Here is a 115,343-nt window from a genome sequence, read left to right as displayed (position 1 = left end):
TCGATCAGGTAGGGTTCCACCTGGTGGCCGCCATTGGCGAACAGGGCGTAGGCGCCCGCCATCTGCACGGGCGTGACGGAACCCGTACCCAGCGCCATGGTCAGGTTGCTGGGCTGGCGCGCCGGGTCGAAGCCGAATTTTTCCAGGAAGTCGTGCGTGTACGCTATGCCCAGCGCGCGCAGGATGCGCACCGAGGCCACGTTCTTCGACTGCGCCAGCGCGTAGCGCATGGTGATGGGGCCGTCGAACTTGAAATCGTCATTCTGCGGCGCCCACACCTTGCCACCCGCCTGCATTTCCAGGGGTACGTCGTTGATCAGGGTGGCCGGCGAAAAGCCTTTTTCCAGCGCCGCCGAGTACACGAAGGGCTTCATGGCCGAACCGGGCTGGCGCCAGGCCTGCGTGACGTGGTTGAACTTTTGCAGGTTGTAGTCGAAGCCGCCCACCATGGCGTGGTAGGCGCCCGTGTCCGCGTCCAGCGAGACGAAGGCGGCGGCCACCAGCGGCACTTGCGTGATGCCCCAGTTGCCCTTGGCATCCTGGCTGATGCGGATGACGGCGCCCGGGCGCAGCTTGATGCCGGCGCCTGCCTTGGCGGACAGCGCGGGGGCGGCGAAGCGCAGGCCGTCGCCCGTGATGGCCTTGGCGTCGCCGTCGCCCGTGTCGGCCAGCACCTTGCCGCTGGACACTTCCGTGACGACGGCGGCGATCAGGCCGTCGCTGTCCGGGCGTTTTTGCAGTGCAGCATCGATGGCGTCGTCGCGCTGCTCGGGGTCCGCCGGCAGGTCGATGAAGGTTTCCGGGCCGCGGTAGCCGTGGCGCTGGTCGTAGGCGATGACGTTGCGCCGCGTCGAGGCGTAGGCTGCATCCTGGTCGGCCTTCAGGATCGTCGTGTAGACGCTGATGCCCTTGGTGTAGCTGTCTTCCTTGTACTGGGCGTAGACGGCCTGGCGCGCCAGTTCGGCCACGTATTCGGCGTGCGTGTCGAAACCCTGCTTGCCGCGGCTGTTGATATGCAGCGGCTGCGCCAGCGCCTGCCGGTACTGGCCTTCGCTGATGTAATCGAGTTCGCGCATGCGCTTCAGGACCAGCTGCTGGCGCGCGTGCGCCTTTTTCGGATTGCTGATCGGATTGTGGCGCGACGGGTTTTGCGGCAGGCCGGCCAGCATGGCCATTTCCGCGATCGACAGTTCGGACAGGGGCTTGCCGAAATACGTCTGCGCCGCGCTGCCGAAGCCGAACGAGCGCTGGCCCAGGTACATCTGGTTCATGTACAGCTCGAGGATCTGCTCTTTCGACAGGGCCGCCTCGATCTTCAGGGCCAGCATGATTTCATTGAGCTTGCGCGAAGCGACTTTTTCGCGCGTCAGGAAGAAGTTGCGCGCCACCTGCATGGTGATGGTGGAGCCGCCGCCGTGGCCGAAGCCGTGCCGCAGGTTCGACAGCACGGCGCCGCCGGCGCGCACGAAGTCGATGCCGTGGTGTTCGTAGAAGCGGCTGTCCTCGATGGCCAGCAGGGCCTTCTTCATCATCTCCGGCACCTGGGCGATGGGCACGAAGTCGCGGTGCTCCTCGCCGAATTCGCCGATCAGCACATTGTCGGCCGTGTACACGCGCAGGGGAATCTTCGGCTGGTAATCCGTGATGACGTCCAGTTCGGGCAGGCGCGGACGCACGTACAGGAACAGGTAGGCGGCCAGCAGCAGGGCGGCGGCCAGCGCGGCGCAGCCGGCGATGATGAAGCCGCGCACGGTGGCGCGGCGGGAAGGCCAGGGAAATCCGGTTCGTTTGGCAGTCAAGGCAGTCTCACATGAGCGTGCAGGGCACGGTGGCAGCGATTATAGACCAATGCGGCGAGCGCTCCGGCGTTGGCGCAGCGCAGGGGCCGGTGCCGGAAGGGGGAGCAAAAAACCTTTTCATCGAAACGCGGCTGTGCGATAGTCTCGGCTTCAAGAAAATAGCCCGGGCGTCAATCCGGGCTGTTTATTTTACAAGACTAAGGAACTTTGTATGGCAAAAGATGCAACACCGAGCGCCATGAAGCCGTATATCCCGGCCGACGCGAAATTGCCCGAAATGACCTTCCGCGCCCTGTTCATGGGCGTCATCCTGGGGATGGTCTTCGGCGCCTCCTCGCTCTACCTGGTGCTGAAGGTGGGCCTGACCGTCAGCGCCTCGATTCCCGTCGCCGTGATCGCCATCACCCTGTTCGGCCTGGCCAAGAAAGTGGGCGGCAAGGATTCCTCGATCCTGGAAAACAGCATCACGCAAACGGCCGGTTCGGCCGGCGAATCGCTGGCCTTCGGCCTGGGCGTGACCATGCCCGCCATCCTGATCCTCGGCTTCGACCTGGAAATCTCCAGAGTCATGCTGGTCGGTATCCTCGGCGGCCTGCTGGGCATCCTGATGATGATCCCCATGCGCCGCACCATGATCGTCGACCAGCACAAGGAACTCAAATTCCCCGAAGGCACGGCGTGCGCCGAAGTGCTGAAGGCGGCCGCCACGGAAGAATCGCGCATCGCCGCCGGCGAAAGCATCGAGAAGGATTCGGCCGCCGCGCTGGACGCCAAGCGCCGCGCGAAGATCATCTTCGGCGGCTTTGCCGTCGGCCTGCTGTACAAGGTGTTCAACATCTCGTTCAAGGGCTGGAAGGACACGCCGGGCGTGGAATTCGCCGCGCCGCTCAAGGGCGGCTCCATCGGCGCCGAGATTTCGCCGGAACTGCTGGGCGTGGGCTACATCATCGGCCCGCGCATCGCCGCCACCATGGCGGCCGGCGGCGTGCTGTCCTATCTGGTGCTGATCCCGATGATCAAGTTCTTCGGCGACAGCCTGACCACCGTGCTCTCGCCGGGCACCAAGTTGATCAGCGAAATGGGCGCCGACGACGTGCGCAGCGCCTATGTGCTGTACATCGGCGCGGGCGCCGTGGCCGCCGGCGGCCTCATTTCGCTGGTGCGCGCCATGCCCATGATCTGGCGCAGCCTGTCGGCCGGCCTGAAGGGCCTGGGCAAGGGCGTCAAGACGGCGTCCACCCTGCGCACGGACCAGGACATCCCCCTGAAATGGGTGGTCATCGGCTGCCTGTCCATCATCGCCGTGATCACCTTCGCCACGCCGCTGCACATGAATTTCCTCGGCGCGCTGCTGATCCTCGTCTTCGGCTTCCTGTTCGCCACCGTGTCGTCGCGCCTGACGGGCGAAATCGGCTCCTCGTCGAACCCGATCTCCGGCATGGCCGTGGCCACCTTGCTGTTCACTTGCCTGATCTTCCTCATCATGGGCTGGACGGGCGGGCGTTACTATGTGACGGCCCTGTCGGTGGGCGCCATCGTGTGCATCGCCGCCAGCAATGCGGGCACCACCTCGCAAGACTTGAAAACCGGCTACCTGGTGGGCGCCACGCCGCGCCTGCAGCAGTACGCGATCCTGGCGGGCGCCCTGTCGTCGGCCCTGATCCTCGGCCCCATCCTGCTCAAGCTCAATGAGGCGAGCACCGTCTACGTGCCGGCAGCGCAAGTGGCACCCGGCCTGACGGTCGATGCGTCCAAGCTGACGGTGACGGGCGAGCTGCATGGCCCGCAAGCCGATACGGACCACAACACGTATAAAGTCTGGCAAAAGACGGACACCGTGGGCGGCCCGGCCGGCAAGTATTTTGTCAAGGATGATGGCCAGCTGGCCTACCTGGTCGATCCGGGCATCAACGGCCATTACAACAAGCGTCCCGATGGCACGGAAGTGAAGAAATACGATGCGCCCAAGGCGGTGCTGATGTCCTACATCATCAAGGGCATCCTCGACCAGCAGCTGCCGTGGACCCTGGTGCTGTTTGGCGTGATGATCGCCGTGGTGCTGGAAATGGCCGGCATCCCCTCGCTGGCGTTTTCCGTCGGCGTGTACCTGCCACTGTCGTCCACCTTGCCGATCTTCGTCGGCGGCCTGGTGCGCTGGCTGGCGGACCGCCGCAACAACAAGCTGGAACACAACGCGAAACTGAACGAGGAAGAGCGCCAGCTGGCGGGCGACCGCAGCTCGGGCGTGCTGCTGGCGTCCGGCTACATCGCCGGCGGCGCGCTGGCCGGCATCATCATCGCCATCACGGCCGGCGTGCTGACGCACTTCGACCAGATGATGGCCGACTGGGCCGAGCACGGCAACCCGCTGTACGCGGGCCTGCACTCGGACGCGCTGTCGCTGCTGCCGTACGCGGCCATCATCGTGCTGCTGTATTTCGTCGCGCGAGAGAAGAAGGCGGACGGCCCGCAGGCTTGACGTCCGGCCCGCCCCGATGACAACCGCCCGGCTCGCACCGGGCGGTTTTTTTTTGACCCGGCGCCATGGCGCAGGACGAATTTGTTATAAAAATGCAATCAAATCGGCCCGGATGGTGTATTGTTCCTGCTATTTAAAATACAACAATCTGGAGGTCCCAGTATGTCCAAGCTGCGCAGCCGTAACAAATTGCACGGTTTTATCCATGCCGCCCTGCTGGCGGCCAGTCCCGTCCTGCATGCGGCGCCTTTTCCCGTCGAAGCCATGTTCGAGGCGGAAGCGGCGGCGCCGGGAGCGCCATGGGCGCTGGACAGCGCGGGCCGCAACGCGGTATCGGGCGGCCTGTACCTGGCCACGCCGGCGGACCTGGCGCGCGCCGATACGCCAGGCGCGGCAGCGGAATTGGCGTATGCCGTGGCCGTGCCCCGCGACGGCAGCTACACGGTCTGGCTGCGCGTGCTGGCACCGGCGGCAAACGCCGCCTCGCTGTACCTGGCGCTCGACGATGGCGCCTATGCCAGTATCGCCGTGCCGAACGTGTCCGGCCAGGCAGGGCAGTGGACGTGGGTGCCCGTCACCCGCTGGCTGGCCGCCGGCGAACGCCAGCTCAAGCTCAAGTACCGCGACGGTGGCGTGGGCATCGACTGCCTGCTGGTGACGGCGCTCGCCGATTTTGTCCCGCAAGGCCACGGCGCGTATCCGCTGCCCACAGTGCTGCCGCCCGCCGGCGAGCATCCCCGCGTGTTTGCCCGGGTGGGGGACCTGGGTGCCATGCGCAGCCGTTTCGAGTCGACTGCGGCAGAAATGGCGTCGCACCGCGCCGTCCTGAATGGCTTTATCGCCGCGTCGGCCGTGGTGGCCCTGCCGGCGCTGCCCCCGTTCGTGCCCGGCGGCCCGGCCATGACGAATCACCAGGCCGATGTGGTGAACGCGATCAAGGCGAAGGCGCTGTCCTCGCTGCTGTACGAGCAGGGCCTCGTGCCGGCGCAGGCGCAGCGGGGCAGGGAAGCCGTGCAGATGCTGCTCGACTACCTGGCCGCCGTGCGCTTTTCGCCCGGCTACGGCTATTCGAACGAAAAAGGCGAGATCGTCCTGGCCAGCGCCATGGTGTACGACTGGTGCTTCACGCTGATGACGGCGCAGCAGCGCGCCTACGTCGTCACGCGCTTTACGCAGATCGCGGCGACGATGGAAATCGGCTTTCCGCCATCGCGCCAGGGCGCCGTCGTGGGCCACGGCAGCGACAACCAGCTGCTGCGCGACCAGCTGTCCGCCGCCATCGCCTTCTATGACGAGGCGCCGCTGGTCTACAACATCGTCGCGGGGCGCTTCTTTGCCGACTACATCGCGCCGCGCAACTACGCCTATGCGGCGCAGGCGTATCACCAGGGGGCATCCTACGGCACCGTGCGTTTCCTGTCGGATATGTATGCCGCCTGGCTGTTCCGGCGCATGGGCGCCGCCCCCGTGTTCGATCCCGTGCAGCAGATGACGCCCTATCACTGGCTGTACGGGCGCCGTCCCGACGGGCAGTGGATGCGCGACGGCGACGTCTACCATTCGTCCTACACCAACAGCACGCAGACCTGGAGCGAACCGCTGGCCTTCCTGCTGCCCGCGAGCTACTACAACAATCCCACCTTGAAGCACGAGTACCTGAAGCAGTCGTCGCAGCCGTCGACCAGCTTCATCCATCCCAAGGATAGCCTGTGGCCTGTGTTGCTGGGCAATACGGTCATGGGCAGCACGCCCGGCCCGGCGACCTTGCCAATGACCAAGTATTTCCCGGACCCCGCCGGCCTGATGATCGCCCGCACGGGCTGGACGGATACCATGCAGGCGGATGCGGGCGATGTGGTGGCCACGATGAAGCTGGGCGGCGACTGGTTCGGCAACCACGAGCATTACGATGCCGGGCATTTCCAGATCTATTACAAGGGCGGCCTGGCCATCGATTCGGGCATCTACAGCGGCCGCGACGTGCTCGACCCTTCCATCACGCTGGAATACGGCAGCGCGCATGACATGAACTACCACAAGCGCACGATCGCGCACAACACGGTGCTGGTGCACGATCCCGCCGAGAATTTCGACGGCTTTGCCAATGACGGCGGCCAGCGCTTCCCGGGCGACGAGCCGGAAACCCTGGCGGACCTGGCCAACGGCTACAAGGTGGCCACCGTCCTCAAGCACCAGGTCGGTCCCCAGGCGCAGGCGCCGGACTTCAGCTACCTCAAGGGCGACCTGACGGCCGCGTACAGCAGCAAGGTGCGCCAGTTCCAGCGCTCGTTCGTCTTCCTCAATCTCAAGGATGCGAACCATCCGGCCGCGCTGGTCGTGTTTGACAGGGTCAGCGCCAGCGACGCGGGCTTCAGGAAGACGTGGCTGCTGCACAGCCAGTCCGAACCCGACATCAGCGGCGACACGGCCGTTATCCGGCGCACGGAATGGGACTACAACCACACCTACCAGTACAACGGCAAGCTGATCAACCGGACCTTGCTGCCGGCGAATGCCACCCTGGCCAAGGTGGGTGGCAGCGGCAATGAATTCAGCGTCAACGGGACGAATTATCCTATCCAGCCCGAGGCCGACTACTCGACGGAGGAAGCGGGCGCCTGGCGGCTGGAGGTGTCGCCGTCCGCCGCCAGCGAAACGGATCTGTTCCTGAACGTCATGCAGGTGATGGATGCCGGCAGCGCGCTGCCTGCGCTGCCCACGACGGCCATCGAGTCGCCCTTGCTGGCCGGCGTGCAGATCCGGAACCGCGTGGTGCTGTTTTCCAGGAGCGGCCAGCCGCTGGGCGGGCTCGTCACGGTCGAGCTGCCGGCCTACGGCGCATCCATGCAGGTGCTGGTGACGGATTTGCAGGAAGGTAACTGGACGGTGCGCAAGCGTGGCGCGGGCGGCCCCATCGAGGATGCGGTGAATGCCGAGGCCGGCACCTTGTATTTTGTCGCCAGCGGAGGCGGTCTGTACGATTTGCAGCGCACCGCGCCCGCTGCCGCGCGCGCGACGGCTCCGTCGGCAGGCTCACCGGCCGTGCCGTAGGACGCCGTACAGGACGGGGCGCGCCGCCAGTTCCGCCGCCGTGGCGTAGATCGTCACGTGTTCGGACGCCAGCTGGCGCAGGTGGTCGAAGAACGCCTGCGCCGGGATGCACCACGACGCCGCATCGCCGACCTGGCCGTTGACGCGCAGGCCGGCGGCGTCGAATTCGCGCTCGAAATAATCGCGCAAGTCGCCCCGGCCCGGCTGGTCGATGCGGCGCTGCGCGATGGCGGGGGCGTAGGGCCGCACGGGCACGTCCCAGCGCCGGCCGTCGTGGTCCAGACAGGCCAGCAGCGCCGTCGGCCCTTCCCACACGGGCACGGGAAAGGCGTCGCCCATGGCGTCTTCCAGCGCGTGATAGAAGGTCACCGGCCCCATGGAAATGCCCAGGCCCAGCACCTTCGCATTCTGGCAGCCGAGGAAGCGCTGCCAGGGCGAGCCTGCGCCAAAGATCGACGGCGCGCGGTGATGGCCTTCCGTCAGCCAGGCGGCATGGCGGCCCCACGCGGACACGGAGTGGGTCGGGTGGATGCTGCGGTGGATATCGCCGCAGGCCAGGAAGGTCTCGGGCAGGCGCCCCATGTGCGTGCCGTGGCGGCGCGCATCGAACATATAGCCTGGCGTGGCGCAAGCGGCGCGCAGCGTGCCGCCGGGCAGGTAGTAGGTGGGCAGCAGCAAGGTGCCCTGCGGGCCGACGGCATCCTGCAGGGCGCCAATCACGGCCGCCGCGCCGCCTTCCACGTAGCCCAGGCTTTTCAGCGAGGAATGGATGAACAGCGCGTCGCCCGGCATCACGCCGAGCCGCGCCAGGCCGGCCGCCAGGGCGGCGCGCGTCACGTGGCGCCCCTGCCGGCGCTGGCGGCGGGCGCTGGCGGCGCGGCGCCACGCTTCCAGCGCCGCGTGGACGGTGCGTCTGGTCCCCTCAAGCATCGCGCAACTCCAGTTCCAGCAGGTTGGCATCGATGCAGAACTTGGCGGCCCAGTTCAGGTAAGCCCAGCCCCCGTAATCGCCATCGACGGGAAACGAACCCTTGACGCCGCCGCGCACGTGCGCCGGGCCGCTGGTGGCGACGGTGCGCCGCACGTAGCCGTTCAGGCGGCGCGCCGCGTCCAGGTAGCGGCGCTCGCCCGTGCGTTGGTACAGGAGGAACAGGCAGTGGGCATTTTGCGCGGAACCGGTGAGGCAGGCATAGCCGGCACCGGGCTGGAAGTCCGGCCCCAGGCGCCCGGGCAGGTAGCCATCGGCCGCCACGGCGCCGGCGACGCCCGCTCCCGTGCGCGCGGCGGCGTCCAGCAGGTCCGCGCGCGCCGCAAAACGGTGCGCTTCGAGCAGGCCGCGCAAGACGTAGCCGATGGTGTGGCTCAGGGGCAGGAGCGGGTTGTCCAGGCAATTCGACGCGAACCAGCCGTTGGCCCACTGCTTGCCCAGCGCCCAGTCGACCTGGCGCAGGCCGGCCGCGCCGTAGCCGAGGCCCGGCGCCACGCGGTCAGCCTCGAACAGGCCCCACGCCACGTGCGTCTCGTAGGCCTTGTCGCCGGCGCTGGCGAACGGCGTCGGATGCCGGCGCCAGCAGCCGTCGGCATCCTGGCTGTCGCGCAGCCAGCGCGCCGCGCGGTGCATGGCATCCGCATAGGCCGCGCCGTAGGCCTGCACGCCGGCGGCCAGGCCCAGCAGGATCTGGCCCGTATTGAAGGTGACGGGCACGCGCGGCGTGGAATCGATCTTGCCGCCCTGGAAGCCGCCTTCCGCGAACTGGATGGCCACGCACCAGTCGAGCATGCGGCGCGCCCGCCCGTGCAGCTCTTCGTCGTCCGTGCGCCGCGCCAGGGCGATCATGGTGGGGATGATGTAGCCGGTGGTTTCGGGGTAGGAGCTCGACCAGCCCGTCAGCAGGCTGTAGTCGCGGGCGACGCCGCCGTCGTTTGAGCTGGAATGGTCCTGCGCCGCGCCCAGCCAGGCCGCGCAGGCATGAATGACGGCGTCCGGGCCCGGATCGACAGCGGGCAGGCCGCGCCGGTCCGCGCGGCGCTCGCTGCGCGCCGCCGCCGGGAGCCGGGCTGGCAGCGCCAGGGTGTGCCTGATCTTGCCGAGGAGTGTGCGCATGGTGGGATGGCGTGGTGGCTGGGTCTGCCTACTGTAGCGCCGGCAGCCCGCTTGCCGGTTGACTTGCCGCAAGAATCCGTCGTGGCGTCGCGCCGGCCGGAATTGACGCATAATGGATGCCTCACCACCGTTGACGGGGTCCGCCATGAATAGCGTCACGCTCGAGTATGCAGTCGTCACCAATCCCGATTCCTTCGTCGGCTTCAAGTATTACGTCAAGGCGGGGCAAGCCTTCGATGCGGACGATTTTGCCTATTCCTACAAGCTGAACCGGTCCGAACTGGACCCCGACAGCGTGCTGGCCACGCGCGAGGCGGCGGCGAACCTGCAGCCGGGCGAGTGGCTGACGGTGTCGCATTCGATTGCCGCGTAGCGGTCAGACTGCATGTCTCTTCCTTAACCTTTCGGGTCCGTCAGGAATTTTTGCGCGTGAATCTTTCAAGTTTTCCTGATATTTCCATTGTTCCAACCTTGCCTGAACACGCCGCAGCGCTCGCCACCCTGGTGGCGCAGAACCGCGAACACCTGCAAGCCTACCTGCCTGCCGTGCTGCCGCTGGCGTGCCCGGACGGCGCGCGGGCGTACCTGGCGCACGCCTGCGAACGGGCAGCACTTGGCGAGGTACTGGAATGGCATGTTTTCTCCGGCACGGCCTTATGCGGCAGCATCCGCCTGAAAGACATCGACGCGGCGGACCGCAAGGCGAAAATCGGCTATTACCTCGGACGCCCGTTCCAGGGCCGCGGCATCGCCAGCGCGGCGGTACGCGCCGTCCTGGCGCATGCGTTTGGCCCACTGCGGCTGCACCGCATCGAGCTGCAGTGCGCCGCCGGCAACCTGGCCAGCATGGCGCTGGCCAGGCGGCTGGGATGCACGCACGAAGGCGTGCTGCGGCAGGCGGAATGGCTGCATGGCGCGTTTGTCGACCTGCATGTCTATGCTGTGCTGCAGGCCGACTTCAGGCCGGATTGAGGCGCTGGCCGGGGCCGTCGCATGCAGCGATCTTGCCGCAATGTTCACTTCTGCCTATAATTGAGAATAATTCTCATTAAGTTTGTGCTGCCCGCCAGACCCGCCGCTCCATGTCCGCCGACCACCTTACCCTGCATGATTTCGATGACATCGCCATCCTGTATCGCCAGCACCACGGCTGGCTGCAGGGCTGGCTGCAGCGCAAGGTGGGCAACGCCTTCGACGCGGCCGACCTGGCGCAGGCCACCTTCCTGCGCGTGCTCGCGCCGCGGGGAATGCAGGGCGTGCAGGAGCCGCGCGCCTACCTGACGACGATCGCCCGCAACCTGCTGATCAACCACGTGCGCCGGCGCGCCATCGAGCAAGCCTACCTCGATGCCCTCGCCCTGATGCCGGAACCGGTGGCGCCGCCGCCCGAAGTGCGCCTGATGTTCCTCGAACGCCTGGTGGAGCTGGACCGGCGTCTGGCCGCGCTGCCGGCGCAGGCGCGGCAAGCCTTTTTGCTGGTGCAGCTCGACGGCATGGGGCAGCAGGAGGTCGCGGCCGAGCTGGGCATTTCCCTGTCCACCGTCAAGCGCCACCTGGCCAGGGCGGCCCTGCGCTGCTTTTTCCCGGAGCAGCACGATGGATGAAGCGATGCCGGCCGTCCTGGGCGGCACCGATACCGCCGTGCGCGTGGCGCCCGCCGTGGCGCGGCAGGCCGTGCAGTGGTGGCTGGCGCTGCAGGGCGGCGACGCCACTGCCGCACAGCGCACCGCGTGGCAGCGCTGGCGCGCCGCGGACGCGGAACATGAGCGGGCCTGGCAGCGCATCGAGGCGGTCAGCGGCCAGCTGGCCGGCATTCCGCCGCCGCTGGCCGGCGCCGCCTTGGCCGCGCCGGCAGGCGCGCAGCGGCGCCGCACCGTGCGCGTGCTGACGGCGCTGGTGGTCGCCGGCGGCAGCGCCGCCCTGCTGCGCCAGACACCCATCTGGCAAGCGTGGGACGCCGACGCCAGCACGGCCACGGGCGAGCGGCGCACGGTGCGCCTGCCGGACGGCGGCACGCTGGTGCTCAATACCGACAGCGCCATCGCGCTGCGCTACGACGCCAGCGTGCGCGCGGTGCGGCTGCTGCGCGGCGAGGTGCTGCTGCAGACGGCGCCCGATGCGCGGCAGCGGCCCTTCCTCGTGCACACGGCCGACGGCACGGCGCGGGCGCTGGGCACGCGTTTCATCGTGCGCCAGCACGCGGGCTACGTGCAGGTGGGCGTGCTGGAAGGGGCCGTCGAGCTGCGGCCAGCGGCGGCGCAGGGCCGGCCGCGCGTGCTGCAGGCGGGCGAAGAGGGCAGTTTTACCCGCGACGGCGCGGGCGCGGCGCATGCGCTCGATGCGGGCGCGGGCGCATGGGCCGACGGCATGCTGGTCGCCGCGCACATGCGCCTCGATGCCTTCCTGCGGGAGCTGTCGCGCCACCGGCGCGGCCACCTGGGATGCGATTCGGCGCTGGCGCACCTGCTGGTGTCGGGCGCCTATCCGCTGGCCGACACCGACAGGGTGCTGCTGGCGCTGGTGGAAGCCTTGCCCGTCGAACTGCATTACCTGACGCGCTACTGGGTCACCGTGCGGCCGCGCGCCGCGAAAAAATAAATCGAAAATACATGGACTGTTTTGGCGTGCTGCCTTGTTAAGGGAAGTGAGGACGCGGGTTACGGCCCGTCCCACCCATTCCATGATACGAGGGCATACCATGAACGACCGCAGCACACTCCATCCTTCCACGCGCAGCCGGGTACCGGGCCTGTCGACTATGAAACCGCTGGCCCTGCTGGTGCACGGCCTGTGCCTGGGTGCCCTGGCCAGCGTGGCCGGCGCGCCGGCGCAGGCGCAAACGGCCGGGCAGGCCGGACAGCCCGAGTCCCTGCGCCATTACGCCATCCCGGCCGGGCCGCTGGAAGCGACATTGAACCGGCTGGGGCGCGAAGCGGGCTTGCTGATCGCCTTCGGCTCGGCCGCGACGGAAGGACTGCGCAGCGGCGGCGTCAGCGGCAGCTACACGGTGGACGACGCGCTGGCGCGGGCGCTGGCCGGCACCGGGCTGGCCGCCGTGCGCACGGCCGGCGGCGGCTATGCGCTGCGCGCCGCCAGCACACCCGGCGCCGGCGCGGCGGGCGATGGCGTGCAGACGATGGCGCCCGTCACCGTCAGCGCGCAGGGGGAAGAGGAAAACCCGTGGGGCAAGGTCAGCGGCTATGTGGCGCGGCGGGCCAGCACGGCCACCAAGACCGACGCTTCCCTGCTGGAAGTGCCGCAATCGGTGTCCGTCATCACGCGCGACCGCATGGATGACCAGGGCGTGCGCACCCTGAACGACGCCATCCAGTACACGGCCGGCTTGCGCAGCAACACGGCAGGCGCCAACCCCGCCGACGACAGCCTGGCCGTGCGCGGTTTCAGCCAGTTCTCGGGCGCGTTCTACCTGGACGGCATGCGCCTGATGCCGATGGGGACGCTGGGCTTCTTTGGCGTGGAGCCGTATGGCGCCGAGCGCGTCGAAGTGCTCAAGGGTCCCTCGTCCGTGCTGTATGGCCAGACAGCGCCGGGCGGCATCGTCAATTTCGTCGCCAAGCGCCCCGCGCCGGAGCAGGTGGACCAGGTCGAACTGTCGCTGGGCAGCTACGCGCGCAAGCAGCTGGCCCTCGACGTGGGCGGCACACTGGCGGACGATGGCAGCCTGCGCTACCGCCTGGTGGGGCTGGTGCGCAAGGCGGACCAGCAGATCGACTACATGCACGACGACCGCTATTATCTGGCGCCCAGCCTGACGTGGGCGCTGAGCGCCCGCACCAGCATCACCGTGCTGGGCTTTTTCCAGAAGAACCGCGCCATGCAATCGTCGAACGTGCAGTGGGAAGCCCTGAACGGCAGCAATCCCAACGGCCGATTGCCGCTGACGCGCTTCTTGGGCGAGCCGGGCTTCGACCACGAGGAAACGCGCGTCGCCTCGGCGGGCTACGCGGCGCGCCACACCTTCGACAGCGGATGGACGGTGCGGCAGAATTTCCGCTACCTGCACGCGGATAACCATGAACAGTATATGTTTCGATATGGCAACTTAATCGACCATGCGGTGACCAACCGCGAGATCGATACGCGCGACGGCAAGGGCAGCGTGTACTCGCTCGATACCAATGTGACGGGCCAGGTGGCGACGGGCGCGTTGCGCCATGAGATCGTTGCCGGCATCGATTACAGCCGCAGCAATACCTCGTTCAGCTCGTATATCGCCGACGGCCCGCAGATCGATATCTATCGCCCCGTCTACGGCAGCGCGCTGGACCTGGCGGCGCTGGCGCCGGACGCCCTGCGCCGCGAGCATCACCGGCAGCTGGGCGCCTACCTGCAGGACCGCGCGCAATACGGCAACTGGGTCGTCACCGTGGGCGGGCGCCAGGACTGGACGCGTCAGGAGCAGCGCAATCTGCTGGCATCGCCCCCGGCCACGACCGTGCGCAAGCCCCGGGCGTTCACGGGCCGCGCCGGCGTCACCTACCTGGCGGCGAACGGCCTGGCGCCCTACGCCAGCTACAGCGAGTCGTTCTCGCCCGTCTCCGGCGCGGACCGCCACGAGCGTCCGTTCGAGCCGGAAACGGCCCGGCAAGTGGAGGTCGGCGTGAAATACGCGCCGGGCGCGCAACTGTCCGTGACGGCCGCCGCCTTCGAACTGCGGCGCCAGAACGTGCTGACGACGGACCCGGACGAGCCGAATTTCTCCATTCAGCAGGGGGAGGTGCGCTCGCGCGGCATCGAGCTGGAAGTGGCGGCGCAGCCGAGCAGCCAGCTGAAACTGCTGGCGTCCCTCACCTACAATCCCCTGAAGGTGACGAAGGCGAATCCGGACATGTGGGGCACGAACGTGCAGGGCAAGTCGCCGTACGAAGTGCCCAGGCAGATGGCTTCCGCGTGGGCCGACTATGCGTTTGCCGGCCGCTGGCGCGGCCTGTCGGCGGGCGCCGGCGTGCGCCACGTGGGCGCCAGCTGGGGCGACGCGGAGAACACCTTCCAGGTGCCGGCCGTCACCCTGGCGGACCTGTCGCTGCGCTATGACCTGGGCCAGGCCCGCAGCGCCTGGCGCGGCCTGAGCGTGGGCATGACGGTGAAGAACCTGTTCGACAAATACCATGTCGCCTCGTGTTTCTCGGCGCGGGCCTGCAATTACGGCGAGCAGCGCAATGTCGGCGTGCGCGTCGCTTACCTCTGGTAGCGCGCGGCCTTACGCCGGCGCAAACCAGGCCCGCAGTTCCGCCTCGGCCTTCTGCGCCGCCGCCTGCGTCAAGGTCAGGACGATGATCTTTTCCCGCGCCGGGCGGGGATGTCCGCCGCCGTCGGCCAGCTCGATGGCCTGTTCGAAGCTCGTGTAGCCGGGGCCGTATTCACGCGGGCATTGCTGCACGATGCGCGCCGCCTTGCCGGCGCTCCGGTCGGCCAGGTTGACGATGGGATTGCCGTCGGCAAATGGCTGGCCATTGGCGAAGGCGGTGCGCAGGTAGGGCGCGCATTGGCCGCTGAGGAAGGCCAGGCGCGCCTGCCAGTACGCTTGCGCTGCCGCATATGCGGCGGGGCCGTCGAGAAAATCGGCAAACAGGAAGTCGTCCATGGTTGATACTCCGGCTAGATGCCGAACACTTTCAGGATGGCGTCCGTCATCCCCTCGAACCAGCTGCCCGCCTTGCCCGGCTGCTTGCCGTGGCGCGGGGTTTCCTCGTACAGGTAGACGCCGTTGTCGCCGTCGAAGCGGTCGTTGAGCAAGGCTTGCTGGCCGCGCAAATACGGGATGAAGGTTTCGCTGCGCATGGTGGAATACAGCACGTCGGTGGTAAAGCCCAGGGTGGCGGACTGGCTGATGGAGCGGCCCTGGCCGGCGCGCTCCAGGCGCACGCCGCGGCAGCCGCGCACGATCAGGGTGACGGGGCCGCGAAAGACGATGAAGCGCAGCTGCAGGGTGAGCCAGGCGTGCAGGCTGCCCAGGCGCCAGTGGCTGGACATCGCCAGCGGCTGGCCCGCCTCCGTGATCAGTCCCACGAGTCCCCGCGGCTGGAACACGAGCGCGCTGCCGGCCGGCAGGCGCACGACGGCGACTTCCAGCAGCGGGTCGTCGCTGGCCGATATCGTCACGGATGCCGGCACGTCGCTGTGCAGGCGGGTCAGCGCCACCATGCCGGCGGCCAGGCTGGTGAACGGGAAGCGCCAGTCCAGCAGCCATTGCGTGCGCTTGCGCGTGCTGACGGGCGACGATTGCAGGTATTCGGGATGGATCAGCATCTGCTGGCCGGCTTGTAGCTGCAGCGCCTGCGAAACGGCGGAAATGCGCGATTCGCCCGGCGGCGGCAGGGGCAGGGCGGCGCCTTCGAGCTGCAGTTCGCGCGCGATCGACAGCGGCGGCAAGCGGGACGCGACGGGCGCCAGCACGAAATAAAAGAAGGCCTTGATGGCGGCGGGCAGCAGGATGGCCGACAGTACCAGCAGGGCGGCCGTGGGCGCCACGTCCATGACGGGGCCGCGCCAGCGGCCGATCCAGTTGCGCGCCAGCTGCGCCTCGCCCGCCGCGATGGCCGCGTGCATGGGCGCCAGCGCGGCGGCCAGGGCTTGCCCGTCGATGGCAAATGGGGCGGGAAGGGCGGCATGCGCGGCGTCGCCGGTGCGCGCGCGCTGCGCCAGCCAGGCCTTGTAGGCTTGCAGGTTGATTTCGCGCAGGCGCTGTCCTTCCATCTCCAGGCGCGCCAGCTGCGCGTAGGCGTCGCTGCCGGGCAGGTGGGCGGCCAGCGGGTGCCGCGCTTCCAGTTCGCGGCGCTGGCGCGCATTTTCTTTCAGCGCAGCATAGGCCTGGACGTGCTGCGCATGCAGGCGCGCCAGCGTCTGCCGCGCATCTTCGCCGCTGAGCGCCGCCTGCAGGGCGCCCAGGTGGCGGGCTTCCTGCGCCAGCACTTCGATTTCCACGCGGCGCATGGCCTCGTCCTGCGCATGGCGGGCCAGCGTCGCGGCGTCGGGCAGGGGCAGGGAAAACAGCGCTGGCTGCTGCTGCGCGCGCAGCTGGCGCAATTGGGCCTGCACTTGCTCCAGGCGGCCCGCGATGGTGCTCTGCGAGGCGTGCTGCAAGGCGTAGACCCGCGCCGTGGCCGCAGCGGCCAGGCTGGCGCCGTGGCTGTCGGCGCTGCCGGAAGCCTGGCGCAGCGCGGCCACGGCCCCGCTGCTGGCGCTGTAGGCGTGCCATTCGGCCAGCAGCAGCCGTCCGGCCAGCAGGATGGCGATGAACAGCGCGAACTGCAGCGCGTGGCGCAGCAGAAAGCGCAGCAGGGCCGTCAGCAGCTGGCGCAAGCTGGTGCTGCCTTAGTTCGCCGCGCTATCGGCGTCGGCGCAGCATTTCTTGTATTTCTTGCCGCTGCCGCAGTGGCACGGGTCGTTGCGGCCCGTCTTCGGCAGCTCGCGCAGCACGGTGGCGCCGGGCTGGCTTTGTTTCAGGTGGCGCTGGCGCGCCCAGGCGGCATTGATGGCGATCACGGCGGGAGTGACGCCATCCATGGCCGTTTCCGCCGCCTCGTCATCGAGTTCCGTGGCCGTGGCCAGGTGCTGGAACGGCGCCAGGTATTCGGGGTGGCTGACGGCCAGGGCTGCCCACTGGGGCTTGTCCAGGGTCGTGCCGAGGATGAGGCCGGCGCACCAGGCGGGCACGCTCCATTCGGGGCCGCACTCGTAGATGGGCTCGAAGCTGTCCGGGTCCTTCGCCAGCCATTCGACCATATAGGCGTGGTGGCGCTGCGCCAGGCTGGCGGCCCGTTCGCTGTCCGCGCCAGGCGCGGGCGCCGTAGCGCCGGCCGCCTTGTCCCACATCCACGGCAACCATTGCTCAGGGGTAATTTGTTTCGGGTTCAGGGCGACGGCCGTGAGCAAGCCTTCCAGCATCGACACGTCCATGGCGCGGGCTTGCAGGGCGGGCGCGGCCAGCAGGGTGTCGAGTTCGGCGTATTCGTCGTCGGAGAGGGGCGAGGTGGTGGAGATGCTGGACATGGGATTCTTTGCATAGGTTGGTGGGGTGGCCGCTGGCCCTGGCCGTATTGTACCGTCCGGCAAGGGGGAAGCGGCTGCCGGAATGAAAAACGGCGGCCCGCAGGCCGCCGTTCCGATTCACGACAAGGCGATTACTTCACGCCGTGCATCAGTTTGTTGATCAGCGGTGCGATCAGGAACAGCACGACGCCGGCGCCCAGCAGGGACCAGAAGCCGAAGGTGTAGCCGGACAGGGCCGATTGCACCGACATGCCGCTTTCGCCGCTGACGTAGCTGGCGAAGATACCCGACAGGTTGTTGCCGATACCGGTCGACAGGAACCAGCCGCCCATGCCCATGCCGACCAGGCGTACCGGAGCCAGCTTGGTGACCATCGACAGGCCGATGGGCGACAGGCACAGCTCGCCGATCGATTGCAGCACGTAGACGGTGGTCAGGGTCCAGAACGGGATCTTGTTGTCGGCGCCAACCAGGCTCGACAGAGCGAAGATCAGCAAGCCGAAAGCCAGGGCATTGCCCAGCAAGCCCAGGCCGAATTTGCGCGGGATCGACGGATTGACGTTGTGGCGTGCCAGGAAGACCCAGATGGCGGCGATGATAGGCGCGAAGATGATGATCGCGACCGAGTTGACGGTCTGGAAGTAGGCGGTCGGGAAGATCCAGAAGCCCAGGTCGCGGTTGACGATCTTGTCAGCCAGGAAAGTAAACGAGCTGCCAGCCTGTTCGAAGAACATCCAGAACAGGATGTTGAAGACGAAGATCAGCAGCATGGCGATGACGCGGTCGCGCGCCACCTTGCCATTGCGGATGCCTTCGACCATCAGCATCACGGCCAGGCCGATGAACAGCACGGTCAGGACGATTTGCAGCTTTTCCGCGCCGACCGTCAGCAGGAAGTACATCAGCGGGATCACGCACAGGCAGCCCAGGGCGACCCAGACGACGCGCATCGGGCTGCCGGAACCGGCTTCCGGCGCGCCGATGCCCTTCAGGGCGCGGCGGCCGATGGCGAACCATACCAGGCTGATCAGCATGCCGAAACCGGATGCCATGAAGACCATCTTGTACGACGGCATGGCGCTGGTGCCGAAGATCGACTCGGCCAGCCACTGGGTGAAGACAGGGGCAACCATGGCGCCCATGTTGATGCCCATGTAGAAGATCGTGAAGCCGCTGTCGCGGCGTGGATCGGCGGTCGTGTACAGCTTGCCGACCATGGTCGAGATGTTCGGCTTGAACATGCCGTTACCGACGATCATGGTGGCCAGGCCCAGGTTGAAGATGTCCTGGTTCGGCACCGAGATGCAGAACAGGCCGGCCGCCATGAAGACGGCCCCCAGCAGGATGGAACGCTGGTAGCCGATGATGCGGTCGGCGAGGTAGCCGCCGAACAGGGCGCCGGCGTACACCAGCGCGAGGAAGGAACCGTAGGTCAGGTTGGCCGCTGCCTGTCCCGAACCGTCGCCAGCGTGGAACTGGGCCACGATGTACAGTACCAGCGCCCAGCGAACTCCGTAGAACGCGAAGCGTTCCCAGAATTCAGTCATGAACAACATCCACAATGGGCTTGGATGGCCCATAATCTGCTTGAACTCGGGAATAACGGCTTCCTTGTTGGGCGTAGTCGCACCGCTCATGCGGTTCCTCCTGAAAAATTATTATAGTCAATCGATAAAACAAACTTATGGAAGCCTGCCGCGCCGCGGGCACTCTCATGAAGAACCGACCACACGGGAATTCCAATAGGCAGGCATTCTAATCTACAAATTGCGCTGAGCGAAGGTTTCCATTCGCATTAGCAAGAATGACTGTTTCATATTGGTCAAACCGGTTTGCAGGCTGGCGCGGCCCACGGGGTTTTTGCGGCGCTACAGCACAACTGGCCTGACTTGTCGTATATTGAGGCTGCAACACATTCGAGGATCGATTTTTTAAGGGATTTTTCGCATTATGGAACACGACGTTATCGATACTCTGGTTTCACCGGAAGGCCGCCTGGACGTGCTCTCCAAGACTGAAGTCAACAAACTGCTCGATACCAGCCAGGGCGGCCTGTACAACACCTTCCGCCGCTGCGCGCTGGCGGTCCTCAACTGCGGCAGCACCATCGACGATGGGCGCGCCCTGCTTGAGCGATATCAATCGTTTGAAATCTCCATCATCCAGCGCGAGCGCGGCATCAAGCTCGACATCAAGGGCGCGCCCGCCATCGCCTTCGTCGACGGCAAGATGATCAAGGGCATCCACGAGCATCTGTTCGCCGTCTTGCGCGACATCATCTTCGTCAGCGACGAAGTGACGGGCAACCCGAAATTCGACCTGCACAGCACGGAAGGCATCACGGACGCCGTCTTCCACATCCTGCGCAACGCCAACGTGCTGCAAACCCAGCTCAACCCGAACCTGGTGGTGTGCTGGGGCGGCCACTCGATCAACCGCGCCGAATACAATTATTCGAAGGAAGTGGGCTACCAGCTGGGCTTGCGCGGCCTCGACATCTGCACGGGCTGCGGCCCGGGCGCCATGAAGGGTCCCATGAAGGGCGCCACCATCGGCCATGCCAAGCAGCGCCTGCACAATGGCCGCTACCTGGGCATCACGGAGCCGGGCATCATCGCGGCCGAATCGCCGAATCCCATCGTCAATGACCTCGTCATCATGCCGGACATCGAAAAGCGCCTGGAAGCGTTCGTGCGCGCCGGCCACGGCATCGTCGTGTTCCCGGGCGGCGCGGGCACGGCCGAAGAGATACTGTACATTCTCGGCATTTTGTTGCACCCGGACAATGCCGAAATTCCGTTCCCCCTGATCTTCACGGGGCCGGAAACTTCGCGCGAGTATTTCGTGCAGATCAACCAGTTCATCAGCGATACGCTGGGCCCGGAAGCGCAGCAGCGCTATAAGATCATCATCGACGATCCGGAACTGGTGGCGCGCGAGATGCTCGAAGGCATACGCCAGGTGCGCGAATTCCGCAAGGCGCACAGCGACGCGTATTACTTCAACTGGCTGCTGAAGATCGACCACGAGTTCCAGAAGCCGTTCCAGCCCACGCATGAAAACATGCGCAACCTGAGCCTGCACAAGAACCAGCCCACGCACCTGCTGGCGGCCCAGCTGCGCCGCGCGTTTTCCGGCGTGGTGGCCGGCAACGTCAAGGACGACGGCATCCGCTCCATCGAAGAGCACGGCAACTTCGAGATCCACGGCGACAAATCCATCGCCGGCCCCATGGACGCGCTGCTGGCCTCGTTCGTGGCGCAGCACCGCATGAAGCTGGCGGGCACGGCGTATGTGCCGTGCTATACGGTAGTGCAATAAGGTGACTGCCGGGGTCAGACCCGCCGGGGGGTATCAGTTCCAATGGAACTGATACCGATCTCGAAGAGACTGACCCCAGCATTTGTCTTTGGGGCATGAAAAAAGCCGCCTGATCTTGCGATCAGGCGGCTTTTTATTGGCCAGCGTCCGCGATTATTCTTCGCGGCGCAGGTGAGGGAACAGCAGCACGTCGCGGATGTTCGGCGAATCCGTGATGATCATCATCAAACGGTCGATGCCGATGCCGCAGCCGCCGGCGGGCGGCATGCCGTATTCCAGCGCGCGGATGTAGTCGGCGTCGTAGAACATCGCCTCTTCATCGCCGGCGTCCTTGGCGGCTACCTGGGCCAGGAAGCGGGCCGACTGGTCTTCCGCGTCGTTCAGCTCGGAGAAGCCGTTGGCGATTTCGCGGCCCACCATGAACAGCTCGAAGCGTTCCGTGATGCCGGCCACCGTGTCGGAAGCGCGCGCCAGCGGCGACACTTCGACGGGGTAGTCGATGATGTAGGTCGGTTCCCACAGCTGCGCTTCGGCCGTTTCCTCGAACAGCGCCAGTTGCAGCGCGCCCAGGCCGGCCGTGGCGAAAGGCTTGACGCCGAATTTTTTCAGCTCTTCCTTGATGAAGTCGGCATCGTTCAGCTGTTCGGCGGTGTAGCCTGGAGCATACTTGTTGATCGCTTCGACGATGGTCAGGCGGTGGAAGGGCTTGGCCAGGTCCAGTTCGCGGCCGCCGTAGGTCAGGGTGGCGGTGCCGTGCGCGTCGATGGCGGCCTGGCGGATGACGGCTTCCGTGAAGTCCATCAGCCATTTGTAGTCGGTGTAGGCCGCGTAGAATTCCATCATCGTGAATTCAGGATTGTGACGGATCGACACGCCTTCGTTGCGGAAGTTGCGGTTGATCTCGAACACGCGGTCGAAGCCGCCCACGACCAGGCGCTTCAGGTACAGCTCGGGCGCGATGCGCAGGAACATCTGCATGTCGAGCGCATTGTGGTGCGTGATGAAGGGCTTGGCCGCCGCGCCGCCGGGGATGGTGTGCAGCATCGGCGTTTCCACTTCCATGAACTCGTTCTTTTCCATGAAGCGGCGGATCGACGAGATGGCGGCGGTACGGGCCTTGAAGGTGCGGCGCGTCTCTTCGTTCATGATCAGGTCGACGTAGCGCTGGCGGTACTTGGTTTCCTGGTCGGCCAGGCCGTGGAACTTGTCCGGCAGCGGACGCAGCGACTTGGTGATCAGGCGCAGTTCCGACACCTTGATGGTCAGTTCGTCCGTCTTGGTCTTGAACAGGGTGCCGGCAACGCCCAGGATGTCGCCCAGGTCATAGTGGTGCAGGGCGGCCATGGCCGCTTCGCCCGTCAGGTCAAGGGTGGCGTAGATCTGGATGCGGCCGTCGGCCTTCGGGCCGGACGCGTCCTGCAGGGTGGCGAAAGCGGCTTTCTTGCCCGCTTCGCGCTTGAGCATCATGCGGCCGGCCAGCACCACGTGTACGGGGTTCTCTTCCAGCTCTTCGCGCGTCTTGCCGTCGTATTGCGCGTGCAGATCGGCCGCCTTGTGCTCGGGGCGGAAATCGTTCGGGAAGGCGATGCCTTGTTCGCGCAGTGCGGCCAGCTTGGCGCGGCGCTCGGCGATGATCTTGTTTTCATCGGGGGCGGCGGCTTGTTCTTGGATATCCGTAGTCATGGTGTTCTTCGTTGTAGATTATTGATGATGTGGTGCCAGCGCTGGCGCCACGCTGGCAAACAGTGCGTCGACGTCGAGCGCGGAGAAATCCGGCACGATTGCAATCACGTTGTCGAAGGCGGCAAACGCCGCCGCCGGCAGGGTGGTGGTCAGCACCACGGCCCGCATGCCGGCGCGCCGCGCCGCTTCCACGCCCAGGGGCGCGTCTTCGAAGACGATGCAGTTTTCCGGCAGGGCGCCGGCCAGCCGCGCGCCTTTCAGGAACACGTCCGGGTGCGGCTTGCCCCGCTCCACGTCGGCGGCGCCGACGATGGCGTCGAAGCGCTGGCGCAGGTCCAGGCCGTCGAGCGTGAAGTCGATGTTTTCCGTCGGCGCGGCCGAGCCGACCACCAGGCCCACGCCATGCCGGCGCGCGCTGGCCGTCAGGGCGTCGAAACCGGCGACGGTGGCCAGGTGCGGGCCATACATGTCGCGGTAGACGACTTCCTTTTCGGCCAGCAGGGTGGCGTGGTCGGCATCCTCGCCCAGGTACTTGGCGATGATTTCGCGGCCGTGGCGTCCCGCCGTGTCGCGGAAAAAGGCGTCCGCATCCAGCACATGGCCCTGGCGTTCAAAGAACGCCAGCCACGAGCGCGTGTGGAAGGCCATGTTGTCGACGATCGTGCCATCCATGTCGAACAGGAAGGCACGCTTCGCCAGGGCCGGAGCGGATGCATTCATCCTTATACGCCCTGTTTCAGCGAGGCGGAGATGAAGTCGTCGATGTCGCCATCGAGCACGCCCTTGGTATTGCCCGTCTCGAAGCCGGTGCGTAAGTCCTTGATGCGGGACTGGTCCAGCACGTAGGAGCGGATCTGGTGGCCCCAGCCCACGTCCGTCTTCGAGTCTTCCAGCTTCTGCTGCTCGCTCATGCGCTTGCGCAGCTCATGCTCGTACAGCTTGGCTTTCAGCATTTCCATCGCTTCGGCGCGGTTGCGGTGCTGCGAACGGTCGTTCTGGCACTGCACCACGATGCCCGTCGGCGCGTGGGTCATGCGGACGGCGGAGTCGGTCTTGTTGATGTGCTGACCGCCGGCGCCCGACGCGCGGTAGGTATCGACGCGGATGTCGGCCGGATTGACGTCGATCTCGATCGAATCGTCGACTTCCGGGTACACGAACAGCGACGTAAACGAGGTGTGGCGGCCGTTGGCCGAGTCGAACGGCGACTTGCGCACCAGGCGGTGCACGCCCGTTTCCGTGCGCAGGAAGCCGTAGGCGTGATCGCCCTCGACCTTCAGGGTGGCCGTCTTGATGCCGGCTACCTCGCCGTCGGACTGCTCGAGGATCTCGACCTTGAAGCCCTTGCGTTCGCAATAGCGCAGGTACTGGCGCAGCAGCATCGAGGCCCAGTCCTGGGCTTCCGTGCCGCCGGCGCCGGCCTGGATATCGATGAAGCAGTTGTTCGGGTCCATCGGATTGTTGAACATCCGGCGGAATTCCATGCTTTCGATGACCTTACGGATTTCCTGCACGTCCTGCTCGATCGCTTCCAGCGTCTCTTCGTCGCCTTCCTCGCGGGCCATGTCGAACAGGTCGCGGGTGTCGCGCAGGTCGGCATCGGCCTTGGTCAGCGTGAAGACGATGGCTTCCAGCGCCTTCTTCTCCTTGCCCAGGTCCTGGGCGCGCTTGGGATCATTCCAGACGGTAGGATCTTCCAGTTCTTCGTTGACTTGCTCTAGTTTCTCCGACTTGACAGTGAAGTCAAAGATACCTCCGAAGTTCGGCTTCGCGGACGGTCAGGTCGTTGAGCAGGGCGGAGATGGCGTTGATGCGTTCGGCTTCCATAATGTTCTGGTCTTCTATGGTGAAATCAAACCCTGAATTATACGCGAGCGCGGGCCGTTTCCCATGCCGGCAGCGCCGAATCGGTGGCGCGCACAGCAATAAAAGCACGCATTTGCTGTATTTACGACAATGTTCTACTGGTCGCCACGCCTGTTTTATGCCTTGATAGGGGCTGCCGTGCTGCGTATGATGCTGGCGATATTGTCTTTCCACAGGAATTCTCATGTGCCACCCCCTGCGCCAACTTCCCCGTCTCGCCCTGATACCGCTGCTGCTGGCCGGCTGCGGCGCCTTGCCGCCCGCCGCCACCGGACCCGTGCACCCGCTGGCCGCGGCACCGGCCGGCAGCAGCGCCACCCTGGCCCTGCTGGAGACGACGGATTTGCATGCCAACGTGCTCAGTTATGATTACTACAAGCTGCAGGCGGAGCCGTCGATCGGCCTGGAACGCACGGCCACGCTGATCGCCCAGGCGCGCGCGCAATTCCCGAACAATCTGTTGCTCGACAACGGCGACACCATCCAGGGCACGGCACTGGCCGACTACCAGGCGTTGGTGAAGCCGCTGGCCTGCGACCAGACCCTGGCCATCTACAAGGCCATGAATCTGCTGAAGGTGGACGGCGGCGGCATCGGCAACCACGAATTCAACTACGGCCTGGCCTTTTTGAGCCAGGTGACGGGCAACCGCTTCGACGTCGACAGCGTGGACGCGGCCAAGCCCCGCTGTGCCGGCCCCGCGTTCCCGCAGGTGCTGGCCAACGTCTACAGCGTCAAGACGGGCAAGCCCCTGTTTGCGCCATATCACATCCTCGACAAGCAGATCACGGCCACCGGCCCGGATGGCCAGCCCGTGACCGCCACCGTGAAGGTGGGCATCATCAGCTTTGCGCCGCCCACCATCATGGCGTGGGACAAGCGCTGGCTGGAAGGGCGGGTCTACACGCAGGGCGTGCGCGAGACGGCGGAAAAGTACATTCCCGAGATGCGCGCCAAGGGCGCCGAACTGGTGGTGGCCATTTCGCACGGCGGCCTCGATGACAGCCCGTACTCGCCGACCATGGAAAACGGCAATTACTACCTGTCGCAGGTGCCGGGCGTGGACGCCATGCTGATCGGCCATTCGCACCAGCTGTTCCCGAACGCGACGAGCACGGTGCCGCAGTTTAACCTGCCCGGCGTCGACAAGGTCAAAGGGCTGGTGAACGGCGTGCCCACCGTGATGGCCAATTTGTGGGGCAAGCACCTGGGCGTGATCGGCCTGCACCTGCGCCACGACGGCAAGCAGTGGGTGGTCGACAAGAGCGCCACCACGGTGGAAGCGCGCGGCATCCAGAACGGGGACAAGAGTTACGTTCAGCCCGATGCGGCCATCGCCCAGCTGGTGGCGGAAGAACACGCGGCGACGATTGCCTACGTGCAGACGCCCGTCGGCGCGACGGACTTCCGCATGTCGACGTATTTCGCCGACGCGGGCGACGTCAGTGCCATCGAAGTGGTGAACCAGGCGCAGGCTGCCTACCTGGCCGCCTACGTGAAGGCGAATTTGCCGCAGTACGCGCACCTGCCCGTGCTGTCGATGTCCTCGCCGTTCAAGAGCGGCTCGGCCGGCGTGTCCGACTACACGGACGTCAAGGCGGGCAATGTGGCGCTGAACAACGCGGCCGACCTGTATCTGTATCCGAATGCGCTGTACGGCGTGAAGATGAATGGCGCGGAACTGAAGGCGTGGCTGGAGCAGTCGGCGCGGCGCTTCAATACCATCGATGTCAGCAAGACGGAGCCGCAGGAACTGGTCAACACGGCCCATCCCAGCTACAACTTCGACGCCATCACCAGCGCCGACGTGCGCTACCAGATCGACATCACGCAAGCACCCGGCCAGCGCATCAAGGCGCTCACCTACCAGGGCAAGCCGGTGGACGCCAGCCAGGAATTCCTCATCGCGACGAATAACTACCGCGCCAGCGGCGGCGGCAATTTCCCCGGCCTCGATGGCAGCAAGACGGTGGTGGCCTCGCCCGACAACAACCGCGAACTGCTGATCGCCTACGTCACGCAGGAAAAAAACCTGACGCGCGCGAAAAACGGTTCGGCGCGCAGCTGGACCTTTGCCAGGGCCGTGACGAAAGGCCCCGTGGTATTTCATTCCGCGCCGAATGTGATCGAACTGGCCAGCGCGGCCGGCATCGACAACGTGCGCCAGCTGAAGGCGGACGATGGCGCCGGCAAGGGCTTTGCGCTGTACCAGCTCGACCTGTCGAAATGAAGCTGGCGGCCTGGCTGCTGGCGGCCGCGCTGGCAGCCCCCGTGGCAGCGTCGGCGCCCGACGTCACGGCCCGGGCCAAGGTCCTGATGCGCGCGGGAGATGCGACCCAGCCGCAGGCGCGCGCGCTGTTCGCGCAGGCGGCGGGGCAGGGCAGCGGTCCCGCCGCGTACTACCTGGGCCTGATGCTGAAGAACGGCATGGGCGGAGAGCGGGATGACGCGGCCGCCCTGCGCTCGCTGGAACAGGCCGCGCGGCGCGGCGTGGCGCCGGCCATGTTCATCCTGGCGAACATGCTGCTGGAGACTGACGAGGAACAGGCGCGCTTCTGGCTCGACGCCGCCTGCGACGCGGAGTATCCGGAAGCGCTGCAGCAGAAATCCGTGGCCCTGGCGGAGGGGCGCATGGGCTATGCGCACAGCGAGGAGCAGGCGAACCTGTACCTGAAGATGGCCACGCACGCGATGGGACACCGCGCCGCCGAACCCTGAGGCGGCCGTCTACGCCGCTTCGGCCTTCTTTGGCCTGGCCCGCAGGCTGGCCGCCGCCTCGCCGATGGCGAAGGGGTCGCGTGACAGGATGGCCGCGCCCAGGTCGACCAGCCTGGCCGCCGCGGCGATGGCCGCCTTGACGTCGGCGATGCGCCTGAGCTGCAGCTTGCCCTTGGCGATGGCGCCCTCGATGTCGCCGCGCGCCTGCTCGGCGCCTTCGGCGATCAGGCTGATGCCGTAGGCACGGAACAGGGCCACCATCTGGTCCAGGTGATTTTCATACTGCTCCAGCAGCATGCGCTCTTCCGGCGCCAGCGCGTCCCGTTCGCGGATGCGCAATTCCAGCACGAGGCTCGATGCCTGCGCCAGGCTGTCGGCGATGGCGTAGGCCTGGTCCTTCGTCAGTTCGGTCAATGGGGGCATGGGATACTCCTGTATGCGCGGGGCTTACCAGCGGGCGGGGCCATAGAAGGCCGCCTGTTTTTGCAGCGCAGCCACGTGGCCGGAAAACTGTGCCAGCTGCTGCTCCAGTTCCGGCGCCTGCAGCCGGTCGAGATTGGCCCGCAGCGCGGCCACGCTGGCTTGCAGGGCATCGACGGCGGCCACGTACGCGGCGACGATCCTTTCCCGTTCCTGCAGTTGCCGGCTTTCCAGGTGCAGGCGCGCGCGGATGTAGTTGGCCGCCAGCGGTTCGCGCGGCGCGGCGCTGTCGACGGCGCCGCGCAGCAGGGCCAGGTCGCGCAGTTCGTCCTGCAAACCGGCGCGGTAGTTACGCTGCGCATATTCCTTCAATGCATTGCTGAGTATCGTCACGGCTTCCTGCTCGTCGAGCAATTCGCGCAGGGCCGATTTCTGCAGCCGCTGCGTGGCCAGCCGGCTCAGGTGTTCGCTCAGTTTCACCACCTTCGACAGCTTGTCCGCATCGAGCAGGGGCGCGCCGCCGCCCGGCTGCGCCAGGCCGCCCAGCGCATCGCCGAGCGCCGTGAATTCTTCCTTGTGCACGGGCAATTTTTCGTCCGCCACGGCCGCCAGGGTCTGTGCGTAGCGCGCCAGTACATCGTTGAGCTTGCCGATCGCCACGCTGGCCTGGGCGACGGGCGCGCAATCGGCGCGCGCCGCCTGTTCGCTGGCCTGGGCGTCGAAGCGCTCGGCGAGGATCAGGCGCTTGCGCAAGGCCTTGTCGGTGCAGCTGTTGAACGTTCCGGCCAGCATGGGGTCGAAACTGCCGGACAGCTTGTGGGTCTGCTCGGCAAACGTGCGCACGGGCGCCAGGTTGGCGGTGCAGCCGGCCAGCAGCAGGGCGGCGAGCGTTGCCGGGAGCAGGGCGGGGAGCGGGATAGTCGACGGGCGCTGCATATCGCCTCCAAGGGTGGGATGCTGGATGGGCCTGCGCACGGGCGCCGGTATGGCCGAACTTAGCATGCCCGTCAGGGGCAGCCTTGCGCCAGATCAGCAGCCCGCTTGATTGTCCAGTTTGCTTGCATCCGGCTGTGGCGCTTTGCCACAGCACTGTTGCAGGCTGGCGCAGGGTGTGCCAATTTGCGCCATATTTTCCTTACAAAAGACTGACATCGGACGGGTAAACCGGCCTTTTTTGCATGCTGCGACGCGTCATATGTTGTTGTTGCTGGGGCATGTTTACTAACCTACAATGATTTATCGATGGGGCGGTTATCCAGCGTACGACTATAAAAATAAGTGGCATTAAAAACGTTGTATTACAGGAGATGACAATGAATTTGAAACAGAAATTGCTCGTGGCAAGTTTGGTTTTGGGTTTCTCGCAAGCGGCAGTCGCAGCCGACCCCATCAAGATCGGCGTGTCCGGCCCGTTCACGGGCGGTTCCGCGCCGATGGGCGTGTCGATGCGCGACGGCGTCAAGCTGGCCGTGGCCGAAATCAATGCCAAGGGCGGCGTCATGGGCCGTTCGCTGTTGCTGATCGAGCGCGACGACGAAGCCAAGAATGAACGGGGCGTGCAGATCGCCCAGGAGCTCATCAACAAGGAAAAGGTCGCCGCCACCGTCGGCTACATCAACACGGGCGTGGCCCTCGCGTCGCAGCGCTTTTATCAGGAAGCCAAGATTCCCGTCATGAACAACGTGGCGACGGGGTCCATCGTCACCAAGCAGTTCGCCGACCAGCCTGAAAACTACATCTTCCGCAACGCCGCCAACGACCAGATCCAGTCGCACATGATCGTCGAGGAAGCCGTCGAGCGCCGCAAGTTCAAGAAAGTGGCGATCCTGGCCGATTCCACCAACTACGGCCAGCTGGGTCGCGAAGACCTGGAAAAAGCGCTGGACAAGAAAGGCATCAAGCCTGTTGCCGTCGAGAAATACAACATCAAGGACGTCGACATGACGGCCCAGCTGCTGAAAGCCAAGCAGGCCGGCGCGGAAGTGGTGCTGACCTACGGCATCGGCCCGGAACTGGCGCAGATCGCCAACGGCATGGAAAAACTGGGCTGGAAAGTACCGCTGATCGGCAGCTGGACCCTGGCCATGGGTAACTTCATCGATAACGCGGGCAAGAACGGCGACGGCACGCGCATGCCGCAAACCTTCATCCAGGATGCCAGCACGCCGAAGCGCAAGGCCTTCATCGATGCCTACATCGCCGCCTACAAGCCGTCGGGCGGGCGCATGCCGTCGGCCGTGTCGGCCGCGCAGGGCTACGATTCCATCTACCTGCTGGCCGCCGCCTTCAAGCAGGCGGGCGGCACGGACGGCCCGAAAGTGCGCGCCGCGCTGGAAAACCTGAACGAGAAGGTGGAAGGCGCCGTCACCACCTACAACAAGCCGTTCAGCAAGACCAACCATGAGGCGATCACGGCCGACCTGACGGTCTTCGGCGAAGTCAGGGACGGCAAGGTCGTCCTCGCGAAATAAGCCTGGCGGACGCTCGCCGCGCAATGGCCAGCCTTGAGGAATCAGGACTGGCCATTTTTTTATCTTCCGTCCTTCGGGGAATACCATGGAAATCTTCCTGCAGCTCGTCTTCAGCGGCATCGCGCTGGGCATGATCTATGCCGTCATCGCCTTCGGCTACCAGCTGACCTTTGCCACTTCCGGCACCCTCAACTTCGGCCAGGGCGAGTCCCTGATGCTGGGCGCGCTGGTGGGCCTGTCGCTGGTGGGCACCATCCACGGCGGCCCCTACATGAGCTATCTCCTGATGATCCCCATCGTCATCGCCTTCGGCGCCCTGCAGGGCGTGTTCGTCGAGTGGATCGGCGTGCGGCCCGCCATCAAGATCAAGTCCGAATTCGGCTGGATCATGTCGACCATTGCGCTGGCCATCATTTTCAAGAACGTGGCGGAAAACATCTGGGGCAAGGATGACCTGATGTTCCCGTCGCCCCTGTCGGCCGCGCCGTTCCAGGTATTCGGCGCCAACGTGCAGCAGATGCAGGTGGCCGTCATCGTCGGCGCGCTGGCCATCATGCTGGCCGTGGAAGTGTTCAACCGCAAGTCCATCTACGGCAAGGCCGTGGTGGCGACGGCGAATGACCGCGATGCGGCCGGCTTGATGGGCATCAACACGGGCATGGTCATCACGTTTTCCTACGCCCTGTCGTCGGCCACGGCCGCGTTTGCGGGCGTGCTGGTGGCGCCGCTGACCCTGACGGGCGCCACCATGGGCGCCTCGCTGGGCCTGAAAGCGTTCGCCGTGGCCATCATCGGCGGGCTGACGTCGGGCGTGGGCGCCATCGTCGGCGGCCTGATCCTGGGCATCGCGGAGACCACCACGGGCTACTACATCTCCACGGGCTACAAGGAAGTGCCGGGCCTGCTGCTCCTGCTGCTGGTGCTGGCCATCAAGCCGTCCGGCCTGTTCGGCAAAGCCGCGATCAAGAAAGTCTGAGGACGCCATGAACAAGAAAATCACCATGCTCGCATTGAGCGCGGCGGGACTGGCCGTGCTCGCGCTGTTCCCCGTCGTCATCCCGAATCCGTATTACATCCACCTGGCCGAGACCATCCTGATCTACGCCATCCTGCTGTTCGGCCTCGACATCGTCGTCGGCTACACGGGGCAAGTGTCGCTGGGCCATGCGGGCCTGTTCGGCATCGGCTCGTACGCCACGGGCGTGCTGGTGTTCAAGCTGGGCGCGCCGTTCTGGCTGGCCATCCCCGCCAGCATCCTGGGCGCGGCCCTGTTCGGCGCCATCCTCGCCTTGCCGGCCCTGCGCGTGACGGGGCCCTACCTGGCCATGGTGACCCTGGCCTTCGGCACCATCGTGCAAATCCTGATCAATGAAATGAGCTTCCTGACGGAAGGGCCGATGGGCATCAAGATCCACAAGCCCGTCGTCATCGGCCACAAATTGAGCGAAGTGGAGTACTACTACATGGTGGCCGCGCTGATGGTCATTTCGCTCGTCGTCGTGCACCGCATCCTGAAATCGAACCTGGGGCGGGCCTTCGAGGCGCTGCGCGACAGCCCCATCGCGTCCGACTGCATGGGCGTGTCCGTGTACCGCTACAAGGTGTATGCCTTCGTCATCAGCGCCGGTTTCGCGGGCCTGGCCGGCAGCCTGTATGCGTATTCGGAAGAGTACATTTCGCCCAATACCTACAACTTCGAGCTGACGATCCTGTTCCTGCTGGCCGTCATCATGGGCGGGCGCAAGACGCGTTCCGGTGCGCTGATCGGCGCCCTCATCGTCGTCATGCTGCCCAGTTTGCTGGCCGATATCGAGCTGTTCCGCAAGATCGCCGTCGGCGCCGCCGTGCTGGGCGTGATCGGCTCCGCGCTCATGCTGGCGAAAGGGCGTTCCACCGTGCGCGGCGTGATCGTGCCCCTGGTGGCCACCATCGGCCTGGCCGCGTTTTCCTACCGGCTGGAGAACATGGTCGACTGGCGCCTGACCATCTTCGGCCTGATGACCCTGTTCGTCGTGTACTACCTGCAGGACGGCATCGTCGGTTTCCTGATGAGCTTTGTCGGCAAGGGCCGGCGCCACGTGCAATCCGTGGCCGCCAGCGGCGTCGCGCCCTTTGCCCAGCTTGATCCGGCGCAAGGCGGCCCGCGCGGCGCGCCCCTGCTGCGCGTGGAGCAGGCGCTGATGCAGTTCGGCGGCCTGAAGGCGCTGAACCAGGTGGACTTGAACGTCACGCAAGGCTCCGTGCACGGCTTGATCGGGCCGAACGGCTCGGGCAAGAGCACCATGATGAACGTGCTCACGGGAATCTACAAGCCGACGGCGGGCAAGGTGGAATTTGCCGGCGCCGTCATCTCCGGGCGCACGCCGTCCGAGATCGCCCTGGGCGGCGTGGCGCGCACCTTCCAGAACGTGCAGCTGTTTGGCGAGATGACGGCCACGGAAAACGTGCTGGTGGGCCTGCACAACACCTTCAAATCGAACGTGCTGGACGTGATGCTGCACACGCCCCGTTACAAGCGCGAGGAAAAGGTGGCGCGCGAGCGGGCGGCCAGCATCCTGGAATTCGTCGGCCTGGCCGACCTGGCGGACGAGGAGGCGCGCAACCTGCCGTATGGCAAGCAGCGCTTGCTGGAAATCGGCCGCGCGCTGGGCCTGAACCCGCGTTTGCTGCTGCTCGACGAGCCGGCGGCGGGCCTGACGGCGCCCGACATCAAGGAGCTGATGGCCATCATCCGCAAGATCCGCGAGCACGGCATCACCATCATCCTCATCGAGCACCACATGGACGTGGTGATGGCCCTGTCGGACGTGGTGACGGTACTCGACTTCGGCCAGAAGATCGCCGAAGGCGCGCCCGCCGCCGTGCAGGGCGATCCGAAGGTGATCGAGGCTTACCTGGGCGGCAGCAGCGACGCCGCAGCCACCACCGTACCAGCACACTGACGGGGACATCATGTTATCGATCAATAATCTGCACGCCGCCTACGGCAAAGTCGAAGTCCTGCACGGCATTTCGCTCGACGTGCCGAAAGGCAAGCTGGTGACCCTGATCGGCTCGAACGGCGCCGGCAAGACCACCACCATGCGCGCCATTTCCGGCATGCTCAAACCCAGATCCGGTTCCGTCACCCTGGGCGGCAAGGACGTCACGGGCCTCGATTCCCACCGCATCGCGCGCGCCGGCCTGGCCCATTCGCCGGAAGGGCGGCGCGTGTTCGCCTCGATGTCGGTGACGGACAACCTGTTGCTGGGCGCCTTTCCCCGCTTCACGCGGGCGCGCCCGAAAGGCGACATCAAGGCCGACCTGGACAAGGCCATGGAGCTGTTCCCCCGTCTGAAGGAGCGGCGCGACCAGCTGGCCGGCACCTTGTCGGGCGGCGAGCAGCAGATGCTGGCCATGGCCCGCGCCGTGATGCTGAACCCGGAAGTGATCCTGCTGGACGAGCCGTCGATGGGCCTGGCGCCCATTCTGGTGGAAGAAGTCTTCCGCATCATCACGCGCTTGAAAGCGGAAGGCGTGACCATGCTGCTGGTGGAGCAGTTCGCCGCCGCCGCCCTGAACGTGGCCGATTACGGCTACGTGCTGGAAAACGGCAGCATTTCCGTGCACGGGCCGGCGGAAAGCCTGAAAAATGATCCGAAGGTGATCGCGGCCTATCTGGGCGGCGGGCATTGAGCATGGCTGGACAATGCGCTTGCTGCGCATTGTCAAATCCTCTACACTGCGCTTCCCAACCCGCAGTGTAGAAAAAGGCATCATGCGCAGCGCCAGCCCGTTTTCCCCGCTTTTCCCTTCGCTTTTATCCCCGCTTTTTTTCCTGCTCTTGCCCGCCGCGGCCTGCGCCGACGATGCGCCGCTGCAAAAGGTTGAAATTACCGCCGCCAGCGGCGTGCAGCAGCGGCGCGACGACACGGCCGCGAAGATCATCGTCAGCCGCGACGACCTGGCTCAATATGGGGACAGCAGCCTGGCCGCGACGTTGAAACGCCAGCCCGGCGTCTCCATCGTCGGCGGCGAGGTGCGCATGCGGGGGCTGGGGGCCGGCTACACGCAGATGCTGATCAACGGCGACCCCGCGCCACCGGGTTTTTCCATCGAATCGATCGCACCCGAGATGATCGAGCGCATCGAGATTTTGCGCAGCGCGACGGCCGAATACAGCATGCAAGCCGTCGCCGGCAGCATCAACGTGGTCTTGCGCAAGGGCGCCAGCGGCGCCGAGCGCGAAGGGAAGCTGGGCGCGGGCCGGCAGGAGGGCCGCTGGCAACCTGCCGCGTCGCTGCGCGTGGCGGACAAGCTGCCCGGTTTCGCCTATGCGCTGACGGGCGCGCTCGAGCGCACTGCCGACGATGTGGCGGGAAGGATGACTGAAACAAGCGCCGATGCCACCGGCACGCTGCTGGCGCTGCGCGACACGCGCACGCGCAATGCTTCGTCCGTCAACAAGGCCAGCCTGACGCCGCGCCTGCACTGGACCCTGGACAAGGGCGACACCATCACCTGGCAAAGCCTGCTGGACTGGTACCGCACAGGGTTTGACGGCGTGGCGCGCGAAACGACCTTGCTGGGAGCGGCCTCCAGCTATCCGCGCAATGGCGCCACCTCGCAAGCCAGCGTGTTTTCAGCGCGCAGCGATGTGAGCTGGGCGCACGCGCTGGGGGCGGCGGGCAAGCTGACGGCCAGGCTGGGTGTCAACCACAACCGGCGCGACACGGATTACCTTTTCCATGGCGAGGTGGCCGCTGGCGCGCCCCTGCTGCTGCGCGGCGTGGTTTCCGACGCCGTCGACGACAGCGTCAACAGCAGCGGCAAATACCTGGGCCGGCTCGGTGACGGCCACGCCCTGAGCCTGGGCTGGGATGGCAGCCTGATACGCCGCAGCGAGTCGCGCCGCCAGCGCGACACGTATCTTGCCGGCGGCGCGCCGTATGCGCTCGATGAAGACTACACGGCCGACGTGCGGCGCCTGGCCCTGTATGCGCAGGATGAATGGGACGTGACGCCGCGGCTGCAAATGTATGCGGGCGTGCGCTGGGAAGGCTTGCAGACGGCGACCGAGGGCCGCACCTTGAGCGAAGTGCGCACGCGGGCCAGCGTCTGGAGTCCCGTGGCGCAGCTGCTGTGGAAGTTGCCGCAGCAGGAGCGCGACCAGCTGCGGCTGGCGCTGGCGCGCACCTACAAGGCGCCCACCACGCGCAACCTGGTGCCGCGCCGCTATACCGTCAACAATGGCAACAGCGCCAACAATCCTGATTTCCAGGGCAATCCCGACCTGCGCCCGGAATTGGCGTGGGGGCTGGACGCGGCGTATGAAAGCTATTTTGGCAAGAGCGGCGTGGCCAGCCTGTCGGCATTCGCGCGGCGCATCAGCGACGTCACCGTGCAGCGCCTGTTCCTGCACGATGGCGTCTGGACGGCCAGCCCGTTCAACAATGGCGCGGCCACGGTGCGCGGCATCGAGCTGGATGTGAAATTTCCCGTGCGGACCTGGTGGGTGCAGGCGCCCGACGTCGACGTGCGCGCCAATGCGGGGCGCAACTGGTCCAGGGTCGCCGCCGTGCCGGGTCCCGGCAACCGCCTGGCCAGCCAGGTGCCGGCCACGCTCAACCTGGGACTCGATTACCGGCGCTCGCCGGGGATGAGCATGGGCGGCAATCTGAACGTGCAGACGGGCGGCCTGGCGCGGCTCGATGCGCACGCCGGCAGCCATGCGGGCGTGCGGCGCACCCTCGACGCGTATGCGCTGTGGCAGCCGGACGCGAAAACGCGCGTGCGCCTGTCGGCCTCCAACCTGCTGCACCAGCAACGGGTGCAAGGGCAATCCTGGGTGGATGGCGAAGGCCGCAGCGACAGCGTGACGACCCTCGATGGCAGCGTTGCGCTGCGCCTGATGCTCGAGCGCAGCCTGTAGGCATCAGTGTTTGGTGGGCTTTTCCTGCTGCACCAGAATGAACGGGCTGACGACGACGGCCCACAGGGATGCGTCGGCGGCCTGCCAGTCCAGCGCCTGCTGGTCGGAGACCTTGGCGATTTTGCCGTCGGCCATCCATTGCGCGATACTGGCCTTGTCGTCGTGCGAGATGCGCACGGCCACTTCGACCAGGTCCAGCTCATTGGCGACCCAGACGACGTTGCCCTGGGCGAAATGCTTTTCCAGCTCGCTCCAGGCCAGGCGGGCCGTTTCGCTGTTGACTTTGAGGCGCAGTTCGGTGTCTTTTTCGGGATTGGTTTGCATGCGAAATATCAATGTTCGGTGAGTCGGCTGCTGTTGCGCGCGGCGGGTTTGCCTTACAGGGCTTCCACGCGCGGCGTCGGCGTACCCCGCCATGTTAACCGATAGGCGGCGCCTTTGCGAACATTGCCCACCAGGGCAGGGCGGAAGCAGGCCAGGTTGGTGCCGCTGGCGTGCCGCACGCTGGGGAAGATGACGCCCATGGAGCCGGCTTCGAGCAGCACGGCGGCCAGGTCTTGCGAGGCGATATAGCTGGCCGGGTCCAGGCAGGCGGCATAGCGCTGCTGGCCGCGCAGGTCGTGGAAACTGGCGGAAAAATCGGCCAGCAGCGACTGGTAGCTGACGCTGTCGTCGAAATAGTCGATTTCCTGGTATTCCACGGTCTTGTGGAAAATGATCTCGGCCAGCGCCGTTTGCATGTCGAAGGCGCAGTACCAGGCGCCCCGTTCGCCATCGTTGAAGCGCGCCCCTTCCGGGCGGGCATAGGTGTAGGCCGCATTGATGATGCGGAAGTGGGGCACGCCAAACACCAGCTCGTCCACGCCGATGCCTGGCGCGCCGCCATATTCCGCCACCAGGCGCGCATTCGTCGCGTTATCGAGCTCGAACAGCTCGCGCAGGTGATCGTCGTCTTCGGCCAGGGGCGCCAGCACGGAGTCTTCCATGTCGGCGAAGCGCGAGGGGATCAGCCGGCACGTGTCGATCTGGCGCAGCGCGGCCAGCGGCGGCAGGTGTTCAGTGGCAGCGGCGGCCAAGATTACAGCCCTCCGCGCCGCGCGTCGAGCAGCTTGCGCACCGTCTGCATGGCCAGCAGGCCGCCGGCCAGCATCTGCGACAGGGGCGTGCGCCCGCCAAACACGGGATTCTTGTTGGGCAGGCTCACCCATTCGTCGGCCAGCTTGTCGCCGTACAGGATGTGCAAGGCCTTGTAGATGCCCAGCAAATAGGAAATGCGCGTGATGCGGTCCACTTCCAGCACGCGGTCCGGCTGCTTCTTCCACTCGTAGTAGGCGCTGCTGGACAGGCCGCCCAGCAATTCGCGCGCATCGTCGTCGCGCAGCTTCCACGCGGCGGCCAGCTTGAAGAATCCTTTCAGTGCCGCCTGCGACAATCGCTCGCGCTCGGCTTTGGCATTCAGGTCGACGAGCACGGCCGGCTCGAAGCGGCTTTTCGGGTAGGCGTAGGCGAGATTCATGGCATGTCCTTCAATGGAACTCTGTTTGAGGACTACATATACTCCTTTTCTGGATTCATTGCAAGGACCGCGCGCAGGCAAAACGGGCGCGCCAGGACGGGTGTCCCGGGGCGCCCCGCTGGCGGGACGTCTGCGCCGGTCTATCTTGCCGTGACGGTCACGGGCACAGTCAGCTGCGCCGTCAAGCCGTTACTGTCCAGCGCCACCACCTTCAGCGCATAGCTGCCGGCCACGGGCTGCGGCCAGCTGGCCGTGATGGTCATGCCGCTCATGGAAAACTGCATGCCCAGCGGCGCGCCCGTGATCGAGATCCACAGCGACGTGGCGCCCGGCGCCGCCAGCGCGATGCTGCCGCTCATGGCCTTGCCCGCCACGCCCGTCATGGCGGCGGCGCTGATCGTGGGACCGGCGGCGGCGATCTTCACCGCCGCCACGGCCTGGCCCGTCAAGCCCGTCTTGCTGTCCCTGGCGATGACGGTCACGCTGTAGCTGCCCAGCACGGGGCTGGCCCAGCTGACGACGCCGGCCGCATTGATGCTCATGCCGGACGGCGCGCCCGCCAGGCTGTAGGTGACGGGGTTGGGCGCCACCGTCGTGGCCGTGAACGACAGGGCCACGCCCGGCTTGCCGCTGACGCCGGCGACCGTCACGACGGGCGCGAGCGGGGCGGCGATGGCCACCGTGTAGATGCCCTTGCCGCTCAGGCCAGTCTTGCTGTCCGTGGCCGTCACGGTGACGGCATAGGTGCCGGCCACGGGCGCGGCCCAGCTGACCAGCCCGGCGCTGCTGATGGCCATGCCGGCCGGCGCGCCGGCGAGCGCATAGCTGACGGGATTGGCGGCCGTGACGCTGACATTGAACGCCAGCGCCGTGCCAACCTTGCCCGTGATGGCGCCGGCGGCGACGACGGGCGGCGCGACGGGCGCAATGACGATGGCGTACACGCCCTGGCCGCTCATGCCGCTGACGATATCCCTGGCCACCATGGTCACGGCATAGGTGCCCGCCACGGGGGCGGGCCAGCTGACCACGCCGGTGGCGGCGATGCTCATGCCGGACGGCGCCCCCAGCATGGTGTAGCCGAGGGGATTGGAAGCGGTGGCCGCGACGGTGAACGACAGGGGCTTGCCGGCCGCGCCGCTGATGCTGGCCGGCGCCACCACGGGGGCGGCGGGGGCGAGCTGCGTGCCCGACAGGCTGGCCAGCAGGCTTTTGGCGTTCGGCGTGCCCAGGCCACCCAGCGGGTCATAGCCGACCCGGGCCGTGCACACGCTGCAGCTGCCGTTGCTGCCCTGCGTGATGTCGGCAAAGCTGCTGGCATAGGTGCCGGGCACGGCGGCGATTTGGCCGTACAGCATGGCGTGCGGCGCGCCCAGCGCCGCCTTGGCTTGCAGCGCGCGGCTGGCGTTGGCGATGGCGACCAGGCCGGCCCATTGCGGCGTGGACAGGCTGGTGCCGCCGATGCTGAGCCAGCTGGCGGTGCTGCTGCCTTGCGCCATGACGGCCGTGTACTGGCCCGTGGCGGGGTCGGCATTGAAGGCCACGTCGGCCACGTTGCGCCGCAACAGGTTGCCCAGGCCGGGCAGGCTGCCCGTCTGGTAGGCCGGCAGGGCCGTGTAGGCGCTGATGCCGCCGCCCGTACCGGACCAGGCCGTCTCGCTGCGGGCGCCGCTGCCGCTGTAGCTGAGCGTGGTGCCGCCCACGGCCAGCACGTTGGGCGACACGGACGGCCACGACACGCCGCTGCCCGAGTCGCCCGTGGCGGCCAGGTAGGTCATGTTCTTGCCCGTGAAGGCGCTGTCGACGGACGCCGTCCAGCTGCCTTCGGCGGCGCCAAAGCTCATCGACACGATGCCCGGCCCCATCAGGTTGGCCAGGCGCACGGCGCCCAGCAGGCTGTTGATGGAAGCGTCGGGCGCCTCGATCAGCACGATGCGGGCCAGCGGCGCCGTCGCATGGGCCCATTGCACGTCGAGCGCGATTTCCATGGCCCAGCCCGAGTTATAGGCGGGCGCCGTGGCCGTCATGGTGTTCGACGGCGTGCTGTACACAACGGACAGCTCGCAGCCGCCGGCGGGCGCGGCCGGCAGGGGCAGAGCGGCGCTGGTGGCGATGGCTTTGCTGGTGCAGGCGGGCAAGCCGAATTTCTGGTTGAAGGTGGCCAGCTCGGCGGCCACGTTCGGGTCATGCATGGCATCGATGATGTAGATGGTCTGTCCCGCGCCCAGTTGGGCCGCCTGGAGCGGCGTCAGCGCCGTGCCCGCCGCCGGCAGCGCGGGCAGGTCGTAGGCGGCGCGGATTTGCGCGGGCGAGTACGTGGCCACCACGCCGGCGCCGGCCATGGGCGCGACGGTGTCCGCCGCGCCGCCGGCCAGCAGGGGCGCGCTATTCAGCGCGGCCTGCTCCGCGGCGGCGATCCTTTGCGCCGTCAGGCGCCGCGTGTTCATTTCCGCCATGGCGCGGGGCACGCGCTGCAGGTGCGGACGCCAGTGGGCCGAGCCGCTGCTGTTGGCGTTGTCGCGCCCGTCAGGCGCATCGAGCAGGGCGGGCGCCGTGTGGAACATCGGCTGCGCCACCAGCGCGCCGACGGCGGCGGGGAGGACGGGTACCTCGACACTGAACTGTGTCGCCGCCGTGGCGAGGGCGGCGGGCGGTGCCGACGTGTCCTGGCCGGGACCGCAGGCGCCCAACAGGACGGCGGCAGTGGCGCCCAGCAGCAAGCGCCCGTGGCGGGAAGGCAGGGGAAGAATACTTTTCATGGCGAGACTCTCCGAGTTGGGCGAGGGCCACATCTCGACAATGCTCCCGGGCCTGGCGCCGCGCGCTGGCGGTGCTGGCCCTGCATTGGCAACCCCGCTGCCGTGGCGCTTGCGCGCGGTAGGCCGGTGGCTTTGCGTCCCCGCCTTTCGACGGGTTTGCCCTCAGAACTGATCATGCATCATTAGGAATTTCCAGATGCCTTGCCAATTCTAGTGAATCTGCCAAATAAAGTGTTTACTATTTCCAATCAACATTTCTTTTAATGCATCAAAATGTCGCATATTTCCCCATTTCGTGCGGCAATCTTGTCTGCTTGATTAAGTCTTAAAAGCAAGATTATCCGGGGGTTATCGAAGCATAACGGCGTTATCTCATTGCAACAATGCAATGCGTTTTCAGTCGCTTAATGAATTTCACGAATTTCACGAATTGATGGGCGTTGGCCGCCGTCAATCCGTGAAGATCATGCCCGGATACGGCGCCGCGCGGCACGCCGCCAGGCGCTGCGCCAGGCTGCCCGCATGGGCTTCCAGCCGGTGGCCGTCCGGGTCGAGGAAATACAGGGAATCGCCGGCGCTGCGGTTTTGCTGCCATTCGGACACGCCGGCGGCGCGCAGGCGCGCGGCAAAGGCGGGGAAGTCTTGCTGCGAGATGGCAAACGCATAGTGCGTGTAGGCGGGGCTGGCCAGCGCGGCGGTGTCCTGTCCTTCCAGCGACAGGCACAGCCACAACTCCCCGGCCGACAGATACGCACCCCTGTCCCAGCGCGCATGCAGGCGCAGGCCCAGCATGTCGCGGTAAAAGGCGACGCTGCGCGCCAGCTCGCGCACGGAGAGGGTGAGGTGGTTCAGGCCTGTCAACATGGTGCTGCTTTCGGCTGGAGTGGGGGCTGCTTACAGAGCTTCCGCAGTGCTTTGATGCGACATTGCTCCAGGCACAGTAATAAGGCCAGCAACGTCGCAACACCTGACGCAACCGTCGCGAGCGGAAGGAAGAGGTGGCCGAGAAGCGCAACCGTACTTCCAGTACGGTGAGCATCGCAGGCAACCTATGCCGACGCGCAGCAGGTTGTGTCAGGTGTTACTACACAGGTTCGGCGTGCTCTACCATGAGCTGCACCTTGGTCGTGCCATTGTATTCATTCGCATCGAGCCGGAAGGCGACCCGCGTGCGCTCGCCCAGGGCGTCCGTGTGGCCGAACCAGATGGCATCGAAGCGCACGCCGTTCTTTTCCAGCAGCAGTTTCAAATGCCGTTCCTTGAGGATGCGCTGGCTGACGACGCGGAATTCATCGCAGAAGACGGGCGGGGCGAAGCCCTGGCCCCACACTTGCTCATCCATCAGTTCGATGAAGGCCGTCGTGTAGTAGGCGTCTTCCAGCGGGCCGTCCGTTTCCACCACCCGTTCCAGCTGCTGGGCGCTGAGCCAGGCCTGGCCCACGGCTTCGAAGGCCTGGGAAAAGGCGTCGAAGGCGTCGGCGCGGATGGTGAGTCCCGCCGCCATGGCGTGGCCGCCGAACTTGTCGATCAGGCTCGGTGCCCGTTTCGACACGAGGTCGAGCGCGTCGCGCAGGTGGAAGCCGGGGATCGAGCGGCCGGAACCCTTGATCCAGCCGTCCGCGCCGGGCGCGAAGGTGATGGTCGGGCGGTAGAATTTTTCCTTCAGGCGCGAGGCGACGATGCCGATCACGCCCTGGTGCCAGGACTCGTCGAAGACGCTGATGGTGCTGCTGTTGGCCGGCTCGAAATCATCGAGGTGCAGCAGGGCCGTATCCTGCATTTCCGCCTCGATTTCGCGGCGTTTCAGGTTGATGTCGTTGAGTTGCTGGGCCAGGGCCCAGGCGCGGCCTTCGTCGTCCGTGACCAGGCATTCGATGCCCAGCGACATGTCCTGCAGGCGCCCGGCCGCGTTCAGGCGCGGGCCCAGCGCGAAGCCCAGGTCGAACGGCGTGGCGCTGCGCGCTTCGCGGCCCGCCACGCGGAACAGGGCGGCCACGCCCGCATGCATATTGCCCTTGCGCATGCGTTTCAAGCCTTGCGCGACGAGGATGCGGTTGTTCGTATCGAGGCGCACGACGTCGGCCACCGTGCCCAGGGCCACCAGGTCGAGCAGGTTGTCCAGCTTGGGCTGCGTCTGCGCATCGAACACGCCGCGCCGGCGCAGCTCGGCGCGCAGGGCCAGCAGCACGTAGAACACGACGCCCACGCCCGCCAGGTGCTTCGACGGGAAGCCGCAGGCGGGCTGGTTCGGGTTGACGATGACGGCCGCGTCGGGCAGGGTGTCGGCCGGCAGATGGTGGTCCGTGACGACCACCTGGATGCCGCGCCGGTTGGCTTCGGCCACGCCGTCGATGCTGGCGATGCCGTTGTCGACGGTGATGATGATGTCGGGCGACTTTTCACGGGCCGTCAGTGCGACGATTTCCGGCGTCAGGCCGTAGCCGTACTCGAAGCGGTTGGGCACGATGAAATCCACGTCGGCGCCCATGGCGCGCAAGCCGCGGATGGCGACGGCGCAGGCCGTGGCGCCGTCGCAGTCGTAGTCGGCCACGATGACCATGCGTTTCTTGGCGGCAATGGCATCGGCCAGGAAGGCGCCGGCCGCGCCGATGTGCAGCAGGCCGGACGGCGGTATCAGGTCTTTCGCCTCGATCGACAGTTCTTTCGCGTCGGACAGGCCGCGCGCGGCGTACAGGCGGGCCAGCACGGGGTGGATGCCGCCCTGGCGCAGCAGTTCGGATTCGCGGTAAGGGCAGGGACGGGTGGCGATGCGGGTACGGGTCATGATGCTTTCAACTTGTTCAGGGTAATCGCGCGCCAGAATTTGCGCTGCGCGTTCTTGCTGGTGGTGCAGGCCAGCCAGGCGTCGCGGTGGCTCAGCACCAGGCGCAGCTGCCCCAGGCGGCCATCCTTGAGGGCCGCCAGCAGGGGCGCGAACCAGTCTGTTTCCAGCGCCTGCAGCCGCTGCAGCCACATGCCCCATTCCTGGGCCTGCGCCGCTTCCGTCAGGCCGCCCAGCACGACGATGGCGTCCTGCGGGCTGGCCAGCACACTGCTTGGACTGGCTTCGCGCTGCGCCGGTTCCGCCAGCGCGGCCAGCCAACCGGGCACGTCCCGGGTATGCAGGCGGGCGGCGCAGACGGGCGCTTGCGCCGTGGCCAGGCTGCCGCCCCAGATCCAGAAGGAATTGATGGGTTTCAAGCCCCGTTCCTCGCGCGCCCCGTTGACGGGATGTTCATGCCACAGCATCTGCACTTCGTTCTGCAGGCGGCGCGCGGCGCGCGCATGCTCGCCTTCCGGCATCCAGACGGACAGGTCCTGCGTGGTGGCCGCGTCCGGCGTGGCGCACTGCAGGTCGCTCCAGGCGTCGGCGCGCATGAACCAGGTGCCCGCGTCGCCATACGCCAGCGGCTGGCCGATCTCCGCGAAATACGGGGCCGCAATGTCAAACAGGGCACGTCCGTCCGCTACGCTCAGATTGAGCTGGCGCAAGTCTTCCAGGCTGATATGGCTGCGGGCAATGGCCAGGTGGGCCGGATGCAGCAGGAAGTAGCGGGCACCCGGCTCGGGCGCCAGGCCGTAGCCGCGCATGGCCTGGGCGGCAAAGGCCGCCTGCGCCGCCGCGCCGCCGGACGCGGGCGCCAGGCCCAGCGCGTGCGCCAGCCACGCTTCGTGCGGCAGCAGGCGGTTGATGTTGTCAAAAGTTTCTAAATTGCAAGTGGAGGTGCGCGACAGCAGCGCCGCCAGCGCGGGCGCCTGCAAGACCTTGAGCAGGTCGGCAGCCAGTTCGGCGTTGGGCAGGGCGAAGGGCAGGACGAGGGTAAGTTGATTCATCCCGAGATTGTAGGCGATTGTGGCAGCGGCAGAGAAGGCGCCATGCATTTTCAGGGGAGCGGCGGCCACAGGGGAGGTGTCGGTAATGCGCAAATATTATAAAAATTTTATTGTTATTAATGGAAATCAATTTGCTTTTGCAAATATCGACGATATAATTGCGCTAACTTAAATGTCAGAAAGACAATCACCCCCCGCTGTGTGGTTGCGTCGCTTGGCTCCTGTGTCCCCAGAAACTGCATACAAGGTGCTGCCGGCTTCATTTTTTAAACAAGTCTCTTCTTGGAAGCCCACCCATGTATACATTCGCCGCTTTGCACGGCCAGGCTGACTGCGCCCTGGCCCCATCCGTCTCCTTCCAGGAGGCCGCATGACCACCTACAATCTGTCGACCACCGTCCACGTCTGCGAAGACACGAGCAAGAATTTCGACATCCGCGACCTGCTGATCCAGGCCGGCTACACGGCCCAGGGCGACCTGAACATCAAGGCCTTCAACGTTATCTTGCCTGATGACACGGAATCGAGCACGAATACGCCGCTGTTCGGCTTGCTCGACGCGGATACCGTCTACGTGCGCCCCGGCGACTGGGCCGCCAACTACAACGGCAGCTTTTCCACCATCGAGGTGACGATCGACAAGGGCAATGGCGACATCGTCCAGCTGGTCCTGCAAGTGGTCATCGACCCCGTCAACGACGCGCCCGATGCGGCCGACAAGACGTTTACTTTGCTCAACGGCAATAGTGTCGTGCTGAGCGAAGGCGATTTCGGCTTCCACGACGACGTCGAGCATGACGGCTTCAAGTCCATCGTCATCACCAATACGACGACGGCGGGGCAGGTGCTGCTCAACGGCGTGGCCGTGGCGGTGGGCACGGAAGTCTCCATCGACGACATCCGCGCGGGCCACCTAGTCTTCGTGCCCAGCCAGACGGTCGCGGGCGACTTCGACCTCGGTTTCAAGGTGCGCGACGACGGCGGCACGGCCGGCTGCAATGCGCAGGACCTGAGCCTGGTCCCCCATTACCTGACCTTCAAGGTGCCGATGGCCCACCTGGGCGACTTCGTCTGGGAAGACAGGAACGCCAACGGCGTGCAGGATGCGGGCGAGGCGGGCATCGCCAACGTGGTGGTGCAGCTGAAGGATACGGCCGGCAACGTGGTGGCCACCACCACGACGGACGCCAGCGGCGGCTACCACTTTGACGTCAACCCGGGCACGTATTCCGTGACCGTGGTGGCGCCGGCCGGCTACGTGCCGACGGCCGCCAACCAGGGCGGCGACACGGCCAGGGACAGCAATATCGACGCCAGCGGCACGATGGCGCCCGTCACCCTGGCGCCGGGCGAGACCAATCTGACCCTGGACGCGGGCCTGTACCGCACGGCCGAGCTGGGCGACCGCGTCTGGTTCGATACCAACAAGAATGGCGTGCAGGATGCGGGCGAAAAAGGCGCCGCCGGCGTGAAAGTGACCCTGCTCGATGCGTCGGGCAACTCCGTCGGCAGTCCGCTGGTGACGGACGCCAACGGCAACTACCTGTTCACGAATTTGAAGCCGGGCGCCTACAGCGTGCAGTTCGATAAAACCACCTTGCCGGCCGGCTATGTCTTCACGGGCCAGGACCAGGGCGGCGACGACCAGCGCGACTCGGACGCGAATGTGGATGGCCGCACGGCGCAGGTGCTGCTGGCCTCGGGCGACAGCAACCACAGCGTGGACGCGGGCATCGTGGCCCTGCCGGCCACCCTGGGCGACCGGGTCTGGCATGACACGAACGCCAACGGCATCCAGGATGCGGGCGAGTCCGGCATCGGCGGCGTCACCGTGCAGCTGAAGAATGCGGCCGGCAGCGTGATCGGCTCGACCGTGACGGATGCCACCGGCTATTACAACTTCAGCGTCGATCCCGGCACGTATTCCATCGCCGTCGTCGCGCCCGCCGGTTACTTGACCACCGTCAAGGATGCGGGCAGCAATGACGCGCTCGACAGCGACATCAATGCGCTGGGCAACAGCGGCCAGGTGACGGTCGTTGCCGGCCAGAACTACAAGGATCTCGACGCGGGCCTGTACAAGACGGCGTCCATCGGCGACCGCGTGTGGTTCGATGCGAATGGCAACGGCACCCAGGATGCGGGCGAAACGGGCGTGGGCGGCGTGAAAGTCAACCTGTACAACGGCAACGGCGCCGTCGTCGCCAGCGCCACGACGGATGCGAACGGTAACTATCTGTTCAGCAACCTGGTGCCAGGCAACTATTACCTGGGCTTCGTGCCGCCGGCCGGCTACGGCTTCACCAAGGCGGACATTGGCGGCTATGCCACGGATTCCGACGTCAATCCGGCCACGGGCTACACCACCACCATGGCCGTGCTGAAATCGGGCGACGTGCAGCTGGACTGGGACGCGGGCCTGGTCAAGCTCAACACGGCGTCCATCGGCGACCGCGTCTGGGAAGACAACAACTACAACGGCGTGCAGGATGCGGGCGAACTGGGCGTGGCGGGCGTGAAGGTCAACCTGCTCAATGCCGGCAACCAGGTCATCGCCACGACGACGACGAATGCCAGCGGCAACTACCTGTTCAGCGAACTGGCGGCCGGCAGCTACAAGGTCGAAGTCATCCGTCCATCGGGCTTCTATTACACCAAGGCGAATGTCGGCAATGACGCCACGGATTCCGACGTCGATGTCAGCACGGGGCGCTCGGCCCTGATCAACCTGGCCGCCGGCCAGAACGACATGAGCTGGGATGCGGGCATCTACCGCAAGGCCAGCCTGGGCGACAAGGTGTGGCGCGACGCCGACCACGACGGCGTGCAGGATGCGAACGAAGCGGGCATCGCCAACATCAAGGTGCAGCTGTACTCGGGCAGCGGCGTGCTGCTGGCCACCACCTACACGAATGCCAATGGCAATTACCTGTTCAGCAACCTCGATCCGGGCAGCTATTCGCTCAAATTCGACAAGTCGGGCGTGTATCACGCGGGCTACGCCATGGATACGTGGCGCTGGGGCGCGAAGAACGTGGGCACGAACGACAACATCGATTCGGACGTCAACAGCAATGGCACGACGGCCAACGTGGTCTACACGGACATCTTGAAACTGGCATCGGGCCAGAACGACATGAGCTGGGATGCGGCCATCACGCCCATCGTCATCGACCTGAACGGTGACGGCGTGCACACGATCGCCCGCGCCGACTTCCACGGCAGCTTCGACCTGCTGGGCACGGGCAGCGCCATCCAGACGGGCTGGGTCTCGGCCCAGGACGGCTTGCTGGCCATCGACAGCAATGGCAATGGCAAGATCGACAATATTTCCGAGTTGTTCGGCGGCAATGAGAAGGGCACGGGCTTTGCCAAGCTGTCCAGCTATGACTCGAACGGCGACGGCGTGGTCGATGCGAAGGACGAGCATTTCGCGGAACTGCGCATCTGGCGCGACGCCAACAGCAATGGCGTAACGGACGAGGGCGAGCTGATGTCCCTGCACGACGCGGGCGTGGCCAGCCTGACGGTGGGCTACACGGCACTGCCTTTCCTCGACGCCAACAGCAATCTGCACCTGGAGCGCAGCAGTGCCACCCTGGCCGACGGCAAGACGGTCGACATGACGGACGTGTATTTCAACGTCGACGCCAAGGATGCGGCCGCCGCCGGCGTGCACCTGCCCAGCATGGCCGACCTGCTGCGCGACGACAGCACGCTCGACGTGGTGCTGGGCCAGGATGGCACGGTGACGACGGTTGCCGCCGCGCCAGCCGCCGCCCCGGCCGCGGAAGTCCAGGCCCAGTGCGACATGGCCGACGTCCTGCGCCGCGCCATGGCCCACGCAACGACCCAGCCCCAGGAAATGGCTGCCTGATGTCCCGTACCAGGCCGTAACCGCGCCTGGCACCGCTGCCGGCCCCTGCCTCAGGGGGCCGGCGCCTTTCGATACTGACTATAAATATTTAGGGAAACATAATGAAAAAATCCATGCACCTGATCGTCCGCGGCACCCTGGCGGCCGCCGCCTTTGCCCTGGCCAGCAGCAGCGCCCTGGCGGCCGGTTCCAAACTGACCGTCGACGATTTCTATGGCGTGCCCCTGTTCACGGCCACCGGCGGCGCCTTTGGCAGCGGCAATGCCATCACGCCTTCCGTCTGGCAAGTCAGCTACGACAGCAACAGCTTCCTGGCGTTTTGCCTGGACCCGCACGTCGCCTTGAACAGCGCGTCGAACAGCTACAGCAGCGGCGCCTTTGCCGCCAGCGACGCCGTCAAGCGCCTGTATGAAGGCTTTTATACCTCGTCGGTAGCGAATGCGGCCAGCAACGCGAATGGCGCGGCCGCCTTCCAGCTGGCCCTGTGGGAATTGAATAATGACAACACCAACCTGCTGACGGGCGACCTGCGCTTCAAGAACCTGAGCAATGCCGTCGTCAGCCAGGCCAACACCATGCTGGGCGTGGCCACGGGCCATGGCGCCATCCAGAACCTGTACAGCTACACGAGCTTGACCAGCGTCAATCCTGCCTCGCAAACCCTGCTTACCGTGTCGCCCGTGCCGGAAGCGCAGACCTGGGCCATGCTGGTGGCGGGGCTGGGCTTGCTGGGCTGCATGGCGCGCCGCCGCAAGGGCGCCGCCGCGCCCGTTTAAGGCGCATTTCATTTTCGTTCATCGCTCATCGCGCAAGCGATAGCGTGCCCGCTGCGGCGCGCCCGACCGGCGCGCCGCAGCGTTTTATTGTGAATCCATCATGACCCCACCTTCCGACACTTCCCGCGCCGCTGCCGGCATGCCTCCCCATGCCATCGCCGAGGCCATCGTCTTCCTGGCGCGCCTGTTCGGCGTGGCCGTGCAGGCCGAGCGCCTGCGCGCCAGCGTGGCCGCCCAGGTCCGCCCGGCCGCCGCCGATGCCCTCGGCCAGGCGCTGGCGCAGGCCACCCTGGCCGGCACCGCGTTGCCGGCAGACAAGCCGCGCCGCCCCACGGAAATGCCGGCCCTGCTGCTCAACGGGGAAGGGCAGGTGCTGGTGGTGCTGGCCATGGCCGATGGCCGGTATGAGTGCCACGTGCCCGGCATCGAAGGCAGTTCCTGGCTCGACGGGGCTGCGCTGGCGCAGGAAGTGCCCGAGGGGCGCTGGGTGGCCGTGCGTCCCGTGATGTTCTACGACCAGCGCAGCCTCCTTTACAGCATGCCGGTGGCGGGGCGCTGGTTCTGGGACGTCTTCAACCGCAACCGCTGGATCTTCCGCTGGGCCCTGCTGGGCACCCTGGTGCTCAACGTCATCGGCGCGCTGGTGCCGTTCTACGCCATGGCCGTGTACGACCGCGTGATCCCGAACAATGCCACGGCCAGCCTGTGGGTGCTGACCATCGCCGTGGTGGCGCTGACGGGCTTCGAGCTGGCCATGCGCCTGCTGCGCGGCGAACTGGTGGAAACGGCGTCGCGCCGCATGGACGTGGCGCTGTCGTCGAACATCTTTGCCCAGTGCCTGCGCCTGCGCGCGGCCAGCCGGCCTGCTTCAGGGGGGACGTTGGCCAATACCGTGCGCGATTTCGAATCCGTGCGCGAATTCTTTGCTTCCACCACCCTGACGACCCTGGGCGACTTGCCCTTCTTGCTGCTGTTCCTGCTCGTCATCGCGCTGGTGGGGGGCTGGCTCGTGCTCGTGCCCCTGGTGGCCATCCCCATCCTGCTGCTGGTCGCCTTCGCCTCGCGCGCGGCCCTGGCGCGCCACGTGGCCGCCTCGATGCAGGAAAGCGCGCAGCGCACGGCGCACCTGTTCGAAACCATGAATGGCCTCGACACCATCAAGGTGCTGGGCGCCGAGGCGTGGAGCCGGCGCAAATGGGAAAGCCTGACGGTGGCCATCGCCGCCAACAGCGTCGAGACGCGCGAAATCGTCAGTCGCGTCAATTACATCAACACGGCCGTGCTGGCGCTGTCCGGCGTGGCCGTGGTGGCCACGGGGGCCTTGCTGATGGGCGAACACTTGCTGACCCTGGGCCAGATCATCGCCGTGAGCATGCTCACGGGCCGCGCCCTGGCGCCCGTGAGCCAGATCGCGGGCCTGATCATGCGCTGGGAGCAGACCAAGCTGTCCTACCACGCACTGAACAAGATCATGGAAGCGCCCACGGACGACGATGCGGCCAGCCTGCAGGCGCCGCCCCTGTCCGGGCGCATCGAGTTCCGCGACGTGGGCTTTGCCTACCCGAACTCGCCGCCGCTGCTGGACAAGCTCAATTTGCAGATCCGTCCCGGTGAACGGGTGGGCGTGATCGGCAAGCTCGGTTCCGGCAAGAGCACCTTGCTGCGGCTGCTGCTCAACCAATATGGCCCGCAAAGCGGCAGCGTGCTGTTCGACGACCTGGCCAGCACCCAGCTCGAACCCTTGAGCCTGCGCCGCCAGATCGGCTACGTGCCGCAGGACGTGACCCTGTTCCACGGCACCCTGCGCGACAACATCGAACTGGGACGCAGCCAGCCCGACGATGAGCACCTGCTCGACGCCATCCGCCTGGCCTGCCTGGACGACATCATCACCCAGCTGCCCCAGGGCGTGGCGACGGAGGTGGGCGAGCGGGGCGAGCGCCTGTCCGGCGGCCAGCGGCAGGCCGTGGCCATGGCCCGCGCCCTGCTGGCAAAGCCGCCCATGCTGCTGCTCGATGAACCGAGCAGCATGTTCGACCCGGCCACGGAGCAGCGCCTGATCGCCCGCCTGCGGACATTGCAGGATACGACCGTCGTGCTCGTCACCCACCGCATGGCCATGCTGGCGCTGGTGGACCGGCTGATCGTCTTCGACAAGGGGCGCATCGTCGCCGACGGCCCCCGCGACGAGGTCATGCGCGTGCTGAACAGCCAGGCCGCCAGGCCTGCCGCCGCCAGCGCCGTGGTGGAACAGGGAGCGGCGGCATGAGCGCCCTGAACGCCCGTCCGCTGCCGGCGGCCCACCCGGACCCGGAGAGGGAGCCGCAGCGCATCGTCACGCGCATGCTGGCCCTGATCGCAGTGCTGCTGGTGCTGGTGCTGGCCTGGGCCGCCTTCGCCCAGCTCGACGTGTCCGTGCATGGCCGCGGCGCCATCACGCCGCCGTCGCACCTGCAGGAAGTGCAAAGCCTGGAAGGGGGCATCGTGCGCGAAATGCTCGTGAAGCCGGGCCAGCGCGTGCGCCGCGGCGACCTGCTGCTGCGCCTGGACACGGCCCAGTATGACGCCAACCTGGGCGCCAGCGTGCAGAACCGCCTGGCCGCGCTGGCGGGCAGGGCGCGCCTCGATGCGCTGCTGTCCGGCGGTACTCCCCGCTTCGCGCCCGAGTGGCAGCAAGAGGCGCCCGAGCTGATCGCCAAGGAAACGCAGCTGTGGCGCGACGGCCAGCGCGAATTCGCCTCCGCCACGGCGGCCGCGCGCGAAGGCGTGACGCGCCGGCGCGGCGAGCTGGCCGAGGCCCACAGCCGCATCGCGCAACTCGATACGGGCTTGAAGATCGCCCTGGAAAGCCTGTCGATCGAAGAGCGCCTGTTTAAAGAAGGCGCCGGGTCGCGCGGCGACTACCTGAATGCGCAGCAGCGCGTGCAGCAGCAGCGCACGGAACTCGACAGCCTGCGCGCTTCCGTGCCGCGCCTGGCGGCCACCCTGGCCGAGGCGCAGGCCCAGGCGGGCGAAGTGGAAGCGCGCATGCGCGGCCAGTGGGGCGCCCAGCGCAGCGAATACGAGACCAAGGCGGGCGCCCTGGCCAGCACGGTGAAGGGCCAGCAGGACCAGGTCAGCCGGCGCGACGTGACGGCGCCCGTCGACGGCGTCGTCAACCGCGTGCTCGTGGCCACCGTGGGCGGCGTGGCGCAGCCGGGCAAGCCGATCCTGGAAATCGTGCCCGCCGACTCGGAAATGCTCGTTTCCGTGCGCGTCAAGCCGTCGGACATCGGTTTTATCCACGTGGGACAGCGCGCCTCGGCCAACGTGCTGGCGTACGACGCCACCACGTATGGCCGCATGCAGGCGCAGGTGGTGCGCGTGGGCGCCGACGCCATTCCCGACGAACGCAACGAGCCGTATTTCGAGGTGCAGCTGAGTACCGACCGCAGCCAGCTGACGGCGCATGGCAAGGTGCTGCCCATCACGCCAGGCATGCCCGTCGACGTCGGCATCCTGACGGGGCGCCGCTCGGTGCTGCAATATGTGTTCAAGCCCGTGCTGCGCGGCTTGCAGTCTTCCCTGCAGGAGCGGTGATGCGTGCTTATTTGATCTGTATCATGTTCGCCTGCGCGAACGCGGTGGCGCAGTCCGCGCCGCCGGCCACCTTCCAGGCCCAGTCCATGCGCGGCTTGCCCGCGCTGCTGGCGCGCGCCGTGCCGCGCGACCCGCAGGTGGTGGCCGCGCAGGCGGCGCTGGCCACCACCGAAGCGCGCTACAGGCAGGCCCGCTCGCGCCTGTTCCCGAATGCGGCCCTGCAGGCGACGCGGGGGCGCAGCAAGGACCTCGATGGCACGCTGGACGTGGAACGCCGCACGCACCAGGTGGAGGCGAGCGTGCGCTGGAACGTGTACAACGGCGGCGCCGACCGCGCAGAACTCGATGCGGCCGAACGCGAGATGGCCGGCGCCGCCTTCGACGTGGAGCGGGCCAGGGCGGAAAGCGCGGAAAAGCTGGCCGAAGCGTATTTCGACATGCAGCGCCTGGAACGCAGCCTGCTGCAGTCGCAGGAGCGCTTGCGCGACGTGACGCAGCTGGTGCGCCAGGTGACGCGCCAGGCGGAGCTGGGCAAATCGTCGGAAGTGGACCGCGAACTGGCGCAAAGTTCGCAGCTGGACGCGGAACTGGTGCACGATGGCTTGCTGACGGACCAGCAGGCGGCGCGCATCAAGCTCGAGGCGCTGGCTTTCGAGCCGGTGGCGCAGTTTGCCGACTTCGCCTTTGCGCCCCTGCCGGCGCAGGCCCTGGAAAACGCCGACACGCAGCAGGCGCAGTTGCGCGCCGCGCGCGAGCGGGCGGCGGCGGCCCAGCTGCGCGTGCGAGGCGTGGCGGCCACCCTGGCGCCCAAGGTGGACCTGAATGTCAGCCATCTGCTCAATAACAAGACGACGCCGCCGCCGTCGACGATACAGCAGCGGGGCTGGTCGGTGGGCGTGAGCTGGGAAATCCCGCTGGGCGGGGGCAGCCTGGCGCAGCGCGACGAGAGCATCAGCCGCGCCCAGGCGGCCGAGGCGGACGTGGCGCGCGCCGAGCAGGGCACGCGTGCGGACCTGGCCAGCATGCTGCCGCGCATCGCCAACGCGCAGCGCACCCTGGCCCTGCTCGACGAGCAGGAAAGGAAGATGGCCTTCGTGGTGCGCGGCGGGACCATCCAGTACGAGGCGGGGCGGCGCAACCTGCAGCAGATCATCCAGACGCGCGACACGTATTTCACGATACAGCAGCGGCGCATCGACCAGCTGCACCGGCTGACCCTGGCGCAGATGCGGCAATATGCGCTGGCGGGCCAGCTGTTGCGGGTTTTCGGCCTGGCGCAGGAGGCAAAATAGGGCAGGGGTGCGCTGTTTCACGCAGAGTTGATGCATGAAACACCCATTGTGTGGCACACTGCGCGCTCGCATATCATCGTTGTCGCGGGAGCGCATGAGCATCATCAAACAATTTCCCTTCGAGTGGCAGGTCGGCGTGCGCTATACGCGCGCCGGGAAACGCAGCGGGCGCAATAGCTTCATTTCCTTCATCTCCCTCATTTCCGTGGCCGGCATCGGCCTGGGCGTGGCCGCCCTGATCGTCGTCCTCTCCGTCATGAACGGCTTCCAGAAGGAAGTCACGGACCGCCTGATGTCGGTGCTGGCCCACGTCGAGGTGTTCGACACCAGCGGCTCCATGCCGAACTGGCAGGAGCAGGAGCGCGCCGCCTACGCCAATCCGCAGGTGAAAGCCGTGTCGCCCTTCGTGGAAACCCAGGGCATGTTGCTCAACGACGAAACCATGCGCCCGTCCATCGTGCGCGGCGTGCTGCCGCAGCAGGAAGCCACCGTCTCCAGCGTGGCCTCCCAGATGAAGCAGGGCAGTTTCAATGCGCTGACGCCCGGCTCCTATAACATCGTGCTGGGCATCGACCTGGCCAAGGCGCTGGGCGTGCAGGTGGGCCAGAACGTGACCCTGATGCTGGAACGCGAGCCGAAGGCGGGCGACCCGGCCAACGGCATCGTCATGCCGCGCATGCGCGCGCTCAAGGTGGCCGGCATCTTTGAGGCAGGTCATAATGAACTCGACGGCAGCCTGGCCTTCGTCAATATGCAGGACGCGGAGCAGCTGCTGCAGCTCGACGGCCCGTCCGGCCTGCGTTTGCGCCTGCACGACATGAACCAGGCGCCGCGGGTGGCGCGCGAGCTGAAGGCGTCGATGCCGGGCCAGCTGTGGATGCGCGACTGGTCGCGCGCCAGTGCCAGCTGGTATGCGCTGGTGCAAAGCCAGAAGAACATGATGTTCATCATCCTCAGCATGATCATCGCCGTGGCCGCGTTCAACCTCGTCTCGACCCTGGTCATGTCCGTCACCGACAAGCAGGCCGACATTGCGATCCTGCGCACCCTGGGCGCCTCGCCGTTTTCCATCATGAAGATCTTCATGATCCAGGGCGCGCTGGTGGGCTTGCTGGGGAGCGCGCTGGGCGTGGCCGGCGGCGTGCTGCTGGCGCTGAACGTGGGCGTCATCGTGCCCTTCATCGAAGGCATCTTCGGCCTGCACTTCATTTCCAAGGAAATCTACCAGATCAGCGCCGTGCCGTCGGACGTGCACTGGCTGGACGTGGCGCAGATCGGCCTGATCGCCTTTGGCCTGGCGCTGGTGGCGACCATCTACCCGAGCTGGCGCGCCGCGCGCGTCAAGCCGGCCGAGGCGCTGCGGTATGAATAAGAAAGTTAGCCCTGGATCAGAACCTGGGGTCGGACCCTCAGGGTCCGACCCCGGCACTTCGCCGTTGGGTTGGCACAGTGGCATGTCGCTTACACAAGAATCAATCACTTCTCTAGCATGTTAAAAAATATTCCCTTCGAATGGCTGGTCGGCCTGCGCTACACGCGGGCCGGCAAGCGCAGTGGCCGCAACAGTTTTATCTCCTTCATCTCGCTCATTTCCATGGCCGGCATCGGCCTGGGCGTGGCGGCGCTGATCGTCGTGCTGTCCGTGATGAACGGCTTCCAGAAGGAAGTGACGGACCGCATGCTGTCCGTGCTGGCCCACGTGGAAGTGTTCGACAACAGCGGCAGCATGCCGGACTGGCGCGCCGAGGCGGCGCAGGCGTTCAAGAATCCGGCCGTGAAGGGCGCCGCGCCGTTCGTCGAAACGCAGGGCATGCTGCTGCGCGACGACGCGCTGCGTCCGGCCATCGTGCGCGGCGTGCTGCCCGAGGAAGAGCCGAATGTGTCCGACATCGCGGGCCAGACGCGCATGGGCAGCTTCAAGGCCCTGCAGCCGGGCACCTTCAACATCGTCCTGGGCATCGAGCTGGCGCGCGCCCTGCGCGTCAACCTGGGTGAAAAAGTCACGCTGATGCTGGCCCAGGGCCAGGTCACGCCGGCCGGCGTGCTGCCGCGCATGCGCAGCTTCACCGTCAGCGGCATCTTCCAGGCGGGGCACAATGAATTCGACGCCGGTTTGGCCTTCATCAATATCGAAGACGGCCAGCGCCTGCTGCGCATCGACGGCCCGTCCGGCCTGCGCCTGCGCCTGGCCGACATGAACCAGGCGCCGCAAGTGGCGGCGGAGCTGAAAAAGAGCATGCCGGGCGACCTGTGGCTGCGCGACTGGTCCAAGCTGAACGCCAACTGGTTCGCCGCCGTGCAGACGGAAAAGCGCATGATGTTCATCATCCTGACCCTGATCATCGCCGTGGCCGCCTTCAACCTCGTCTCGACCCTGGTGATGACGGTGACGGACAAGCAGGCCGATATCGCCATCCTGCGCACCCTGGGCGCCTCGCCCGGCTCCATCATGAAGATCTTCATGATCCAGGGCGCCCTCGTGGGCATCCTGGGCACCATTTTGGGCGTGGGCGGCGGCGTGCTGGTGGCCATGAACATCGACGTCATCGTGCCCTTCATCGAACACCTGCTGGGCGTGCAGTTCCTCTCCAAGGACATCTATTTCATCAGCACCGTGCCGTCCGACCTGCGCTGGCCCGACGTCACCAAGATCGGCGTGCTGGCCGTGATCCTCGCCTTTTTGGCGACCCTGTACCCAAGCTGGTGGGCCGCCCGCGTGAAGCCTGCGGAAGCCCTGCGCTATGAATAATCCACTGACGACTACCATGACCGATCTGAACAAACCTGCTTCCAACGGCGCTTCCGCCGATTCCGCCGTGCTTTCCTGCCGCGGCCTGGGCAAGACCTTCACGCAGGGCAGCTACAAGGTGCAGGTGCTGGCCGGCATCGACATCGACATCCACCGCGGCGAGCGCGTCGCCATCGTCGGCGCCTCCGGCTCCGGCAAGTCGACCCTGCTGCACCTGCTGGGCGGCCTCGATACGCCCACCAGCGGCAAGGTGGCCCTGCTGGGCAAGGATTTCGCCACCCTCAGCGAAAAGGCGCGCGGCGACCTGCGCAACGCCTCGCTGGGCTTCGTCTACCAGTTCCACCACCTGCTGCCCGAGTTTTCCGCGCTGGACAACGTCGCCATGCCGCTGATGATACGCCGCATGAAGCGCGCGCCGGCCACCGAGCTGGCGCAGCAGATCCTCGCACGCGTGAACCTGGCCAAGCGCGTCACCCACACGCCGGGCGAACTGTCCGGCGGCGAACGCCAGCGCGTGGCCCTGGCCCGCGCCCTCGTCACGCAGCCGGCCTGCGTGCTGGCCGATGAACCGACGGGCAACCTCGATCACGCCACGGCCGAACAGATTTTCGACCTGATGCTGGAATTGTCGCGCACCCTGGGCACGGCCTTCGTCATCGTCACGCACGATATCGAGCTGGCCAAGCGCTGCGACCGCGTGCTGCGCCTGACGGACGAAGGATTGCAGCCCTACCAATACTAGGAGTCCGCCATGTGGATCGACACGCACTGCCACCTCGACGCGCACGAATTCGGCAGCGAATCGCTGCAGGTGGCGGCGCGCTCCAGCGCTCAGGGCGTGGCGATGATCGTCATCCCCGCCGTGGAACGGGCCAATTTCGCCATTGTGCGCGATCTGGCGGCAGCGGCGCCCAACGCCTGCTACGCGCTGGGCATCCACCCGATCTACGTACCGCAGGCCACCGAGGACGATTTGATCGCCCTGCGCGCCGACGTGGAAGCGGCCATGGCCGACCCGCGCTTTGTCGCCATCGGCGAGATCGGCCTCGATTTCTTCATTCCCATGCTGTGCGAGCCGGCCATGCGCGCCAGGCAGGAGCACTTCCTGCGCGAGCAGCTGAAAATCGCCCGCGATTTCGACCTGCCCGTGCTCACCCACGTGCGCCGCTCGCAGGACATCGTCCTCAAGCACGCGCGCCAGATCCGCCCGAACGGCGGCATCGCGCATGCCTTCAACGGCAGCTTCCAGCAGGCGCAGGGCTATATCGACCTCGGTTTCAAGCTGGGCTTCGGCGGCGCCATGACCTTTACGCGCGCCTTGCAGATACGCCGCATGGCCACGGACCTGCCTTTGGACGCCATCGTGCTGGAGACGGACGCGCCCGACATTTCGCCCAGCTGGATCCACCCCGGCCGCAACAGCCCCGAAGAATTGCCGCGCATCGGCGCCGTGCTGGCCGAACTGCGCGGCCTCGACATCGCGCAGGTGGCCGCTGTTACCAGCGCCAATGCCCGCGCCGTGCTGCCCCGACTACCCCTGATGGAATGACACGATGAACAAGAAGATGATCACGGGCGCCCTGGCCGCCTGCCTGTCCGGCGCAGTCCTTCCCGCCCTGGCGGCGCCCGCCGCCCTGTGCGACGGCATGCCCCGCCTCGACGTCACCACGCCGGCCGGCTTTTGCGTGGCCGTGCTGGCCGACGGGCTGAAATTCCCCCGCGGCGTGCTGCCGCTGACGAATGGCGACATCCTCGTCACGGACATGGCCGGATGGACGCCGAAGCAGGGCAAGCTATGGCTGTTGCAGCGCAAGGCCACGGGCGCCGGCTATGAGCGCAAGCTGCTGCTCGACAAGCTGGACCGCCCGAATGGCATCGTGCAGGGCCCGGACGGCATGGTCTATGTGGGCGTGGTGGGACGCATCTTCCGCTTCGACCTGCGCGACCCCGCCCGCGCCACCACCGACATCATCGGCGGCACGGCCACGACGCCGGCCTTGCCGGGACTGGGCCTGCACCTGCTGACGAACATGCGCTTTGGCCCCAAGGGCGACCTGTACGTCAACGTGGGTTCCAGCACCGACCACTGCGAAAACGACGGCAAGGCGCCTGACCCATCCAAGCCGTGCGCCTCGGCCGAAGGCCCGGAAGCGCTGGGCGCCATCCGCGAGTACAAGATGGCCTGGCCGGCCGGCACGGTGACGGGCTGGCGCACGCATGCGCGCGGCTTGCGCAATTCGATGGCGCTGGCCTTCCACCCGTCGACGGGCGAGCTGTGGCAGGCGGAAAATGCGCGCGACGCCATCCAGGCGGCCATGCCGCAGCTGAAAAGCGATGAAAACCTGCCGCACGAAGAACTCAACCTGATCAAGGCCGACCAGCACTACGGCTGGCCGTACTGCTACGACGACAATGTCGCCAGCCCCGAATACCCGAAGACGGCCTGCGCCGCCAGCTATGTGGCGCCGCAGCGCCTGCTGCCCGGCCACGCCGCGCCCCTGGGCATGACGTTTTATACGGCCGGCCGCTTTCCCGCGCTGTATAAAAACAGCCTGATCATCGGCTACCACGGCTACCGTGCCAACGGCCACCGCCTGGTGGCGCTGCTGCCCGACCAGGCGGGCGCCCCGCTGGGGAAGTCCGTCGAGCTGATCGGCAACTGGGAGCGCAAGGGCAAGCAGGGCAGGGGCGCGCCCGTGGACGTCAAGCAGGGCCAGGATGGCGATATCTACCTGGCCGACGACCACAATGGCCTGGTGCTCAAGCTGCACTACGCGGCGCCGGCCAAGCCGTAACGTTCACCGGCCTCGCACGTGCAGGCCGGGTCAGGCCCAGGGCCGCAAGCCGACGACCGCCGTAGCGCCAGCAATGCCGCCGGATGACGCGCGCCTTCGGACGCGCCAATCCGACCTGCCCAACCTACCAGACCTATGCTTGACCTCGCTCAGTGCGGGTCTGGCGCATCCTCCTACAATCGGCCAGACGTTCCCCATTCACGAGGGCTGGCCATGCATGTCCCCTTGCTGCTCATCGCGCTGTGCCTGTGCCTGCCAAACGCGCGCGGGCAGGGCGCCGCCTATCCGCCGGCGCCGCGCCTGAGCGCCGAGCAGCTGATCGCCGATTACCGGGAGGCGCCGCCGGCGGGGCAGGCGGCCGATCCCGCCATGCTGCCCAGGCAGCGCTATGCCAGGGGCTACCTGGCCGGCGTGGCCGATGCGGCGCAGGGCAGGCAATGGTGCGACACGGGCCGCATCAAAACCGTGGAAATCGACGCGCAGGTCGTCGCCGAACTGAAACGGCTGCCCGCCCGCGCGCGCCAGGGCGATGCCGCCGCCCTCGTCGTCGCCATCCTGGCGCGGCATTTTCCCTGTTCCGCTTCACCACCGAAGGGAGGTTGACGTGAAACCTGCATTCATCAAGCTGCGCGAAAATTACTCGAGCGTGGCCGCCGTCGACCAGGCCGCCCTATTCGGCGAAATCGGCTGGGAAGATCTGGTCGGCAAGGACAGCTTCGCCAACACCTGCGCCATCCGCGTCAGCCTGGCCCTGATCAAGGCCGGCATCAGGCTGAAGGGGCGCATGGCCATCCGCAAGGGGCCGTTCAAGGGCGCGCTGATCGAGCCGGGGCAGGCCAGGCTGGCGCACATGCTGGCCAGCCCCGCGATGTTCGGCGCGCCCGAAAAATTCTCCCGCGATGCGGCCGTCGCCGGCATCGGCCAGCGCAAGGGCCTCGTGGCCTTTTTCCGCATTCCCGGCTACCTGGGCGGCGCGGGCGGGCATATCGATATCCTGCTGCCGGCGGCGGGCGTGCAGGTGTGCGGTTCCGAATGCTACTGGACGTGTGCCGAGGTGTGGTTCTGGGAACTGCGCTAAGGCCTATTTGAACTTCTTCGAACGTCCGCGCGAGGCCGCATTGTGCGCGCGCAAAATCGAGTCGACGCGCTCGGACGCATCGCGCGACAGGTTTTGCGCCACGGCGATATCGGGGAAGAACTCCGGCAGGCGGTAGCTGAGCCACGCATACGCGGAGTAGTAGCGGCAAGTGTCTTCCACCTGCTGCAGGTTTTGCGTGCCGCCGCCATACGCGTGCTGGCGCAGGGTGGACGCCTTGCCCTGCGACAGATTCTTCGCCCAGTGCTCCCATGCCGTCTGCAGGGACGGCACCTTGCTGGAGATCGGCACCAGCGACAGGGTGAATTTGTCGGCCACGGACAGGGGCAGGGTGTCGAGCCACAGGGCGCGCTCCTTCTGGTCTTCCGTGATGCGGGGGAAGAAGAAGCCGTCCGGCACGTCGATGTTGTGGATGAAGCGGCGCAGCAGCTTGGACAGCGACAGCTCGCCCGTGACGGACGAAATGCGGTGCAGATGCTCGAGCGAGGGCGCCACGGCGAAGCCGCTGGTGTTCAGCGGATGCAGCTTTTCCTTCAACAGGGCGCGCATGACTTCATGCGTCTCGTTGTCGTAGCCGGCCACCAGGCCCTCTTCGTGCACGCCGTAGCGGCCCGCGCGCCCGGCGATCTGGCGCGCCAGCGCGGCGGAAATCTCTTCCTCCTCGCGGCCGTTGTATTTGACGCTGGTGGTCATGACGATGCGCGCGATCGGCATGTTCAGGCCCATCGCCAGCGCATCCGTGCCGACGACGATATCGGCCGTGCCGTCGCGGAAGCGCTGCGCCTGCGCGCGCCGCACTTCGGGCGACAGGTTGCCGTAGACGGTGGCCACGGACAGCCCCGTTTCCGTGATCATGTCGCGCCACATCAGCACCTCGCGGCGCGAAAAGGCGATGACGGCGTCGCCGCGGCGCAGGTTGCGCACCTTGCGCACGGCCGTCGCTTCCATCGACAGGGGCGCCATGCGCTTCAATACATGCACTTCCAGCGCGCAGTCCAGGCGCTCGGCCAGCGCCTCGATGGCGCGCCGCGCTTCCGGCGCGCCCACCAGATACACGGTGTGGGCCGGCGCGCCGCACACGGCCGCCGTCCACGCGGCGCCCCGGTCCGGGTCGGCCAGCATCTGGATTTCATCGATGACGGCCACCTCGACGACGGTCTTCGTGTCCAGCATTTCCACCGTGCTGGCGATGTGCGTGGCGCCGTCGACCACGCGGCGCTCCTCGCCCGTGATCAGGCTCACGGCCAGCGGCTTGCCGTGCGGCGCGGCTTCCTGCAGGCGCTCGTAGTTTTCCAGGGCCAGCAGGCGCAATGGCGCCAGGTAGATGCCGCTTTTCGCCTTCACCAGCGCTTCCATGGCGCGGTGCGTCTTGCCGGAATTGGTGGGGCCCAGCAGGGCGATGAAGCGGCGCGGCAGGCGGCGCGCCATTTCGAACGAGGCGGGATATTCGGCCAGGTTGATGCTCTGGCGCGTGCGCGCCGCGTGCTGCTCTTCCTGCTGGCGCTCGATGGCGTGGTTGAAGCGCTGGCGGATGCGGTCGAACACCATGCCGGCCGGCTCCGACGTCTGCATGTCGGCCAGCGTGTGCAGGAACAGCATCGGGTCGGCCTCGACGTCCTCGCACTGGCCCGCGATATCGGCGACGAAGTCCATCACGTGCTGGCGCAGCTCGTCGAAGACGGCCGCGCTGGCACGTTCGCGCACAAGGGCCAGCCTGGTCTCGCGGTCCATCTTGCGCCACTTCGCCGGCCGCGCCAGCACGCCCTGGCTTGGTACCAGCGCATACGGCACCCGCAGGCCGCCCGCCTTGACCACGCCGGAAAAGCGCACGAAGACGCGGCCTTCCATTTTCACCAGGCGGACATGCTCGGCCAGTTCCCCCAGTTCCGTGACCAGGGTGGCGTCGTTATTGTCTTCGGTGCTGTCGGAAAGGTCGGTGGAAGTGTCGGGAGGAAGTGCGGAGGAAGTCATGTCGTGCCTGGGTGTTGAAGTAAGCGAGGCCGATTATACCGTCGATGGCGGCGGACGGTGGCGGCCGGCTCAGGCTGCCGGTTGTGCACGCGGCGCGGGCGCGTGCCGCGCGCAGGCCAGGTCGAGCATGCGCAATGGCGTGTCCAAGGCCGGTATCAGGCTGCTTGCCTTGGATGAAAGTTCGGCAAACAGGTGTCGGCCGCAGTCAGTGGTGGTAAACAAGGTTCGCACAGTCATGACGCCTCGGCGCCGGATGGCCCTCTCCGCATGCGAAAAGTGGCGCCCACTGCCGTGGAACACTGCATGCACGAACGGTTTTATCCACGCCAGCATTGCGCCAGATCAGACGGCAAAGAGTGGAACGCGCTCATAGTAGCTGAGTCCTTTCGCCGCGCGCGACCATTCGGCCTTGATCCTGCTTTCCCATGCGCATCCTGATACTCGGCTTTGTCGCCGGCGCCGCCTGCCTGCAGACGCAGGCAAGCTTGCCGCCGCATGCGGGATGGATGTTGCTGGCGAGCGCAGGGGCGGGCATGCTGGCCGCCGTGCTGCTGCGGCCTCGCGCGCGCTGGCGCTCCGTAGTCGCGCTCATTGCCGGTGCCGGGCTGGGCTTTTACTGGGCCGCCTGGCTGGCCCAGGCCGCCCTGGCGCCGCAGCTGGCGCTGGCCGACGAGGGGCGGGACATTACCGTCACGGGCACGGTGGCCAGCCTGCCGTACCGCTTCGAGCAGGGTGTGCGCTTCAATTTTGCCGTGGAGCAGGCCGTTGGCGCGAGCGTGCCGCCCCTGATCGCCCTGTCCTGGTACGCGGGCTTTCGCGATACCGTGACGAATGCCGTGGGCGACGTGCAGCCGGGCGAGCGCTGGCGCCTGACGGTGCGCCTGCAGCGTCCGCACGGCAATGCGAACCCGCATGGCTTCGACTACGAGGCGTGGCTGCTGGAGCAGGGCGTGCGCGCCACGGGCTACGTGCGCCCGCCGCCGCGCGCCGATGCGCCGAACGTGCGCCTGGCCGCCTTCGTGCCCGCTTTCGGCAACGTGGTGGAAGCGAGCCGCGCGGCGCTGCGGGCGCGCATCCTGCGCAGCCTGGAGGGAAAACCGTATGCGGGCGTGATCGTGGCGCTGGTGGTGGGCGACCAGCGCGCCATTGCCCAGTCGGACTGGCAAGTGTTCAACCGCACGGGCGTGAGCCATTTGATTTCCATCTCGGGCTTGCACATCACCATGATCGCGGGCCTGTTCGCGCTGGGGGCGGGCGCGCTGTGGCGGCGCTCCTTCTTCACGGAGCGCCAGCTGCCCCTGCTGCTGCCGGCGCAAAAGGTGGCGGCCCTGGCCGGCGCCCTGGCGGCGTTCCTGTACGTGCTGCTGGCCGGCTTCGGCGTGCCCGCCCAGCGTACCCTGTACATGCTGCTGGTGGTGGCGCTGGCCCTGTGGCTGGGACGCGCCAGCAGCGTGGCCCACGTGCTGTGCCTGGCGCTGGGCGTCGTCGTGCTGCTCGACCCCTGGGCCGTCCTGTGGCCCGGCTTCTGGCTGTCCTTCGGCGCCGTCGCCACCATCCTGTACGCGACGGCGGGCCGCACCACGGCGCCCTTGCCGCCGCAGGCGGGACGCTGGCGCCGCCTGCGCGCCGCCGTGGCGCTGGGGGCGCACACACAGTACGTGGTGACGGTGGGGCTGGTGCCCTTGACGATGCTGCTGTTCTCGCAAGTGTCGCTGGTGTCGCCGGTCGCCAACGCCCTGGCCATTCCCGTCATCAGCCTGGTCGTCACGCCCCTGTCCCTGGCGGGCAGCCTGCTGCCCGCGCCCCTGTCCGACTGGCTGTTGCTGCTGGCGCACGCCATCGTGCAGATGCTGGCGCAGGTGCTGGACTGGCTGGGGGCGCGCCGCTTTGCCGTGTGGACGGCGCCCGCGCCGCCCATGTGGAGTTTTTGCTGGGCACTGTTCGGCACGGCATGGCTGCTGGCGCCGCAAGGGTGGCCGCAGCGCTGGGCCGGCATGCTGGGCTGGCTGCCCCTGCTGACGGCCTTGCCGTCCAGTCCGCCGCCGGGCCAGATGTGGATCACGGCCTTTGACGTGGGACAAGGTATGGCCGTACTGGTGGAAACCCACGGCCACCGCCTGCTGTACGATACGGGACCGGCCTACAGCCTCGACGCCGATGGCGCCAGCAGGGTCATCGTGCCGTATCTGCGCGCGCGCGGCATCGCCAGGCTCGATGGCGTCATCATTTCCCACAGCGACACGGACCACGCGGGCGGCGCCGTCTCCCTGCTGCAAAACGTGGACGTGGGCTGGCTGGCCTCGTCGCTGTTCGATAGCCACCCGGCCGTCGAGGCCCGGCGGCAAGCCCGGCGCCCGCATCTGCACTGCATGGCGGGCCAGCGCTGGACCTGGGAAGGCGTGCACTTCGCCATGCTGCACCCGCTGCCCGCCAGCCACATGGACATCAGCCTGACACCGAACGCCCGCAGCTGCACCGTGAAAATCACGGCCGGCAAGCATGCCATCCTGCTGGCCGGCGACATCGAGGCGGCGCAGGAAGCGCAGCTGCTGGCCCGCTCGGCGGAAGGCGAACTGGCGGCCGACGTGCTGCTGGCGCCGCATCACGGCAGCGGCACCTCGTCGACGCCGGCGTTCCTGGCCGCCGTGCATCCGGCCCTGGCCATCTTCCAGGTGGGGCACCGCAACCGCTACAAGCATCCGAAGGCGCAGGTGTATGCGCGCTATGGCGAGATGGGGATTACGCGATTGCGCACGGATGTGGCAGGGGCGGTGGTGCTGGCGTTTGGCGACGATATCGATGTGACGCTGTACCGGGCCAGCCGGCCGCGCTACTGGCACGAGCGCTAGCGGACGCCGCTGCATTGATGGTATATATCGGTCATGGGTTGGCAGCCCCGGCGCTGCCTGGATTGTTCTGAAAGGGTGAAGATGGGCTTGTTTGGCTGGAAGAAAAAGACGGACGTGCCGGAGATCGGTTTCGAGGAGCGGATCCGCTCCCAAGGCAAGCCGTCGAAGACGCTGTCATATGACTTGCAGGGGCGGCAAGCTGATGCCGTTCGCCGGCAGCACCCCTATCTGTTTCACGTGACGGACCTGCCCAGCGCCGAGGCCATCGTCACGCAGCACCTGCTGTATGGCGCTTTTGCCCATGTGACCCTGTCGCAGGGGCTGCAGGGCGCGCTGTCGCAGGCGGAAAGGACGGGATGCGTATTGGTTTTCCGCTTCCAGGGACAAGCCGTCGTCGGGATGACGCCGGCCAGCAAGGCGCCGGGGGTGGCGTACCATCATGTCGGTTCCGAAGGCTATGTGGAGACTTTTATTGCACATGGCACGGTCACGCCGCTGGAACTCATCGCGATATCGTTTCGTGGCGAGGCGCCGATCTATGACGTGGCGTGGGTCCTGGACACGCCTGTTTCTGTCAAGATCAGGGCATAGCGGCCCGTCATCGCGGCGCAGGCGTCAGCCGTGCCGCTCGTCCGGTATCTCCAGCCCCCGCTGCCGCACATACTCCAGAAACAGCCGCGCCCCCTTGGCCATCCTCGAGGTGCCGTAGACGGCATGGATGCTGGGGTCCAGCTCCTTCGACGACGTCAACCGGTACGCCGTGCAGACCCTGCGTAAATTGCCGGCGGCGACGGCCGGTTCGGCCAGCCAGCTGGCCAGGCGCACGATGCCGGCGCCTTCCAGGGCCGCTTGAAACGTGGCGATGCCGGAGGTGAAGCGGAAGCGGGGCTGCACCTGGTAGCGCACGTTGCGTTCGCCGGAGACGAAGTGCCAGTCGCGCAGGATGCGGGGGGCCGAGTGCATGATGATGTCGTGGCCGGCCAGCTCTTCCGGTTCTTCGGGCGCGCCCATGCGCTCGATGTAGTCGGGCGAGGCGTACATATAGCGGCGGTAATTCCACAGGGGATAGCCGATCAGCTCGCTGGACTGGGGGAAGGCGCCGCGGATGGCGAAATCGAGCTTTTCCTGGATGGGGTCGATGGATTTGTCCGAGAAATGGATGTCCACCGACACGTTCGGGTAGTCGCGCGAAAATTGCGCCACCACTTTGGGCAGAAAGCCCAGGGACAGGATTTCCGGCGCCGAAAGGCGCACCCAGCCTTGCGGAGAATTGCTCAGTTCCGCCAGCTGGTCTTCCGCCTCGGCCTGCGTTTCCAGCAAGTGCTTGGCCGACGCGTAATACGTTTCGCCCGCCGTCGTCAGGGTGAACTGCTTTTGCGTGCGCAGGATCAGTTCGGCGCCGATGGCCTCTTCGAGGAACTGGATGGCGCGCGTGACGGCCGACGGTGAGCGCCCCAGCATGCGCGCCGCATGGATGAAGCTGCGCTTTTCCACGACGGTGCAGAAGGCGCGGATCTCCCACATCAGTTTCATCGACATCGCGTGACTCCCGGCAAAAGAGGCCAGTAGACCGCACGGGGCGCATTCCGTCAAGCGTTACGACTGATTGCGTTTTCCGCAATTTGAAGTTGCATCCGGAAAAATCCACGGCGCCTATACTGCCGCTGTCGCCCATTTTCCGCTGCTTATCATGCTGACCATCTCGCTGCTGTGTTTATTTGCCTTCTTTGCCGGCCTCATCGATGCTGCCGTGGGCGGGGGCGGGCTGATACAGCTGCCGGCCCTGTTCAACCTGATGCCGAACATGGCGTCGACGTCCTTGCTGGGGACCAATAAATTCGCTTCCGCCTGCGGCACCACGTTTGCCGCCCGTTCCTTCGTGGGCAAGGTGCACATCCCGTGGCTGCTGGTGCTGCCGGCCGTGGCCAGCGCCTTCGTCATGTCCTTCATCGGCGCGGCCGCCGTGTCCTACGTGCCGCAGCAGGTGGTGCGGCCCATGGTGCTGGTCTTGATCATCATCATGGCCATCTACACCTTCATCAAGAAGGATTTCGGCAGCATGCGCGAAGCGCGCCCCATCGGCCCCCGCGAGCGCATCCTCGCCATCGTCATCGGCGGCGCCATCGGCTTCTATGACGGCCTGTTCGGGCCGGGCACGGGCAGCTTTTTGATCTTCCTCTTCATCCGCGTCTTCGGCTTCGATTTCATCCTCGCTTCGGCCTGCTCGAAGCTGGTGAATATCGCCACCAACGTGGCCGCGCTGGCCTTCTTCATTCCCGCCGGCCACGTGGTCTACGCCGTGGCCGCACCCATGGCCGTGTGCAACATCCTCGGCGCCCTGACCGGCACCTGGATCGCCGTGCGCCGTGGCGCCGCCTTCGTGCGCATTTTGTTCCTCGTGCTGCTGGTGCTGCTGATCGTCAAGTTGTCCTACGACATTTTCTTCAAGTAAGTTTCTGAACGACAACAAGCCATGAAAACCATCCAGGGCGTGCTGTGGGACAACGATGGCGTGCTGGTCGATACCGAGCAGCTGTTTTATGAATGCAACCGCGACTTGCTCCTGCCCTATGGCATAGACCTGACGCCCAAGCAATTCTTTGACTGGTTCCTGGACAATAACTACGGCGCCTGGCATGTGCTGCTGGGGCAGGGACATGGCATCAAACTGGTGGACCGCCTGCGGGCCGAACGCAAGCAGCTGTTCGGCGCACGCCTGCGCCAGGCGCGCCGGCTGGCCATGCCCGGCATCGCGCCGGTGCTGGCGGCGCTGCGCCCGCACGTGGCCATGGGCGTCGTCACCAGTGCATATGCGCAGCACTTTGACATCAGCCATGCGGCCACGGGCTTGCTGCCGCACTTCGATTTCGTGCTGACGCGGGAAATGTACGGGGACAGCAAGCCGGCGCCCGACGGCTACCGGCTGGGCTTGCAGCGCCTGGGCCTGGACGCGGCCCACTGCGTGGCCGTGGAAGATTCGCCGCGCGGCTTGCGCGCCGCCAATGCGGCGGGGCTGGAATGCATCGTCCTGCGCAACCACATGAACCGCGGCTACGCCTTCGACGGCGCCTTTTGCGTGGTCGAATCCGTGGCGGAGCTGGGCGCCGTGCTGGCATCCTTCGTGCCCGGCATGGCGCCCGTGCGCGGGCAATTAGAGGCCTTCCTCTGATCCGTCTTGCCGGCCTGCCATTACAATTGCCTATCGCATTTACCGGCACGGCTCCACGATGACACTTCCGCAGCTGCACTTTGCCCACGCCAACAGTTATCCTGCCGGCACCTACCGCAAGCTGTTCGGCCTGCTGGGCCGGCACTACGCCGTGCAGGCGCTCGACATGCATGCGCACGACCCCGCCTATCCCGTCAGCACGGGCTGGCCCGAGCTGGTGCGCGAGTATATCGACGACCTGGAGCGCCGCTACAGCGCGCCCGTGATCCTCGTCGGCCATTCGCTGGGCGGCATGCTCAGCGTGATGGTGGCCAAGCAGCGGCCCGACCTGGTGCGCTGCGTGGTCCTGCTCGATTCGCCCGTGGTGGCGGGCTGGCGCGCCCTGCTGGTGCGCCTGGCGCGCAACACGGCGCTGGGCGAGCGCTACTCGCCCGCCCGCTTTTCCGCCCGGCGGCGCAAGCTGTGGCCCGACGCGCAGGCGGCGTATGAGCACTTTGCCGCCAAGGACATGTTCGCCATCTGGGCGCCGCAAGTCTTGCGCGACTACATCGCCAGCGGCCTGGCCCCTCATCCGGACGGGGTGCAGCTGCGCTTTACGCGCGAGGTGGAGACGGATGTCTACCGCAGCCTGCCGCACCACATCGGCGGCCTCGTCAAGGATGGCTTCCCCGTGCCTATCGGCTTCATCGGCGGCACGGCATCCGTGGAATGCCGCCAGGCGGGCCTGGCGGCCACGCGCAAGCTGGTCGGTCCGTTTTTCCGCCAGGTGCCCGGCGGTCATCTGTTTCCCATGGAAAACCCGGAACTGACGGCGCAAGTGGTGCAGGAGATGATCACTTCCTTGCTGGCGAAACACTAGCCGGCAAGCAATGATTTTCGCGTGGCAAGGGCCAAAGGTGGCGGTTTTTCGCGTAAAATCCTGCCATCCGGGCCGCGCCTGCGCCAGGCGCGCCGCCCCCGCCATTCCGATATTCTAGAAAGATACCCCTGCGATGACGATTAAAAGCGACAAATGGATACGCCGCATGGCGGAAACGACGGGCATGATCGAGCCGTTCGAACCGGGCCAGATCAAGGAACGCGACGGCAACCGCATCGTTTCCTACGGCACGTCCAGCTATGGCTATGACATCCGCTGCGCCGACGAGTTCAAGCTGTTCACCAACATCAATACCACCATCGTCGACCCGAAGGATTTCGACGCGAACAACTTCGTCGACGTGTCCGGCAAGGGCTATTGCATCATTCCGCCGAACTCGTTCGCGCTGGCCCGCACGGTGGAGTATTTCCGCATCCCCCGCAACGTGCTGACGATTTGCCTGGGCAAGAGCACCTACGCCCGCTGCGGCATCATCGTCAACGTCACCCCGTTCGAACCGGAATGGGAAGGCTATGTGACCCTGGAGTTTTCCAACACGACGCCGCTGCCGGCGAAAATCTACGCCAACGAAGGCGTGGCGCAAGTGCTGTTCTTCGAATCCGATGAAGTGTGCGAAACGTCGTACAAGGACCGCGGCGGCAAGTACCAGGGCCAGGTGGGCGTGACCCTGCCCAAGACCTGATGACGGCGCGCGGGGCAGGGCGCCAGCCGTGCCCCGCGCATGCCTTCAGCGCTGTCGCAGCAGCCACGCCTTCAGGGCGGCGGATGCCTGGTACAGGGGCACATGGCCGCGCAGCAGGATTTGCGCGCTGCGCCGGTAAGCCGCGCTGCCGATCGTGATGTCGCCTGCCGCGCCGGACTGGCGCGCCACGATGGTGGTGTCCAGGATGCCGGCAGGATTTTCTATGCCCAATGCGATTTCCGTCGCGTCGCGCCCCACGGGCGGCACGCCGCGCGCCAGCGCGTGCGCCACCGTGCCCGGGATCAGGCAGGCCGCCGCCAGGCAGCAGCCGCCCGAGACGGCCAGCGAGGCGTGCCCCGTCTGCGGCGTAAAGTAGCGCACAGCAATATTTCCCTCTCCTTCAGCCGGACCCACGATGCAGAATTTGGGGATGGTTTCGCTGCGTTCCAGCTCTTCCCGCGTCATCAGGCCGCCATCGCGCCGCCGCAAGCCCATCAGCAGTCCCGTCGCGCTCCACAGCTGGCGTATCTCCCGCATGAAGGCGGCGTCCGCTTGCAGTGCCGACACTGCCTCCTGCGCCGTCTTGCCGAACTGGCTGGCGCGGGCGATGACCATGGGCACGGCCACGTCCACGCAGGAGACGTCGTAGCCGAGTACCTGGTCTTGTGCATTGCCTGTTGGCAATAAATGCCCCGTCTTGGCGCCCACGGGGGCGTGCAGGAACAGGTCCACGCGGGGAAAGCTGCCCGGCACGCCGGGGATGGCGGCGGCCGCAAAGCTGCCGTCGGGCGCGCGTTCCATGCGCGAGGTGGTGAGCACGCCCGTATTCGTGTTGCGGATGTCGATGGCGTGCGTGCCGATGGCCAGCGCCTCGATCACGCCGCTGTCCAGGCCCCACAGCTGCAGGGCGGATGACATATTGCCGCAATTGACGCTCCAGTCGATGGCCGCATGGCCGCTCGCCAGCTGCGCCAGGGTGCTGACGAGGCGCGGCTGTCCCGCATGCTGCTCCACCTCGGCCAGGAAGACCTTGTTGCTGGTGGACGCGCCCCGTCCCAGTCCCGTGACCTGCCGGTTGCCGGGCAGCTCGCCGCTCTGGGGCACGCCCATCAGGTGGCGCAGCAATTCCTCGCGCAGGTCCTGATCGGCCGGCACGCTGGCCGCGTGCAGCACCAGGCCCGTCGACGTGCCGCCGCGCATGTGGTGGACGGGAAACTCGACCACGCCGCAGCGCTGGCGGGGAACGAGGTCGGGCAGGGCGGGCAGCAGTGGCGTGGTCATCGGTGGTCGCCATCGGGAGAGGGAGGGGCCAGTGTGCCAGTTTTTCGTGCCGGGATGCAAGCGCACGCGCGTCCCGCCATCTTTACCTGCCTTTACGTGGCTTTACATGCGCGGCACTGTGCCCGCGCCCGCGCCTGCCGTTAACCAAGGTATTGAAACAGACAGGAGGCATCATGGTAGCGGCAATCGGTTCCGGCGGCGCGGTCAGCGCGGCCAGCGGCAGTTCGGGCAGCAGTTCGCAGATCGCGGCGCTGCAAAAGCAGATCACGGCGGCACAGAAACAGTTAACGGAGTCGCAGAAGGGGGAGCAGACGGAGGCGTCGCAAAAGCTGCAGCAGCAGTTGGCGCAGCAGATCCAGGCCTTGCAGGCGCAAATTGCTCAGTTGCAAGCGGCTGCCGCGCAGCAGGCGGCGCAGCAGGATTCCCAGAAGGCCAGCAGCGCCGAGACGGCGACGAGTCCGGCCCGCTCCGCCTCGTCCACCCTGGGCAGCATCATCGATACGCAGGCATGAGGAGGGCAGGGCCAGGCCGGAAGGTCAGCCTGGCTGTGCCACGGGCAACAGCATTTCCACGCACAGGCCGCCGCCGTGGCGCAGGCTGGCGGTGATGCGCCCGCTATGGGCGCCGATCACGTGCTGGGCGATGGCCAGGCCCAGGCCATGGCCTTCCGTGCTGTGCTGGGTGTTGCTGGCGCGGAAGAAGGGCTGGAAAATGCTGGCCAGGTCGCCCGGCGGCACGCCCGGTCCCCGGTCCAGCACGGCAATGTGCAGTTGCCGGCCATCCTCCTGCAGGGCCATCTGCACCTGTACCGTGCCCGCATCCGGGCTGTGCTTGACGGCATTGCGCACGACGTTTTCCACGGCACGGGCCAGCAATTCGGGCTGGCCCGTGACGGTGGCGTCCAGGCTGGCCGCGTCGCCCGCCAGGTCGATGGCGATCTGGCGCGGCTCCGCCTCGTAGCGGGCATCGGCCACGATATCGTGCACGAGGTCGGCGATGCAGACGTCCTCGCTGTGCGGATGCAGGGCGCCCGCCTGCGCCGTGCCCGCTTCCAGCCGGGACAGGGTCAGCAGTTCACCGATGAGCTTATCCATGCGCTCGCTTTCGCGCTCGATGCGCTCCATCGAGGCGGCCATCCTGTCCGGCTGCTGGTGGGCCAGGCCGATGGCTGCCTGCAGGCGCGCCAATGGCGAGCGCAGCTCGTGCGAGACATCATGCAGCAGGCGCGTCTGGCTATCCATGAGATTGCGCAAGCGTCCCGTCATGCGGTCGAAGTCGCGACCCAGGTCCGTCAGCTCGTCGCCGCGCTTGCCGCTGGCGTGAAAGCGGGGTGCCAGGTTGCCGTGCGAGGCGGCCTCGAACGCCTGCCGCAAGTCGCGGATGGGGCGCGCGAAGTACCAGGCCAGCAGGAAGGCGAACAGCAGGCTGGCGGCGATGGCGGCGGCGACGGGAATGAAGGTGCGGTAGGGGCTGTCCATGCGCGGGCCGGGCGGCATGCCGCCCATCTCGCGCGGCGGACCGCGCTCGTAGCCGGGGCGCGGCGGCGCGTCGGCGGGATCGGCACGGGGGCCGCCGCCCATGGCGCGCGGACCGTTCAGGGTAACGGCATTGAGGGTGTCGCGCGCGGCGCCCGCCTCGGCATTGCGGAAGCGCTCGGAGGACGGCAGGAACAGCAGGTAGGCCGCGCCGTCGCTGCTGCGCGCTTCGCGCACCACGGCGTGGGGCGACGCTTGCGCCAGCAGCGCGCGCGCCTTGCCGAGGATGGCGGGATGGACCTTGCGCCCCATCAATTCGTGCCCCTGGGCATCGACGGCAAACACGCGCATGCGCTCCATCCTGCCGAGAAATTGCCGCAAGGCCTGGCTGCCGCCCGCTTCCAGGGTGGCGCTGGCCGCCTCGATGGCCATCTGAGCGGGCGGGCTGGTATCGATGTCCAGCGCCCGCTCCTGCTGCGCGGCGCGGTTCTTCAGCCAGAAAGTGCCGCCGATGCCGATGGTGGCTGTCACTTGCGCCAGCATGATGCACAGGAAAAATTTCCAGAACAATCGTCCCACGCTTATTCCTTGATCAGCTGGTAGCCGAGGCGGTACACCGTCTGCAGGCAGGAACGGCCATCGGCCAGGCTGCCCAGCTTGCGCCGCAGGCTGCTCAGGTGCACGTCGATGTTGCGGTCGAAGCGGGCCATGGGCCGCCCCAGTCCCAGTTCGGACAGCTGGTTCTTGCTGACGGGCTTGCCCGCATGGCGCACGAGCACTTCCAGCAGGTTGAATTCCGTGCTCGTCAGCTCCAGGTGCGCGCCGGCCCACGCTGCGCGGCGCTGTTCCGGCCACATCGTCAGCTGGCCCACGGCCAGCGGCGCGAGGCCCGCGCTGTCGTGCGGCGCCGCCTGCGCGCGGCGCAGGATGGCGCGGATGCGCGCCGTCAGCTCGCGCGGCGTGCACGGCTTGGTGACGTAGTCGTCGGCGCCCAGCTCCAGTCCCACGATGCGGTCCGTGTCGTCGCCGCGCGCCGTCAGCATCAGGATGGGCAGGTTGCTGCCGGCGCGGATGCGGCGCAGGGTTTCCAGGCCATTCATGCGCGGCATCATGACGTCGAGGATGGCGATGGCGTACAGGCCCGTCAGCGCTTCGGCCGCGCCGCTTTCGCCGTCATGCACGGCCTTGGCGTCGAAACCTTCCTGCGTCAGGTATTCCTGGAACATGCCGACCAGCTCGACATCGTCGTCTATTAACAAAACCTTGCTCATGCCTGTGCTTTTTCGCGTGGAGATCGCCCGATGATAGCAGCCAAAGGGGGGTGTTCAGCAGCGTTTTACCCGCTTTTACACAGTTTGCCCGGCCATTGCCCGTACGGCGCGCCCGCCCGCGCCCGCGCATGTTCACGCGCGCATTCCCGCTTACATTCCTTTACACGCTTTTACGCGGTCCTAACGTTGCTTTACATGCGCCACGCCGACAATCAGGGCTGTTCGCCACGAAAGGAAAGCCCCATGAAATACCTGAGTATTGCCGTATCCCTGCTGCTGTTGTCCGCCGCCAGCATGCCGCTCGTCGCCCTGGCCCAGCAGGCGCCGGCGCACGACGGCCCGCCGCCGCGCGCCCAGGAAGGCGGCCCGCCGGGCTGGGGCCATGGTCCCGGTCCCGGCGGCCCCGGCGCGCAAGGCTTGCCGCCTTTCCTGCGCGGCATCGCGCTGAGCGAAGCGCAGCAGGACAAGGTCTTTGCCGCCACCTACGCCCAGGCGCCGCTGCTGCGCGAGCAGCAAAAGATTGCCTTCAAGGCCGATGAGCAGCTGCACGCACTGGCCGCTTCCAGCGCCTACGACGATGCCAAGGCCAGCGCATTGGCGAACACGGCGGCACACGCCATGGCGCAGATCCGCTTGCTGCAGGCGCGGCTGGAGCAGCAATTGCTGGCCGTGCTGACGCCGGAGCAGCGCAAGCAGGCCGAGCAGCAGCGCGACAGCCGTCCCGGCCCGCGCCGTCCCCAATAAGCCAACCACAGGAGAGTGAGCATGACCATCAGTGCCTTGAGTTCCAGCAGCGCCGCCAGCCAGCTGAGCGCTTTCAGCCGTCTGGGCGGCAGCAGCAGTAGCGCCAGCACGGCCGGCACGGGCGCCGCGTCCGGCACGCGGCCGTCCAAGCCCGACGACGGCGCCTTGCTGGACGCCATTTCCAGCGCCCTGTCCTCGATCGGCGTGTCCGTGGACGCCAGCGACAGCGATACGGCAGCCGACGGCACCGCCGCCGCCAGCGGCAGCGACGCGGGCCAGGCGCTGGGCGCCTTCCTGCACCAGCTGATGGGCAGCCTGCATGCGCAAGGCGGCAGCGCCGGCGGCCAGGCGGAGGGCGGCGAAGGGCCTGCCGGACCGCCGCCGGGCGGCGGCGCGCGCGGCGCCGGCCCCGGCAATATCGAGTCGGATTTGCAGAGCCTGCTGCAAAAGCTGTCCGCCTCCAGTTCGGGCGGCACGGACGGCACGGACAGCGCCGACAGCAGCGTGACGGACCTGCAAGCCAGCTTCGCCAGCCTGATCAGCGCGCTGGGCGGCGATGACAGCAGCGGCAGCGGCAGTTCCAGCAGCAAATTGAGCAGTTTCCTGCAGGCGCTCTCGGGCAGCCTGGGCACGGCCAGCGCGGGCGGCAGCCTGTCCGCCAGCGGCAACCTGGTCAATACAACGGCCTGAACCATGGAACGCAAGCTCGCTCTTGTCGCCAGGAAAGCGCTCTCGGAACGGGCCACGCAAGCCCTGTTCCTGTGCGCCAGCCTGAGTCCGGCGCTGGCGGGCTTGCCCCACTTGATGGAGTATTTATGGACTTACATGATCACGGTCTGGCATCCGACCTCGAAATGATGCGCCAGCTGGCGGCCGAGCGGCGCCAGGTCCTGCGCTGGCTGCTGGCCGGCGCCGCCATGTTGCCCCTGGTCAGCTGCGGCGGCGGCGGTTCGGACGCCGGCGCCACGGCCAGCGGCAGCGGCGCGACAGCCGGCAGCGGCAGCACGGGCACGGTCACGACGCCGACGACGGGCGCCTGCACGGTGATCCCCGAGGAGACGGGCGGACCGTATCCGGCCGACGGCACGAACACGAACGGCGGCAGCATCGTCAACGTGCTGAACCAGTCGGGCGTCGTGCGCAGCGATATCCGCGCCAGTTTCAACGGCGCCACGGGCATGGCGGCCGGCGTGCCGCTGACTATTAAATTGCAACTGCTCAATGCCAGCGGCAGCTGCGCCGCCCTGGCCGGCTATGCCATCTACCTGTGGCATTGCGACCGCGACGGCCTGTATTCGCTGTATTCGAGCGGCGTGACGGGACAGAACTATCTGCGCGGCGTGCAGGAAACGGACAGTGCCGGCAACCTCGCCTTCACGACCATCTTTCCGGGCTGTTACGCGGGCCGCATGCCGCACGTGCATTTCGAGGTCTATCCCAGCGTCGCCAAGGCGGCCAGCGCCGCGAACCGCATCAAGACGTCGCAGTTCACGTTTCCGATGGCGACGCTGAACGAAGTCTATGCGGCCAGCGGCTACACGGCCAGCGTGCGCAACCTGGCGCAGATCAGCTATGCCACGGACAATGTCTTTGCCGATGGCACCAGCCTGCAGATGGCCACGGTGACGGGCAACGCCACGGATGGCTATGTCGTCACCCTGAGCGTGGCCGTCAACGGTTAAGTCGTTGTCATGAAACCCAGGTCGCGCCGGCCGAAGTTGCCGATATTCGGGAACACGTCGGCCAGCTGGCTGTCGGCCATGCCGAACCACCTGGCCAGGGTGGCGCCGTACTGGTCGACGGAGGTCGTCGGCAGCAGGGCGCCGGAGCCCACGTCCAGTTCGTGGCCCAGGCCCGACGCCGGGAAGGCGCCGTAGATGTCGCGGCCCTTCACGGCGCCGCCGACGACGAAGTGGTGCGCACCCCAGCCGTGGTCCGTGCCGTCGCCATTGCTGCTGAAGGTGCGGCCGAAGTCCGACGCCGTAAACGTCGTCACCTGGCGCCGCACGTCGGCCCCCTGCAGCGATGCCAGGGTGCTGTCGAAATACGCCAGCGCATGGGCCAGGCGGGCCATCAGGTCGCCATGCAGCACTTTTTGCCGGTCGTGCGTGTCGAAGCTGCCCAGGGTCACGTAAAACACTTGCCGTTTCGCCCCCAGGGGGCCGCGCCCGGCGATGATGCGCGCCACCGTCTGCAATTGCACGGCCAGGGGATTGACGCCGGCCACGCCCGTGTTCGGATTGACGTAGGGCGGGGGATTGGGCACGCCGCCCGCGCCGGCCGGCAGCATGGCGCTGCTGAGTACGCTCTGGCTGGCAATGGCACGCTGCACGACGGCCACGTGTTCCTGTTCCATCATGTCGCTGCCCGCCGTGCCGATGATGTCGCGCAAGGCGGTCACGCCCTGGGTCGTGCCGAACAGATAGCCGCCGCCGCTGATATTGCGGATCGGCACGGCGCCCGCCTGGCCGACCTGGAACTGGCGCACCTGGCGCCCGCTGAGGAAGAGGGCATTCGAGGCTGCCGAGATGGCCGTGAACGTGGCGTTGGCATTGCCGCCGCCGAGCAGGTCGCCCAGGCGTCCGCCCCAGCCGACGGTGGCGCCTTCGGGCAGGCCCGACTGCCATGTCGATTGCTGGTCGTTGTGCGAGAACAGCTTGGGCGGCAGCGCCACGCTGCCCGCCTTGTATTGCGCCAGGGTGGCGGGCTGGATCAGGGTGCCCACGTTGGCGACGATGGCGGCGCGGCCGCCGTCGAACAGGTCCTTCATGGGGCCGAGGGCGGGGTGCAGGGCGAAGCTGCGGCCCGCCTGCGCGGTGGCGGGTACGACGGGCAGCACGCCGCCCGTCTCGCCCACGCCGGGCAGGTGGATCGAGTCATTACCGCCCGTATTGCGCAGGCGCAGGTATTCCGTCCACGACGCGCTGTCCGTGGCCAGCACCGTATTGAAACTATCGTTGCCGCCGGCCAGGAACAGGCAGACGAGCGCCTTGTAGTCGTCGGCCGACTGGGCCGCGGCCTGGCCCATGGCCGCCAGGTTGAGGGCGAACGGGGCGGCCGCGCTGCCGGCCAGGCCCAGCATGGAGCCGAGGAAGCGGCGGCGGGAAAAGGGAGGAGTGATGGACATGCGGCTTCCTTATTTTTGAACCAGGTATTCAGGCGAGGCCATGGCCAGCAGGATGGCCAGGTGGACGCGGTAAGTCTTCATCGTGTTCACCTGGGCGGCATTGCCGGCCGTGGCGGCAGGGATGGGTATGCTGTCGACGGCGGCCAGGATCTGGCCGCGCAGCCGGGACGACATGTTGCCGCCCAGTAACAGCAAGTTGATGCGGTCCAGCAGGGCGCCGGACTGGTCCGCCAGGGCCAGTTCCGGCGTGTAGTCGGCGCGTACGGCGCGCTCTTCCGCCACGCCGCCGCTGATGGCATCCTGCATGAAATTCAGGTAGCCCGTGACGGACGGCTCCGACGTGATCTGCATTTCCGGCGCCACCAGTCCTGCCGTCGCCAGCGCCGAATTGGGCGGCACGTAGGAAGGGCGGAAGTAATTGAACACGGACGGGGCATTCATGGGACTCTGGCCCAGGCCCGCGAGGGGATCGCTCAGGTAATAGATGCGGTACTGCAAAGCGGCATCCTTGGCGTCGAAGGCGCGCATCCAGTTGGCCAGGCGCACCAGCGGTTCGCGCAATTTGCCCGTGCGCAAGCTGGTGCCCGCGGGCGCCAGCGCTTCGCGGTCCAGCAGCACGGCGCGGATCACGGCCTGCATGTCGCCCCGCACGCCCGAGCCATTGTCGGCGAAGGCGGCGGCCACCCGGCCCACGTAGGCCGGGCTGGGATTGCTGGTGACGAGGCGCTGGATCAGCTGGCGGCCGAAGAACGGTCCCGCGTTCGGGTGGTTGAACAGGGTGTCGAGGGCCAGCGCCATGTCCGCTTCGCCGCCCGCCGTGCCGGCGGTGCTGACGCCGAGAAAGCGTTTTTCGCTGGTGGAGTGAAACGCCGCATAGTTCTGCATCGGCTTCCAGTCGCGGTCCGGGTCGGCCACGCCGCCGTTGAAGCGGTTGGCGCCCTGGTCCGGGCCGGCCCAGCTCCAGCCCGTGAATACCTTCGCCAGGCCGCTCACGTCGTCGCGCGTATAGGTGTCGATGGGTTTGCCGCCGGACAGCTTCAGCGAGCCATCCCCGTTCAGCTGGTACAGGCCGATGGTGAACAGCTGCATGACTTCGCGGGCGAAATTCTCGTCGGGCGTGCGCGTCGCCGATTCCTTCTGGTTGCGCAGGTGCGACAGGTACAGGCCCATCATCGGATGGGTCGCCACGGCTTGCAGCAGGGTGCGGAAGTTGCCGAATGCATGTTGCCCCAGCGTATCGTAATAGCTGGCGACGCCCCGCGTCAGCGGCCACACGGCTTCATTTTGCGTGGAGACGACGAAAATCTCGGACAGGGCAAAGGCCACGCGCTGGCGCAGCTGGTCGTCGCCGCGCACGGCCTGCTGCCAGAACGACTCGTAAAAATCCGTGGGCACGGCCTTGCCCGGCGCCGTAGGGTATTTGGCGTCGATATATTTTCGGTGCAAGGTTTGCGGCTTGGAAAACTGGGCCTTGAACCACGCATCGCTGTCGCTGGCCGCCAGGGCATCGATGGCGGCCATGTTGGGGCCGAAGGTGGCCCGGCCCAGGAAGCGCGACGCTTCCTGGCGCGTGAAGGTGACGGCTTGCGCGACGGGCGGCGTGGTCAGGGGCGGCGGCGGAATGGTATCGCCGGGCGTGGTGCCAGGCGGGGTGACGGGCGTGCCGGGATCGCCGGGCGCGACGGTGGTTGGCGGCACGGCAGGGGTGTCCGGTTTCAGGCTGGTGCTGCTCTGGCTGTCGCCGCCGCCGCCGCAGGCGGACAGCAAGGCGGTCAGTGCCAGGGCCAGCACGCGACGCAAAATTGGGTGGGTCATTTAGTTTCTCTCAGGCAATCAAATTCTGGCCCGGTAATTGTAGAGCTTGCCTGCTGAAATTTCGTTTGCGATTCGATATTTGCATCTTGCCCACCTTTTCATTTGCCCGGCGTTGCCGTGACATTGGCGGTATTTTTCGCGACGTAGCGGGAACTTTTTATTTTGCAAATGAAAAATATTTTTTGCCGCAAGCGGCCAGTGTGGCGGATTGGCGACGTAATCATTCCCGCCAATTAAGCTTGTTGGAAAGCTCATCTTGACAACGAAATTCGCTTCGCCGGAAACCATGGTTTTTACGCCATCGGCGAAACGCCGTTCGCCTCCCGATGGCGGCTTCTCCCTGTCCTGCGCTGGCACGGCCCTTGCGATAGCAGGGCATGGGCCGCGTGCCTTCCTTTTGCCGGAGCCTGCCATGACCAGTCGCCTGCTTGCCTATCGTCCCGAAATGGAATTGCCCGAAGGACCGGGCACCCTGCCGCTGCAGCAGGAGGATGAACTGGCGCTGGCGGCGCAGCTGCTGGAAGTGCCGGCGCCGGCCCGCTTCGATGCGTTTCTCGGGCGCCAGCTGGCGGCCACGGCGGCCGGGCGGCAGCTGCGCGGCACGCCGCTGGAACTGCCGCTGCGCCAGCTGCTGAACCGGGCACTGGCGCCCCTGCTGCCCCTGCATGGGGACGGGGCGCAGGCACGGCGTCAGGGCGCGGCGCGCATCTTCGGCATGGAACTGGAAGGGTTGAGTCCGGAAGACCAGGAATTCGAGCTGGCGCGCCACTTCGTGCACCTGATCGATGCCGTCCATGCGGAGCTGGCGCAGAACGGCGCCGCGGGCGGCCTGGACGCGCGCGCGCCGAAGGCGCAGGTGGACACGGCCCTGCTGCGCGCGGCGCGCACCCTGGCGCCGGGCCTGCTGAGGCAGGCGGCGCGGATGCCGCCGCCGGACGGCGGCCGCTGGCGCCGCGAAGGGGGGCACATCGTCGTGCCCGACTGCTAGGGGGAGGGCGCCGTGCGGCGCGGCGGTGATAGTGGGGTGTCTATTGGAGATGTCAACCGAGGTGTCACTTTGAGGAGCTCATCATGCATGACATAGATCGTACGACCCTGGAATACGGGCAGGAGATGTCGGGTTTTGAAGCGGAACAGTTCGAATTCGGCCAAGGGGAGTGGAGCGGCGAGGGCGGCTCGAACGCCATGTTTTCCGAGGCCGAGGAAATGGAGCTGGCCAATGAACTGCTGTCGGTCAGCAATGAAGCGGAACTGGAGCAGTTTCTCGGCAATTTCCTGCGCAAGGCGGCTTCGGTGGCGGGCAGCATCATCAAGTCGCCCGTGGGGCAAGCCATCGGGGGCGTGCTCAAGGGCGTGGCGAAGAAGGCCATTCCCCTGGCCGGCGGCGCCATCGGGGGCTATTTCGGCGGTCCCCTGGGCGCCAAGATCGGCAGCGGCCTGGCCTCGGCGGCCGGCAATGCGCTGGGCCTGGAAGCGGAAGCGTCATCGAATGAAGACCGCGAATTCGAGGGCGCCCGGCAGTTCGTGCGCCTGGCCGCCGACACGGTCAACCGCGCCGCCCAGGCGCGCGGCAATGGCGACCCGCGTGCCATCGCCCAGGCGGCGGCCAGCGCGGCGGCGCGCCAGTTCGCGCCCGGCCTGCTGGGCCGTCCGGGCGGCCAGGTGGCGACGCAGAACGGCAGCGGCAGCGGCGCGGGTGCCATGGCCCCGGCCGGTGCGCGCCCCGCATCGGGCATGCGCCCGTCCAGCGGCCGCTGGGCGCGCCAGGGCCACAAGATCGTCCTGTACGGCGTCTGACATCATGGCCATCGGCGCTTACGCGGCCTGGATGCTGGCGCAGGAGGCGCGCTCGCTGCTGACGCGGCTGGCGCGGCTGGAACCGTTCGCGCTGATCGAGCCGACGGTGCTGGCGGCCGCCCTGATGCCCAGCGCCCAGTCGGCCATCGAAAGCCAGCTGGTGCAGGGCCGGCGCGAGCTGCGGCGCATGGTGGCGCACTTCCAGTCGTGGCTGCGGCGCGAGGCGGCCGACGGCGCCAGCATGGCCACGGCCGCCGAGGCGCAGCGCCGGTTTACCTTCCTGCGCCTGAAATTCAACGCCGCCCTGACCCAGTTCGACCTGTTCAACGAGGTCATCACGCAGCGCAGCGAGCACAAGACGGGCGTGTGGCTGGCCGGCCTCGACATCGTTGCCGCCGACGCGCTGGCGCTGCCCGGCGAGGTCTACCAGGCGCCGCCCGTGATCTGCTACCTGGACCGGGGGCCGGGCGCGGCCATCCGCCGCGCGCGCACGCGCCTGCCGGGCGGCGGCGACAATCCCGTCGCCATCATCCGCCTGCCGCGCGAGCGCATGATCGGCAGCGGCATCGCTTCCTCGCTGGTGCACGAGGTGGGCCACCAGGGCGCGGCGCTGCTGGACCTGGTGGCCTCGCTGCGGCCCGTGCTGCAAGCCATGCAGCACGGCGGCAGCGGCGCCGTGCACGTGTGGCAGCTGTGGGAGCGGTGGATATCCGAGATCGTCGCCGACTACTGGTCGCTGGCGCGGGTGGGGGTGGCGGCCACCCTGGGCCTGATGGGTGTCGTCAGCCTGCCGCGCGTGTTTGTCTTCCGCCTCAACGCGGACGATCCCCATCCCGTGCCGTGGCTGCGCGTGCGCCTCAGCTGCGCCATGGGGCAGGCCCTGTATCCGCACCCGCAGTGGCGCCGCCTGGAACAGCTGTGGCTGTCGTACTACCCGCCGGCTGGCTTGCCGCCAGCCCAGCAGAAGCTGCTGGCGCAGCTGCAGGCCAGCATGGCCGCCCTCGTGGGCTTGCTGGTGCAGCACCGCCCGCCCGCCTTGCGCGGCGGCTCGCTGGCCGAGGCCATGGCCGTGCAGGCGCGCCAGCCGGCCATGCTGGCGCAGCTGTTCCGCAGCTGGAGCCTGGCGCCTGGCCAGATGTACCAGGCCACGCCGACCCTCGTGTTTGCCGTGCTGGGCCAGGCGCGCGCCAGCGGCACCCTGAGTCCGGAAGACGAGAGCGAGCTGCTGGGACGCTTGCTGAGCCACTGGGCCTTGCGCAGCACCCTGGACACGTCCGAACTGTGCGCCGATGTCGTGCGGCATGGCCGCCAGCCCGGCAGGAGCCTGCCGTCCCTGGCATCGCGTTTGATTATCCATTGAGGAGAGTGACATGAGCAGCAAGAACAGGGTGGCGGGCCAGGCTGGCCCGAAAAACCGGGGCGGCAGCATCGCCGTCACCGTGCACGAGCAGGACAGCGGGACGGTGGTGGCGAACGCCGCCATCAGCCTGTACCGGGGCGCTGAAGCCGATTGCCACAATTTCAACGCCGTCAACTGGGTCCCCGATCCGGCCATGCTGGTGGGCGTGCGCTGGACCGATGCCCATGGCGGCACCGTGTTTGCCGACCTGGCGACGGGCAGCTACGTGGGCGTGTACGGCAACTTCCCGTCCACCTCGCCCCAGTGCGTGACGGTGCAGTCCGGCTGCAGCGCCGTGCTGTGCTTCAAGCCCCAGCTCAATCCGCAGGTGGGGCTGGTGTTCGAGACGGCCGACTGCCATCCCAGCGACTGCCAGTTCGGCAGGGTGGGCGACCGCGCCATCGCCACCGTTTCGTTTGACGGCGACCAGACGGCCGACGGGCGCGACCTGGTGCAGGTGCTGGCCGCGGCGCCGTGGGTGCCCGTGCGCGGCACGGCGAACGCCTTTAGCGCGCCCGTGCGGCGCGCCGGCATGCACCGCTTCGCGGGCCAGATGATGCTGTCCCAGCGCCCGGAACTGCGCAGCGCCATGCCCGTGCCCGAAGGCCTCAGTCCGCACGCCATGCTGGCCGTGGAGGCGGAATACGAATCGGAAGAGCGCCTGCCCACGCCCATCTCGGGCAATGTGGGCGTCTCGCTGACGCGCACGGAAACGGAGCCGACCGAGGACTTGCCCCTGTGGACCCTGATACGCAACAGTACCGAGGCCATGTCGTTTACGAATTACCTGCATTTCATGGACAGCCTGTTTTGCGGCGACCTGGCCAATGTGCGCGGTTTCGAGCAGGAGCGTTTCGTGAAAAAGGCCGACATGTTCCAGCACCTCAAGCACCGCCGCGCGCTGCCGTTCTCGGACTCCGATTCCTACCGCGTGCTGAAAGTGGCGACGGAAGCGTTCGTGATGGTCAATTGCGGCGTGCTGAACCAGCCTCTGGCCTTCAATCCGGCGGAGGACAATGCCTACCTGGACCGGCGCGACATTCCCCAGGGGCGCGACCTGGAAACCGTGCTGCGCAACGACTACCTGGAAAACGTCGACGGCTTCCAGACCTTGCCCTACCTGGCCGTGATCCGCCGCAAGCTGCCCGACATTCCCATCAGCATACCGCGCGGCCGGGAAGGCGAGGTGGACCTGTGTTTTGGCATCATCCAGGAAAAGCTGGCCAATCCTTGCCTGCTGGAACTGATCTGGTCGTACTGGCACGAGGAGGGCATGCTGGTGCAGACCATGAACGCCATCACGCAGCGCTTCCAGAACCTGCGCGCGCCCGGCGGCGGCCTCGATCCCCTGTCGAATACGGAAATCGACATGCTGCGCCCCCTGAACAACTTGCTGTGGGGCTATACACAGGACGAGCAGCACCGGCTCACCGTGGTGCGCCGCAACTACGAGTACGACCACCATTACGGCGTGCGCCTCGACGGCAAGGCGGTGCAGCACTTCCGGCCGGCCGACAGCCGCTCGAAATTCCTGGAAGCCTTCCACCATCTGCTGCGCCTGCTCACCTCCTTTTACAAGCAGGACGACGACACGACCGTGAAGGCGGACGCCTTTCCCGTGCTGAATGCCCTGAAGGAAATCCACCTGATCCTGTCGCAGGGCGCGCACAACCAGTTCGGCGACCTGCCGTCGACGGCGCGCATCGAAATGCTGATGCAGCAATGGATGCTGGCGCGGCCCGAGTTCCGCGAATTCTTGCCCACGCGCGTGATGGTGGCGTATCCGGAACCGTGGATGGACCGTGTTGATGCCATGAAGAAACTGCAAGGCTGGACGGACACGAGCGTGATGCACTTCCGCAACCTGGCCATCTTCGGCGAACAGCTGCTGCTGTCCGTGCGCTACGGCAACTGGAGCGATATCTACGAACCGACGCAGGCGTTCAACTGGGCGCGCTTCTGGCGTCCGCAGGTGCAGGGCTATATCCACGGCTACCGCGCCGCCACGGGGGTGGATTTGTCCATCGACAGCAGCGACCCGGCCATCGAATCGACCATGCCATCGGTGCTGCTGCGCCAGCGCCTGAGCCAGCAGTTGCGCAGCGTCTAGCAAGGGGAGGAGGCGCCTGCATGCTGGACTTTAGCAGTGCCCTGTACCTGGGCATGCGCCATGCGGCAGCCGAGCTGGCGCCGTGGAGCAGCCTGACCCTGGGCAAGCCGGCCGCGCTGCAGGAGCCGCCGGGCGCGCAGGCGCTGGCGGCGCAACTTGCCGCATTGCAGGGTTGCGCCGCGGCCTGCGTGCTGCCGTCGACCCTGCACCTGTTCTGGGACCTGTTCGGCATGCTCGCTGCCGAACCGCTGGTGATACTCATCGATGGCGGCAGCTACGCCATCGCCCGCTGGGGCGCCGAGCGGGCGCGGGCGCTGGGCCTGCCCCTGCGCCTGTTTCCCAGCGGCGACGTGCCGGCCCTGCGACAGCTGGTGGCCGCCTGGCGCGGGCGGGGGCGGCGCCCCCTTGTTCTGGCCGATGGCTACGTGCCGGGCAGCGAGCAGGCCCTGCCGCTGGCGGCCTACGCGGCGCTGGCGGCGCAGGGCGGCGGCTATCTGCTGCTCGACGATACGCAGGTGCTGGGCGTATCGGGGCCGCAGGGAGGCGGTTCGGCGCGCCTGCATGGCTTGCGTGGCGGCTGGGACGGGCAGGGCGGGCAGCTGATCGTCGGCGCCTCGCTGGCCAAGGGCTTTGGCGTGCCCCTGGCCGTGCTGGCGGGCAGTGCCAGCCTGCTGCGGCGTTTCGCGGCGCACAGCCAGACGCGCGTGCATGCCAGCCCGCCTTCGGCGGCCGTGCTGGCCGCGGCGCGGCGGGCGCTGGCCCTCAATGCGCGGCATGGCGATGCCTTGCGGGCCAGCCTGGCAGCGCGGGTGGCGCAGTGGCGGGCGGGCATGGCGGCGGCCGGCATCGCTTGCCGGGGCGGCGCCTTCCCCGTGCAGCGCCTGCCGGGCTGTGCCCCCTTGCAGCAAGGCTTGCGCGCGGCCGGCGTGCTGGCGCTGGCGCAAGCGGGGGGGCAGGCGGGGACATTGACGTTTTTGCTGCGGGCCGACCATACGCCCGGGCAACTGGAGCAGGCGATGGGCTTGCTGGAACATCACATCAGGAGGCGACATGAACGACACCTTTGAATTGCTGCCCTTCGTGGGGCAGGGGGCGGGGGAATACGCGCCGGAGCAGGAATGGGAACAGGAGTGGCAAGGGGAAGACGAGGGCGAGTGGGAAGGCGAGCGCTGGCGTCCGGGCGGGCCGCGCTGTCCCATGCCGCCCCGCTACCAGGCCCACCAGGCGCGCCGGCCGCCGCGCTACGCGCCCCATCCCTTGCCCTACCTGCCGCCCCGCTACCGGGGCTGGGGCGCCTATCCCGCCATCTACCCCGGCATCTACGCGGCCCCCTATCCCCTGGCGCAGCCGCCGTTTGGCGACCAGCCGGAGCCGGGACCGGACCAGGGCCAGGATCAAGGCCAGGACCAGGGGCAGGACCAGGATGACGGCCAGATGCAGGGCGAAGTCCCGCCCACCCTGGCCGGTACCATGGGCCGCGTGCCGGAAGCGGCGGCCTTGAACTATCTGGCGCTGGGGACGCTGGCCAGCGCCTTGCGCGATCCGAACGGCACCGGGCCGGGCCTGTACCTGATCGAATTCGATGCGGGCGGACGCCGCCGCGCCTACAGCGGGCAGACGGACGATCTGCACCGGAGATTGCTGCAGCACCGCCTGTGCGGCCAGATGATGGGCATAGACCTGAGCGGGCACCAGGTGTACGTGGCGCCGCTGGCGTCGGCGGCGCAGCGGCGCCGCATCGAGCAGCGCATCCACGACGACATGTTCGCCCACCAGCGCGGCGTGCTGACCAACCAGCGGCGCGAGCTGGAACTGGCCGTGCTGGGCGAGATGTGGCACTGACGAGTCGGCCCGTTCATCACTGCGAAGGAGAGCATCATGCACCAACTGGAATGCACGTGCGCGCAATGCCGGCAGCGGGCCGGCGCCGCGTTTGAAGTGCTGGATTTCGGCGAGACCTGGCCCGGCAAGGACAGCGCACCGGCCCTGTTCAGTGCGCAGGAAGAGCTGCAGCTGGCCATGGAATTGCTGGAAGTATCGAGCGAGGAAGAACTCGAGCAATTCCTTGGCAATGTCTTCAGGAGCGTGTGGAAGGGTGTCAAGAAAGTGGGCTCGGGCCTCGCCAAGGTGGCCCAGCCCCTGGGCGGCGCCTTGAAGGCCGTGGCGAAGACGGCCCTGCCGTTCGTCGGCGGGGCGCTGGGCTCGATGATCCCCATCCCGGGCGTGGGCACGGCGCTGGGCACGGCCCTGGGGCGTGCGGCCAGCAGCGCGCTGGAACTGGAAATGGCGGCTGGGCCAGCGGCGGACCGCGAACTGGACATGGCACGCCGCTTCGTGCGCATTGCGGGACAGGCGGCGCGCCTGGCGGCCGAGGGCGACGGCAGCCCGCGCGCCGTGGAAAGCGCGCTGACGCGTGCCCTGCACCAGCAGCTGCCGCATTTCCGCTCGGCAGCGCCGCAGGGCGAGGAGGAGAGCGGGCGCTGGCGCCGGCGCGGCAACCGCATCGTCGTGATGGGCGACTGGACGTAAGCGCCAGCGGGGCATGGCATGGGACCCGTCATCGACTGTCACTGCCACGCGGGGCCCGGCGACGGCCTGGGCGGGCCGTGGGACAGCGATGCGCCGCTGGCGGCCTATCTGCGCCGCGCGCAGGCGGCCGGCATCGCCCGCAGCGTGCTGTTCGCCACCTTTCACTCCGATTACGCCATCGCCAATCACGGCGTGGCACGCCTGGTGGCGTCCGATCCGCGGCGTTTCTACGGCTTTGCCTTCGTGCATGCGCGGCGCGACCGGGGCCGCATCCTGGACCTGGTGCGCACGGCCGTCGAGCGCTACGGCTTTGTCGGCATCAAGGCGCACCGCTTTGACGCACGCATCAGCGGCGAAGTGTGCGAGGCGGCGCGCTTCTTCGGCTTACCCGTGCTGTACGACCCGATGGGCGAGGTGGCCGTGGCCGAGCTGCTGGCGCAGCAGTATCCTGACGTCAACTTCATCCTGCCCCACCTGGGCAGCTTCGGCGACGACTGGGCGGCCCAGCTGGCACTGATCGACCACCTGGTGCGCCACCCGAACATCCATACGGACAGCGCCGGCGTGCGCCGCTTCGATTTGCTGGAGCAGGCCGTGCGGCGGGCCGGAGCGCACAAGCTGCTGTTCGGCTCGGACGGCCCGTGGCTGCATCCTGGCCTGGAATTGCACAAGATACGCTTGCTGGGATTGCCGGCCGCCGACGCGGCCCTCGTCCTGGGGGAGAATTTCCTGCGCCTGGCCAGGCTGGCTTGAGATGGATCAAGGGGCGGCTGGCGCGGCCGGTGCCGCCGCCTGCGCGGCAGCGGCTGCCTGCGCCGCGCAGGCGGCCGCCTTGCGGCGTATCTGCAGGGCGCGGTCCGTCACGCCCAGGCGGGCGGCGGCGCGCTGGTTGTTGCCGTGTTCCTCGGCCAGCACGAGGCCGATGGCCACGTCCGCGGTGCAGCGCGTGATGTGCGACAGGTGCAGGCCCAGGTGCAGGGCCCGCCGCACGGCCGCTTCGAAATGCTGGTCGGGCCAGCCCGGCGCCAGCAGGCGCTCCTCGGGCGGCAGGGCGCCGATGGTGATGGGGCCGGGACCGCAATGGCGGTGCCAGATGCGCGTGACGGTCTGGCGCAGCTCGCGCACATTGCCCGGATAGTCGCGCAGCAGCAGGTATTCGCGCACGGCCGCGTCGAGCGGGGGCGGCGGCTGCTGTGCCAGTTCGGCGAGGAAATAACGGGCCAGCGGCAGGATGTCGTCCTGGCGCTCGCGCAGGGGCGGCGTCTGGCAGCGCCAGCCCGCGATGCGGTAATACAGGTCGGCGCGAAAGGCGCCGCGCGCCACTTCGCCTTCCAGTTCGCGGTTGGTGGCGCAGACGAGGCGGAATTGCGTCGGCTGCCAGGTATTGCCGCCCACGCGCTTGTACTTGCGCTCCTGGATGGCGCGCAGCAGCTGCGCCTGCAGCGGCAGCGGCAGTTCGCCCACCTCGTCGAGGAACAGCACGCCGCCGTCGGCCAGGGCGAAGGCGCCGTCGCGCGCGCCGGCCGCGCCCGTGAACGCGCCCCGTTCATGGCCGAACAGTTCGCTGCCGGCCAGTTCCGGGGACAGGGTGGCGCAATCGAGGATGGTGAAGCCTCCCGTGCAGTTGCCGAGACGGTGGATCAGTTGCGCCAGCAAGTCCTTGCCCGTGCCCGTTTCCCCCGTGATCAGCACGGAAGCCTGGCTGAAGGCGGCCATTTCCACGACGCGGTGCAGCAAGCCGCGCCAGGCCGCGCTGTCGCCCACCAGGTGCCGGCGCACGGCGTTCGATTCCAGCAGCTGCGCCACCGTCTGCCAGCGCCGCAGTCGCGCCAGGACCTGCTCCGCATCGATGGCGCCCTCCGTCCACGGCAGCACGTCGAGGGCGCCCGCCGCCAGCACGGCGCGTTGCTGCGCGCAGCTCGGCGGCTGGCCGCAGGCGGCGATGGCCAGCACGCGCGCCTGCCGGCAGCAGGCGGGCAGCGCCCGCAACAGGGCCGCGTCGGCCTGCGCAAACAGGACGATGCCAAGGCTGGCAGGCTCGTCATCGCCATCGCCACGCCGCACCATCGTGACCTGAGCCTGCTTCAAGGCCGCAAGCAGCAGGGCGCCACTGCCGGCCGCCGCCTGCTGCATGATTTCCAGCCACACCTTGAGCGCCATATGCGGGCCATCCCCCTACGCGAGTGGCCCATCTTAAAAGCCCGCCACCCCAGCCATTTGATCTGGCACAAGCGTGCGCGGACGCCGGAAATGAAAAACGCCGCCTGATGGGCATCAGGCGGCGTTACCAGCACTCACTGTTTTTGACGAACGTCACAACGGATCATCCAATCGTAGCGGGCGGAAGCGAATTGTGGCCGAGAAGCGCAACCGTATTGAAGTACGGTGAGCATCGCAGGCTGCAAGTCGCGACAAGCGAGACTGGATGAGCCGTCACTAGTCGTCCATCTTGACGCAGTCGACGAAGTAACCGCGCTTGCCGTCGACTTCGCGTTTGACCAGGCCATGCACGTCCGTCTCGAAGCCGGGGAAGCGCTCGTTGAAGTCGCGCGCGAAGCGCAGGTAGTCGACGATGGTCTTGTTGAAGCGCTCGCCCGGGATCAGCAGCGGGATGCCCGGCGGATATGGCGTCAGCAGGATGGACGTGATGCGGCCTTCCAGGTCGTCGATGGCCACGCGCTCGATTTCGCGGTGCGCCATCTTGGCGAAGGCGTCCGACGGCTTCATGGCGGGGATCATGTCCGACAGGTACATTTCCGTCGTCAGACGCGCCACGTCGTAGGCCTTGTAGAAATCGTGGATCTGCTGGCACAGGTCGCGCAAGCCCATTTTTTCGTAGCGCGGGTTGGCGGCCGCGAATTCCGGCAGGATGCGCCACATCGGCTGGTTCTTGTCGTAATCGTCCTTGAACTGCTGCAACGCCGTCAACAGGGTATTCCAGCGGCCCTTGGTGATGCCGATGGTAAACATGATGAAGAAGGAGTACAGGCCGCATTTTTCAATGATGACGCCGTGCTCGGCCAGGTATTTGGTGACGATGGACGCGGGGATGCCCGTCTCGCCGAACTGGCCGTCCAGCGACAGGCCCGGGTTGACGATGGTCGCCTTGATCGGGTCGAGCATGTTGAAGCCGGGAGCGAGGTCGCCGAAACCGTGCCAGTCGTCCTCGGCGCGTATCATCCAGTCTTCCTGCTGGCCCATGCCTTCGTCGTTGAAGTTGTCCGGACCCCACACCTGGAACCACCAGTCCTGGCCCCATTCCTGGTCGATTTTCTTCATGGCGCGACGGAAATCGAGCGCTTCCATGATCGATTCTTCCACCAGGGCCGTGCCGCCCGGCGCTTCCATCATGGCCGCAGCCACGTCCAGCGAGGCGATGATGGAGTACTGCGGCGAGGTCGAGGTGTGCATCAGGTAAGCCTCGTTGAAGGCGTCCTGGTCCAGCTTGACCGTGTCCGATTCGCGCACGAGGATTTGCGAGGCCTGCGACAGGCCGGCCAGCAATTTGTGCGTGGACTGGGTCGAGAAGATCATCGATTCCTTGGCGCGCGGACGGTCCTTGCCGATGGCGTGCATATTCTTGTAGAAATCGTGGAAGGTGGCATGCGGCAGCCACGCTTCGTCGAAGTGCAGGGTGTCGATCTTGCCGTCCAGCATTTCGCGCAGGGTTTCCACGTTGTAGATCACGCCATCGTAGGTCGATTGCGTGATGGTCAGAATGCGCGGCTTCTTGTTCTTCGCTTCGCGGGCGAACGGATTGGCCTCGATCTTGCGGGCGATGCTTTCCGGCGTGAACTCATGCAGGGGGATGGGACCGATGATGCCCAGGTGATTGCGCGTCGGCATCAGGAACACGGGAATGGCGCCGCACATGATGATCGAGTGCAAGATCGACTTGTGGCAGTTGCGGTCGACGACGACGATGTCGCCGGGCGCCACGGTCGAGTGCCACACCATCTTGTTCGAAGTCGACGTGCCGTTCGTGACAAAATAGCAATGATCCGCATTGAAGATGCGCGCCGCATTGCGTTCGGACGCGGCCACGGGACCGGTATGGTCGAGCAGCTGGCCCAGTTCTTCCACGGCGTTGCAGACGTCGGCGCGCAGCATGTTTTCACCGAAGAACTGGTGGAACATCTGGCCGATCGGCGACTTCAGGAAGGCCACGCCGCCCGAGTGGCCGGGGCAGTGCCAGGAATAGGAGCCGTCGTTGGCGTAGTGCACCAGCGCGCGGAAAAACGGCGGCGACAGGCCGTCCAGGTAGGATTTCGCTTCGCGGATGATGTGGCGCGCGACGAATTCCGGCGTATCTTCGAACATGTGGATGAAACCATGCAGTTCGCGCAGGATATCGTTGGGGATGTGGCGCGAGGTGCGCGTTTCGCCGTACAGATAGATGGGGATGTCCGCGTTCTTGTAGCGGATTTCCTCGACGAAGGCGCGCAGGGACTTGAGCGCGTGGTCCGTTTCCTCGATGGAACCGGCGCCGAATTCCTCGTCATCGATCGACAGCACGAAGGCCGACGCGCGCGATTGTTGCTGGGCAAATTGCGACAAATCGCCGTAGCTGGTCACGCCCAGCACTTCCATGCCTTCTTTTTCCATTGCGGCGGCAAGGGCGCGAATGCCCAGGCCGGACGTATTTTCAGAACGGAAATCCTCGTCAATGATGACGATAGGGAAACGAAATTTCATGCATGTCTCCAAAAAAGCAAGCCGCCCCTGACGTAATGGAGGGGCGGACTAGGGCGCGCCAGCCTGGCAATCTTGGTGCCCGGCAGTCGCAGAAAAAAAATAAGAACGGGATTCTCGCAGAAATGCGGCGTCTGCGGGAAAAAAATATCACAGCAAAGCGCCAGCAGCGTGCGCTAGCGTGACGCAACGGTGTGACAGGGGTATTACAGCAAGCGGCGGGAGACAAATATGCACCTTGATAGCCACCTTTATTGCCACCTTATCAGGCTTTGCGTTGCAGCGTCACAAAGGCGTACGGCAGGCCGGATTGTTCCGAGACATGGGCTTCGCGGGCGGTTTCCTGCCACACGGCATGGTCCACGGCAGGGAAAAAGGCGTCGCAGTCGAAGGTCTGGCCGATTTCCGTGATGACCAGGCGCTGCACCAGGTCCAGCGACTGCCTGTAGATCTCGGCGCCGCCGATCACGTAGCCTTGCGCGCCAGCCAGCAGGGCGACGGCTTCTTCCAGCGACGACACGGCTTCCACGCCGTCGTGGCGCCAGTCCGGATTGCGCGTGATGACGATGTTGCGGCGGTTCGGCAGGGGCCGGCCGATGGAATCGAAGGTCTTGCGGCCCATGAGGATGGGGTGGCCCGTCGTCAGGCGCTTGAAGTGGGCCAGGTCTTCCGGCAGCTTCCATGGCAGGGTGTTGTCGATGCCGATGCCGCCTTGCTGGTCGGTGGCGACGATGATGGTCAGTTGGGTCATGTGGATGTGCAAAAAAGTTGCCAAATAAAAATATTATCAAGTTGCAATGGGCTGGCTGCGCCCGATGCGCATCATTATCGTTGAAATTGCGCTGCCGCTCCAATTGTGCGCCCGTGCGCGAGGAAGGCGAGCATGGCCTCGGCCAGCACGGCGGGCGCTTCCAGCGGCACCATGTGGCCGCAGTCATCGCCGATCATGTGCAGGGTGGCTTGCGGCAGGCACGCCGCCATGGCCCGTAGATCGTCTGGATGGACGAGCTTGTCGTTCTCGGCGCCGACGATCAGCACGGGGCAAGCGAGTTCCGGCAGACGCGCCATCAGGTCCGGGCGGTCGATGGTGGTGATGAACTGGGACAGCAGCACTTCCTTGCCCAGGTCCAGGCCCATCTGCTGGATCAGGCCCGTGATGGCACCATCGTCCAGGTGGGACGGGTGCAGCAGTTCGCGCAGGCGCTGGCGCGTGATGCCCGCATAGGCATTGCGCTCCAGCATGGCGACGATGCGCTGGCGGGCGGCGATTTCCTCCGGCTGCAAGCCCCTGGCCGAATTGGCGACCAGGGTCAGTGACTTGACGCGCCGCGGGTGGGCCAGCGCATGTTCGAGCGCCAGGTAGGCGCCCAGCGAAAAGCCCACCAGGTGGGAGGCCTCGGCGCTGTGGCTGGCGATCAGGGCCTGCATCTGCGCGCGCGTGCGGGCCTCGTGCAGGGGCACGTGCCGCACGTCGATGTTGTCGCCCAGCAATGGCGTCAGGCGCGACCACATGCGCGCATCGCACAGGGTGCCGGGGATGCAGTCCACGCGCGTGCGGGCTTGCGGTGTCGGGATTGGGCTGTTCACGTCGGTCTTGGGGCGGGGAAAGAGCGGCATTATCGGTCATTTTGCCCGACTGGGCGGGCAGGCCCGGGCGTCATGGCAGTTTTTTCAATAGTGCGAGGCTGGCAAGGCCCCGGCATTATGGTAGGCTCATGGCTCGACCGGCCAGCGCGCCGGCCGCGCACGTTCTACACCGAATGCAACCCACTAATGAAAAGGAAATACCATGGCGATCAGTCTGCAAAAAGGCGGCAATGTCAACCTGAGCAAGGAAGCTCCCGGCTTGAAGAAAATCGTGATTGGCCTGGGCTGGGACCCGCGCGCCACCGATGGCGCCGCCTTTGACCTGGACGGCAGCGCCTTCCTGCTGAAAACGGACGGCAAGGCCCGTTCCGACGCGGATTTCATTTTCTACAATAACCTGAAGTCGGCCGACGGTTCCATCGTCCACGCGGGCGACAACACCACGGGCGGCGGCGACGGCGACGACGAGAAAATCGCCATCGACCTGGCCAACGTGCCGGCCGACATCGACAAGATCGCCGTGGCCGTCACCATCCACGATGCGGAAGCGCGCAAGCAGAACTTCGGCATGGTGGGCAAGGCCTATATCCGCTGCCTGAACGGCGATAACGGCGCGGAAATCGCCCGCTACGACCTGTCGGAAGACGGTTCGACGGAAGCGGCCATGATCTTCGGCGAAGTCTACCGCGCCGGCAGCGAATGGAAGTTCAAGGCCATCGGGCAGGGTTTCAAGGGCGGCTTGGGACCGCTGGCACGTTCTTTCGGCATCAACGCCTAAGAACTCCGGAAAACGGCCCATGGCGGCGTTGCGTCACGTCGCCGTACTATTCGTACTGTCTTCGGTGACGCGCCTTGCCCTGAACCGTTGTCCGCAGCTCTTTCAGCTTTGTCTAGAACCCGGAACGGCAGTCCATGGCGGCGTTGCTCCGCCATCGAGCGCCTGGTCGTCACGGCCGCCGTCGATGGCGCGGCCACCATGGCGCAGCTGGGCAGCGGCCACCTGCGCCTGCTCGATGGCGGGCGCGAACTGGCCCGCTTCGCCTTTGCCGGGTCTGATTTTGCGCAGGAAAAAGCCGTCATGCTGTTTGAACTCTACCGCAAGGACGGCGGCTGGCGCTGCATGGCCGTGGGCCAGGGGTTCAACGGCGGCCTCGATGCGCTGGTCGCGTATTTCGGCGGCGAGGTGGCGCAGCCGGCCGCCGAGCCTGCACCGGCGCCGAAGATTTCCCTGTCGAAAATCTCGCTGACCAAGGCGGGCCAGACGCACCAGGTCTCGCTGGAAAAGGGCGCGGGCGCGCCGAAGAAACTCACCGTCAAGGCCACCTGGGTGGACAACGGCGATGGCGACGACGATAACGACGATCTGGACTTGCGCGTCGGCATCCTCCTGCCGAATGGCCAGGTGCGCTTCATCCAGGCGCCCGATACGCCCGGCAGCTTCGACAGCATGCCCTTCGTGCGCCACCTGGGCGACGTGGCGGGCGCGTCGGGCAAGGAGCCGGCCACGGAAACGGTGGAAGTCAATCCGGCGCTGGCGCGGCATTACGGCGGCACGGTGGGCCTCGTCTTCAGCGTGTACTCGGCGCTGGCCAACGGCGCCGTGTCGGTGGCGTCCATGCGGCCGAAAATGGTCATGCAGTATGGCGAGCAGGTCGTCGAGTGCGATTTCGACTTCCGCCTGTCCAAGGCGGCCGACGATGACACGGTCTACACCTATGTGATCGGCATGGCCCGCATCACGCCGGACAGCATCATCCTGGAACCGTCCGGCAAGACGTCCGAGCCCGGCAGCGAGGCGACGCCCTGGCTGAGCTGGCAGGGCGAGCACCTGCAGCTGGCCTTCAACGGCCCCGTCGTCTTCAAGGGCGAGGACAAGGAAGACGAGGACGACTTCAATGCGGACAATCCGCGTCGTTATATTGCATAGGAGATACTGATGGAAACCTTGACCAAGGGACAGCGCCTGCCGCTGGCCCATCTCGTTCCCGATGGCGTGCTGGAACTGGGCGTCGCCGCGCAGGGACTGGCGCTCGACGTGGCCTGTTTCGGCCTCGACGCGGCCGGCAAGCTGGCCGACGAACGCTACATGACCTTCTTCAACCAGCCGCGCACGCCGTGCGGCGGCGTGGAAGCGCGCCCCGGCGGTAGCGGCGACCTTGCCGCCTTTGCCCTGCAGCTGGGGCGCTTGCCGTCCGGCATAGACCGCCTCGTCGTGACGGCGTCCATCGACGGCGGCGGCGTGATGTCGCAGCTGCAAGCGGGCCACGTGCGCCTGCAGGCGGGCGGGCGCGAGCTGGCCCGCTTCGCCTTCGCGGGCAGTGATTTCGCCCAGGAAAAAGCCGTCATGCTGCTTGAACTGTACCGCAAGGACGGCGGCTGGCGCTGCATGGCCGTGGGCCAGGGTTTCAACGGGGGCCTGGACGCGCTGGTGCGCCACTTCGGCGGCGAAGTCGAGCCGGCCGCGCCTGCGGCGGCGGCATCGGCCGTCATGCAGGCGAAGATCAACCTGGAAAAGCGGGTGGAACGGGAAGCGCCGCAGCTGGTCAGCCTCGTCAAGCAGGCGGGCGTGTCCTTGCAAAAAGTGGGCTTGTCCGACCATCGTGCCAAGGTGTGTTTGTGCCTGGACATTTCCGGTTCCATGGGCCGGCTATATAAGGAAGGGCTGGTGCAGCGCTTCGCCGAACGCATCCTGGCCCTGGGCTGCAAGTTCGACGACGATGGCGAGATCGACGTCTTTTTGTTCGGCAAGAACGTCCACCATCCGGCGCCCATGGCCTTGAGCAACTGCAATACCTACGTGGGCCAGGCCATACAGCGTCATCCGCTGGAAGGCGACACGCGCTATGGCGCCGCCATGCAGGCCATCCGCGCCTTTTATTTTCCCGATGCCCGTGGCGGCGAGCGCACGCGGCCCGTCGCCGCCGAGCTGCCCGTCTACGTCATGTTCGTGACCGATGGCGGCACGAGCGACCAGGCGACGACGGAAAAGCAGCTGCGCTGGGCCAGCAATGAACCCATCTTCTGGCAATTCATGGGTATCGGCAAGGGACGCAAATCGAAGAGCAAGTTCCTCGCCGCCTTTGCCGATTCCGACTTCCCCTTCCTGGAAAAGCTGGATGAGCTGGGCGGGCGCCTGGTCGACAATGCGAATTACTTTTCCGTCGGTTCGCCCGACGAGCACAGCGATGCGGAACTGTATGACTTGCTGATGACGGAATATCCGGGCTGGCTGAAACTGGCGCGGGGCCATGGCTTGCTGAAGTAGCATTTTATCGAGCCGCATTTCCAGCCTCGCCCGTCCCGGATGAGGCTGGAATGCCACAAGCGCAAGAGATTTGTAAATTGAAGTAAATAACAATGGTTCGCATTTGCTTTGCTCATTGCAGTCGTGGCATGCTTTCGGTGTGCCCTCACGCCGCGGCGTAGCGCCTCATCCGTAGCGTCCCGATTACTTTCTTGGTCCCATGCATAAAATCCTTTTCCATTGTCTGGCGGGCGGCAGCCTGCTCGTTGCCGGCGCCGCCCAGGCGCAAACCACCACCACCGGCGATGCCGTCGTCAAGCCCGCCGCACCAGCACCGGCACCGGCCAAGGCGCCCGCCGTCGATGCGCCCGCGACCGTCAGCGTGACGGCCGAACGTCCCACGGGGCGCATCGACCGGCAGGTCTACGACGTCAAGTCCGACGTCGGCAGCACGAACGGCACGGCGGCCGATGCCTTGAACAACGTGCCGTCCGTGGCCGTCGATCCCGATGGCAGCGTCTCGCTGCGCGGCAGCAGCAATGTGCAGATCTTGATCGATGGCAAGCCATCGGCCATGCTGCAGGGCGACTCGCGCGGCGCCACCCTGAATGCCATGGCGGCCGACGACATCGAATCCGTGGAAGTGATCAACAATCCCGGCGCCCAGTTCGGCAACGAGGCCGGCGGCGGCCCCATCCTGAACCTGGTGATGCGGCGCAACCGCAAGCCGGGCGGCTTTGGCACCGTGAATGCGAATGCGGGCATCGCCGGGCGCTACAACAGTTCCATCTCCGGCAGCTACAACGAAGGTCCCTGGGGCTACCAGGGCGGCATCAATGTGCGCCACGACGGCCGCAATTCCGTGGGCGAAGTCAGCCGCGAACGCCTGGACCGCGGCACGGGGGCGTTTGCCCCCAGCAGCCAGCAATCGACCAGCAATGGCTTGAACGACTCGCTGGGCTTGAACGGCACCGTCAATTACAACCTGAACGCCAGCGACACCCTGGCCGCCAGCGCGTCGTTTAACGGCCGCAGCAATGACCAGCGTTCGCTGGACCGCTACCTCAATGGCGACAGCCTGGGCAACACCATCGGCGACTACACGCGCAGCACCGTGCGCAATGGCGACAGCCGTAATTACAGCTGGGGCGGGCGCTACGACCACAAGGGTGAATTGCCGGGCGAAACCCTGAAGATCGACCTGCGCGTGTCCTCGTCCACCAATGAAAGCGACAGCGACTACGCGAATGCCTACGCGGTGGCGCCCGTCAACGCCTTCGACAGCCGCGCGCGCCAGCACAGCGAGACGGGCAACCGCATCGTCGACTTCAGCGGCGACTACGAGCGTCCCCTGGCGGGCGGCACGGCCAAGCTGGGCTACAAGGTGGCGGATAACAAGAGCAGCTTCGACACCCTGTACACGGACATCAACCCGGCCAGCCTGGCGGAGACCGTCAACCCCATGCGCAGCAACCGTTTCGAGATGGACGAGCGCACCATCGCCCTGTACGGCTCCTACCAGATGCGGCTGAACGAGCGCTGGGGGGCGCTGGCCGGCCTGCGCGCCGAGTACACGGACCTGAACGTGCGCCAGATCACCAGCGGCAGCGAGGCCAGCAATAATTACATCAACTACATTCCCAGCCTGTTCGCCACGTACAAGGTCAGCGACGAGAGCAATCTGCGCTTCAGCTATGCGCACCGCATCCGCCGTCCGAACGCGGGCGACCTGAACCCCTACGTGGTGTACCGCGACGAGTTCAATGTGTCGGCCGGCAATCCCAAGCTGAAACCCACGCAGACGGATTCGTACGAGATCGGCTATGAAACCCGGCTGTTTGGCCTGGAGAGCAGCTTGCGCGCCTACCACCGGCGCGACACGGATGCCATCGTCGATTACCGTTACTTCATCAGCGACAATGTGCTGCTGACGACGCGCCAGAACGGCGAAGGCAGCCATTCGAGCGGCCTGGAGTTCAGCGTCAGCGGCAAGCTGACGCCATCCCTGACCCTGAACACGAGCGGCAACCTGGCGCGCAGCCAGCAGACCAGCTCGGACGACCTGGGCAATCTCAGCACGCGCACGGCGAACGCCCTGAGCGGCCGCGCGCGCCTGAACTACCAGTTCGACACGAGCAACCAGCTGCAGCTGGCCCTGCAAATGCAGGGCAAGATGCTGTCGGGACAGGGCTACCGCTCGCCCAACAATACCTTGAACCTGAGCTGGCGCCACACGGTGACGCCGCAGTTGAGCCTGGTCATGAATGTGACGGATGTGTTCAGCACCAACAAGATGGAAACCGTCATCAACAGCGCCTCGCTGCGCGAGACGAGCACGCGCCGCTTCGACGGGCGCATGCTGTACGTGGGTTTGTCGTACCGCCTGGGCGGCGCCGCGACGGCGGCGAAAGAGGGCGAGCGCGAGCCGCGCTTCGGCCCGCCCGGTGGCCGCGGTCCCGGTGGTCCGGGCGGCCCCGGCGGTCCAGGCCCTGGCGGGGAAGGGTGATGCCCGCCTGACGTTGCGGCGTCAGGCGGCGGCGATCTCCTGGAGGAAGGCGACAAAACTGTCCGCATGGCGCGCGAACTGCCAGGCGCCGGCGCCATGCGCGGCCGTGTAGACGGGCGCGTCGCCATCGGCGATGGCGTGCAAGTCCAGGCAATACGGATCGGCGCCCGCGTCGGCGATCACCAGATAGCCTTCCGGCCAGCCGCCGATGCTTTCCTGCGTGACGGGATTCCACGCATAGCCGTGCTGCGCCTTGATCAGTTCGGCGGCGCCATACAGGTGCAGGCCCTGAAAATAGTCCGCATGCGCGATGTGCACGCGCAGGGGCGAGTAGCAGGCGAGGAAGCGTTGATATTGTTCCGGCAAGGTCCAGCGCGCATTGATCTGCGTCATGTCCGCCGCGCTGGCGATGGCCAGCCAGTTCGACGGCTGCGCCAGGTCCTGCTCGCGCCGGCGCCGGGTCGCCAGTTTCCTGTCCAGCCGCGCGGCCGCTTTTTCCAGGGGCGTGCGCGGCGCCGCCAGCGAGGCATGCGTGGCAGGCGGCGCAAACCCGTGGCCATCCGGGCAGCCGTCCGCCTGCCACGCCAGCACCTCGTCCACGCGCAGCTGCTCCGGCTTCCAGTGGCCGGGATCGACCATCAAGCCCCGGTCGAAGGGCTGGCCGCTGAAGACGGCCAGGCTCTTGATGGCCTTGGCGCGCGCGCTGCGCTCGGCATCTTCCCTGGCGGCGAGCGCCACCAGCGGGCCATACGCGGCCTTGCCCATGCTCTTGAGCATGCCGTCGACGGCCCAGTAGCTGAGATCGGGCACTTCCAGGCAGGCCGTGAAGAAGTCGCCGCACTCGCCCGGCTCGGCCAGCGCGATGATGTCCGTCATGAGGAAGTTGCGCCAATGCAGCAGCTGGCCATCCCTGGCGTAGCCGATGAGGATGTCGAGCACGGCGCACCGCGCGTCCACCCCATGCTTGTTGATCAGCCGGTCTTTCAGGCGCGCGAACTTGTTGCCATCCGTTTCGTCAAACAGCTTGCGGTGCAGGGCGGCAAGGGGAGTGACCGCCATCAGACGGCCATCGCCGCCTTGATGGGCGCATGGTGTTTATAGCCTTCCAGCGAGAAGTCGGACGGTTCGATCTTTTCCAGCCATTCCGGTTCGTACTTGCCTGTCGTGGCGTAATCGGGCACGCGGTCGGAAATGACGAAACGCGGTGCCGGGAACGGCGTGCGCTTGAGCTGCTCTTCCACCATGTCGAGGTGGTTTTCATAGATGTGCGCGTCGCCGATGAAATACGTGAACCAGCGCGGCGTGTAGCCCGTCAGGCGCGCCACCAGGTGCAGCAGGGCCGCCCCTTCGGCGATGTTGAAGGGCGTGCCCAGGCCGATGTCGTTGCTGCGCACATACAGGCACAGCGAGATTTCGCGCGTGCTGGCGTTGGGGATGAACTGGTACAGCAAATGGCAGGCGGGCAGGGCGACGGCGTCCAGCACGGCGGGGTTCCAGCCGTGGAACAGGATGCGGCGGCTGCCCGGATTCGTCATGATGGTGTCCAGGCATTCGCGCAGCTGGTCGACGGCCTTGTACAGCAGCACTTTCTGCACGCCGTCTTCGACGATGGGGGCGATCAGCGTGAAACCGTTCGCTTGCGCGTCGGCGATCTGCGCGGGCTTGGCCGCGTCGAGCAGCTTGTATGCGGGCCATTGGCGCCATTGCACGCCGTAGACGGGACCGAGGTCATCCTCGCCTTCGCGGTAGGGGTTGGCCAGCCATTGCGCGTTTTCATTCGCGTTCTGGTCCCACACCTTGCAGCCCAGGGCGCGGAACTCGGCCGCGTTGCGCGAGGCGCGCAGGAAGGCGCACAATTCGCCGATCACGGATTTGAAAGCCAGCTTCTTGGTCGTCACGGCAGGGAAATTGCCATTGGCCAAGTCGAAACGCATCATGGCACCGGGTACGCTCAGGGTGCGGATGCCCGTGCGGTTGTCTTGCCAGCTGCCAGTTTCGAGGACGGTCTTGATCAAATCTTGATATTGCTGCATGTAACACTCTCCAACGGTAAGGATGGTGATTGTAACGCAGGCGCGACAGGCGGGATGCGGGGCGCGTACATAATTACGCGGCTGTCTTACCTGCAATCATGACTCTGTGGTAATTTGTGTGTCCCTAAGGAAATACAGAAATGGCAGATGCTGCACCATGTTCTTGCGACAATTCGTAAATAATAACAACGCCGCCGTGGTGGAGATGAGCAAGGCCGATTTTCTCAGGGCAAACCTGCGCCTGATCCTCGCCTGGCCCCTGCTATGCCTGGCCCTGTGCGCCGTGCTGTGGACGGCCACCCTGCTGCAACTGGAAGCGGAAAAGAAGGTGGCCCAGCAGCAGGCGCTCGACAGCGTGGCCTCGCAGTCGAAGGCGTATGGCCAGTATCTGCTGCGCACCCTGGAACAGATGGACCAGCTGACCCTGCAGCTCAAGTATGAATGGGAAAACTCGCACGACCACCTGCGCCTGGACCAGCTGAAGACCCAGGGCATGTATGCCTTGCCGCAATTTGCCATCGTCGCCATCCTCGACCGCAAGGGCCATGCCGTGACGGCCACGGCGCCCCTGACGCGGCTGCGTACGAACGAGCGCAGCGATTTCCTGCTGCGCCACTGGCGCAGCAATTCCAGCGCCCTGCGCATCGCGCTGGGGCGGGCGAATGGGGCCAACGGCGCTGCGGCGCCAGGCGCCGACGACAGCCTCGTGCACTTCACGCGCCGCCTGGAAGACGAGGACGGCAATTTTGACGGCGTGCTGCTCATTTCCATCCATTCCAGCTATTTCTCCGAGTTTTATGACAGCGTCAACTTTGGCAAGCTGGGCATGTCCGCCATGGTGGGCGAGGAGGGGGAACTGTTCAGCACGCGCCTGGGCTCGCGCGTGCTGCCCGTGCACGGGGGCCAGCGCAGCCAGGGCACGCCGTTTCTCGACACGAGTTTCCTGGAAACGGACAGCGGCGCCATGGAATCGGGCGGCAGGGTGGCTTTTTCCGACAAGCAAAACCGCTACGTGGGCTGGCAGGCGCTGAAAGCCTATCCGTTCACGGCCGTCGTCGGCCTGGCCGACAGCGAAATGCTGCATCCCTACGAGGAAACGCGCACCATCTATACCGTCATCGCCCTGGGCGTGACCGTGCTGCTGCTGGCCTTCACGGTGATTGCCACCGTGCTGTCGCTGCGCCTGGCCTGGCGCCACCACCAGTCCGAGGGCGTGCGCAACGCCTACCGCATGGCCACCGAAGGCACGAGCGACGGCTTTTACATCATTTCCGCCCTGCGCGGCGACGATGGCGCCATCGTCGACTTCGAGATCGTCGACTGCAACGAGCCGGGCGCCGGCTACTTCGGCGTGCGGCGCGAGCAGCTGCTGGGCATGCGACTGCAGTCGCGCGCACACGAGCCGTATTTCCGCGACCTCATCCATAACTACCGGGCCGCCATGCAGTCGGGCTTTTCCGAGGAAGAGATCGAATTGCCGGATGGCAATCCATTCAAGCTGCGCTGGATACGCCGGCGCCTCGTGCGCAGCGGCGACCGCCTGGCCGTCACCCTGCAGGATATCAGCACGGCCAAGGAGCACGAGCGCGACCTGCGCCGCCTGGCCAACGAGGATGGCTTGACGGGCTTGCCCAACCGCTACTGGCTGCAGCAGTTCCTGCCCGGGGCGCTGGCGCGCGCCGCCATCGCGCAGCACATGCTGGCGCTGCTGTTCATCGACCTGGACGGCTTCAAGGATATCAACGACACCCAGGGCCACGCCGAAGGCGACAAGGTGCTGCGCGCCGCCTCCTTGCGCCTGAAGGCCGTGCTGCGCCCGGGCGACCACGTGGTGCGCCTGGGCGGCGACGAATTCGTCGTCGTGCTCGACCCGGTGGAGGACGACAGCCGCGCCGAGCAGGTGGCGCAGCGCATCGCCATCGCCTTCGACGAGCCTTTCTACCTGGGCAGCGAACGCCACAAGATGGGCGCGTCGATCGGCATCAGCCTGTACCCGCGCGACGGCGCCGAGACGGAAGTGCTGCTGAAGAACGCCGACATCGCCATGTATGCCGTGAAAGTGGCGGGCAAGGGCCACCACCGCTTCTTCCAGCCCGAATTGTTCGAAACCATCCGCAACCGCCGCGAACTGGAGCAAAGCCTGGTGGCGGCGCTGGAGCAGGACCAGTTCCTCGTCGTCTACCAGCCCCGCGTCGACGCCATGAGCGGGCAGCTGTGCAGCATGGAAGCGCTGGTGCGCTGGCGCCATCCGCAGCACGGCATGGTGCCGCCGCTGGAATTCATCCCCGTGGCCGAGAGCAGCGGCCTCATTTCGCAGCTGGGCGAAGTCGTCATCGAAAAAGTGTGCCAGCAGATGGCGCGCTGGCAGGCGGCCGGGCAGGAGCTGGTGCCCGTCTCCATCAACGTCTCGGCGCGCCAGTTCGGGCGCGGCGACGTGCACCAGGTGCTGGCCTCCGCGCTGGCGCGCCACCGCATCGATGCGCGCATGATCGAGGTGGAGATCACGGAATCGGCCATGATGGATGAACAGAACCGCGCCGTGGAGCAGCTGTCCGCCATCCGCGCGCTGGGCGTGCGCCTGCTGGTCGACGATTTCGGCACGGGATACTCCTCGCTGTCGCAGCTGCAGAAGTTCGCCATGGACGGCTTGAAGATCGACCGCGCCTTCACCATGGAACTGGGCCGCTCGGAGCAGGGCGAGGTCTTCGTGCGCGCCATCCTGTCGATGGCGCATGCGCTGGGCATGAGCGTGGTGGCCGAAGGGGTGGAAACGCGCGAGCAGCTCGACATCCTGCGCGCCTTGCAGTGCAATGAAGTGCAGGGCTATTTCATCTCGCGTCCCGTGCCGGCGGAGCACATGCTGGCGCTGATGCGCAAGCGCTTCTTGATACCGCTTGCCGCCCCCGTGCTGCCCCCGTACAGCACCGTGCAGAGCGCAGAAAACAACGTCGTTTCATAAAAAGAGCGATCGTTCGCTTTTTTTTCAAAAATATTATATGCTTCGCTCATGCCGTCTGTGAATTGGAGTTCACGGCGGCAAGAAAAGTGCAGGACGGGTGAGATGGACTGCCCGAGACAGTGTGCCGAAGAAACTGAACACTCCTGGAAAGCCGTCGCGGACGGACGGGAGCTGTGGCCGGGAAGCCCGGCCGTGCACATGCACGGCGGGCATCGCAGGCTGCGCACCGCGCCGCGCAGCTGGTTTTTTGCCGGGTGTTTTAATTCATATAATAAAGAGAGACCAACTTGAAACATAAATATCTGCCCCTCCTGATCGTCGCCGCGTTCGCCGGCATTTCCTCCACCGCACAAGCGTCGGGCTACCGCTTCGGTTCGCAAAGCGTATCGGGCCAGGGCACGGCCGACGCGAACAGCGCCGAAGCGGCCGATGCCTCGACCATTTTCTACAATCCGGCCGGCATGTCGCGCCTGGAAGGCACGCAGCTGGTCGGCGGCGGCACCATCGTCGTGCCCCATTCGACCTACGACGACACGGGCTCGAAGACGTTCACGGGCCGCAACCCGGGCGGCACGACCAAGGATTACGCGCCCGACGCGGTCTTTGCGCCAGCCCTGTACGCAAGCAAGAAGGTCAACGACCAGTGGACCGTCGGCATGGGCCTGTTCGTGCCGTACGGCGCCAAGCTCGATTACGGCAACGACTGGAGCGGCCGCTATGCGATCACCAACATCAAGCTCGAAGCCATCGCCCTGAATCCTTCCGTATCCTTCAAGCTGGACCAGCACCACTCCTTCGGCTTCGGCGTCACGGCCGAATACATGAAGGCCGAACTGGGCCAGGCCGTCGACGTGCCGGGCACGGTGGCCTTCCTGGGCGCGCATGCGCCGGCCGCATCGCAAGCCTTCCTGGCCAATATCGCCAAGACGCAGGGCCTGGCCGCGGCGCAGGCTGCCGGCGCCGCGCTGCAGGGCGCCAAGGATGGCCATGCCTCCATGGATGGCGATGACTGGGGCTTCGGCTTCAACCTGGGCTACCTGTATCAGCTGAACGAAGGCACGCGTTTCGGTATTTCCTACCGCTCGTCCATTTCGCACAAGCTGAAAGGCGACACGATCTGGGACTTCTCGCAAGTGTCGAACAACGCCGCTGTGAATGGCTTCATTTCCGCCGCTTCGGGCAAGGTCAATTCCAAGGCGCTGGTGGAAGTGCGCACGCCGGAAACCGTGTCGATCAACGCCTTCCACCAGATGGATGACAAGTGGGCCTTGATGGGCGACGTCACCTGGACCCGTACCTCGCGCCTGGAAAACCTGGACATCCAGTTCCCGCCGACGGCCGAAGGCCCGGAACGCATCCGCCAGAACTGGAAGGATACCTACCGCGTGTCGCTGGGCACCAACTACAAATACAGCGAAAACCTGCTGCTGCGCGCCGGTATCGCGCACGACCAGGCGCCGGTGCGCAGCGCCGAACTGCGCCACCCGGCCTTGCCGGACAGCGACCGCATGCAGTACTCGATCGGCGCCAACTGGAAGCTGAACGCGAACTCCTCGCTGGACCTGGCGTACAGCTACATCGACTTCAAGGATGCTGACGTGAACTACACGAATAACTGCTCGCCCGTGACGCCTGGCTGCACCGGCAACGGCGAAACCACCAAGGGCCTGTTCAAGACCCGCATGCAGTTGATCGGTATTGCTTATAACTACAAGTTCTAAGCAGGTAGTGGCGGCCGACCCGGCCGGCATGAACTGAATAAAAGGCGCCTGCGGGCGCCTTTATTCATGGGGCCTCGCTGGTCCGATGCCGGCTTGCTTTTTGAAAAATGTTAATTCATCATGAGGGACAGGTTCGACGCCCCCTTGATGGCGACGCACACGGAGAAAGGCAGGACATGCGAATGGACATGGATCACAGTGGCGGTACGACATTCCTGGCTCTGGCCGCGGGCGCAGGCCCCTTGCGGCGCAACCCCGGCTGCGGAAGGGGGCGGCCATGAGCGCCAGCTTTCCACAGCCGCCGTATGTCGCCCCGCATGGCCTGGGCGATACGCCCGTCGGCGCGGTGATTGCCTTTGCCGGAGCCCATGCCGGCGAGGGCCTCGAAAGCCAGGGCTGGATGGAATGTGACGGGCGCATGCTGGCCAGCCACCTCTATCCGGAACTGTTTGTGGTACTCGGCTATCTGTATGGCGGCGCGGACGGGCAGTTCGGCTTGCCCGATTACCGCGGCGCCTTCCTGCGCGGCGAGGATGCTGGCGCGGCACGGCAGGAAGGGCGGGCGCATGGCGCCGAGATGCGCTATCTGATCAAATTCACCTATGGCATGCGGGCGCGCTCGCCTTTTTTTGCCTAGTCGCGGCAGCTGCCCTGGGAAGCGGGGCGCCCCGCCTCATGCCGCCCGGGGACGCATGGCCTGGTCCAGCAGGGTCAGGGCCAGGCGCACGGTGTCGTCGTCCATCTCCAGCAACTGATCCCCCACATACCATTCCACCACGCTGTGCCCGGGCAGGGCCGCGTGGCTGGCGCGGCCGAACAGCCAGATGCCGTGGTCCGCGGCCACCTGGTTGCGGATGGCGATGGCCCGCTCGCGCGACACGGGCAGGTGCAGGTGCAGCATGTTGGCTTGCGGCCGGGCGGGATTGACGGCGATCGCCGGAAAGTCGCGCAGCAGCGCGTACAGCCATTGCGTGCGTTCGAAATAGCGGGGCATGGCGGCCAGGCGCGCATCGAACTGCATGGCGGCGGCCACCACGTAGGGCGTGCGATGGACGATGTTGCCGCCCTGGCGGCGGAACCATTCGCGCGCCCGCTCGACAAAGGTTCGGCTGCCGGCCAGCACGGCGCCACCGAGCCCGCCGATGCCCTTGTACAGCGACACGTAGACGGAGTCAAAGCCGTCGCAGATGGCGGGCAGGGGCTGGTCGAAACCGGCTTGCGCTTCCCACAGGCGCGCGCCATCCATGTGCAGGTGGATATTGCGTTCGCGGCAGTGCCGCTTGATCGCGCTCAACTCGTCCCACGAAGGGCACTGGCCGCCGATTTCGCGCATCGGCAGTTCCAGCTGCGCGGCGCCCAGCGCATCGGGCACGGCGCGCAGCTCGTCCACCGTCCACGGGCGGTGCGGGTCGCCGATCATCAGACCCTTGAAGTGGTCGAGCAGCTCGTGGTTGCCCCGTTCGTGGCGCAGGATGTGCGAGGTCGGGTGCAGCGCCACCAGGCGCGAACCACGGTCCTGGCAGGCCAGGCGCAGGGCCGTCACCTGCGTCATGGTGCCCGTGATGCAGAACACGGCCGCCTCGAAGCCGAGCAGGCTGGCGACCTTGTTCTCGAACTGTTCGATCAGCGCGCCCTCGCCATAGGTGTCGTGCGCAACGTCGTTCGCGTCGCACCAGGCGGCCATGGCGGCGAAGGTGGCGCTTGGGGCGGGCTGGCGGTGGCCGGGCAGGATGGTGTGGCAGCGCTGGCGCAGTTCGGTATCGGTCAAGGCGGTCAAGGCAGTTTTTCCTTACAGGGTGGCCGTGGCCAGTTTCGCACCAAAGCCGATGAACATGGCGCCCACGCCGCCGCCCATGCCGGCCGACAGGCGGCGACGGCGGCGGAAGGTCTCGGCCAGGCGGGCGCCGACAAAGATGATGGCCGTCAGGTAGGTAAAGCTGATCACCTGGCAGATCAGGCCCAGGCCGATGAAGGACAGCACGGGGTTCGGGAAGGCCGGGTCGACGAACTGGATGAAAAACGAGATGAAGAACAGGATGGCTTTCGGGTTCATCAGGCTGATGACCAGGGCCTTGCGGAAGGGATCGCTTTCCTTGGCGGGAGCCGCTACGGCCGCCGCTTCACCGTCGTCTGGCGCGGGGGCGCGCAGCTTGCGCCAGCAGCCGAGCAGCATCTGCAGGCCGATCCAGCCCAGGTAGGCCGCGCCGATGTATTTCACCACGTAGAACAGGGCCGGGCTGGCTTTCAGCAGCGAGGCGACGCCGCAGGCCGACAGCACCATCAGGATCAGGTCGCCGGCGAAGATGCCGAAGGCGCCCTGGTAGGCGGGCCGCACGCCGCGCTGGGCCGCCACGGACAGCACGTACATGGAATTGGGGCCGGGCAGGATGACGATGAAGATGGTCCCCAATAAAAAGGTCCAGAAATCGGTGATGCCCAGGTTGGCGTGGAATAAGGCGTTCATGGCTGTTTTTGCTTAGTTGATCTGTACGTGGTGAAATTGCAGTGCAGCAAGGTTGGCATAGATGCCACCCAGTGCGACGAGCGACGCATGCGTGCCCGTCTCGACGATCCTGCCGTCTTCCATGACGATGATGCGGTCGGCCCGCTGCACGGTGGCCAGGCGGTGCGCGATGATGACGGTGGTGCGGCCCACCATGGCCGCTTCCAGCGCCTTTTGCACGAGGCGTTCCGATTCCGCGTCCAGCGCGCTGGTCGCTTCGTCGAGCAGCAGCAGCGGCGGATTCTTCAGCAGGGCGCGGGCGATGGCGATGCGCTGGCGCTGGCCGCCGGACAGGCGCACGCCCCGTTCGCCGAGGAAGGATTTGTAGCCGTTCGGCAGGCGCTCGATGAATTCGTGGGCGGCCGCCATCTTCGCCGCCGCGATGACTTCCGCGTCGCTGGCGCCGGCGCGGCCGTAGCGGATGTTTTCCATGGCGTCGGCCGAGAAGATCACCGTATCCTGCGGCACGATGCCGATGGCGTCGCGCAGGGTGTGCAGGTCCAGCTGCTTGATGTCCACGCCGTCGAGGCGGATGCTGCCGCTTTGCGGGTCATAGAAGCGCAGGAACAGCTGGAACAGCGTGGTCTTGCCGGCGCCGGACGGGCCGACGACGGCCACCGTTTCGCCGGCGCGGATGTCGAGGCTGACGTGGTCCAGCGCGGCGGTATCGGGGCGCGACGGGTACGAGAACACCACGTCGTCCAGCGACAGGGCGGCGCCATTCGCGGCGCGCGCGGGCAGGGGCAGCGGCGTGGCGGGCGATGCGATTTCCGACTTGACGGCCATCAGCTCCAGCAGGCGCTCGGTGGCGCCGGCGGCGCGCTGCGCTTCGCCCATGACTTCGGACAGGGCGCCGATGGCGCCGGCCACGATGGAGGCGTACAGGATGAACTGGCCTAAATCCCCGCCCGTCATCGAACCTTCCAGCACGGCGCGCGCGCCCAGCCACAGGACAAACACGATGGTGCCGAAGACCAGCAAAATGGCGATCATGGTCAGGAGGGCGCGGGCGCGGATGCGGCGCATGGCTGTCATGAAGGCGCCTTCGACGGAGTCGCCGAAGCGCTTCGATTCGATCTTCTCGTGCGTAAACGCCTGGACGGTGGGCATGGCGTTGAGGATTTCGCCGGCCATGGCCGAGGCGTCGGCGATGCGGTCCTGCGAGTCGCGCGACAGCTTGCGCACCTTGCGGCCAAAGACGATGATGGGCACGACGACGAGGATGAGCAAGCCGATGATGATGCCGGCCAGCTTGGCGCTGGTGACGAACAGCATCACCAGGCCGCCCAGGAACAGCAGCACGTTGCGCAGCGCCATGGAGATGCTGGTGCCGACCACGGCTTGTATCAAGGTCGTGTCGGTGGTGATGCGCGACAGCACTTCGCCCGTCTGCGTCGTTTCAAAGAATTCCGGGCTTTGCGTGACGACGTGGCGGTACACGGCGCTGCGGATGTCGGCCGTGACGCGCTCGCCCAGCCAGGATACCGTGTAAAAGCGCGCGGCCGTCGCCAGCGCCAGGATGGACGCCACGCCGAACAGGGCGAGAAACACCAGGTCGACGTGCTGGATGCTCTTCGAGCCGGCCGCGCCGCCGAAACCGAGGTCGATCATCTGCTTGAAGGCGGCGGGGATGGCCAGGGTGGAGGCGGCGGCCACCACCAGGGCGATGCCGGCCAGGAAAAACTGCTTGCGATAAGGCGTCAAAAAGGGCATCAAGCCCTTGAAGGCGGCCAGGCTGCCTTTTTTCAGTTCGCGGCTGGTGCCGGTGTCGGGGGAAGGCGTTGCGGCTACTGCGGTTTTGCTGGTGCTGCCTGTTTCTGTGCTGGTTGTCATTGTTTTTCGCTTGGTAGGTACTGTATTTTGTATTGCTTATAACTTCATCGGCTGCACGTAGCCCGTCATTTCCAGGTAGGCGCGGCCCGCCGGCTCGCCGTCGCGCTCCACCGTCACGGCGCCTTCCCAGTACACGGCGCCGGTGGATCTGCGCGAATCGAGTTCCTGGTCCGGCTGCAGGGGCTTGACCTGCCAGCGCGTGGCGCCCGTGCGGATCTCGGTGGCGACCGGGTATTCGGCTTGCGTGCGGGGCGAGCGCCACAGCTGCGTGGGCGTGAAATCGACGTCGCCGGGGGCAAACTGCGTCATCTTACCGGACGCATCGCGCCATGTCGCGTGCGCCCATAGTTTAGCACCTGTCTTGCTGCGGATCTGGAAGGCCATCAGGGCGCCGCCGTCATCGAGGTTGGCGCCTATCCAGTTCCAGCCGCTGGCGTCCGCATCGAGCACCTGGCTGGACCACTCGTGATCGAGCCAGGTGGTGCCCGTCACGGCTTCCGGCTTGCCGCCCGCGCGCGCAATCGTGCCGCGGGTAGCCAGCTGCGGCAGGCTGTAGTAATAGCTCGCTTGCGCCGGGCGCGCGCCCTTGCGCGAGTAGCCGCCAACGCCTTGCAGCAGCACGGGCTGGGTGGGCGCGAGGGTCAGCTGCAGATTGAAGTCGCGCGCGGCCAGGCTGACCTGGTATGTGCCGTCGGCCTGACGCCGCATGCGCCAGCCGTCCAGTTTCACGTCCGTGTCGCCCACCCTGGCGTAGGCCAGGCCGAAGCCTTCGCGGGCGCTTTTCTCGTCGTGCAGCAGCTTGCCCACCTTCGGGTCGGACAGGGCTGCATGGCCGATGATCAGCTGTTTCGGTGCGAAGGCGCTGGGGTTGTCCGCGTCCGTGGCCGTGGCGCTGCGGAAGAAGGTCACCTGGTAGCCCAGCTGCTCGCCAGCGGCGGTCTTGACCCAGCCCGTGGCGTACCACCATTCCGTTTTATATGCGGGATGGGCGCCGAAATCGTGCGGCAGGCGCAGGGTCTGGCCGGCCGGCAGCGGGGTGACGGGGGCGAAGGCGGGCGGCGCGGCCAGGGCAGGCAAGGCCAGCGCCAATGACAGGATGAAAACACGGCGCATTACCAGTCCTCCCTGACGGCGCGGATGGGGCCAGCGGACAGCGCCTGGCGGCCCGCGACGAGGGCCGTGAGGGCCGCAGCCGTCAGCAGGGCGCCCGCCACGGTGGCGATCAGGGGCCAGGGCAGGTGCAGCTGCATGGTCCAGTGGAACGATTGGGGATTGACGATGAAGACCAGCACAAAGCTGATCAGGAGGCCCAAAATGAAACCGGTGGCGATGCCCAGCGCCGTCAGCGCGCCGCCTTCCAGCGCCAGGATGGACAGGATCTGCCCGCGCGTCACGCCCACGTGGCGCAGCATGCCGAATTCGCGGGCGCGCGCCAGGGTCTGCGCCGAGAAGGTGGCGGCCACGCCGAACAGGCCGATGACGATGGCAATGGCTTCGAGCAGATACGTGACGGCGAAGCTGCGGTCGAAGATCTGCAGGCTCAGGGCGCGGATGGCCGACGGGTTCGACACTTCCAGGCTGGCGCCGAAGGGCAGGGCCTTCAGGCGCTGCTGCAGCTGCTCGCCCGTGGCATCCTTGGCCAGCCACAGGGCCGCGTCGCTGACGTCCATGTCGCCCGTCAGGGCGCGGTAGTCGGCCAGCGGCATCTGGATGGCGCCGGAAGAACGCGCATAGTCGCGCCAGATGCCGGCGATGAAGAATGGGTGCAGGCCGCCGGCCAGCGGCAGCTCGATGCGCTCGCCCGGCTTGCGGCTGTACAGGTCGGCCGCCGCCTCGGACAGCCACACGGGCCGGCTGCCTGGCGGCACGGGCAGGGAATCGCCCACCAGCACCATGCTTTTTTCCGGCGCGGCCAGGTTGACGGGGCGCGCCAGGAGGATGACGTTGGGGCGGTCGGGCGCCAGCGACAGGGAGCGCAGGCGCTGGAAATCCACCCTGGCCACGCCGGGCAGGGCGAGGATGGCATCCTGTTCATGGGGGTTCAGGCCGCCGGTGCCCGCGCCGGAGACCGTGCGCGCATACAGGTCGGCCGGCAGAATCTGCAGCAGCCAGTCGTCGACGGAGACGCGGAAGCTCGACACCATGATGGCCATGGCCACCATCAGGCTGAAACTTGACAGCACGCCGCCCAGGGCGATGCCGGCCTGGCCCGAGGCGTTCGCCAGGCGCGCCAGGGTCAGGCTGCGCACGGGCGCATGGCTGCTGGCCTCCGTGCGCAGCCACGCCCCTTGCAGGGCGCGGAAGACGACGGCCGCCAGCTGCGGCATCAGGGCGATGGCGCCGATCAGCAGCAGGGCGATGGACAGGTAGCCGAACAGGGGCAGCTCGAACACGGGCGGCAAAAACGTCAGGGCGCCGGCCAGCAGCAAACAGGCCAGCGCGGGCCAGGTCTTGGCCAGGCGCGTCGTCACGACTTCCTCGCTGCCCGATTTCAGGGCGATGGCGGGGGCGGCGCGCGCCGCTTCCAGCGCGGGCGCGGCGCAGCCCAGCAAGGCCACGCCGAGGCCAAGGGCAAAGTAGACGAAGGCGGCGACGGGCGTGAACTGCACCTGCGGCTGCACGCCCGCGAAATAGCCGGCGCCCAGGTCGCCGCCGAAGTAGCGCAGGGCGATGGCCGCCATGGCGTAGCCGCCGGCGATGCCCAGCGCCGCGCCGACGATGCCCAGGCTGGCGCCTTCGAGCAGCACCTGGCGCAGCAGCGTTCCCCGCTCCATGCCCAGCACGCGCAACAGCGCGAACTGGCTGCGGCGGCGGATGACGGACAGGGCCTGCGTGGAAAACACGAGGAAGGCGCCCGTAAACAGGGCCACGAGGGCCAGCACCGTCAGGTTGACGCGGTAGGCGCGGCTCAGGTTATTGTTGCGGCTATTCTGGTTCTCGTCATTGGGCTGGCCCACGCGGAAGCGTCCCGGATACTGCGCTTCCAGCGCGCGCGCGAGATCGGCCTGGAAGGCGTCGCGGTTGACGCCCTGGCGCAGTTTCAGGTCGATGCGCGACAGCTTGCCGGTCTTGTTGAAGCGCCACTGCGCCGCGCCGATGTCCATCACGGCGATGCGCTGGCCGGCGCGTGCCCGCTGCAGCGAACCGGCCACGCGCAGCGCCACGCTGCCGGTGCCCGACTGCAGGGCAAGCGTGTCGCCCTGTGCCACCTTGAGCCAGCGCAAGGCGGCCGGCGACAGGAAGAGGGCGTCGTCGGCCAGGGTGTCGAAAGGCTGGCCTTCGGCGGGCGCGCCGATCAGGTCGGGCGAGATGAAGCCGGCGCGGAAGACGTCGAGCGCCAGGATGTGCAGCGCCCCGCCATCCTTGCCGGTGCTGCCGGCCACCCCGGCCTGCAGTTCCAGCACGGGCGAGGCCACGGCCACGCCGTCGCGCTGCGCCAGCCACGGGTAGATGCTTTCGTCGAACAGCGCTTCGCGCCCGGCCACCTGCACGTCGGCCTGGCCGGACAGGCTTTTCACGGCCGTGGAAAATTCGTTGAAGGCGGCCGCATTGATCAGGTGGATGGCAAAGCCCAGCGACACGCCCACGGCGATGGCGAGGATGGCGACGACGGCGCGCACGGGATGGGCGCGCCATTCGCCCAGCAGCAGCCAGCGCGACAGCAGGCGCGCTCCCGCAGGGTTTGCTGCCGGCGCACTCAATGCAGGCATTCGACGGCCAGGCGTTCGCCGGCGCGGCGGGCCTTCAGCTGGGCCGCGTCGCGGTTCTTGTCACCGGCGCCGACGGCGTCCTGCGCCGCCCATTTCTGCTCCAGGCGCAGCTGCGCGCAATGCTTGTCATGGATTTCGGCCTGTTTCGCGGCCCTGGCGCGTGCCTGGTCTTCCAGTTGCTCATGCTTCTTGCGCGCCGCTTCCAGCTGGCTGGCCACCCGCTCCTGGCGCGTGGCCGCACCCTTGTCGACGGCGGGCGGCGGCGAGGGCACTTCCAGGATCTGCAGCTGCCCGCCCGCGCAGGGCGTGGCGCTGTAGCTGGTGTGGCCGTCCTGCACGCATTTGTAGATGTCCTGCGCGCCGGCATGGCCGGCCAGGCCCGCGCAGAGGGCGAACAGGAGAAATGGCGTTTTCACAGGATTTTTCCCGGATTCATGATGTTCTGCGGGTCCAGCGCCTGCTTCACGGCGCGCATCAGCTGCAGTTCCAGCGGCGACTTGTAGCGCGCCAGGTCGTCCTTCTTCAGGGCGCCGATGCCGTGTTCGGCCGAGATCGAGCCGCCAAAGGCGTGGACCTGGTCGTGCACGATGCGGTTGATGGCGTCCTGGTTGGACAGGAAGTCGCGGTCCGTCATGCCGGCCGGCGGCGCCACGTTGTAGTGCAGGTTGCCGTCGCCCAGATGGCCGAAGCACACGAGCTGGCAGCCGGGGAAGGCCGCTTCCAACGCCGCATCCGTGATGGCGATGAAGTCGGCGATGCAGGAAATGGGCAGCGAGATGTCGTGCTTGATGTTCTTGCCCGCCTGCGCCTGGGCCAGCGGAATGTGCTCGCGCAGCTGCCACAGGCCTTCGGACTGCGCGACGGAACTGGCGACGACGGCGTCGTCGATCAATGCGTCTTCCAGCGCCGCGCCGATGCTCGCTTCCAGCAATTCCACGGCGTGCGCCTCGGACTGGCTGCTCGATAATTCGAGCAGCACATACTGCCCGTGCGCGTCGGTGAAGGGGCGGGGCAGCTGGGGGAACTGCTCCGCCACCAGCTGCAGGCAGTACTGCGACATCAATTCAAAACCCGTCAGGCTGGCGCCGCAATGGTCCTGCATCAGCGAGAGCAGGCGCAGGGCGTGGGCGGGCGTCGGCATGGCGGCCAGCGCCGTGATGCAGGCTTTCGGCTGCGGATACAGTTTCATGACGGCGCCGGTGATGACGCCCAGGGTGCCTTCCGCGCCGATGTACAGGTCGCGCAAGTCATAGCCCGTATTGTCCTTGCGCAAACCGCGCAAGCCGCTCCAGATCTCGCCCTGCGGCGTGACCACTTCCAGGCCCAGGCACAGTTCGCGTGTATTGC

The 115,343-nt window shown here is 66.6% G+C and carries 94 protein-coding genes and 1 riboswitch (2 of these 95 only partly in view); of the genes, 53 read left to right on the top strand and 41 right to left on the bottom strand.

The window, feature by feature from the left end; translation table 11 throughout:
* On the bottom strand, window positions 1-1,799 hold the 5' portion of the coding sequence (locus tag EBS11_RS01040) for a PBP1A family penicillin-binding protein (RefSeq protein WP_290599825.1). 526 nt of this gene lie to the left of the window's left edge; only the first 1,799 of its 2,325 coding nucleotides appear in the window; the start codon lies at window positions 1,797-1,799; its stop codon lies off the left edge, out of view.
* Between the two features lie 211 nt (window positions 1,800-2,010).
* Here EBS11_RS01040 and EBS11_RS01035 point away from each other — a divergent pair, with 211 nt between their 5' ends.
* Both EBS11_RS01035 and hepB read left to right on the top strand, forming a co-directional pair.
* Window positions 2,011-4,278 carry an oligopeptide transporter, OPT family gene (locus tag EBS11_RS01035; RefSeq protein WP_290599824.1) on the top strand — a complete coding sequence of 756 codons (2,268 nt, stop codon included), beginning with the start codon at window positions 2,011-2,013 and terminating at the stop codon, window positions 4,276-4,278.
* Window positions 4,279-4,440: 162 nt separating this feature from the next.
* Window positions 4,441-7,329, top strand: coding sequence for a heparin/heparin-sulfate lyase HepB (hepB, locus tag EBS11_RS01030; protein WP_290599823.1), 2,889 nt, complete (start codon window positions 4,441-4,443; stop codon window positions 7,327-7,329).
* On the opposite strand, the gene EBS11_RS01025 is transcribed toward hepB, so the two are convergent.
* The gene (locus EBS11_RS01025; protein WP_290599822.1) at window positions 7,312-8,259 is read right to left on the bottom strand and encodes an AAC(3) family N-acetyltransferase; all 948 of its coding nucleotides are present in this window, start codon (window positions 8,257-8,259) and stop codon (window positions 7,312-7,314) included. The two genes, hepB and EBS11_RS01025, sit on opposite strands and share 18 nt — an antisense overlap.
* Entirely contained in the window at window positions 8,252-9,433 is a 1,182-nt protein-coding gene (locus EBS11_RS01020; RefSeq protein ID WP_290599821.1) for a hypothetical protein, read from the bottom strand. Before EBS11_RS01020 ends, EBS11_RS01025 begins: the two co-directional genes overlap by 8 nt.
* A 145-nt stretch (window positions 9,434-9,578) precedes the next feature.
* Here EBS11_RS01020 and EBS11_RS01015 point away from each other — a divergent pair, with 145 nt between their 5' ends.
* The 5 genes from EBS11_RS01015 (at window position 9,579) to EBS11_RS00995 (ending at window position 14,645) form a co-directional block, all read left to right on the top strand.
* Window positions 9,579-9,806, top strand: coding sequence for a hypothetical protein (locus tag EBS11_RS01015; protein ID WP_290599820.1), 228 nt, complete (start codon window positions 9,579-9,581; stop codon window positions 9,804-9,806).
* Window positions 9,807-9,904: 98 nt separating this feature from the next.
* Window positions 9,905-10,405, top strand: coding sequence for a GNAT family protein (locus tag EBS11_RS01010; RefSeq protein ID WP_290599819.1), 501 nt, complete (start codon window positions 9,905-9,907; stop codon window positions 10,403-10,405).
* A gap of 110 nt (window positions 10,406-10,515) precedes the next feature.
* A complete protein-coding gene (locus tag EBS11_RS01005; RefSeq protein WP_290599818.1) occupies window positions 10,516-11,037 on the top strand; it encodes a sigma-70 family RNA polymerase sigma factor in 522 nt (173 codons plus the stop codon).
* The gene (locus EBS11_RS01000) at window positions 11,030-12,031 is read left to right on the top strand and encodes a FecR domain-containing protein (RefSeq protein WP_290599817.1); all 1,002 of its coding nucleotides are present in this window, start codon (window positions 11,030-11,032) and stop codon (window positions 12,029-12,031) included. Before EBS11_RS01005 ends, EBS11_RS01000 begins: the two co-directional genes overlap by 8 nt.
* A 100-nt stretch (window positions 12,032-12,131) precedes the next feature.
* Complete coding sequence (locus EBS11_RS00995; RefSeq protein WP_290599816.1) at window positions 12,132-14,645, top strand: TonB-dependent siderophore receptor; 2,514 nt, start codon at window positions 12,132-12,134, stop codon at window positions 14,643-14,645.
* Between the two features lie 9 nt (window positions 14,646-14,654).
* Here EBS11_RS00995 and EBS11_RS00990 read toward each other — a convergent pair whose 3' ends face one another.
* The 4 genes from EBS11_RS00990 to EBS11_RS00975 form a co-directional block, all read right to left on the bottom strand.
* Complete coding sequence (locus EBS11_RS00990; protein WP_290599815.1) at window positions 14,655-15,038, bottom strand: hypothetical protein; 384 nt, start codon at window positions 15,036-15,038, stop codon at window positions 14,655-14,657.
* Between the two features lie 14 nt (window positions 15,039-15,052).
* Window positions 15,053-16,756 carry a hypothetical protein gene (locus tag EBS11_RS00985; protein ID WP_290599814.1) on the bottom strand — a complete coding sequence of 568 codons (1,704 nt, stop codon included), beginning with the start codon at window positions 16,754-16,756 and terminating at the stop codon, window positions 15,053-15,055.
* Between the two features lie 12 nt (window positions 16,757-16,768).
* The gene (locus EBS11_RS00980) at window positions 16,769-17,446 is read right to left on the bottom strand and encodes a UPF0149 family protein (protein WP_290599813.1); all 678 of its coding nucleotides are present in this window, start codon (window positions 17,444-17,446) and stop codon (window positions 16,769-16,771) included.
* 131 nt (window positions 17,447-17,577) lie between these two features.
* Entirely contained in the window at window positions 17,578-19,083 is a 1,506-nt protein-coding gene (locus tag EBS11_RS00975) for an oligopeptide:H+ symporter (RefSeq protein ID WP_131375229.1), read from the bottom strand.
* 313 nt (window positions 19,084-19,396) lie between these two features.
* On the opposite strand from EBS11_RS00975, the gene ppnN reads away from it, so the two are divergent.
* Entirely contained in the window at window positions 19,397-20,767 is a 1,371-nt protein-coding gene (ppnN, locus tag EBS11_RS00970) for a nucleotide 5'-monophosphate nucleosidase PpnN (protein WP_290599812.1), read from the top strand.
* A 153-nt stretch (window positions 20,768-20,920) separates the two neighbouring features.
* Here the strand turns inward: ppnN and lysS are convergent, their stop codons facing one another.
* From lysS to EBS11_RS00950, 4 genes are all read right to left on the bottom strand, one after another.
* A complete protein-coding gene (lysS, locus tag EBS11_RS00965; protein ID WP_290599811.1) occupies window positions 20,921-22,450 on the bottom strand; it encodes a lysine--tRNA ligase in 1,530 nt (509 codons plus the stop codon).
* A gap of 18 nt (window positions 22,451-22,468) precedes the next feature.
* Window positions 22,469-23,170 (bottom strand): HAD family phosphatase, encoded by a 702-nt coding sequence (locus tag EBS11_RS00960; RefSeq protein ID WP_290599810.1) that lies wholly within the window; start codon window positions 23,168-23,170, stop codon window positions 22,469-22,471.
* Window positions 23,171-23,172: 2 nt separating this feature from the next.
* Window positions 23,173-24,277, bottom strand: a protein-coding gene (gene prfB / locus EBS11_RS00955; protein ID WP_131375238.1) for a peptide chain release factor 2 whose coding sequence is annotated in 2 segments (ribosomal slippage) — window positions 23,173-24,195 and window positions 24,197-24,277 — 1,104 coding nt in all. Because the reading frame shifts where the segments join, the coding sequence is not laid out codon by codon here.
* The gene (locus EBS11_RS00950) at window positions 24,194-24,502 is read right to left on the bottom strand and encodes a hypothetical protein (RefSeq protein ID WP_290599835.1); all 309 of its coding nucleotides are present in this window, start codon (window positions 24,500-24,502) and stop codon (window positions 24,194-24,196) included. The genes prfB and EBS11_RS00950 overlap by 84 nt, the downstream gene beginning before the upstream one ends.
* Here EBS11_RS00950 and EBS11_RS00945 point away from each other — a divergent pair.
* On the top strand, window positions 24,501-26,546 hold the full coding sequence (locus EBS11_RS00945) for a bifunctional 2',3'-cyclic-nucleotide 2'-phosphodiesterase/3'-nucleotidase (protein ID WP_290599809.1): 2,046 nt from the start codon (window positions 24,501-24,503) through the stop codon (window positions 26,544-26,546). The genes EBS11_RS00950 and EBS11_RS00945 overlap by 2 nt on opposite strands.
* A complete protein-coding gene (locus tag EBS11_RS00940; RefSeq protein ID WP_290599808.1) occupies window positions 26,543-27,034 on the top strand; it encodes a hypothetical protein in 492 nt (163 codons plus the stop codon). Before EBS11_RS00945 ends, EBS11_RS00940 begins: the two co-directional genes overlap by 4 nt.
* A gap of 9 nt (window positions 27,035-27,043) precedes the next feature.
* On the opposite strand, the gene EBS11_RS00935 is transcribed toward EBS11_RS00940, so the two are convergent.
* Both EBS11_RS00935 and EBS11_RS00930 read right to left on the bottom strand, forming a co-directional pair.
* Complete coding sequence (locus EBS11_RS00935; protein WP_290599807.1) at window positions 27,044-27,457, bottom strand: hypothetical protein; 414 nt, start codon at window positions 27,455-27,457, stop codon at window positions 27,044-27,046.
* Between the two features lie 24 nt (window positions 27,458-27,481).
* Entirely contained in the window at window positions 27,482-28,390 is a 909-nt protein-coding gene (locus EBS11_RS00930; RefSeq protein WP_290599806.1) for a hypothetical protein, read from the bottom strand.
* A 377-nt stretch (window positions 28,391-28,767) separates the two neighbouring features.
* Here EBS11_RS00930 and EBS11_RS00925 point away from each other — a divergent pair, with 377 nt between their 5' ends.
* The 5 genes from EBS11_RS00925 (at window position 28,768) to EBS11_RS00905 (ending at window position 35,836) form a co-directional block, all read left to right on the top strand.
* Window positions 28,768-29,925 (top strand): ABC transporter substrate-binding protein, encoded by a 1,158-nt coding sequence (locus EBS11_RS00925; protein ID WP_290599805.1) that lies wholly within the window; start codon window positions 28,768-28,770, stop codon window positions 29,923-29,925.
* 85 nt (window positions 29,926-30,010) lie between these two features.
* Window positions 30,011-30,901, top strand: a complete 891-nt coding sequence (locus EBS11_RS00920) for a branched-chain amino acid ABC transporter permease (RefSeq protein ID WP_290599804.1) — start codon at window positions 30,011-30,013, stop codon at window positions 30,899-30,901.
* 7 nt (window positions 30,902-30,908) lie between these two features.
* The gene (locus EBS11_RS00915; protein ID WP_290599803.1) at window positions 30,909-32,867 is read left to right on the top strand and encodes an ATP-binding cassette domain-containing protein; all 1,959 of its coding nucleotides are present in this window, start codon (window positions 30,909-30,911) and stop codon (window positions 32,865-32,867) included.
* A 10-nt stretch (window positions 32,868-32,877) separates the two neighbouring features.
* On the top strand, window positions 32,878-33,600 hold the full coding sequence (locus tag EBS11_RS00910; protein WP_290599802.1) for an ABC transporter ATP-binding protein: 723 nt from the start codon (window positions 32,878-32,880) through the stop codon (window positions 33,598-33,600).
* A gap of 82 nt (window positions 33,601-33,682) precedes the next feature.
* Entirely contained in the window at window positions 33,683-35,836 is a 2,154-nt protein-coding gene (locus tag EBS11_RS00905) for a TonB-dependent receptor (RefSeq protein WP_290599801.1), read from the top strand.
* Window positions 35,837-35,839: 3 nt separating this feature from the next.
* Here EBS11_RS00905 and EBS11_RS00900 read toward each other — a convergent pair whose 3' ends face one another.
* The 7 genes from EBS11_RS00900 to EBS11_RS00870 form a co-directional block, all read right to left on the bottom strand.
* On the bottom strand, window positions 35,840-36,160 hold the full coding sequence (locus tag EBS11_RS00900) for a DUF2288 domain-containing protein (RefSeq protein WP_290599800.1): 321 nt from the start codon (window positions 36,158-36,160) through the stop codon (window positions 35,840-35,842).
* A gap of 53 nt (window positions 36,161-36,213) precedes the next feature.
* Window positions 36,214-36,912, bottom strand: a complete 699-nt coding sequence (locus tag EBS11_RS00895) for an RES family NAD+ phosphorylase (RefSeq protein WP_290599799.1) — start codon at window positions 36,910-36,912, stop codon at window positions 36,214-36,216.
* Window positions 36,913-36,914: 2 nt separating this feature from the next.
* On the bottom strand, window positions 36,915-37,352 hold the full coding sequence (locus EBS11_RS00890; protein WP_290599798.1) for an MbcA/ParS/Xre antitoxin family protein: 438 nt from the start codon (window positions 37,350-37,352) through the stop codon (window positions 36,915-36,917).
* A 140-nt stretch (window positions 37,353-37,492) separates the two neighbouring features.
* A complete protein-coding gene (locus EBS11_RS00885; protein ID WP_290599797.1) occupies window positions 37,493-40,111 on the bottom strand; it encodes a S53 family peptidase in 2,619 nt (872 codons plus the stop codon).
* 84 nt (window positions 40,112-40,195) lie between these two features.
* Window positions 40,196-40,282, bottom strand: a riboswitch (cyclic di-GMP riboswitch).
* 279 nt (window positions 40,283-40,561) lie between these two features.
* Window positions 40,562-40,975, bottom strand: a complete 414-nt coding sequence (fos, locus tag EBS11_RS00880; RefSeq protein ID WP_290599796.1) for a fosfomycin resistance glutathione transferase — start codon at window positions 40,973-40,975, stop codon at window positions 40,562-40,564.
* Between the two features lie 220 nt (window positions 40,976-41,195).
* Window positions 41,196-42,896: a single-stranded-DNA-specific exonuclease RecJ gene (gene recJ, locus EBS11_RS00875; RefSeq protein WP_290599795.1), complete on the bottom strand. Its 1,701-nt coding sequence runs from the start codon at window positions 42,894-42,896 to the stop codon at window positions 41,196-41,198.
* Window positions 42,893-43,945: a hypothetical protein gene (locus EBS11_RS00870; protein WP_290599794.1), complete on the bottom strand. Its 1,053-nt coding sequence runs from the start codon at window positions 43,943-43,945 to the stop codon at window positions 42,893-42,895. The genes recJ and EBS11_RS00870 overlap by 4 nt, the downstream gene beginning before the upstream one ends.
* Window positions 43,946-44,315: 370 nt before the next feature.
* On the opposite strand from EBS11_RS00870, the gene EBS11_RS00865 reads away from it, so the two are divergent.
* The 12 genes from EBS11_RS00865 (at window position 44,316) to EBS11_RS00810 (ending at window position 60,091) form a co-directional block, all read left to right on the top strand.
* Window positions 44,316-47,822: an SdrD B-like domain-containing protein gene (locus EBS11_RS00865; protein ID WP_290599793.1), complete on the top strand. Its 3,507-nt coding sequence runs from the start codon at window positions 44,316-44,318 to the stop codon at window positions 47,820-47,822.
* A gap of 113 nt (window positions 47,823-47,935) precedes the next feature.
* Window positions 47,936-48,598, top strand: coding sequence for a PEP-CTERM sorting domain-containing protein (locus EBS11_RS00860; RefSeq protein ID WP_290599792.1), 663 nt, complete (start codon window positions 47,936-47,938; stop codon window positions 48,596-48,598).
* Between the two features lie 100 nt (window positions 48,599-48,698).
* On the top strand, window positions 48,699-50,867 hold the full coding sequence (locus EBS11_RS00855; RefSeq protein ID WP_290599791.1) for a type I secretion system permease/ATPase: 2,169 nt from the start codon (window positions 48,699-48,701) through the stop codon (window positions 50,865-50,867).
* Window positions 50,864-52,177, top strand: a complete 1,314-nt coding sequence (locus tag EBS11_RS00850) for an HlyD family type I secretion periplasmic adaptor subunit (RefSeq protein ID WP_290599790.1) — start codon at window positions 50,864-50,866, stop codon at window positions 52,175-52,177. The genes EBS11_RS00855 and EBS11_RS00850 overlap by 4 nt, the downstream gene beginning before the upstream one ends.
* On the top strand, window positions 52,177-53,469 hold the full coding sequence (locus tag EBS11_RS00845) for a TolC family protein (protein WP_290599789.1): 1,293 nt from the start codon (window positions 52,177-52,179) through the stop codon (window positions 53,467-53,469). Before EBS11_RS00850 ends, EBS11_RS00845 begins: the two co-directional genes overlap by 1 nt.
* Before the next feature lie 94 nt (window positions 53,470-53,563).
* The gene (locus EBS11_RS00840; RefSeq protein WP_290599788.1) at window positions 53,564-54,841 is read left to right on the top strand and encodes a lipoprotein-releasing ABC transporter permease subunit; all 1,278 of its coding nucleotides are present in this window, start codon (window positions 53,564-53,566) and stop codon (window positions 54,839-54,841) included.
* Between the two features lie 117 nt (window positions 54,842-54,958).
* Window positions 54,959-56,218 (top strand): lipoprotein-releasing ABC transporter permease subunit, encoded by a 1,260-nt coding sequence (locus EBS11_RS00835; RefSeq protein ID WP_290599787.1) that lies wholly within the window; start codon window positions 54,959-54,961, stop codon window positions 56,216-56,218.
* Window positions 56,219-56,234: 16 nt separating this feature from the next.
* Entirely contained in the window at window positions 56,235-56,960 is a 726-nt protein-coding gene (gene lolD, locus EBS11_RS00830) for a lipoprotein-releasing ABC transporter ATP-binding protein LolD (protein WP_131375280.1), read from the top strand.
* Window positions 56,961-56,969: 9 nt separating this feature from the next.
* Complete coding sequence (locus EBS11_RS00825; protein ID WP_290599786.1) at window positions 56,970-57,767, top strand: TatD family hydrolase; 798 nt, start codon at window positions 56,970-56,972, stop codon at window positions 57,765-57,767.
* A 4-nt stretch (window positions 57,768-57,771) separates the two neighbouring features.
* The gene (locus EBS11_RS00820; protein ID WP_290599785.1) at window positions 57,772-59,013 is read left to right on the top strand and encodes a PQQ-dependent sugar dehydrogenase; all 1,242 of its coding nucleotides are present in this window, start codon (window positions 57,772-57,774) and stop codon (window positions 59,011-59,013) included.
* Window positions 59,014-59,226: 213 nt separating this feature from the next.
* Window positions 59,227-59,616, top strand: a complete 390-nt coding sequence (locus EBS11_RS00815) for a Rap1a/Tai family immunity protein (RefSeq protein WP_290599784.1) — start codon at window positions 59,227-59,229, stop codon at window positions 59,614-59,616.
* Window position 59,617: 1 nt separating this feature from the next.
* Complete coding sequence (locus EBS11_RS00810; protein ID WP_290599783.1) at window positions 59,618-60,091, top strand: T6SS effector amidase Tae4 family protein; 474 nt, start codon at window positions 59,618-59,620, stop codon at window positions 60,089-60,091.
* 3 nt (window positions 60,092-60,094) lie between these two features.
* Here the strand turns inward: EBS11_RS00810 and EBS11_RS00805 are convergent, their stop codons facing one another.
* Window positions 60,095-62,080 (bottom strand): helicase-related protein, encoded by a 1,986-nt coding sequence (locus EBS11_RS00805; RefSeq protein WP_290599782.1) that lies wholly within the window; start codon window positions 62,078-62,080, stop codon window positions 60,095-60,097.
* 425 nt (window positions 62,081-62,505) lie between these two features.
* Here EBS11_RS00805 and EBS11_RS00800 point away from each other — a divergent pair, with 425 nt between their 5' ends.
* Both EBS11_RS00800 and EBS11_RS00795 read left to right on the top strand, forming a co-directional pair.
* A complete protein-coding gene (locus EBS11_RS00800) occupies window positions 62,506-64,929 on the top strand; it encodes a DNA internalization-related competence protein ComEC/Rec2 (RefSeq protein WP_290599781.1) in 2,424 nt (807 codons plus the stop codon).
* A gap of 87 nt (window positions 64,930-65,016) precedes the next feature.
* On the top strand, window positions 65,017-65,520 hold the full coding sequence (locus EBS11_RS00795; protein WP_290599780.1) for a hypothetical protein: 504 nt from the start codon (window positions 65,017-65,019) through the stop codon (window positions 65,518-65,520).
* 24 nt (window positions 65,521-65,544) lie between these two features.
* Here EBS11_RS00795 and EBS11_RS00790 read toward each other — a convergent pair whose 3' ends face one another.
* The gene (locus EBS11_RS00790; RefSeq protein ID WP_290599779.1) at window positions 65,545-66,468 is read right to left on the bottom strand and encodes a LysR family transcriptional regulator; all 924 of its coding nucleotides are present in this window, start codon (window positions 66,466-66,468) and stop codon (window positions 65,545-65,547) included.
* A gap of 151 nt (window positions 66,469-66,619) precedes the next feature.
* Between EBS11_RS00790 and EBS11_RS00785 the strand changes: the two genes are divergently transcribed.
* From EBS11_RS00785 to dcd, 4 genes are all read left to right on the top strand, one after another.
* Window positions 66,620-67,381 carry a TSUP family transporter gene (locus EBS11_RS00785; RefSeq protein ID WP_290599778.1) on the top strand — a complete coding sequence of 254 codons (762 nt, stop codon included), beginning with the start codon at window positions 66,620-66,622 and terminating at the stop codon, window positions 67,379-67,381.
* A 21-nt stretch (window positions 67,382-67,402) separates the two neighbouring features.
* Window positions 67,403-68,098, top strand: coding sequence for an HAD family phosphatase (locus EBS11_RS00780; protein ID WP_290599777.1), 696 nt, complete (start codon window positions 67,403-67,405; stop codon window positions 68,096-68,098).
* Between the two features lie 58 nt (window positions 68,099-68,156).
* On the top strand, window positions 68,157-68,957 hold the full coding sequence (locus tag EBS11_RS00775; protein WP_290599776.1) for an alpha/beta hydrolase: 801 nt from the start codon (window positions 68,157-68,159) through the stop codon (window positions 68,955-68,957).
* Between the two features lie 133 nt (window positions 68,958-69,090).
* Window positions 69,091-69,660, top strand: a complete 570-nt coding sequence (gene dcd / locus EBS11_RS00770; protein WP_152258440.1) for a dCTP deaminase — start codon at window positions 69,091-69,093, stop codon at window positions 69,658-69,660.
* A 45-nt stretch (window positions 69,661-69,705) separates the two neighbouring features.
* Here dcd and EBS11_RS00765 read toward each other — a convergent pair whose 3' ends face one another.
* The gene (locus EBS11_RS00765; protein WP_290599775.1) at window positions 69,706-70,941 is read right to left on the bottom strand and encodes a PrpF domain-containing protein; all 1,236 of its coding nucleotides are present in this window, start codon (window positions 70,939-70,941) and stop codon (window positions 69,706-69,708) included.
* Between the two features lie 173 nt (window positions 70,942-71,114).
* Here EBS11_RS00765 and EBS11_RS00760 point away from each other — a divergent pair, with 173 nt between their 5' ends.
* Window positions 71,115-71,453, top strand: coding sequence for a FlxA-like family protein (locus EBS11_RS00760; RefSeq protein WP_290599774.1), 339 nt, complete (start codon window positions 71,115-71,117; stop codon window positions 71,451-71,453).
* A gap of 24 nt (window positions 71,454-71,477) precedes the next feature.
* Here EBS11_RS00760 and EBS11_RS00755 read toward each other — a convergent pair whose 3' ends face one another.
* A complete protein-coding gene (locus tag EBS11_RS00755; protein WP_290599773.1) occupies window positions 71,478-72,995 on the bottom strand; it encodes an ATP-binding protein in 1,518 nt (505 codons plus the stop codon).
* Between the two features lie 2 nt (window positions 72,996-72,997).
* Window positions 72,998-73,687, bottom strand: a complete 690-nt coding sequence (locus EBS11_RS00750; RefSeq protein WP_290599772.1) for a response regulator transcription factor — start codon at window positions 73,685-73,687, stop codon at window positions 72,998-73,000.
* A 243-nt stretch (window positions 73,688-73,930) separates the two neighbouring features.
* Between EBS11_RS00750 and EBS11_RS00745 the strand changes: the two genes are divergently transcribed.
* Genes EBS11_RS00745 through EBS11_RS00730 form a run of 4 tightly spaced genes read left to right on the top strand, consistent with a single transcriptional unit; the run spans window position 73,931 to window position 76,113 of the window.
* Entirely contained in the window at window positions 73,931-74,431 is a 501-nt protein-coding gene (locus EBS11_RS00745) for a Spy/CpxP family protein refolding chaperone (protein WP_290599771.1), read from the top strand.
* A gap of 21 nt (window positions 74,432-74,452) precedes the next feature.
* Window positions 74,453-75,121 carry a hypothetical protein gene (locus EBS11_RS00740; protein WP_290599770.1) on the top strand — a complete coding sequence of 223 codons (669 nt, stop codon included), beginning with the start codon at window positions 74,453-74,455 and terminating at the stop codon, window positions 75,119-75,121.
* Window positions 75,122-75,124: 3 nt separating this feature from the next.
* Window positions 75,125-75,289 (top strand): hypothetical protein, encoded by a 165-nt coding sequence (locus tag EBS11_RS00735; RefSeq protein WP_290599769.1) that lies wholly within the window; start codon window positions 75,125-75,127, stop codon window positions 75,287-75,289.
* Window positions 75,247-76,113, top strand: coding sequence for an intradiol ring-cleavage dioxygenase (locus EBS11_RS00730; RefSeq protein ID WP_290599768.1), 867 nt, complete (start codon window positions 75,247-75,249; stop codon window positions 76,111-76,113). Before EBS11_RS00735 ends, EBS11_RS00730 begins: the two co-directional genes overlap by 43 nt.
* On the opposite strand, the gene EBS11_RS00725 is transcribed toward EBS11_RS00730, so the two are convergent.
* Genes EBS11_RS00725 through EBS11_RS00715 form a run of 3 tightly spaced genes read right to left on the bottom strand, consistent with a single transcriptional unit; the run spans window position 76,110 to window position 79,787 of the window.
* Window positions 76,110-77,558: a DUF1501 domain-containing protein gene (locus EBS11_RS00725; RefSeq protein WP_290599767.1), complete on the bottom strand. Its 1,449-nt coding sequence runs from the start codon at window positions 77,556-77,558 to the stop codon at window positions 76,110-76,112. The genes EBS11_RS00730 and EBS11_RS00725 overlap by 4 nt on opposite strands.
* Before the next feature lie 9 nt (window positions 77,559-77,567).
* A complete protein-coding gene (locus tag EBS11_RS00720) occupies window positions 77,568-79,373 on the bottom strand; it encodes a DUF1800 domain-containing protein (RefSeq protein WP_290599766.1) in 1,806 nt (601 codons plus the stop codon).
* Between the two features lie 18 nt (window positions 79,374-79,391).
* The gene (locus tag EBS11_RS00715; RefSeq protein WP_290599765.1) at window positions 79,392-79,787 is read right to left on the bottom strand and encodes a hypothetical protein; all 396 of its coding nucleotides are present in this window, start codon (window positions 79,785-79,787) and stop codon (window positions 79,392-79,394) included.
* Between EBS11_RS00715 and EBS11_RS00710 the strand changes: the two genes are divergently transcribed.
* The 8 genes from EBS11_RS00710 to EBS11_RS00675 all read left to right on the top strand — a co-directional run bounded on the left by EBS11_RS00710 (window position 79,786) and on the right by EBS11_RS00675 (window position 87,961).
* The gene (locus EBS11_RS00710; RefSeq protein WP_290599764.1) at window positions 79,786-80,361 is read left to right on the top strand and encodes a hypothetical protein; all 576 of its coding nucleotides are present in this window, start codon (window positions 79,786-79,788) and stop codon (window positions 80,359-80,361) included. The two genes, EBS11_RS00715 and EBS11_RS00710, sit on opposite strands and share 2 nt — an antisense overlap.
* An 83-nt stretch (window positions 80,362-80,444) precedes the next feature.
* Entirely contained in the window at window positions 80,445-81,170 is a 726-nt protein-coding gene (locus EBS11_RS00705; RefSeq protein ID WP_290599763.1) for a hypothetical protein, read from the top strand.
* Between the two features lie 4 nt (window positions 81,171-81,174).
* Complete coding sequence (locus tag EBS11_RS00700; protein ID WP_290599762.1) at window positions 81,175-82,530, top strand: hypothetical protein; 1,356 nt, start codon at window positions 81,175-81,177, stop codon at window positions 82,528-82,530.
* Window positions 82,531-82,540: 10 nt separating this feature from the next.
* Window positions 82,541-84,679 (top strand): 8-amino-7-oxononanoate synthase, encoded by a 2,139-nt coding sequence (locus EBS11_RS00695; RefSeq protein ID WP_290599761.1) that lies wholly within the window; start codon window positions 82,541-82,543, stop codon window positions 84,677-84,679.
* Window positions 84,680-84,699: 20 nt separating this feature from the next.
* Window positions 84,700-85,746 carry an aminotransferase class I/II-fold pyridoxal phosphate-dependent enzyme gene (locus tag EBS11_RS00690; RefSeq protein ID WP_290599760.1) on the top strand — a complete coding sequence of 349 codons (1,047 nt, stop codon included), beginning with the start codon at window positions 84,700-84,702 and terminating at the stop codon, window positions 85,744-85,746.
* The gene (locus EBS11_RS00685) at window positions 85,730-86,521 is read left to right on the top strand and encodes a hypothetical protein (protein WP_290599759.1); all 792 of its coding nucleotides are present in this window, start codon (window positions 85,730-85,732) and stop codon (window positions 86,519-86,521) included. Before EBS11_RS00690 ends, EBS11_RS00685 begins: the two co-directional genes overlap by 17 nt.
* A 36-nt stretch (window positions 86,522-86,557) precedes the next feature.
* On the top strand, window positions 86,558-87,208 hold the full coding sequence (locus EBS11_RS00680) for a hypothetical protein (protein ID WP_290599758.1): 651 nt from the start codon (window positions 86,558-86,560) through the stop codon (window positions 87,206-87,208).
* Window positions 87,209-87,226: 18 nt separating this feature from the next.
* The gene (locus EBS11_RS00675) at window positions 87,227-87,961 is read left to right on the top strand and encodes an amidohydrolase family protein (RefSeq protein ID WP_290599757.1); all 735 of its coding nucleotides are present in this window, start codon (window positions 87,227-87,229) and stop codon (window positions 87,959-87,961) included.
* A gap of 6 nt (window positions 87,962-87,967) precedes the next feature.
* On the opposite strand, the gene EBS11_RS00670 is transcribed toward EBS11_RS00675, so the two are convergent.
* The 4 genes from EBS11_RS00670 to EBS11_RS00655 all read right to left on the bottom strand — a co-directional run bounded on the left by EBS11_RS00670 (window position 87,968) and on the right by EBS11_RS00655 (window position 93,487).
* Window positions 87,968-89,368 carry a sigma 54-interacting transcriptional regulator gene (locus EBS11_RS00670; RefSeq protein ID WP_290599756.1) on the bottom strand — a complete coding sequence of 467 codons (1,401 nt, stop codon included), beginning with the start codon at window positions 89,366-89,368 and terminating at the stop codon, window positions 87,968-87,970.
* A gap of 276 nt (window positions 89,369-89,644) precedes the next feature.
* A complete protein-coding gene (locus tag EBS11_RS00665; RefSeq protein WP_290599755.1) occupies window positions 89,645-91,903 on the bottom strand; it encodes an arginine/lysine/ornithine decarboxylase in 2,259 nt (752 codons plus the stop codon).
* Between the two features lie 262 nt (window positions 91,904-92,165).
* Window positions 92,166-92,651: a dihydrofolate reductase gene (locus EBS11_RS00660; RefSeq protein WP_290599754.1), complete on the bottom strand. Its 486-nt coding sequence runs from the start codon at window positions 92,649-92,651 to the stop codon at window positions 92,166-92,168.
* Window positions 92,652-92,725: 74 nt separating this feature from the next.
* Window positions 92,726-93,487: an alpha/beta hydrolase gene (locus EBS11_RS00655; protein ID WP_290599753.1), complete on the bottom strand. Its 762-nt coding sequence runs from the start codon at window positions 93,485-93,487 to the stop codon at window positions 92,726-92,728.
* Window positions 93,488-93,689: 202 nt separating this feature from the next.
* On the opposite strand from EBS11_RS00655, the gene EBS11_RS00650 reads away from it, so the two are divergent.
* The 4 genes from EBS11_RS00650 to EBS11_RS00635 all read left to right on the top strand — a co-directional run bounded on the left by EBS11_RS00650 (window position 93,690) and on the right by EBS11_RS00635 (window position 99,237).
* Entirely contained in the window at window positions 93,690-94,265 is a 576-nt protein-coding gene (locus EBS11_RS00650; RefSeq protein ID WP_290599752.1) for a TerD family protein, read from the top strand.
* Window positions 94,266-94,373: 108 nt separating this feature from the next.
* Complete coding sequence (locus EBS11_RS00645) at window positions 94,374-95,414, top strand: TerD family protein (RefSeq protein ID WP_290599751.1); 1,041 nt, start codon at window positions 94,374-94,376, stop codon at window positions 95,412-95,414.
* 9 nt (window positions 95,415-95,423) lie between these two features.
* The gene (locus EBS11_RS00640) at window positions 95,424-96,752 is read left to right on the top strand and encodes a VWA domain-containing protein (RefSeq protein WP_290599750.1); all 1,329 of its coding nucleotides are present in this window, start codon (window positions 95,424-95,426) and stop codon (window positions 96,750-96,752) included.
* 199 nt (window positions 96,753-96,951) lie between these two features.
* Window positions 96,952-99,237, top strand: a complete 2,286-nt coding sequence (locus EBS11_RS00635; RefSeq protein ID WP_290599749.1) for an outer membrane beta-barrel family protein — start codon at window positions 96,952-96,954, stop codon at window positions 99,235-99,237.
* 21 nt (window positions 99,238-99,258) lie between these two features.
* Here EBS11_RS00635 and EBS11_RS00630 read toward each other — a convergent pair whose 3' ends face one another.
* Together EBS11_RS00630 and EBS11_RS00625 are read right to left on the bottom strand one after the other, a co-directional pair.
* Window positions 99,259-100,296, bottom strand: coding sequence for an SMI1/KNR4 family protein (locus EBS11_RS00630; RefSeq protein WP_290599748.1), 1,038 nt, complete (start codon window positions 100,294-100,296; stop codon window positions 99,259-99,261).
* Entirely contained in the window at window positions 100,296-101,270 is a 975-nt protein-coding gene (locus EBS11_RS00625) for a thymidylate synthase (RefSeq protein WP_290599747.1), read from the bottom strand. The genes EBS11_RS00630 and EBS11_RS00625 overlap by 1 nt, the downstream gene beginning before the upstream one ends.
* 157 nt (window positions 101,271-101,427) lie before the next feature.
* On the opposite strand from EBS11_RS00625, the gene EBS11_RS00620 reads away from it, so the two are divergent.
* The 3 genes from EBS11_RS00620 (at window position 101,428) to EBS11_RS00610 (ending at window position 106,587) form a co-directional block, all read left to right on the top strand.
* Window positions 101,428-104,229, top strand: coding sequence for an EAL domain-containing protein (locus EBS11_RS00620; RefSeq protein ID WP_290599746.1), 2,802 nt, complete (start codon window positions 101,428-101,430; stop codon window positions 104,227-104,229).
* 287 nt (window positions 104,230-104,516) lie between these two features.
* Complete coding sequence (locus EBS11_RS00615; protein WP_290599745.1) at window positions 104,517-105,950, top strand: OmpP1/FadL family transporter; 1,434 nt, start codon at window positions 104,517-104,519, stop codon at window positions 105,948-105,950.
* A 277-nt stretch (window positions 105,951-106,227) separates the two neighbouring features.
* Window positions 106,228-106,587 (top strand): phage tail protein, encoded by a 360-nt coding sequence (locus EBS11_RS00610; RefSeq protein WP_290599744.1) that lies wholly within the window; start codon window positions 106,228-106,230, stop codon window positions 106,585-106,587.
* A gap of 36 nt (window positions 106,588-106,623) precedes the next feature.
* Here the strand turns inward: EBS11_RS00610 and EBS11_RS00605 are convergent, their stop codons facing one another.
* The 7 genes in view from EBS11_RS00605 to EBS11_RS00575 are tightly spaced (at most 36 nt apart) and all read right to left on the bottom strand, a layout consistent with a single transcriptional unit that may run on beyond the window.
* The gene (locus EBS11_RS00605) at window positions 106,624-107,718 is read right to left on the bottom strand and encodes a beta-eliminating lyase-related protein (RefSeq protein WP_290599833.1); all 1,095 of its coding nucleotides are present in this window, start codon (window positions 107,716-107,718) and stop codon (window positions 106,624-106,626) included.
* A gap of 21 nt (window positions 107,719-107,739) precedes the next feature.
* Window positions 107,740-108,414, bottom strand: a complete 675-nt coding sequence (leuE, locus tag EBS11_RS00600; RefSeq protein ID WP_290599743.1) for a leucine efflux protein LeuE — start codon at window positions 108,412-108,414, stop codon at window positions 107,740-107,742.
* A gap of 12 nt (window positions 108,415-108,426) precedes the next feature.
* Window positions 108,427-110,286, bottom strand: a complete 1,860-nt coding sequence (locus EBS11_RS00595) for an ABC transporter transmembrane domain-containing protein (protein WP_290599742.1) — start codon at window positions 110,284-110,286, stop codon at window positions 108,427-108,429.
* 36 nt (window positions 110,287-110,322) lie between these two features.
* The gene (locus EBS11_RS00590; RefSeq protein ID WP_290599740.1) at window positions 110,323-111,399 is read right to left on the bottom strand and encodes a carotenoid 1,2-hydratase; all 1,077 of its coding nucleotides are present in this window, start codon (window positions 111,397-111,399) and stop codon (window positions 110,323-110,325) included.
* Window positions 111,399-113,996: an FtsX-like permease family protein gene (locus EBS11_RS00585; RefSeq protein WP_290599739.1), complete on the bottom strand. Its 2,598-nt coding sequence runs from the start codon at window positions 113,994-113,996 to the stop codon at window positions 111,399-111,401. The genes EBS11_RS00590 and EBS11_RS00585 overlap by 1 nt, the downstream gene beginning before the upstream one ends.
* Window positions 113,984-114,412: a DUF4124 domain-containing protein gene (locus EBS11_RS00580; protein ID WP_290599737.1), complete on the bottom strand. Its 429-nt coding sequence runs from the start codon at window positions 114,410-114,412 to the stop codon at window positions 113,984-113,986. The genes EBS11_RS00585 and EBS11_RS00580 overlap by 13 nt, the downstream gene beginning before the upstream one ends.
* Window positions 114,409-115,343, bottom strand: the 3' portion of a protein-coding gene (locus tag EBS11_RS00575) for an FAD-binding oxidoreductase (protein WP_290599734.1). 481 nt of this gene lie beyond the right edge of the window; only the last 935 of its 1,416 coding nucleotides appear in the window; the start codon falls outside the window, past its right edge; its stop codon occupies window positions 114,409-114,411. Before EBS11_RS00575 ends, EBS11_RS00580 begins: the two co-directional genes overlap by 4 nt.

Source organism: Janthinobacterium sp. (assembly GCF_009923995.1).
Classification (GTDB): Bacteria; Pseudomonadota; Gammaproteobacteria; order Burkholderiales; family Burkholderiaceae_D; genus Janthinobacterium.
This window is presented reverse-complemented; position numbering and strand designations above follow the sequence as displayed.

What these genes read in the sequence shown, in the direction of transcription:
- EBS11_RS01000 (WP_290599817.1), top strand. Translation starts at nt 11,030, where the DNA reads ATGGATGAAGCGATGCCGGCCGTCCTGGGCGGCACCGATACCGCCGTG.
- EBS11_RS00635 (WP_290599749.1), top strand. Translation starts at nt 96,952, where the DNA reads ATGCATAAAATCCTTTTCCATTGTCTGGCGGGCGGCAGCCTGCTCGTT.
- EBS11_RS00815 (WP_290599784.1), top strand. Translation starts at nt 59,227, where the DNA reads ATGCATGTCCCCTTGCTGCTCATCGCGCTGTGCCTGTGCCTGCCAAAC.
- EBS11_RS00845 (WP_290599789.1), top strand. Translation starts at nt 52,177, where the DNA reads ATGCGTGCTTATTTGATCTGTATCATGTTCGCCTGCGCGAACGCGGTG.
- EBS11_RS00585 (WP_290599739.1), bottom strand. Translation starts at nt 113,996, where the DNA reads ATGCCTGCATTGAGTGCGCCGGCAGCAAACCCTGCGGGAGCGCGCCTG.
- EBS11_RS01005 (WP_290599818.1), top strand. Translation starts at nt 10,516, where the DNA reads ATGTCCGCCGACCACCTTACCCTGCATGATTTCGATGACATCGCCATC.
- EBS11_RS00820 (WP_290599785.1), top strand. Translation starts at nt 57,772, where the DNA reads ATGAACAAGAAGATGATCACGGGCGCCCTGGCCGCCTGCCTGTCCGGC.
- EBS11_RS00940 (WP_290599808.1), top strand. Translation starts at nt 26,543, where the DNA reads ATGAAGCTGGCGGCCTGGCTGCTGGCGGCCGCGCTGGCAGCCCCCGTG.
- lolD (WP_131375280.1), top strand. Translation starts at nt 56,235, where the DNA reads ATGACCGATCTGAACAAACCTGCTTCCAACGGCGCTTCCGCCGATTCC.
- EBS11_RS00835 (WP_290599787.1), top strand. Translation starts at nt 54,959, where the DNA reads ATGTTAAAAAATATTCCCTTCGAATGGCTGGTCGGCCTGCGCTACACG.
- EBS11_RS00675 (WP_290599757.1), top strand. Translation starts at nt 87,227, where the DNA reads ATGGGACCCGTCATCGACTGTCACTGCCACGCGGGGCCCGGCGACGGC.
- lysS (WP_290599811.1), bottom strand. Translation starts at nt 22,450, where the DNA reads ATGACTACGGATATCCAAGAACAAGCCGCCGCCCCCGATGAAAACAAG.
- EBS11_RS00725 (WP_290599767.1), bottom strand. Translation starts at nt 77,558, where the DNA reads ATGTCCATCACTCCTCCCTTTTCCCGCCGCCGCTTCCTCGGCTCCATG.
- EBS11_RS00610 (WP_290599744.1), top strand. Translation starts at nt 106,228, where the DNA reads ATGAGCGCCAGCTTTCCACAGCCGCCGTATGTCGCCCCGCATGGCCTG.
- EBS11_RS00960 (WP_290599810.1), bottom strand. Translation starts at nt 23,170, where the DNA reads ATGAATGCATCCGCTCCGGCCCTGGCGAAGCGTGCCTTCCTGTTCGAC.
- EBS11_RS00730 (WP_290599768.1), top strand. Translation starts at nt 75,247, where the DNA reads ATGGACTTACATGATCACGGTCTGGCATCCGACCTCGAAATGATGCGC.
- EBS11_RS00620 (WP_290599746.1), top strand. Translation starts at nt 101,428, where the DNA reads ATGTTCTTGCGACAATTCGTAAATAATAACAACGCCGCCGTGGTGGAG.
- EBS11_RS00625 (WP_290599747.1), bottom strand. Translation starts at nt 101,270, where the DNA reads ATGCAGCAATATCAAGATTTGATCAAGACCGTCCTCGAAACTGGCAGC.
- EBS11_RS00995 (WP_290599816.1), top strand. Translation starts at nt 12,132, where the DNA reads ATGAACGACCGCAGCACACTCCATCCTTCCACGCGCAGCCGGGTACCG.
- EBS11_RS01035 (WP_290599824.1), top strand. Translation starts at nt 2,011, where the DNA reads ATGGCAAAAGATGCAACACCGAGCGCCATGAAGCCGTATATCCCGGCC.
- EBS11_RS00590 (WP_290599740.1), bottom strand. Translation starts at nt 111,399, where the DNA reads ATGCGCCGTGTTTTCATCCTGTCATTGGCGCTGGCCTTGCCTGCCCTG.
- EBS11_RS00720 (WP_290599766.1), bottom strand. Translation starts at nt 79,373, where the DNA reads ATGACCCACCCAATTTTGCGTCGCGTGCTGGCCCTGGCACTGACCGCC.
- EBS11_RS00840 (WP_290599788.1), top strand. Translation starts at nt 53,564, where the DNA reads ATGAGCATCATCAAACAATTTCCCTTCGAGTGGCAGGTCGGCGTGCGC.
- EBS11_RS00910 (WP_290599802.1), top strand. Translation starts at nt 32,878, where the DNA reads ATGTTATCGATCAATAATCTGCACGCCGCCTACGGCAAAGTCGAAGTC.
- EBS11_RS00805 (WP_290599782.1), bottom strand. Translation starts at nt 62,080, where the DNA reads ATGACTTCCTCCGCACTTCCTCCCGACACTTCCACCGACCTTTCCGAC.
- leuE (WP_290599743.1), bottom strand. Translation starts at nt 108,414, where the DNA reads ATGAACGCCTTATTCCACGCCAACCTGGGCATCACCGATTTCTGGACC.
- EBS11_RS00945 (WP_290599809.1), top strand. Translation starts at nt 24,501, where the DNA reads ATGTGCCACCCCCTGCGCCAACTTCCCCGTCTCGCCCTGATACCGCTG.
- EBS11_RS00855 (WP_290599791.1), top strand. Translation starts at nt 48,699, where the DNA reads ATGACCCCACCTTCCGACACTTCCCGCGCCGCTGCCGGCATGCCTCCC.
- EBS11_RS00850 (WP_290599790.1), top strand. Translation starts at nt 50,864, where the DNA reads ATGAGCGCCCTGAACGCCCGTCCGCTGCCGGCGGCCCACCCGGACCCG.
- EBS11_RS00690 (WP_290599760.1), top strand. Translation starts at nt 84,700, where the DNA reads ATGCTGGACTTTAGCAGTGCCCTGTACCTGGGCATGCGCCATGCGGCA.
- EBS11_RS00705 (WP_290599763.1), top strand. Translation starts at nt 80,445, where the DNA reads ATGCATGACATAGATCGTACGACCCTGGAATACGGGCAGGAGATGTCG.
- EBS11_RS00715 (WP_290599765.1), bottom strand. Translation starts at nt 79,787, where the DNA reads ATGGCAGGCTCCGGCAAAAGGAAGGCACGCGGCCCATGCCCTGCTATC.
- EBS11_RS00650 (WP_290599752.1), top strand. Translation starts at nt 93,690, where the DNA reads ATGGCGATCAGTCTGCAAAAAGGCGGCAATGTCAACCTGAGCAAGGAA.
- EBS11_RS00860 (WP_290599792.1), top strand. Translation starts at nt 47,936, where the DNA reads ATGCACCTGATCGTCCGCGGCACCCTGGCGGCCGCCGCCTTTGCCCTG.
- EBS11_RS00930 (WP_290599806.1), bottom strand. Translation starts at nt 28,390, where the DNA reads ATGCAGCGCCCGTCGACTATCCCGCTCCCCGCCCTGCTCCCGGCAACG.
- EBS11_RS00925 (WP_290599805.1), top strand. Translation starts at nt 28,768, where the DNA reads ATGAATTTGAAACAGAAATTGCTCGTGGCAAGTTTGGTTTTGGGTTTC.
- EBS11_RS00735 (WP_290599769.1), top strand. Translation starts at nt 75,125, where the DNA reads ATGGAACGCAAGCTCGCTCTTGTCGCCAGGAAAGCGCTCTCGGAACGG.
- EBS11_RS00680 (WP_290599758.1), top strand. Translation starts at nt 86,558, where the DNA reads ATGCACCAACTGGAATGCACGTGCGCGCAATGCCGGCAGCGGGCCGGC.
- EBS11_RS00640 (WP_290599750.1), top strand. Translation starts at nt 95,424, where the DNA reads ATGGAAACCTTGACCAAGGGACAGCGCCTGCCGCTGGCCCATCTCGTT.
- EBS11_RS00935 (WP_290599807.1), bottom strand. Translation starts at nt 27,457, where the DNA reads ATGCCCCCATTGACCGAACTGACGAAGGACCAGGCCTACGCCATCGCC.
- EBS11_RS00990 (WP_290599815.1), bottom strand. Translation starts at nt 15,038, where the DNA reads ATGGACGACTTCCTGTTTGCCGATTTTCTCGACGGCCCCGCCGCATAT.
- EBS11_RS00670 (WP_290599756.1), bottom strand. Translation starts at nt 89,368, where the DNA reads ATGGCGCTCAAGGTGTGGCTGGAAATCATGCAGCAGGCGGCGGCCGGC.
- EBS11_RS00740 (WP_290599770.1), top strand. Translation starts at nt 74,453, where the DNA reads ATGACCATCAGTGCCTTGAGTTCCAGCAGCGCCGCCAGCCAGCTGAGC.
- EBS11_RS00890 (WP_290599798.1), bottom strand. Translation starts at nt 37,352, where the DNA reads ATGAATCTCGCCTACGCCTACCCGAAAAGCCGCTTCGAGCCGGCCGTG.
- fos (WP_290599796.1), bottom strand. Translation starts at nt 40,975, where the DNA reads ATGTTGACAGGCCTGAACCACCTCACCCTCTCCGTGCGCGAGCTGGCG.
- EBS11_RS00700 (WP_290599762.1), top strand. Translation starts at nt 81,175, where the DNA reads ATGGCCATCGGCGCTTACGCGGCCTGGATGCTGGCGCAGGAGGCGCGC.
- EBS11_RS00630 (WP_290599748.1), bottom strand. Translation starts at nt 100,296, where the DNA reads ATGGCGGTCACTCCCCTTGCCGCCCTGCACCGCAAGCTGTTTGACGAA.
- EBS11_RS00765 (WP_290599775.1), bottom strand. Translation starts at nt 70,941, where the DNA reads ATGACCACGCCACTGCTGCCCGCCCTGCCCGACCTCGTTCCCCGCCAG.
- EBS11_RS00950 (WP_290599835.1), bottom strand. Translation starts at nt 24,502, where the DNA reads ATGAGAATTCCTGTGGAAAGACAATATCGCCAGCATCATACGCAGCAC.
- ppnN (WP_290599812.1), top strand. Translation starts at nt 19,397, where the DNA reads ATGGAACACGACGTTATCGATACTCTGGTTTCACCGGAAGGCCGCCTG.
- EBS11_RS00785 (WP_290599778.1), top strand. Translation starts at nt 66,620, where the DNA reads ATGCTGACCATCTCGCTGCTGTGTTTATTTGCCTTCTTTGCCGGCCTC.
- EBS11_RS00800 (WP_290599781.1), top strand. Translation starts at nt 62,506, where the DNA reads ATGCGCATCCTGATACTCGGCTTTGTCGCCGGCGCCGCCTGCCTGCAG.
- EBS11_RS00665 (WP_290599755.1), bottom strand. Translation starts at nt 91,903, where the DNA reads ATGAAATTTCGTTTCCCTATCGTCATCATTGACGAGGATTTCCGTTCT.
- dcd (WP_152258440.1), top strand. Translation starts at nt 69,091, where the DNA reads ATGACGATTAAAAGCGACAAATGGATACGCCGCATGGCGGAAACGACG.
- EBS11_RS01025 (WP_290599822.1), bottom strand. Translation starts at nt 8,259, where the DNA reads ATGCTTGAGGGGACCAGACGCACCGTCCACGCGGCGCTGGAAGCGTGG.
- EBS11_RS00745 (WP_290599771.1), top strand. Translation starts at nt 73,931, where the DNA reads ATGAAATACCTGAGTATTGCCGTATCCCTGCTGCTGTTGTCCGCCGCC.
- EBS11_RS00685 (WP_290599759.1), top strand. Translation starts at nt 85,730, where the DNA reads ATGAACGACACCTTTGAATTGCTGCCCTTCGTGGGGCAGGGGGCGGGG.
- EBS11_RS00900 (WP_290599800.1), bottom strand. Translation starts at nt 36,160, where the DNA reads ATGCAAACCAATCCCGAAAAAGACACCGAACTGCGCCTCAAAGTCAAC.
- EBS11_RS00595 (WP_290599742.1), bottom strand. Translation starts at nt 110,286, where the DNA reads ATGACAACCAGCACAGAAACAGGCAGCACCAGCAAAACCGCAGTAGCC.
- EBS11_RS00710 (WP_290599764.1), top strand. Translation starts at nt 79,786, where the DNA reads ATGACCAGTCGCCTGCTTGCCTATCGTCCCGAAATGGAATTGCCCGAA.
- EBS11_RS01020 (WP_290599821.1), bottom strand. Translation starts at nt 9,433, where the DNA reads ATGCGCACACTCCTCGGCAAGATCAGGCACACCCTGGCGCTGCCAGCC.
- EBS11_RS00975 (WP_131375229.1), bottom strand. Translation starts at nt 19,083, where the DNA reads ATGAGCGGTGCGACTACGCCCAACAAGGAAGCCGTTATTCCCGAGTTC.
- EBS11_RS00905 (WP_290599801.1), top strand. Translation starts at nt 33,683, where the DNA reads ATGCGCAGCGCCAGCCCGTTTTCCCCGCTTTTCCCTTCGCTTTTATCC.
- EBS11_RS00695 (WP_290599761.1), top strand. Translation starts at nt 82,541, where the DNA reads ATGAGCAGCAAGAACAGGGTGGCGGGCCAGGCTGGCCCGAAAAACCGG.
- hepB (WP_290599823.1), top strand. Translation starts at nt 4,441, where the DNA reads ATGTCCAAGCTGCGCAGCCGTAACAAATTGCACGGTTTTATCCATGCC.
- EBS11_RS00865 (WP_290599793.1), top strand. Translation starts at nt 44,316, where the DNA reads ATGACCACCTACAATCTGTCGACCACCGTCCACGTCTGCGAAGACACG.
- EBS11_RS01015 (WP_290599820.1), top strand. Translation starts at nt 9,579, where the DNA reads ATGAATAGCGTCACGCTCGAGTATGCAGTCGTCACCAATCCCGATTCC.
- recJ (WP_290599795.1), bottom strand. Translation starts at nt 42,896, where the DNA reads ATGACCCGTACCCGCATCGCCACCCGTCCCTGCCCTTACCGCGAATCC.
- EBS11_RS00775 (WP_290599776.1), top strand. Translation starts at nt 68,157, where the DNA reads ATGACACTTCCGCAGCTGCACTTTGCCCACGCCAACAGTTATCCTGCC.
- EBS11_RS00915 (WP_290599803.1), top strand. Translation starts at nt 30,909, where the DNA reads ATGAACAAGAAAATCACCATGCTCGCATTGAGCGCGGCGGGACTGGCC.
- EBS11_RS00980 (WP_290599813.1), bottom strand. Translation starts at nt 17,446, where the DNA reads ATGTCCAGCATCTCCACCACCTCGCCCCTCTCCGACGACGAATACGCC.
- EBS11_RS00870 (WP_290599794.1), bottom strand. Translation starts at nt 43,945, where the DNA reads ATGAATCAACTTACCCTCGTCCTGCCCTTCGCCCTGCCCAACGCCGAA.
- EBS11_RS00885 (WP_290599797.1), bottom strand. Translation starts at nt 40,111, where the DNA reads ATGAAAAGTATTCTTCCCCTGCCTTCCCGCCACGGGCGCTTGCTGCTG.
- EBS11_RS00750 (WP_290599772.1), bottom strand. Translation starts at nt 73,687, where the DNA reads ATGAGCAAGGTTTTGTTAATAGACGACGATGTCGAGCTGGTCGGCATG.
- EBS11_RS00920 (WP_290599804.1), top strand. Translation starts at nt 30,011, where the DNA reads ATGGAAATCTTCCTGCAGCTCGTCTTCAGCGGCATCGCGCTGGGCATG.
- EBS11_RS00780 (WP_290599777.1), top strand. Translation starts at nt 67,403, where the DNA reads ATGAAAACCATCCAGGGCGTGCTGTGGGACAACGATGGCGTGCTGGTC.
- EBS11_RS00760 (WP_290599774.1), top strand. Translation starts at nt 71,115, where the DNA reads ATGGTAGCGGCAATCGGTTCCGGCGGCGCGGTCAGCGCGGCCAGCGGC.
- EBS11_RS00660 (WP_290599754.1), bottom strand. Translation starts at nt 92,651, where the DNA reads ATGACCCAACTGACCATCATCGTCGCCACCGACCAGCAAGGCGGCATC.
- EBS11_RS00790 (WP_290599779.1), bottom strand. Translation starts at nt 66,468, where the DNA reads ATGTCGATGAAACTGATGTGGGAGATCCGCGCCTTCTGCACCGTCGTG.
- EBS11_RS00825 (WP_290599786.1), top strand. Translation starts at nt 56,970, where the DNA reads ATGTGGATCGACACGCACTGCCACCTCGACGCGCACGAATTCGGCAGC.